This is a genomic window from Variovorax beijingensis, assembly GCF_003951285.1.
Classification (GTDB): domain Bacteria; phylum Pseudomonadota; class Gammaproteobacteria; order Burkholderiales; family Burkholderiaceae_C; genus Variovorax; species Variovorax beijingensis.
The window spans coordinates 1-112,170 of sequence record NZ_RXFQ01000011.1 but is presented as its reverse complement, the minus strand read 5'-3'; the positions used below and the strand labels follow the sequence as shown (position 1 = coordinate 112,170).

The 112,170-nt window shown below is 68.1% G+C and carries 100 protein-coding genes and 1 other RNA gene (1 of these 101 only partly in view); 58 read left to right on the top strand and 43 right to left on the bottom strand.

Features of this window, described 5'->3' with window-relative positions; translation table 11 throughout:
* The 3 genes in view from EJO66_RS19810 to EJO66_RS19800 are tightly spaced (at most 28 nt apart) and all read left to right on the top strand, a layout consistent with a single transcriptional unit that may run on beyond the window.
* A protein-coding gene (locus tag EJO66_RS19810; RefSeq protein WP_240648615.1) for a glycosyltransferase family 2 protein crosses the window boundary here: on the top strand, positions 1–1,589 show its 3' portion. It extends 154 nt beyond the left edge of the window; 1,589 of the gene's 1,743 nt are visible here — the last part of the coding sequence; its start codon lies beyond the left edge, outside the window; the stop codon is at positions 1,587–1,589.
* On the top strand, positions 1,586–2,590 hold the full coding sequence (locus EJO66_RS19805; protein WP_125965842.1) for a glycosyltransferase family 2 protein: 1,005 nt from the start codon (positions 1,586–1,588) through the stop codon (positions 2,588–2,590). The genes EJO66_RS19810 and EJO66_RS19805 overlap by 4 nt, the downstream gene beginning before the upstream one ends.
* A 28-nt stretch (positions 2,591–2,618) precedes the next feature.
* On the top strand, positions 2,619–3,677 hold the full coding sequence (locus EJO66_RS19800; RefSeq protein ID WP_125965841.1) for a glycosyltransferase family 2 protein: 1,059 nt from the start codon (positions 2,619–2,621) through the stop codon (positions 3,675–3,677).
* Positions 3,678–3,680: 3 nt separating this feature from the next.
* Here the strand turns inward: EJO66_RS19800 and EJO66_RS19795 are convergent, their stop codons facing one another.
* Together EJO66_RS19795 and EJO66_RS19790 are read right to left on the bottom strand one after the other, a co-directional pair.
* Positions 3,681–5,732, bottom strand: coding sequence for an acyltransferase family protein (locus tag EJO66_RS19795; protein ID WP_125965840.1), 2,052 nt, complete (start codon positions 5,730–5,732; stop codon positions 3,681–3,683).
* A gap of 86 nt (positions 5,733–5,818) precedes the next feature.
* Positions 5,819–6,577 (bottom strand): glycosyltransferase family 2 protein, encoded by a 759-nt coding sequence (locus tag EJO66_RS19790; protein ID WP_124959801.1) that lies wholly within the window; start codon positions 6,575–6,577, stop codon positions 5,819–5,821.
* A gap of 45 nt (positions 6,578–6,622) precedes the next feature.
* Here EJO66_RS19790 and EJO66_RS19785 point away from each other — a divergent pair, with 45 nt between their 5' ends.
* Positions 6,623–7,720 carry a glycosyltransferase family 4 protein gene (locus EJO66_RS19785; protein WP_125965839.1) on the top strand — a complete coding sequence of 366 codons (1,098 nt, stop codon included), beginning with the start codon at positions 6,623–6,625 and terminating at the stop codon, positions 7,718–7,720.
* Positions 7,721–7,784: 64 nt separating this feature from the next.
* Positions 7,785–8,678 carry an acetylglutamate kinase gene (argB, locus tag EJO66_RS19780; RefSeq protein ID WP_124959799.1) on the top strand — a complete coding sequence of 298 codons (894 nt, stop codon included), beginning with the start codon at positions 7,785–7,787 and terminating at the stop codon, positions 8,676–8,678.
* Between the two features lie 13 nt (positions 8,679–8,691).
* On the opposite strand, the gene EJO66_RS19775 is transcribed toward argB, so the two are convergent.
* From EJO66_RS19775 to galE, 3 genes are all read right to left on the bottom strand, one after another.
* The gene (locus EJO66_RS19775) at positions 8,692–13,122 is read right to left on the bottom strand and encodes a class I SAM-dependent methyltransferase (protein WP_125965838.1); all 4,431 of its coding nucleotides are present in this window, start codon (positions 13,120–13,122) and stop codon (positions 8,692–8,694) included.
* A gap of 64 nt (positions 13,123–13,186) precedes the next feature.
* Positions 13,187–14,986, bottom strand: coding sequence for a glycosyltransferase family 2 protein (locus EJO66_RS19770; protein WP_240648614.1), 1,800 nt, complete (start codon positions 14,984–14,986; stop codon positions 13,187–13,189).
* 297 nt (positions 14,987–15,283) lie between these two features.
* A complete protein-coding gene (gene galE / locus EJO66_RS19765; RefSeq protein WP_125965837.1) occupies positions 15,284–16,321 on the bottom strand; it encodes a UDP-glucose 4-epimerase GalE in 1,038 nt (345 codons plus the stop codon).
* 120 nt (positions 16,322–16,441) lie between these two features.
* Here galE and slmA point away from each other — a divergent pair, with 120 nt between their 5' ends.
* The 5 genes from slmA to EJO66_RS19740 all read left to right on the top strand — a co-directional run bounded on the left by slmA (position 16,442) and on the right by EJO66_RS19740 (position 21,189).
* On the top strand, positions 16,442–17,095 hold the full coding sequence (gene slmA, locus EJO66_RS19760) for a nucleoid occlusion factor SlmA (protein ID WP_124959796.1): 654 nt from the start codon (positions 16,442–16,444) through the stop codon (positions 17,093–17,095).
* Between the two features lie 117 nt (positions 17,096–17,212).
* Positions 17,213–18,736: a catalase gene (locus EJO66_RS19755; RefSeq protein ID WP_124959795.1), complete on the top strand. Its 1,524-nt coding sequence runs from the start codon at positions 17,213–17,215 to the stop codon at positions 18,734–18,736.
* Positions 18,737–18,894: 158 nt separating this feature from the next.
* On the top strand, positions 18,895–19,497 hold the full coding sequence (locus EJO66_RS19750) for a DUF1326 domain-containing protein (RefSeq protein ID WP_124959794.1): 603 nt from the start codon (positions 18,895–18,897) through the stop codon (positions 19,495–19,497).
* On the top strand, positions 19,494–20,309 hold the full coding sequence (locus EJO66_RS19745) for a DUF2182 domain-containing protein (protein WP_125965836.1): 816 nt from the start codon (positions 19,494–19,496) through the stop codon (positions 20,307–20,309). Before EJO66_RS19750 ends, EJO66_RS19745 begins: the two co-directional genes overlap by 4 nt.
* Positions 20,302–21,189 carry a DMT family transporter gene (locus EJO66_RS19740; protein ID WP_124959792.1) on the top strand — a complete coding sequence of 296 codons (888 nt, stop codon included), beginning with the start codon at positions 20,302–20,304 and terminating at the stop codon, positions 21,187–21,189. Before EJO66_RS19745 ends, EJO66_RS19740 begins: the two co-directional genes overlap by 8 nt.
* Before the next feature lie 4 nt (positions 21,190–21,193).
* Here EJO66_RS19740 and EJO66_RS19735 read toward each other — a convergent pair whose 3' ends face one another.
* From EJO66_RS19735 to EJO66_RS19705, 6 genes are all read right to left on the bottom strand, one after another.
* Complete coding sequence (locus tag EJO66_RS19735) at positions 21,194–22,252, bottom strand: malate/lactate/ureidoglycolate dehydrogenase (RefSeq protein ID WP_125965835.1); 1,059 nt, start codon at positions 22,250–22,252, stop codon at positions 21,194–21,196.
* A 138-nt stretch (positions 22,253–22,390) separates the two neighbouring features.
* Positions 22,391–23,917 carry a UxaA family hydrolase gene (locus tag EJO66_RS19725; RefSeq protein WP_125965833.1) on the bottom strand — a complete coding sequence of 509 codons (1,527 nt, stop codon included), beginning with the start codon at positions 23,915–23,917 and terminating at the stop codon, positions 22,391–22,393.
* Positions 23,918–23,942: 25 nt separating this feature from the next.
* On the bottom strand, positions 23,943–25,337 hold the full coding sequence (locus EJO66_RS19720) for a TRAP transporter large permease (protein ID WP_125965832.1): 1,395 nt from the start codon (positions 25,335–25,337) through the stop codon (positions 23,943–23,945).
* A gap of 22 nt (positions 25,338–25,359) precedes the next feature.
* On the bottom strand, positions 25,360–25,917 hold the full coding sequence (locus EJO66_RS19715) for a TRAP transporter small permease (RefSeq protein ID WP_124959788.1): 558 nt from the start codon (positions 25,915–25,917) through the stop codon (positions 25,360–25,362).
* 16 nt (positions 25,918–25,933) lie between these two features.
* Complete coding sequence (locus EJO66_RS19710) at positions 25,934–26,929, bottom strand: sialic acid TRAP transporter substrate-binding protein SiaP (RefSeq protein ID WP_125965831.1); 996 nt, start codon at positions 26,927–26,929, stop codon at positions 25,934–25,936.
* A gap of 46 nt (positions 26,930–26,975) precedes the next feature.
* Complete coding sequence (locus tag EJO66_RS19705) at positions 26,976–27,689, bottom strand: FadR/GntR family transcriptional regulator (RefSeq protein WP_125965830.1); 714 nt, start codon at positions 27,687–27,689, stop codon at positions 26,976–26,978.
* Positions 27,690–27,829: 140 nt separating this feature from the next.
* Between EJO66_RS19705 and EJO66_RS19700 the strand changes: the two genes are divergently transcribed.
* From EJO66_RS19700 to EJO66_RS19610, 19 genes are all read left to right on the top strand, one after another.
* The gene (locus tag EJO66_RS19700; RefSeq protein WP_124959785.1) at positions 27,830–28,564 is read left to right on the top strand and encodes an SDR family oxidoreductase; all 735 of its coding nucleotides are present in this window, start codon (positions 27,830–27,832) and stop codon (positions 28,562–28,564) included.
* Positions 28,561–29,307: an SDR family NAD(P)-dependent oxidoreductase gene (locus EJO66_RS19695; RefSeq protein WP_124959784.1), complete on the top strand. Its 747-nt coding sequence runs from the start codon at positions 28,561–28,563 to the stop codon at positions 29,305–29,307. Before EJO66_RS19700 ends, EJO66_RS19695 begins: the two co-directional genes overlap by 4 nt.
* A gap of 25 nt (positions 29,308–29,332) precedes the next feature.
* Positions 29,333–30,181, top strand: a complete 849-nt coding sequence (locus EJO66_RS19690) for a fumarylacetoacetate hydrolase family protein (RefSeq protein ID WP_124959783.1) — start codon at positions 29,333–29,335, stop codon at positions 30,179–30,181.
* 131 nt (positions 30,182–30,312) lie between these two features.
* The gene (locus EJO66_RS19685; protein ID WP_124959782.1) at positions 30,313–31,095 is read left to right on the top strand and encodes a GntR family transcriptional regulator; all 783 of its coding nucleotides are present in this window, start codon (positions 30,313–30,315) and stop codon (positions 31,093–31,095) included.
* Between the two features lie 17 nt (positions 31,096–31,112).
* Positions 31,113–32,318 carry an ABC transporter substrate-binding protein gene (locus EJO66_RS19680; RefSeq protein ID WP_125965829.1) on the top strand — a complete coding sequence of 402 codons (1,206 nt, stop codon included), beginning with the start codon at positions 31,113–31,115 and terminating at the stop codon, positions 32,316–32,318.
* A 13-nt stretch (positions 32,319–32,331) separates the two neighbouring features.
* A complete protein-coding gene (locus tag EJO66_RS19675) occupies positions 32,332–33,204 on the top strand; it encodes a branched-chain amino acid ABC transporter permease (RefSeq protein ID WP_124959780.1) in 873 nt (290 codons plus the stop codon).
* Positions 33,201–34,184 (top strand): branched-chain amino acid ABC transporter permease, encoded by a 984-nt coding sequence (locus EJO66_RS19670; RefSeq protein WP_124959779.1) that lies wholly within the window; start codon positions 33,201–33,203, stop codon positions 34,182–34,184. Before EJO66_RS19675 ends, EJO66_RS19670 begins: the two co-directional genes overlap by 4 nt.
* Complete coding sequence (locus tag EJO66_RS19665; RefSeq protein ID WP_124959778.1) at positions 34,177–34,938, top strand: ABC transporter ATP-binding protein; 762 nt, start codon at positions 34,177–34,179, stop codon at positions 34,936–34,938. The genes EJO66_RS19670 and EJO66_RS19665 overlap by 8 nt, the downstream gene beginning before the upstream one ends.
* Positions 34,935–35,645, top strand: coding sequence for an ABC transporter ATP-binding protein (locus EJO66_RS19660; RefSeq protein WP_125965828.1), 711 nt, complete (start codon positions 34,935–34,937; stop codon positions 35,643–35,645). The genes EJO66_RS19665 and EJO66_RS19660 overlap by 4 nt, the downstream gene beginning before the upstream one ends.
* Positions 35,646–35,678: 33 nt before the next feature.
* Positions 35,679–36,644, top strand: coding sequence for a tripartite tricarboxylate transporter substrate binding protein (locus EJO66_RS19655; RefSeq protein ID WP_125965827.1), 966 nt, complete (start codon positions 35,679–35,681; stop codon positions 36,642–36,644).
* Entirely contained in the window at positions 36,641–37,927 is a 1,287-nt protein-coding gene (locus EJO66_RS19650; protein ID WP_124959775.1) for a 3-isopropylmalate dehydratase large subunit, read from the top strand. Before EJO66_RS19655 ends, EJO66_RS19650 begins: the two co-directional genes overlap by 4 nt.
* Entirely contained in the window at positions 37,924–38,448 is a 525-nt protein-coding gene (locus EJO66_RS19645) for a LeuD/DmdB family oxidoreductase small subunit (RefSeq protein WP_124959774.1), read from the top strand. Before EJO66_RS19650 ends, EJO66_RS19645 begins: the two co-directional genes overlap by 4 nt.
* Complete coding sequence (locus EJO66_RS19640) at positions 38,435–39,772, top strand: MmgE/PrpD family protein (protein WP_124959773.1); 1,338 nt, start codon at positions 38,435–38,437, stop codon at positions 39,770–39,772. The genes EJO66_RS19645 and EJO66_RS19640 overlap by 14 nt, the downstream gene beginning before the upstream one ends.
* Positions 39,773–39,802: 30 nt before the next feature.
* On the top strand, positions 39,803–40,774 hold the full coding sequence (locus EJO66_RS19635; RefSeq protein ID WP_125965826.1) for a Bug family tripartite tricarboxylate transporter substrate binding protein: 972 nt from the start codon (positions 39,803–39,805) through the stop codon (positions 40,772–40,774).
* Between the two features lie 2 nt (positions 40,775–40,776).
* Positions 40,777–42,465, top strand: a complete 1,689-nt coding sequence (locus EJO66_RS19630) for a hydantoinase B/oxoprolinase family protein (RefSeq protein ID WP_125965825.1) — start codon at positions 40,777–40,779, stop codon at positions 42,463–42,465.
* Positions 42,462–44,516: a hydantoinase/oxoprolinase family protein gene (locus EJO66_RS19625; protein ID WP_125965824.1), complete on the top strand. Its 2,055-nt coding sequence runs from the start codon at positions 42,462–42,464 to the stop codon at positions 44,514–44,516. The genes EJO66_RS19630 and EJO66_RS19625 overlap by 4 nt, the downstream gene beginning before the upstream one ends.
* Positions 44,513–45,127, top strand: coding sequence for a cysteine hydrolase family protein (locus EJO66_RS19620; protein ID WP_125965823.1), 615 nt, complete (start codon positions 44,513–44,515; stop codon positions 45,125–45,127). The genes EJO66_RS19625 and EJO66_RS19620 overlap by 4 nt, the downstream gene beginning before the upstream one ends.
* Positions 45,124–46,539: an FAD-dependent oxidoreductase gene (locus EJO66_RS19615; protein WP_125965822.1), complete on the top strand. Its 1,416-nt coding sequence runs from the start codon at positions 45,124–45,126 to the stop codon at positions 46,537–46,539. The genes EJO66_RS19620 and EJO66_RS19615 overlap by 4 nt, the downstream gene beginning before the upstream one ends.
* Positions 46,536–47,399 (top strand): isocitrate lyase/PEP mutase family protein, encoded by an 864-nt coding sequence (locus EJO66_RS19610; RefSeq protein ID WP_124959767.1) that lies wholly within the window; start codon positions 46,536–46,538, stop codon positions 47,397–47,399. The genes EJO66_RS19615 and EJO66_RS19610 overlap by 4 nt, the downstream gene beginning before the upstream one ends.
* A gap of 9 nt (positions 47,400–47,408) precedes the next feature.
* On the opposite strand, the gene EJO66_RS19605 is transcribed toward EJO66_RS19610, so the two are convergent.
* Positions 47,409–48,293, bottom strand: coding sequence for a LysR family transcriptional regulator (locus tag EJO66_RS19605; protein ID WP_124959766.1), 885 nt, complete (start codon positions 48,291–48,293; stop codon positions 47,409–47,411).
* A 133-nt stretch (positions 48,294–48,426) separates the two neighbouring features.
* Here EJO66_RS19605 and EJO66_RS19600 point away from each other — a divergent pair, with 133 nt between their 5' ends.
* The 13 genes from EJO66_RS19600 to EJO66_RS19540 all read left to right on the top strand — a co-directional run bounded on the left by EJO66_RS19600 (position 48,427) and on the right by EJO66_RS19540 (position 61,847).
* Positions 48,427–49,185 carry an SDR family oxidoreductase gene (locus tag EJO66_RS19600; protein ID WP_125965821.1) on the top strand — a complete coding sequence of 253 codons (759 nt, stop codon included), beginning with the start codon at positions 48,427–48,429 and terminating at the stop codon, positions 49,183–49,185.
* Positions 49,186–49,313: 128 nt separating this feature from the next.
* Positions 49,314–50,012 carry a TetR/AcrR family transcriptional regulator gene (locus EJO66_RS19595; protein WP_124959764.1) on the top strand — a complete coding sequence of 233 codons (699 nt, stop codon included), beginning with the start codon at positions 49,314–49,316 and terminating at the stop codon, positions 50,010–50,012.
* A gap of 51 nt (positions 50,013–50,063) precedes the next feature.
* Complete coding sequence (locus EJO66_RS19590) at positions 50,064–51,860, top strand: acyl-CoA dehydrogenase C-terminal domain-containing protein (RefSeq protein WP_124959763.1); 1,797 nt, start codon at positions 50,064–50,066, stop codon at positions 51,858–51,860.
* A gap of 43 nt (positions 51,861–51,903) precedes the next feature.
* A complete protein-coding gene (locus tag EJO66_RS19585; protein WP_125965820.1) occupies positions 51,904–52,338 on the top strand; it encodes a DUF2147 domain-containing protein in 435 nt (144 codons plus the stop codon).
* Positions 52,339–52,374: 36 nt separating this feature from the next.
* Positions 52,375–54,774, top strand: a complete 2,400-nt coding sequence (locus EJO66_RS19580) for a 3-hydroxyacyl-CoA dehydrogenase/enoyl-CoA hydratase family protein (protein WP_125965819.1) — start codon at positions 52,375–52,377, stop codon at positions 54,772–54,774.
* 117 nt (positions 54,775–54,891) lie between these two features.
* Positions 54,892–55,251, top strand: coding sequence for an endonuclease domain-containing protein (locus EJO66_RS19575; protein ID WP_240648613.1), 360 nt, complete (start codon positions 54,892–54,894; stop codon positions 55,249–55,251).
* A complete protein-coding gene (locus EJO66_RS19570; RefSeq protein ID WP_124959759.1) occupies positions 55,248–56,444 on the top strand; it encodes an acetyl-CoA C-acyltransferase in 1,197 nt (398 codons plus the stop codon). The genes EJO66_RS19575 and EJO66_RS19570 overlap by 4 nt, the downstream gene beginning before the upstream one ends.
* 68 nt (positions 56,445–56,512) lie before the next feature.
* On the top strand, positions 56,513–57,409 hold the full coding sequence (locus EJO66_RS19565; RefSeq protein WP_124959758.1) for an alpha/beta hydrolase family protein: 897 nt from the start codon (positions 56,513–56,515) through the stop codon (positions 57,407–57,409).
* 32 nt (positions 57,410–57,441) lie between these two features.
* Entirely contained in the window at positions 57,442–58,275 is an 834-nt protein-coding gene (locus EJO66_RS19560; RefSeq protein ID WP_125965817.1) for an acyl-CoA thioesterase, read from the top strand.
* A 2-nt stretch (positions 58,276–58,277) separates the two neighbouring features.
* The gene (locus tag EJO66_RS19555) at positions 58,278–59,027 is read left to right on the top strand and encodes an SDR family oxidoreductase (RefSeq protein ID WP_125965816.1); all 750 of its coding nucleotides are present in this window, start codon (positions 58,278–58,280) and stop codon (positions 59,025–59,027) included.
* 111 nt (positions 59,028–59,138) lie between these two features.
* A complete protein-coding gene (locus EJO66_RS19550) occupies positions 59,139–59,732 on the top strand; it encodes a 2-hydroxychromene-2-carboxylate isomerase (RefSeq protein ID WP_125965815.1) in 594 nt (197 codons plus the stop codon).
* Between the two features lie 48 nt (positions 59,733–59,780).
* Positions 59,781–60,545, top strand: a complete 765-nt coding sequence (locus EJO66_RS19545; RefSeq protein WP_124959754.1) for an enoyl-CoA hydratase — start codon at positions 59,781–59,783, stop codon at positions 60,543–60,545.
* 195 nt (positions 60,546–60,740) lie between these two features.
* The gene (locus EJO66_RS19540; protein WP_124959885.1) at positions 60,741–61,847 is read left to right on the top strand and encodes an ABC transporter substrate-binding protein; all 1,107 of its coding nucleotides are present in this window, start codon (positions 60,741–60,743) and stop codon (positions 61,845–61,847) included.
* A 6-nt stretch (positions 61,848–61,853) separates the two neighbouring features.
* Here EJO66_RS19540 and EJO66_RS19535 read toward each other — a convergent pair whose 3' ends face one another.
* Positions 61,854–62,279, bottom strand: a complete 426-nt coding sequence (locus tag EJO66_RS19535) for an acyl-CoA thioesterase (RefSeq protein WP_012745975.1) — start codon at positions 62,277–62,279, stop codon at positions 61,854–61,856.
* Between the two features lie 42 nt (positions 62,280–62,321).
* Here EJO66_RS19535 and EJO66_RS19530 point away from each other — a divergent pair, with 42 nt between their 5' ends.
* Positions 62,322–64,157 (top strand): ABCB family ABC transporter ATP-binding protein/permease, encoded by a 1,836-nt coding sequence (locus EJO66_RS19530; RefSeq protein ID WP_124959884.1) that lies wholly within the window; start codon positions 62,322–62,324, stop codon positions 64,155–64,157.
* Positions 64,158–64,198: 41 nt separating this feature from the next.
* Positions 64,199–65,137 (top strand): 2-hydroxyacid dehydrogenase, encoded by a 939-nt coding sequence (locus EJO66_RS19525; RefSeq protein ID WP_125965814.1) that lies wholly within the window; start codon positions 64,199–64,201, stop codon positions 65,135–65,137.
* Positions 65,138–65,175: 38 nt separating this feature from the next.
* Here EJO66_RS19525 and EJO66_RS19520 read toward each other — a convergent pair whose 3' ends face one another.
* Positions 65,176–66,618: an amidase gene (locus tag EJO66_RS19520; protein WP_125965813.1), complete on the bottom strand. Its 1,443-nt coding sequence runs from the start codon at positions 66,616–66,618 to the stop codon at positions 65,176–65,178.
* Between the two features lie 61 nt (positions 66,619–66,679).
* On the opposite strand from EJO66_RS19520, the gene EJO66_RS19515 reads away from it, so the two are divergent.
* The 6 genes from EJO66_RS19515 to EJO66_RS19490 all read left to right on the top strand — a co-directional run bounded on the left by EJO66_RS19515 (position 66,680) and on the right by EJO66_RS19490 (position 72,720).
* A complete protein-coding gene (locus EJO66_RS19515) occupies positions 66,680–67,672 on the top strand; it encodes a LysR substrate-binding domain-containing protein (protein ID WP_124959751.1) in 993 nt (330 codons plus the stop codon).
* 194 nt (positions 67,673–67,866) lie between these two features.
* The gene (locus EJO66_RS19510; protein WP_124959750.1) at positions 67,867–69,318 is read left to right on the top strand and encodes an aspartate ammonia-lyase; all 1,452 of its coding nucleotides are present in this window, start codon (positions 67,867–67,869) and stop codon (positions 69,316–69,318) included.
* A 172-nt stretch (positions 69,319–69,490) separates the two neighbouring features.
* The gene (locus EJO66_RS19505) at positions 69,491–70,393 is read left to right on the top strand and encodes an amino acid ABC transporter substrate-binding protein (protein WP_124959749.1); all 903 of its coding nucleotides are present in this window, start codon (positions 69,491–69,493) and stop codon (positions 70,391–70,393) included.
* 128 nt (positions 70,394–70,521) lie between these two features.
* Positions 70,522–71,253: an amino acid ABC transporter permease gene (locus tag EJO66_RS19500; RefSeq protein ID WP_124959748.1), complete on the top strand. Its 732-nt coding sequence runs from the start codon at positions 70,522–70,524 to the stop codon at positions 71,251–71,253.
* Between the two features lies 1 nt (position 71,254).
* Positions 71,255–71,944, top strand: a complete 690-nt coding sequence (locus EJO66_RS19495; protein ID WP_124959747.1) for an amino acid ABC transporter permease — start codon at positions 71,255–71,257, stop codon at positions 71,942–71,944.
* Positions 71,945–71,982: 38 nt separating this feature from the next.
* Entirely contained in the window at positions 71,983–72,720 is a 738-nt protein-coding gene (locus tag EJO66_RS19490; protein ID WP_018903696.1) for an amino acid ABC transporter ATP-binding protein, read from the top strand.
* 70 nt (positions 72,721–72,790) lie between these two features.
* Here EJO66_RS19490 and EJO66_RS19485 read toward each other — a convergent pair whose 3' ends face one another.
* The 13 genes from EJO66_RS19485 to EJO66_RS19425 all read right to left on the bottom strand — a co-directional run bounded on the left by EJO66_RS19485 (position 72,791) and on the right by EJO66_RS19425 (position 88,923).
* A complete protein-coding gene (locus EJO66_RS19485; RefSeq protein WP_124959746.1) occupies positions 72,791–73,729 on the bottom strand; it encodes a nucleoside hydrolase in 939 nt (312 codons plus the stop codon).
* Positions 73,730–73,775: 46 nt separating this feature from the next.
* Positions 73,776–74,813, bottom strand: coding sequence for a DctP family TRAP transporter solute-binding subunit (locus EJO66_RS19480; protein WP_124959745.1), 1,038 nt, complete (start codon positions 74,811–74,813; stop codon positions 73,776–73,778).
* Positions 74,814–75,020: 207 nt separating this feature from the next.
* Entirely contained in the window at positions 75,021–76,319 is a 1,299-nt protein-coding gene (locus EJO66_RS19475; protein ID WP_125965812.1) for a TRAP transporter large permease, read from the bottom strand.
* The gene (locus EJO66_RS19470) at positions 76,316–76,900 is read right to left on the bottom strand and encodes a TRAP transporter small permease (protein ID WP_124959743.1); all 585 of its coding nucleotides are present in this window, start codon (positions 76,898–76,900) and stop codon (positions 76,316–76,318) included. The genes EJO66_RS19475 and EJO66_RS19470 overlap by 4 nt, the downstream gene beginning before the upstream one ends.
* Positions 76,901–77,014: 114 nt before the next feature.
* Positions 77,015–78,028 carry a Bug family tripartite tricarboxylate transporter substrate binding protein gene (locus EJO66_RS19465; protein ID WP_124959742.1) on the bottom strand — a complete coding sequence of 338 codons (1,014 nt, stop codon included), beginning with the start codon at positions 78,026–78,028 and terminating at the stop codon, positions 77,015–77,017.
* Positions 78,029–78,083: 55 nt separating this feature from the next.
* A complete protein-coding gene (locus EJO66_RS19460) occupies positions 78,084–80,027 on the bottom strand; it encodes an acyl-CoA synthetase (RefSeq protein WP_124959741.1) in 1,944 nt (647 codons plus the stop codon).
* A 51-nt stretch (positions 80,028–80,078) separates the two neighbouring features.
* Positions 80,079–81,077, bottom strand: coding sequence for a Bug family tripartite tricarboxylate transporter substrate binding protein (locus EJO66_RS19455; RefSeq protein WP_124959740.1), 999 nt, complete (start codon positions 81,075–81,077; stop codon positions 80,079–80,081).
* 33 nt (positions 81,078–81,110) lie between these two features.
* A complete protein-coding gene (locus EJO66_RS19450; RefSeq protein WP_124959739.1) occupies positions 81,111–82,319 on the bottom strand; it encodes a CaiB/BaiF CoA transferase family protein in 1,209 nt (402 codons plus the stop codon).
* Between the two features lie 64 nt (positions 82,320–82,383).
* Positions 82,384–83,199, bottom strand: coding sequence for an oxepin-CoA hydrolase, alternative type (locus EJO66_RS19445; RefSeq protein WP_125965811.1), 816 nt, complete (start codon positions 83,197–83,199; stop codon positions 82,384–82,386).
* Positions 83,196–84,338 carry an acyl-CoA dehydrogenase family protein gene (locus EJO66_RS19440; RefSeq protein ID WP_125965810.1) on the bottom strand — a complete coding sequence of 381 codons (1,143 nt, stop codon included), beginning with the start codon at positions 84,336–84,338 and terminating at the stop codon, positions 83,196–83,198. Before EJO66_RS19440 ends, EJO66_RS19445 begins: the two co-directional genes overlap by 4 nt.
* A 10-nt stretch (positions 84,339–84,348) precedes the next feature.
* Positions 84,349–85,557 carry an acyl-CoA dehydrogenase family protein gene (locus tag EJO66_RS19435; RefSeq protein WP_125965809.1) on the bottom strand — a complete coding sequence of 403 codons (1,209 nt, stop codon included), beginning with the start codon at positions 85,555–85,557 and terminating at the stop codon, positions 84,349–84,351.
* Between the two features lie 10 nt (positions 85,558–85,567).
* Entirely contained in the window at positions 85,568–86,758 is a 1,191-nt protein-coding gene (locus tag EJO66_RS19430; RefSeq protein ID WP_125965808.1) for an acetyl-CoA C-acyltransferase, read from the bottom strand.
* A gap of 29 nt (positions 86,759–86,787) precedes the next feature.
* Positions 86,788–88,923 carry a 3-hydroxyacyl-CoA dehydrogenase NAD-binding domain-containing protein gene (locus EJO66_RS19425; protein WP_125965807.1) on the bottom strand — a complete coding sequence of 712 codons (2,136 nt, stop codon included), beginning with the start codon at positions 88,921–88,923 and terminating at the stop codon, positions 86,788–86,790.
* 148 nt (positions 88,924–89,071) lie between these two features.
* Here EJO66_RS19425 and EJO66_RS19420 point away from each other — a divergent pair, with 148 nt between their 5' ends.
* The gene (locus EJO66_RS19420) at positions 89,072–90,004 is read left to right on the top strand and encodes a LysR family transcriptional regulator (RefSeq protein WP_124959733.1); all 933 of its coding nucleotides are present in this window, start codon (positions 89,072–89,074) and stop codon (positions 90,002–90,004) included.
* On the opposite strand, the gene EJO66_RS19415 is transcribed toward EJO66_RS19420, so the two are convergent.
* On the bottom strand, positions 89,989–90,219 hold the full coding sequence (locus EJO66_RS19415) for a hypothetical protein (RefSeq protein ID WP_124959732.1): 231 nt from the start codon (positions 90,217–90,219) through the stop codon (positions 89,989–89,991). The genes EJO66_RS19420 and EJO66_RS19415 overlap by 16 nt on opposite strands.
* 134 nt (positions 90,220–90,353) lie before the next feature.
* Between EJO66_RS19415 and EJO66_RS19410 the strand changes: the two genes are divergently transcribed.
* Positions 90,354–90,872: an ureidoglycolate lyase gene (locus EJO66_RS19410; RefSeq protein WP_124959731.1), complete on the top strand. Its 519-nt coding sequence runs from the start codon at positions 90,354–90,356 to the stop codon at positions 90,870–90,872.
* 54 nt (positions 90,873–90,926) lie between these two features.
* On the opposite strand, the gene EJO66_RS19405 is transcribed toward EJO66_RS19410, so the two are convergent.
* The 7 genes from EJO66_RS19405 to EJO66_RS19375 all read right to left on the bottom strand — a co-directional run bounded on the left by EJO66_RS19405 (position 90,927) and on the right by EJO66_RS19375 (position 99,012).
* Entirely contained in the window at positions 90,927–92,033 is a 1,107-nt protein-coding gene (locus tag EJO66_RS19405; RefSeq protein ID WP_124959730.1) for an Acg family FMN-binding oxidoreductase, read from the bottom strand.
* Positions 92,034–92,052: 19 nt separating this feature from the next.
* On the bottom strand, positions 92,053–93,231 hold the full coding sequence (locus EJO66_RS19400; protein WP_125965806.1) for an amidase: 1,179 nt from the start codon (positions 93,229–93,231) through the stop codon (positions 92,053–92,055).
* Between the two features lie 33 nt (positions 93,232–93,264).
* The gene (locus tag EJO66_RS19395; RefSeq protein ID WP_124959883.1) at positions 93,265–94,257 is read right to left on the bottom strand and encodes an ABC transporter ATP-binding protein; all 993 of its coding nucleotides are present in this window, start codon (positions 94,255–94,257) and stop codon (positions 93,265–93,267) included.
* A gap of 46 nt (positions 94,258–94,303) precedes the next feature.
* A complete protein-coding gene (locus tag EJO66_RS19390) occupies positions 94,304–95,341 on the bottom strand; it encodes an ABC transporter ATP-binding protein (RefSeq protein ID WP_125965805.1) in 1,038 nt (345 codons plus the stop codon).
* A gap of 139 nt (positions 95,342–95,480) precedes the next feature.
* On the bottom strand, positions 95,481–96,395 hold the full coding sequence (locus tag EJO66_RS19385) for an ABC transporter permease (protein ID WP_125965804.1): 915 nt from the start codon (positions 96,393–96,395) through the stop codon (positions 95,481–95,483).
* 5 nt (positions 96,396–96,400) lie between these two features.
* Positions 96,401–97,354 (bottom strand): ABC transporter permease, encoded by a 954-nt coding sequence (locus EJO66_RS19380; protein WP_125965902.1) that lies wholly within the window; start codon positions 97,352–97,354, stop codon positions 96,401–96,403.
* Positions 97,354–99,012 (bottom strand): ABC transporter substrate-binding protein, encoded by a 1,659-nt coding sequence (locus EJO66_RS19375; RefSeq protein WP_124959726.1) that lies wholly within the window; start codon positions 99,010–99,012, stop codon positions 97,354–97,356. Before EJO66_RS19375 ends, EJO66_RS19380 begins: the two co-directional genes overlap by 1 nt.
* Before the next feature lie 102 nt (positions 99,013–99,114).
* On the opposite strand from EJO66_RS19375, the gene pyrC reads away from it, so the two are divergent.
* The 4 genes from pyrC (at position 99,115) to htpX (ending at position 102,727) form a co-directional block, all read left to right on the top strand.
* Positions 99,115–100,146, top strand: coding sequence for a dihydroorotase (gene pyrC / locus EJO66_RS19370; RefSeq protein ID WP_125965803.1), 1,032 nt, complete (start codon positions 99,115–99,117; stop codon positions 100,144–100,146).
* The gene (locus EJO66_RS19365; RefSeq protein ID WP_124959724.1) at positions 100,143–100,961 is read left to right on the top strand and encodes an NYN domain-containing protein; all 819 of its coding nucleotides are present in this window, start codon (positions 100,143–100,145) and stop codon (positions 100,959–100,961) included. The genes pyrC and EJO66_RS19365 overlap by 4 nt, the downstream gene beginning before the upstream one ends.
* On the top strand, positions 100,958–101,698 hold the full coding sequence (locus tag EJO66_RS19360; protein ID WP_124959723.1) for a DUF3025 domain-containing protein: 741 nt from the start codon (positions 100,958–100,960) through the stop codon (positions 101,696–101,698). Before EJO66_RS19365 ends, EJO66_RS19360 begins: the two co-directional genes overlap by 4 nt.
* Before the next feature lie 153 nt (positions 101,699–101,851).
* The gene (htpX, locus tag EJO66_RS19355) at positions 101,852–102,727 is read left to right on the top strand and encodes a protease HtpX (protein ID WP_124959722.1); all 876 of its coding nucleotides are present in this window, start codon (positions 101,852–101,854) and stop codon (positions 102,725–102,727) included.
* An 81-nt stretch (positions 102,728–102,808) separates the two neighbouring features.
* Here htpX and EJO66_RS32595 read toward each other — a convergent pair whose 3' ends face one another.
* The 5 genes from EJO66_RS32595 to cysK form a co-directional block, all read right to left on the bottom strand.
* On the bottom strand, positions 102,809–103,228 hold the full coding sequence (locus EJO66_RS32595; RefSeq protein ID WP_164547859.1) for a hypothetical protein: 420 nt from the start codon (positions 103,226–103,228) through the stop codon (positions 102,809–102,811).
* A 25-nt stretch (positions 103,229–103,253) separates the two neighbouring features.
* A complete protein-coding gene (locus EJO66_RS19350; RefSeq protein WP_164547858.1) occupies positions 103,254–104,075 on the bottom strand; it encodes a ProQ/FINO family protein in 822 nt (273 codons plus the stop codon).
* A 56-nt stretch (positions 104,076–104,131) separates the two neighbouring features.
* The gene (locus EJO66_RS19345; protein WP_124959721.1) at positions 104,132–104,761 is read right to left on the bottom strand and encodes a flavin reductase family protein; all 630 of its coding nucleotides are present in this window, start codon (positions 104,759–104,761) and stop codon (positions 104,132–104,134) included.
* An 11-nt stretch (positions 104,762–104,772) separates the two neighbouring features.
* The gene (locus EJO66_RS19340) at positions 104,773–106,425 is read right to left on the bottom strand and encodes an NAD(P)/FAD-dependent oxidoreductase (protein ID WP_124959720.1); all 1,653 of its coding nucleotides are present in this window, start codon (positions 106,423–106,425) and stop codon (positions 104,773–104,775) included.
* A gap of 72 nt (positions 106,426–106,497) precedes the next feature.
* Entirely contained in the window at positions 106,498–107,418 is a 921-nt protein-coding gene (gene cysK / locus EJO66_RS19335) for a cysteine synthase A (protein WP_124959719.1), read from the bottom strand.
* A 109-nt stretch (positions 107,419–107,527) separates the two neighbouring features.
* Here cysK and rnpB point away from each other — a divergent pair.
* An RNA gene (gene rnpB, locus EJO66_RS19330) (RNase P RNA component class A) lies at positions 107,528–107,875 on the top strand.
* Positions 107,876–107,916: 41 nt separating this feature from the next.
* On the opposite strand, the gene EJO66_RS19325 is transcribed toward rnpB, so the two are convergent.
* Genes EJO66_RS19325 through EJO66_RS19315 form a run of 3 tightly spaced genes read right to left on the bottom strand, consistent with a single transcriptional unit; the run spans position 107,917 to position 110,907 of the window.
* The gene (locus tag EJO66_RS19325) at positions 107,917–108,465 is read right to left on the bottom strand and encodes a hypothetical protein (protein WP_124959718.1); all 549 of its coding nucleotides are present in this window, start codon (positions 108,463–108,465) and stop codon (positions 107,917–107,919) included.
* A 58-nt stretch (positions 108,466–108,523) separates the two neighbouring features.
* A complete protein-coding gene (locus EJO66_RS19320; RefSeq protein WP_124959717.1) occupies positions 108,524–109,237 on the bottom strand; it encodes an RNA pseudouridine synthase in 714 nt (237 codons plus the stop codon).
* Complete coding sequence (locus EJO66_RS19315; protein ID WP_125965802.1) at positions 109,234–110,907, bottom strand: MBL fold metallo-hydrolase; 1,674 nt, start codon at positions 110,905–110,907, stop codon at positions 109,234–109,236. The genes EJO66_RS19320 and EJO66_RS19315 overlap by 4 nt, the downstream gene beginning before the upstream one ends.
* A 119-nt stretch (positions 110,908–111,026) precedes the next feature.
* Between EJO66_RS19315 and EJO66_RS19310 the strand changes: the two genes are divergently transcribed.
* Positions 111,027–112,073 carry a Bug family tripartite tricarboxylate transporter substrate binding protein gene (locus tag EJO66_RS19310; protein WP_125965801.1) on the top strand — a complete coding sequence of 349 codons (1,047 nt, stop codon included), beginning with the start codon at positions 111,027–111,029 and terminating at the stop codon, positions 112,071–112,073.
* Positions 112,074–112,170 lie beyond the last annotated feature (97 nt).

The following is a 112,170-nucleotide window of genomic DNA, read 5'->3' as shown; positions in this document are numbered from 1 at the left end:
GTGCGTCCTTGCCGCAGGTTGAGGAACGCGGAGACTACACCGATTGGGTCGAGCGCTACGACAGGATCGATACGGCCGACCGCGATCGCAAGCGCCGGGAAATCGATGCCTGGCCGAAGCGTCCGCGTTTGCTGCTGCTGCCCGCGGGCGAACTGGGCGTAGGCTCACTTGACGCACTGCTGTACAACGAATGGACGAGGCGGGCGGCCGGGTCATTGCCCGGCGGCTTCAAGGCTGCGGCTGCCGCCGACTGGGTCATCTGGATCGAAGCAGGCTGCACACTGCCGCCGCACGCGCTGTGGGCTATTGCCCAACAAGTCGCTGCGCACCCCGAGGCCCGCTTGATCTATGCCGACGAAGACGAACTGGATGTGAACGGGCGGCGCGTCGATCCCTTTTTCAAGCCTGACTGGAATCCGGACCTTTTCCTGGGGCGCAATCTCTTTTCTTCATGGATTGCCATGGAGGCCGGCCTGTTCGATGAAGCCGGCGGAGTTCGTGCGGAGTTGCCGCCTCCAGAGCAGGGCTACGACCTCGCGCTGCGCTGCGTGGAGCGCGTTGGCAGCGAGCAGATACGTCACATCCCACACGTGCTCGCCCACCGCTGTGCTTCCGGGGGCAAGCTCGATGGCCGGCCGGACGGCGTTGCCGTGCTGAATGCCCATTTCGAGCGCATCGGCACTGCGGCCAGGGCTGAGGCCACACAGTTTGGTTATCGCACCCGCTATGTGTTGCCCTCTTCGCCGCCGCTGGTTTCACTCATCATCCCGACGCGCAACGCTTTGCCGCTGGTGCGGCAGTGCATCGAGAGCGTTGTGTTCGAGACGGACTATCCGAACTACGAAATCCTGCTGGTCGACAACGGATCGGACGACCCGGAAGCGCTCGCCTACTTTGCCGAGCTTGATGCGCAGCAGGGCATCACCGTCATCCGCGACGAGCGTCCATTCAACTATTCGGCGCTGAACAATGCGGCGGTTGCAAGGGCGCAGGGCGAGCTTGTTGCGCTGCTCAACAACGATATCGAGGTCGTCTCGCCGGACTGGCTCGCGGAGATGGTGTCGGTTGCCTTGCAGCCGGGGGTGGGTGCTGTCGGCGCGAAGCTGCTTTATCCCGACATGACTGTCCAGCACGGGGGCGTGATTCTCGGTGTCGGCGGCATCGCAGGCCACGCCCACAAGCACCTGGCTCGTTCGGATCCCGGCCATGGCGGACGTGCGCAGCTTGCGCAGTCTTTCAGCGCCGTGACTGCCGCCTGCCTGGTCGTGCGCAAGGCGCTTTACGAGCAAGTGGGAGGGCTCGACGAGGCGCATCTTGGCGTGGCCTACAACGACGTCGATTTCTGCCTGCGCTTGCGTGAAGCCGGCTTTCGCAATGTCTGGACGCCCTGGGCCGAACTGCTGCACCACGAATCGGCCACGCGCGGACTCGAAGTGGCGGCCGAGTCGCGGAATCGACTGGCCACCGAGGCAGCGGTCATGCAGGACCGCTGGGGCAAGCTCATCGCGCACGATCCAGCCTACAACCCCAACCTGACGCTCGATAGCGAAGATTTCGATCTTGCGTGGCCGCCGCGTACATCCCTATGAACACCGCCCGTCCCCTCGAAGTCTCCGTCGCGCTCTGCACACACAACGGTGCTCGCTTCCTGCGCGAGCAGGTGCGCAGCATCTGCCTGCAAACTCTTCCACCAGTCGAGATCGTGCTCTCGGACGACGCCTCCCGAGATGACTCGGTGGAGGTGGTTCGCGCTACGGTGGCCGAATGCGCTGTCGAACGGCCGGGGTATCCGGTGGCGCTGCGGGTGCTGAAGAACGCCACCCCCTTGCGGGTCGTCAAGAATTTCGAGCAGGCCATCAGCGCCTGCACCCGCGAGCTGATTGCGCTGAGCGACCAAGACGATGTGTGGGTGCCCGATCGGCTCGCGCACATGGTGGCGCGCTTTCAGCAGGATGAGAATCTGCTGCTGCTGCATACCGACGCGCGCCTTGTCGATGCAGGCGGGAACGACCTCAACCAGTCCCTGTTCCACGCGCTCGAGGTCACTCGATCGGAAGTCGAGGGCATCCATGGGGGCCGTGCTTTCGACGTGTTTCTTCGCCGGAATCTCGTCACCGGAGCGACCACGGTATTTCGCCGGTCGCTGCTTGCAGACGCCTTGCCATTTCCCCCTGAGTGGGTCCACGACGAATGGCTGGGCATCGTGGCGTCGACGGTGGGACGGGTCGACCTGCTGGAGCAGCCGCTCATCGACTATCGCCAGCATGAGTCCAACCAGATTGGCGCGCGGCGCGACACTTTCGTCGGCAAGATCCGCAAGGCGCTTGCATCGCGGGGAAATACGCATGTCGAGCGTGCCATCAAGGCCGAACTTCTCCTGGAGCGTCTTTTGCAGATCGGCGATCGCGTCTCGCCCGAAATCATTGCCAAGGTCCGCAGCAAGATCGAGCATCAGCGCTTTCGGGCCGCATTGCCCGCGTCGCGGCTGGCGCGGTGCATCCCCATCTTTCGCGAAGCCATGACGGGCCGCTACGACAAGTTCGGCCGCGGCGTACGCGGCGTGGTCCGCGACCTCTTCGAATCTGTGTAGGCTCGCCCCAACAGAGCCAAGCAAAAAAATGACCCCAACGAACGCCCCCGCCGTGCCCGCCATCGAATCCATGCCCCTGTGGCCCAGCGTGGTGGTGATCATTCCGTTCTACAACGGCGCCGATTTCATCGAGCGCTCGGTGCGTAGCGTGTTCGAGCAATCTGTGCCCGCGGCCGAGGTGATTGTGGTGAACGATGGCTCGCGGCCAGAGGAGCGCGCGGCGCTCGACGGGCTTGCGACGCGCTATCCTTTCCGCATTCTCGACAAGGAAAATGGAGGGCAAGGCTCCGCACGCAACGCCGGGGTGGCAGCGTCCACCTCCGACTTCATCTGCTTTCTGGATCAGGACGACTTCTACCTGCCCAACCACATCGAGACGTTGGCGTCTTCGATCCCACAGGACGACCGGCTCTTCGGTTTTGTCTATGCCGACCTGTACGAAGCCGACGCCGATGGAAACGTGATCCGGACCGGCGTTGTGAAGGAGCATGCAACGCATCCCAAGCGAAACATCAATGACCTGCTGCGGCACGACATGTTCGTGCTGCCATCGGCGACGCTGATCAGCCGCAAGGCCTTCGAGGCCGTGGGCGGGTTCGACTCGCAGTTCATGGGCTTCGAGGACGACGACCTCTTCCTGCGCGTGTTCCGCAAGGGCTACAGCAATTACTTTGTCGACAAGGCCGTGACGGTGTGGTGCATCCATACGGCAAGCACCTCGTTCGGCATTCGCATGATCCGCAGCCGCTTCAAGTACTTCAAGAAGCTGGTGCAGATGTTCCCCGACGAGCACCAGCGCGGGCGCTACTACTTCCGCGATTGCCTCGTGCCTCGATTCCAGCCGTACTTCGTCAACCATGCGATCGAGTCGATCAAGAACGACGACCAGTACCGCGAGGAAATGACCGCGATCCTCTTCGAGTACGGCGCGATGGTGCTGGCCAACCCCTATGTCGGCCGCAAGAAAAAGCTGCGACTGCGGGCCACGCTGTTTCTGCTGAAGCACAGTTCCCCCGGCATGGTGCGCCTGGTCGGGGCGATCACGCGGCTGCCGGGTGTGCGCAGCTTGCGAAAGCTCTATTCCTGAGTTCTAGCGCCCCGTGACCGGCACGGTTGCGGGTGTTTGCTGCTGCTTCTGCGTGCTCATCGCCACGTCGATGTACGTTGCAAACTTGCGCACGTACTCAGCCCGCAAGTGCCCCGCGTCCTTGTAGATGGGCGTGGCGTCGGCGTCCGCCCGGGTGCACTGGTTGCCCTTGCAAAGCGTCGGTATCGGGTCGATCACGATGGCGCCGCTGCGGATCGCGATCTGGCGCATGCGCTCGTGGAGGGCCCTTTGCGCTGAAACCCATTCCGTCGTGGGCGACATCGGCGCTACGCTCATGTTGCCGAGCCGCCCTCCCTTCACGAATTCCTCCGGCCCATACCCTTCCCCCACCGGGTTGTCCAGCACCAGGTACACCTGCTTGTGCTTGGCAAGGTTCGTCATCACCGCCTCGAGCATGTTGAGCGCAAAGTCCACGCCGCCGCCGCCCATGAAGCGGCGCTTGGTCTTGCCGTCGAAGTAGTAGTAGCGGTCCGCATCGGCGTTCGCGGCGTTGGGCTTGCCGGTTTCCGAGAAGTAGCAGTTCCAGCAGCCGCCGAACACCACCGCGTCGAACTTGTCGCTGATGGCCAGGCGCATGGCGCCGTCGCGGCGCTCGCCGCAGAGGTTGTTCTTTTCGTCGACCACATTGGGAATGGGCGGGCAGGCGCCCCAGGTGGCGAACGAGAGCGAATCGAGGGTGTCGGGCGCGATCTTGCTCAGTTCCACGGCGCGCGGGCCGTATTGCTCGATGTGGCTGTCGCCGAAGAGGAGCACCCGGCGCTTGCCGTGGCCGATCTGCTGCAGCACCTCGCCATCGACCTTGATGGGGCTCAGCCCGTCCGGGTAGCCCCAGTCCTTGGCGGCCGCGGCCGTCTTGTTGAAGTAGGGGTCGCTGTGCCGCCCCACGTAGTAGCGCGTGGCCGCCAGCGTGCCCAGCACCACGAAGCCCACCATCAGCGCCACCAGCACCGAGATCACGGTGTCGTTCTCGCTGCGGCGGGTGCCGCGCTCGACGAAGCGGTAGGTCAGCCAGGCCAGCACGAAGGCGGCGAGCAGCATCAGCGCGCGCAGGCCGTTGGACGGCACGTCGCCCTCGACGATGCGCGCGTAGACCAGCAGCGGCCAGTGCCAGAGGTACAGCGGATAGCTGATGAGGCCGACCCACACCATCGGCTTCGAGGCGAGCACGTAGCGGTTGAGCACGCCGGTCGGGCCGGCCGCAATGCAGTAGAACGCGCCCAGCGTGGGCAGGATGGCCCAGAACCCCGGAAAAGCCTTGCCGCCGCGGATGTAGGCGAGGCCCAGGCCGATCAGCACCAGCCCGGCAATCGACTGCGCATGGCGTCCCCAGCCCGGCTTGGGCAGGGGCCGGTGCAGCCGCATGTACGCCAGCATGCCGCCGATCATCAGCTCCCAGAAGCGCGACAGCGGCGAATAGAAGGCCGCCGTGCGGTGGCTGTGGATGGTCGTGACGTTGAGCAGGAACGACATGGCCGCCACCGTGCCCACCACCGCGAGCACGCGCCACTTGCGCTTCCACGCCAGGCCCAGCAGCACGGGCCAGAAGATGTAGAACTGCTCCTCGATGGCCAGCGACCACAGGTGCAGCAGCGGCTTGGTCTCGGCCGCATTGTCGAAGTAGCCGGCCTCGCTCCAGAAGGCGAAGTTCGAGACGAAGCCGGCACCCGCCGCCACGTGCTTTCCGAGCTGCTCCCACTCGTGCGGCAGCAGCGCATACCAGCCGAAGGCAAAGGTCGCCGCCAGCACCAGCACCAGCGCCGGAAAGATGCGCTTCACCCGGCGGGCGTAGAACTCGCGGTAGCTAAACCCGTCGCCCTCGAAGCTGCCCAGGATGATCGTGGTGATCAGGAAGCCCGAGATGACGAAGAAGATGTCGACCCCGATGAAGCCGCCCTTGATCCACTGCGGAAACGCGTGGTAGCCGAGCACGGAGAGCACGGCGACGGCGCGCAGGCCGTCGATGTCGGGTCGGTACTTGGGGTGGAGCAGGTGGGCATGTTCCTGCGGGGCTGTCGGGCTGCTCGTGGTCGTCATCGTCGTGGTTGGGAGGGGACGGCGCCTGCGGTCTCTGCTGGCTTCCCGGCCCCGGATTGTCTGCGCAAATGCGGGCGCGGCTTTTTTCAGGCCCCGCGGGATCGGGTCCGCAGGTAGCGCCAGAACGCGCCCGAGGTCCACACCTTGAGCAGGCTGGTCACGTGCCAGTAAAGGTGCTTCCTGCTGCTGCGGCTGGCGCGCTGGGCCTCGTGGCGCGCGAGCAGGTCTTCTCCCACCTGCAGCTTCCAGCCCGCCAGTTGGGTCCGGGCGCAGATGTCGAAGTCTTCGCCGTACATGAAGAAGCGCTCGTCGAAGCCCCCGATCTGGCGGTAGGCCTGGCTGCGGAACAGCATGAACAGGCCCGGAATCCAGTCCGGCACCACCGGGCGCACGTACCCTGGCTTGCGGCGCGTGAGGATCTCGAGCGGCGTGATGATGGCGCGGTGCTGCTCGGGCGTGCTGCGGCCGGGCTCGAGGATGCGCGGCGTCAGCAGGCCGGCGTCGGGGGCGGCCTGGGCCATCAGCGGCGCCAGCACGTCGCCGTCCAGGCGGATGTCGGGGTTGAGCACCAGGAACCAGGGTGTGTCGCAGTGCTCGAAGGCCTGGTTGTGGTTGGCGCCAAAGCCCTTGGGGCTCGCGTTTTCGATCCGCTCGACCGCAAAACCCCATTCCAGGCCGGCCAGCACGTCGGGTTCGGGGATGTTCAGCGTGAGCACCACCTTGGCGGTCGAACTGCGGCAGAAACGGTCCAGCTGCTCGAGCAGCGGGCGCACCAGCGCGAGCTGGCCGTGGCTGACGATCGAAATGGTGATCGGGGGGGAAGAAGGGGAAGGGGGCGCTGGCATGGTCTAATTTCGCTCGGGAATTCTAGGGTTCCCCAACACCCACACATGATTGCTCTGATCGTCATCAGTTTCTTCGTCTCCGCCTTCGGGGTCCAGGTGTTCATGCGCCGCGCGCGCAGGCACGCCCGGCTCTATGGCGCGGACATGCCCCAGCGCTTCCACAAGGGCCACGTGCCGCGGCTCGGGGGGGCGGGCATCCTGCTTGGCATGGGCGTGGCCTGGCTGGCCTCCGGCATCACCGGCACCGACCCGTTCAACGTGTCCTGGCCGCTCAAGACCTCGATGCTCACGCTGCTGTGCATTGCGCCGGCGGTCATCGGCGGCATCGTCGAAGACGTGACGCAGAACGTCAAGGTGCGTTACCGGCTGGCGCTGACCATCGGCTCCGCCCTGCTGGCGTGCTGGGTGCTGGGCCTTGGCCTGTCGCGCACCGGCATCGAGACGGTCGACGGCTGGCTGGCCATGGTGCCGTACGGCGCCGTGCTGTTCGCGGCCCTGGCCATCGGCGGGCTGCCGCATGCCTTCAACATCATCGACGGCTACAACGGGCTGGCCGGCACCGTGGCGGTGCTGGTGTGCCTTGCCATTTCGCACGTGGCGCTGCAGGTGGGCGACCGCCAGCTCGCGGCCATGATGGTCTGCCTGGTCGGCGCCACCATCGGCTTCCTGATCTGGAACTATCCGCGCGGCAAGATCTTTGCCGGCGACGGCGGCGCCTACGTGTGGGGCATGGTGATTGCGCTGGCCTGCGTGACGCTGGTCCAGCGTCACCGCGTCGTCTCGCCGTGGTTCCCGATGCTGCTGCTGATCTACCCGGTGTGGGAGACGCTGTTCTCCATCTACCGCAAGCTCGCGCGCGGGCAGTCGCCCGGCACTGCCGACGCGCTGCATTTCCACCAGCTGATCTTCCGGCGCATCGTGCGCGTGGCGTTCGCGGACGACGAGGCGCGGCAATTGCTCGCCCGCAACAACCGGACCTCGCCCTACCTCTGGATGTTCGCCGCGCTGTCGGTGGTGCCGGCGGTGCTGTTCTGGAACAACACCATCGTGCTGATGCTGTTCTGCCTGCTGTTCGTCACGACCTACGTGGGCGCCTACCTGATGATCGTGCGATTCAAGGTGCCGCGCTGGCTGCGCCCGTGACGGCTTCCGTGCTGCAAGAATTCCTTCTTTCCATCGTCCCCACCGTTTTGGAGCCTGCCCGCCCATGACCGACCCCGTCCTCAACATTCCCCCGCGCGACAAGGCCGAGATCCTGGCCCAGGCGCTGCCGTACATCCGCAAGTTCCACGGCAAGACCATCGTCATCAAGTACGGCGGCAATGCCATGACCGATCCGGCCCTGCAGGCCGATTTCGCGGAAGACGTGGTGCTGCTGAAGCTGGTCGGCATGAACCCGGTGGTGGTGCATGGCGGCGGCCCGCAGATCGAGGCGGCGCTCAACCGCCTGGGCAAGAAGGGCAGCTTCATCCAGGGCATGCGCGTGACCGACGCCGAGACCATGGAAGTGGTCGAGTGGGTGCTGGCCGGCGAGGTGCAGCAGGACATCGTGGGCCTGATCAACCAGGCCGGCGGCAAGGCCGTGGGCCTGACCGGGCGCGACGGCGGCATGATCCGCGCGCAGAAGCTCAAGATGGCGGACCGCGCCGATCCCAACCTGCACCACGACGTGGGCCAGGTCGGCGACATCGTCTCCATCGACCCCAGCGTGGTCAAGGCGCTGCAGGACGACGCGTTCATTCCCGTGGTGAGCCCGATCGGCTTCGGCGAGGAGAACGAGAGCTACAACATCAACGCCGATGTGGTCGCCGGCAAGCTCGCCACCGTGCTCAAGGCCGAGAAGCTCATGCTGCTGACCAACACGCCCGGCGTGCTCGACAAGGACGGCAAACTGCTTACCAACCTGAGCGCGCGCGAGATCGACGACCTGTTTGCCGACGGCACCATCTCGGGCGGCATGCTGCCCAAGATCGAGGGTGCGCTCGATGCCGCCAAGAGCGGCGTGAACGCGGTGCACATCATCGACGGCCGCGTGCCGCACGCGATGCTGCTCGAGATCCTGACCGACCAGGCCTACGGCACGATGATCCGCGCGCGCTGAGGCCGCAGCAGCCTCAGCAGCGGTTCGCGCCCACCCTGGCCACCGCGGGTTTCCGGCCGAGGAACTCGAAGCCCGCGGCGCCAACCTCCTGCACCGACTGGGGCAGCTTCTCGAAATCGGTCCACAGCGGCGTGTCGCGCAGCGACGGATCGCGCCACAGGTCCACGAGTTCGCCCGTGGAGGACTCCCGGAAGCGCTCCGCGGCTTCGTCGGACACGTTGGTGCGCAGCGCCTGCTCGCACTCCGACGCGAGCCAGCTGACGGCATGGCTGGGGGCGAAGTTCTCCGACACCCGCACGCGCTCGGCCTCGAACTCGCGGAACCACTGCTCCAGCCCGTAGCGGGTGCAGTTGAAGAAGTGCCACGGCCGCTCGTGCAGCGGCTGCATGAAGGCGGTGCGAACCAGGATGCGGCCCCCGGGTTTGAGCACCCGCAGGAGCTCCGCCGCCACCTTCTGCGGGTCGCGGTAGTGCTCGAAGGCGTTCATGACGATCGCGGCGTCGAAGACCTCGTCGTCGAATGGCAGCACGTGGGCGTCGGCGACCACGTCGGTGTGCCTGAACAGGCCGTATTCGACCTCCACCACGTTCTCGATCTTTTCCTGCGAGCCTCCGCCGCTGAGATTCAGCACCCACCCCTTGGTGCTCTTCGCGAGCTTCAGGGCCTCGGGCGGTAGCGGGTTGCTGACGTGCTCGGCGGGCTTGACCTCGGGCTCGCCGATGTCCTGGCAAAGAACCGGCCGGCCCTGGACGACGGGCCAGCTTCGCCAGCCGTCCACCGTCACCAGTGCGCCGCGTTCGGCATCGGCCGTCAGCTTGAGCCCGGTCTTGGGACAGCGAAGAATCGGCAGCAGCACCTGGAGCCGCGACTTCGCGCCGCCGTCGCTCAGCGCCACTTGCAGGGCCGGCGGTTTGCGCGCGAGCCGCTCGTCGATCAGCGAGACCCAGGGATGCTGGGCCTTGAAGTTCTCGATCAGCCGCTGGTAATTCTGCGGGAGCGTCGTCTCGGCCTTGATCATCGAGCCCGCATGCACGCGGTAGTCCGCGAGCGTTTGCGCTTCCCAGAAGCCGCGCTGGCCCTGCTCCGCGAGCCGGCACCAGAAGTCGTAGTCCTCCCAGCCGTGGCGAACGTGGTTGTAGCCGCCGACGATCGCCCACGCCTCCTTCGAGACGAGCGCCATCGCATCGACGTAGTTGCCGGCCACGAAGCGCTGCGGCTCGTAGCGGGAGTCGCTGATCATCGCGCTGGAGGCGCCGAAGTGCTGGATGCTCGGGTAGGCGAAGGCCACGCGCTCGGCACGGATGGCGCGGCGCAGTTCTTCGCAGCACTTCGGGCGCAGCCGGTTGTCCGCATCCAGGGGCAGCACGTAGGGGCTGTCCGCCAGGTGGAAGCCCGCATTGCGCGTGAGGCCCAGGCCGCTGTTCGACGCGTGCCGCGCGACCACCACGCGGTTGAAGCGGCTGGCGTGCTGCCGGGCCCATGCCAGAACGGTGTTTAGCGAGCCGTCGGTCGAGCAGTCGTCCACCACCACCAGGTCCAGCACCGCCAGCGTCTGGGCGCGCACGGATTCCAGCGCTTCCACGATGAACTGCTCGTAGTTGTAGAGCGGGATGACGACAGTGACGTCCGCAAGCTCGCTCTCGTCGGCCCGGTGCTCGAACAGCACTTCCAGCGGCATCAGCTGGGGCCGGCGGATCGGCGCTGAACGAACCCGCGCATCGAGCGCAAAGGCCCGTGCGGCCAGGGCGTCGCCTTGCAGTTGGTCGAGCACGCGGCCGAATTGCGTGGCCCGCTGCAGCGGCCCGTACGAGGCCATCGCGCGCAGGAATGCGGCCGAGCCGACGCTGGCCCTCAGTGCCGGGTCCGACGCCAGGGTCGACAGATGGTGGTACCAGTCGTCGGCGCTCGCGGCCAGGAAGCCCGACACGCCGTGCTCGATGGCCCGCGTGAACGGCCCGGTCGGCGACGCGATGGTCGGAACGTCGACCAGCGCGGCCTCGAAGAACTTCAATTCGCTCTTGGCCTCGCAGAACGGGTTGCCGAATTCCAGCGGTGCGATGTTGATGTCGAAGCGCGCGATTTCGCGCGGCAGTGTCTCCAGGGTCTGGAAGGGCCGCCATTCGATGCGGTGCTCCAAGCCGGCCATCACCGGGTATTCCTCCACATCGACCAGGCGCATGCCCGATTCGGTCCGGAAGAGCACCAGCCGGCACAGCTCGTTCTCGCGCAGCACGCGCGCAATCGCCTCGATGGCCAGGCCCAGGTCGCGCTGGTGCGTCCGCGATCCGCCGGCATAGCCGATGCGCACCAGGCTGTCGGTCCGCGCGCTGCGCCACTGCCGTGCGCTGCGCCTGGAGAGCTCGAAGGTCTGGTCGTCGAAGCCGTTGAACAGCACATGGGTGGACTTGCCCGCCCAGCGCATGTGATAGGCCAGCTCCTGGGTGCTGGCAATGCACACGTCGGCCGCGAGCATGGCGCGGCGCACGCTGGCGAAGAGCTCGCGCACCGCGGCTTCCGGATGGGCATTGGAGCGGATGCCGTCGATCACCTTGGTGTCGGCCAGGTCGGGTTCGATCATCAGGTCATCGATGTCGAACACCACCTTCTTGCCCTGCGCATGCATCAGCCCGATGGCTTTTTCGAGCACGGGGCTCCACTGGGTGCGCCAGAGAATCATCACGTCGTGCCGTGACGTCAGCTCGAGCCGTGCCTCGAGATCTTCCTGCCGGACCCATTCCGCCGGCACGCCGTTCATCCGCGCCGCCTCGATGTAGCGGGCGACCCGGTACAGATGGCCGGGCGTATGCGCCTCGCCGGAAACGTAGAAGATCGAGAACACCCGGCTGGGCAACGCAGGAATGGGGGGCGGCTCGGTGTCGTCGCTGCCGAGCAGGCCGGCGCGCCGGCCCTCTCGCGCACCCACCAGCGTGTAGTGAATCAGCGGATTGAAGCCCGCGGCGTCCCCGTGGCGCGCCGTGTATTCGGTGCCGGAGAACCACGGGCCGGGCTGGCGTCCTTCGGCCGCGCCGTGGGCGACGTAGTGCTCCGCGGGGTCTGTGCCGGCCGATGCGACGTCGGGGTAGGTCTTCAGGTACCACTCGCGGTCGAAGTAGGGCGAGAACCGGACGATCTCCACCGCCCCCAGGTCCACCGGCTTGCCGGCAAGGCGCCGGGCAAGCAGCCGCAGGCGCCTGCGCAGCCTGGCCTTCACGCCTAGGGACGGATCGACCCGCAGGCGCGTGAAGCGCTCCATCAGCGATTCGACCCGGTCTTCCTTCCGGTCGGCAAGACTTTTCCAGGCCAGCGCGGTGCGCTGCTGCAGGCTCCTGGCTTCGCTGGTCTCGTTCAGCTCGTCGCGGGTCTTGTTCAGGTCGGTGGCCAACTGCGCCACGACATTCCTGAGCTCCGCCACGCGCCGGTTCGCCTGCTCGTGGGCGAAGCCGGTTGCGCGGGCGGCGGCTTCGGCCTGGGCGGCCTTTGCGTGTGCATCGCTGGCCTGCCTGTTCAGGTCTTCCAGCTGGGCGGCCTTCTGGGCCACCTCGTGGGACAGCGCGTTCACCTGGCCTTCGGCGCTGGCGCGCGCCTCGGCCTCGGCCGCGCGGGCGGCCGCCACCTGCGCCAGCTCGGCTTCCACCGGCGCGCGCAGGGCATTGGCCTCGTGGATGCGCTGATGCAGTTCGGCCGAGCCGAGCTGCTCGCGCGTGGTCACGAACCAGCGCGTTCCCAGGTGCGCGAAGCGCGCCCTGGCGGCATCGGCGCGCTCGGGTTCGAGGTTGCACAGCGCCATGGCGGCGGCAGGCGCGCGGTCGCCCACGGCCAGCACGCCGAGCCCGTGGCCGTGCAGGAACTCGAACGAGGGATAGTGCAGTGCCTGCTCGGCGAAGAAGCGGAAGACGCCGAAATTGCCGCTGCGCACATTGGTGTCGTGGAACAGCACCACGGCCTTGTCCGACAGCTTGGGAAGCCAGGTCTCGAAGTCGTGCTTGACCGCCTCGTAGGTATGGAAGCCGTCGATGTGCAGCAGGTCGATGGAGCCGTCGGCAAAGTACGGCAGGGCGTCGTCGAAGGTGGACTTGAGGAGTTCGGAGAAGGCGCTGAAGTGCTTGTCGTGGAAGTCGCGAAGCTCGTGGTAGACCTGCGCGTCGAAATGCCCGGCATGCTCGTCTCCGGCCCAGGTGTCCACGGCGTAGCAGCGCGTGGCCGACTTGAGCCGCGCAACGGCCTCGCAGAACGCCGCGTACGACACGCCGTTGTGCGTGCCCAGTTCCACCAGCAGGCCCGGCTTGCAGGCGGCCACGATCCAGAACGCGAACGGCGTATGGGTCCACCAGGCGCTGGCCTTGCCCAGCAGGTGCGGCGTCCAGAAGAGAGGGTCCAGCACCGGGTGCGTCAGCACGTCGAGCGACCTGTCGACCGTCGGAAGAATGAGGGTGGGTTCTTTCATTTGTATTCCTGCCCGGACGAGTCCGGGCCTCCGCTAGAAAGTCGATGAAACCGCCGCGCACGCCTCAGCGCGCGAGCTGCCAGCGCTGGCCGGCGTTGTGGGCCAGGTGCGCGCCGGTGAGCCAGTCCAGCTGGACATTCGGGTTGTGATAGGGGTCGTGTTCGAAGCGATCGATCCACTTGGTGCTGGCGTGCGCCTGCTCGCGCTGCGCCCGCTGTTGCTTCTCTTCGGAAACATGGTCATGCCCGCGCGAGGCGCTTTCGAGGTGCAGCAGGGAGGCGAACGGCGTGCAGATGTTGCGGTAGCCCGCATCGTTCACCTTCAGGCACAGGTCGATGTCGTTGTAGGCCACCGGCAGGTGCTCGCCGTCGAAGCCGCCCACCTGCTCGAACACCGAGCGCCGAACCGCGAGGCAGGCTCCCGTGACCGCCAGGTAGTCGCGCGTGCCGGCGAGCCGCCCGTCCAGGCCGGTGTCGGTGGCGCCGTCGGTGCGGCAGACATGCATCGCGAGCGGGCCGCTCTGCAGCATGACGCCGGCGTGCTGGACCGTGCCGTCGCCGTACAGGAGCTTGGCGCCCACGCAGCCGATGTCCGGCCGCATGGCTTCGCCGACCATCTCCCTGAGCCAGCCGCCATCGAGGATCTCGATGTCGTTGTTCAGGAAGAGCAGCACCTCGCCGGTCGAGGCCTGCACGCCGACGTTGTTGATGGTCGAGAAATTGAAAGGGCCGGGCACGCGGAGCACGCGCACGCGAGGGTCCGCGGCCAGCTCCGTGAAGAGGGACAGCGTCGCGGGCTCGACGCTGTCGTTGTCGAGGATGAGGACTTCGAAATCCGGATAGTCGGTCTTGCGCAGCAGGCCGTCCAGGCAGGTCCTCACCAGATTGGCGCGGTCGCGCGTCGGCACGAGCACGCTCACCCGTGGCGCGGGGTTGGGCAGTGGGCGGCGGACATGGTTCACGAACTCCGCGATCGGCGAGGGCAGCACCTCGGCCGCCATGCCCGTCTGCCGGAACGCCGCTTCAGCCGCCACCCTCCGGGCCGCGGCCGCATAGGCCTCCACGGCCTGCCGCGTGTCGCCCGCATCCATGATCGGCGGGACCTGCCGGTGGTACAGCACCGAGGGAATATGGCGCACCTGGCTGCAGGGCAGCGGCATGGCCACCCTGCAGCGCAGGTCGTAGCTGGCGGCCGGTTCGAATTCGGCGCGAAAGCCCCCGGCCGCGAGGACGTTGGCGTGCTTCATCACGCACAGGCCGTCCAGCAGGTCGAAGCCGAGCTGCGCTTCAGGATCCCATGCCGACTTGAAGCGCGGCTTGCATCGCGCCTGGCCCTCGGCGATCCAGTCCTCGTCCGCATAGATGACGGCCGCATCCGGCCACTTCGCGAGCGTGAACTGAATCGATGAGACGGCCTGCGGCGCGAGCCGGTCGCCCGCGAGGATCACCCCGAACCAGGTCTCGGCCGTGTGCTCGAGCGCAAGCTGGTGCAACTCGAGCAGGCTTGCCGGCGCGCTCGCGGTCACGAGGCGGACGTTGATCGAATCGCGAACGAACAGGAGCGCGTGGGTGACCGCTTCCGCGCGCGAAGGGGCGCAGGCCACCACCGCATCGAAGCGCTGGCACAACTGCGCCGAAAGCGAGGCCAGCGTGGCGTGCAACTCTGCATCGTTGCCGCTGTCGGCGATGGCGAAGGTGATGCCATGCCGGTAGGGGAGATGCGCCAGTTCCAGGCGCAGCGCCGGATCTTCTGCTTTGGCGCACGAAGCTTCCGCTTCGGTCCATGCCCTGTACGCGGCATCCGTGAAAGATGAAAACCTGCACGCTGCTGCCCAATGGGCATATCGCGCTTGATCGATAGACAAATCATTCTCCAAGTCTTCAAGGGTCGGCAGTACCAAGGGCTCTCTGGCGTGCAGAGGTCCCACCGATTCAGAATATCGAGAGAAGCAGCCATGGAAGGACCGCAGGCGGGTAACAGCCTGTTTGAGCTTTGGCTTATTCAGTACGGATGTATGTGCTCGTTACCAGCGTACTCAACCGATTGCCGCGACCTGAAGGACAACGTGCCGACTGGATACCAGCACTTGTCTGATTTCGATGCGGCAAGCTGATGCCCCGAGCCGAGCCGAGCCGAGCCGGGCCGTCTGCGGCCAAGGCCGCTAGCGATCCGCGGCGAGGGTGTCGTATCCGTTGGGATTGCCTTGCTGCCAGCGCCAGCTGTCGGCGCACATCTGGTCGAGCCCGCGGTGCGCGCGCCAGCCCAGCGTGGCCTCCGCAAGCGACGGGTCGCCCCAGTACGCGGGCACGTCGCCGGGCCGGCGCGGACCGATCTCATAAGGCAGCGGACCACCGCTCGCGCGCTCGAAGGCATGCACCACCTCCAGCACGGAGGCGCCGCGGCCGGTGCCGAGGTTCAGCGTGACCAGCCCGGCATGGCCTTGCGCATGGCGCAGGGCCGCCACGTGCCCTTCGGCGAGGTCCATCACATGCACGTAGTCGCGCACGCCGGTGCCGTCGGGCGTGGGATAGTCGTTGCCGTGGATCAGCAGCTTGTCGCGCTGTCCCACGGCCACCTGGCACACGAAGGGCATCAGGTTGTTCGGCTTGCCCTGCGGGTGTTCGCCGATGAGCCCGCTTTCGTGGGCGCCGACCGGGTTGAAATACCGCAAGAGCGCAATGCGCCAGCCGGGCTGCGCGCGGTGCAGGTCGGCCAAAGCCTCTTCCACCATGCGCTTGGAGCGCCCGTAGGGATTGGCCGGCCTGCAGGGCGCGTCCTCCGGAATGGGCGAGTGGTCGGGTTCGCCGTACACCGTGGCGGACGACGAGAAGATCAGCGTCCGCACGCCCGCCTGCTGCATGGCCGAGGCGAGCACGAGGCTGCCGTGCACGTTGTTGTCGTAGTAGGTGAGCGGGTCGGCCACCGAGTCGCCGACGGCCTTGAGGCCCGCGAAGTGGATCACGGCCGAAAAGCTTTCTTCGCCCAGCACGCGGTCGAGCAGGGCCCGGTCGCGCACGTCGCCCTGGATCAGCCGCGGGGCGCTGCCGGTGATCTGCCGCAACCGCTCCAATACCCGGATGTCGCTGTTGCCCAGATTGTCGAGAATCACCGGTGTGTATCCGGCGGTGGCCAGCGCGACGCAGGTGTGGCTGCCGATGAAACCTGCGCCACCCGTCACCAGAACGCTTTTTGGGGCCATGAGAACTCTTGCTTGGTTGAATGAGCCGATTCTGTACGAGCTTTCCCGGGGCCGGTTTGCGCGCGCTCACTGCGCGGCCCTGTGCGAGAATCAATTGATTACATCTTTGCACGCGCTTCCATGCAGAACGAAGAGACAAGCTATCCCGGCATAGAAACCCAGACCGAGACGCTGACACCCGTCGCGCCGGTCCGAAAACGCCCCAAGCCCGGGGAGCGGCGCGTGCAGATCCTGCAGGCGCTGGCCGCCATGCTCGAGCAGCCCGGCGCCGAGCGGGTGACGACCGCGGCACTGGCTGCGCGGCTCGACGTCAGCGAGGCCGCGCTGTACCGCCACTTCGCGAGCAAGGCCCAGATGTTCGAGGGCCTGATCGACTTCATCGAGCAGAGCGTCTTCACGCTGGTGAACCAGATCCTCGAGCGCGAAGGCGCGACCGGGGCCCAGCAGGCCGCAAGAATCCTCACGCTGCTCGTGCAGTTTGCCGAGCGCAACCCCGGCATGACGCGCGTCATGGTCGGCGATGCGCTGGTGTTCGAGAACGAGCGGCTCCAGCAGCGCATGAACCAGTTCTTCGACAAGATCGAGGCCACCCTGCGCCAGGTACTGCGCGGGGCGGCCGCCGCGGACGGCTCGGCCACGCCGAGCGTGGATGCGCAGGTGCGCGCCGCGGCGCTCACGGCCTTCGTGGTCGGCCAGCTGCAGCGCTTCACGCGCTCGGGCTTCCGTCGGGCGCCGTCGGAGCACCTCGAAGCCACGATCGCGCTGATCGTCTAGAGCCTCGGGCGGCCTTCGGCGGGCCGCCTATCGAGGCGATAGCTCAATGTGATGCAGCAGGGCTGCATTCATTGACAGAATGCATGGGCCCCTACAACTCCAGAGGAAAGCCCACCCATGACCGATTCCCGCAAGCTCACCACCGAAAACGGCGCGCCCGTCGAGAACAACCAGCAGTCGCAGACCGCCGGCCCCGGCGGCCCCGTGCTGATGCAGGACCACAACCTGATCGAGAAGCTGGCGCGCTTCGACCGCGAGCGCATTCCCGAGCGCGTGGTGCATGCGCGCGGTTCGGGCGCCTTCGGCACCTTCGAAGTGACGGCCGACGTGTCCAAATGGACGAAAGCCAAGTTCCTCGGCCAAGTCGGCAAGAAGACCGAGGTGCTCGCGCGCTTCTCGACCGTGGCGCTCGAGCTCGGCTCGGCCGACACCGTGCGCGACCCGCGCGGCTTCGCGCTCAAGTTCTACACGGAAGACGGCAACTACGACCTCGTCGGCAACAACACGCCGGTCTTCTTCATCCGCGATCCGCTCAAGTTCCCCGACTTCATCCACTCGCAGAAGCGCGACCCCTACAGCCACGTGCAGGAGCCCAACAACGCCTGGGACTTCTTCTCGCACTCGCCCGAAGCCACGCACCAGTTCACCTGGCTGTTCGGCGACCGCGGCATTCCGAAGAGCTACCGCCATATGGACGGCTTCGGCTCCCACACCTTCCAGTGGGTGAACGCCAAGGGCGAGGCCTTCTGGGTCAAGTACCACTTCAAGACCAACCAGGGCATCGAGACCTTCGTGGCCGAGGAGGCGCAGCGCGTGGGCGGAGAAAACCCGAACCACCACCACCTCGACCTGCTGCATTCCATCGAGCGCGGCGAGTTCCCGAGCTGGAAGGTGCAGGTGCAGATCATGCCGGTGGCCGAGGCGCAGACCTACCGCTTCAACCCCTTCGACCTGACCAAGGTCTGGTCGCACAAGGACTATCCGAAGATCGACATCGGCATCCTCACGCTCAACCGCAATCCCGACAATTACTTTGCCGAGATCGAGCAGGCGGCGTTCAACCCGGCCAACTTCGTGCCCGGCATCGGCCCCTCGCCCGACAAGATGCTGCAGGGCCGGCTGTTCAGCTACGGCGACACGCAGCGCTATCGCCTGGGCATCAACCACACGCAGCTGCCGGTGAACCGCCCGCATGCCACCACGGCGCAGAACTACGGCCGCGACGGCGCGATGCGCGGCGACGGCAACGGCGGGCGCGGCCCCAACTACGAGCCCAACAGCTTCAGCGACGCGCCCAAGCAGAGCAACGAACCCATCTACGCGCCGCTCGAGATCCATGGCTGGACCGGCAGCCACCAGTGGCAGAAGCACCCCGAGGACACCGACTTCGTGCAGGCCGGCGACCTCTATCGGCTGATGGACGAGGAAGCGAAGCAGCGCCTGGTGAACAACATCGCGGGCGGCCTGGGCGCGGTGACGCGGCAGGACATCATCGACCGTTCGGTGAGCTACTTCCGCCAGGCCGATGCCGACTACGGCGCGCGGCTCGACAGGGCCATCAAGGCCGTGCAGGCGAAGCTCAGGGGCGAGGAAGTGAGCGTGCAGGTCGGCAAGCCGGCGCACGACGCAAGCCGCAGCTGATCCGCGGCGGGCCATGTACCCTGGGTACCCAGGGTACTGCGCTGGGGCCGGGCATCGCGCTCGACTTGCCCTGTTGCAAAGCGTAGGATCAGCGCCCCCTTGCCGCCAAGTCGCGGCGACAAGTTCCGTGTTCGTGTGGCTTCTGAATGGAGGTTCGTATGAGCTATCACCTGGAAGGTCGCCTGCTCGAGGTATGCAACTGCAACGTCCTGTGTCCCTGCTGGATCGGCGAGGACCCTGACAACGGCACCTGCGACACCATCGTCGCCTGGCGCATCGACAAGGGAACGGTCGACGGCGTCGACGTCGGCGGCAACACCATCGCGGCCGTGGCGCATGTGCCCGGAAACATCCTCGAAGGCAACTGGACGGCGGCGATCTTCGTCGACGACAAAGCCTCCAAGGAACAGGAAGAAGCGCTGCTCAAGGTCTATACCGGGAAGGCCGGCGGGCCGATCGCCGATCTGGCCGCTCTCATCGGCCAGGTGGTGTCGGTCGAGCGGGCGCCGATCCGCTTCACCGTGAACGAAGGCAAGGGCGAGCTGGAAATCGGCAAGGACTACTACGCCGAACTCGAACCCTACCGCGGCGCGACCGGCGGCCAGACCACGCTGTCGGACACCGTGTTCTCCACGGTGCCGGGCGCGCCGGTGTTCGTCGGCAAGGCGCCCACCTACCGGTCGAAGAACCCTGCCCTTGGCATCGACCTCGACATCAAGAACCACAACGCCCTGCAGAGCACTTTCGTCTTCGACGCATGAACCCGACGGCCGGCTTGCCTCCGCGCAACGCCGTGCGCCACCGCCGCGTGTTCCTGCCGGTTCTTGCCGCGCTGGCCATGCTTGCGTGGCTGGCGTTGTGGGCCTGGGCGCGCAGCCCATACGGACGCTATCTCGAACACGGCGACTGGACCGTCTCGGGGCCGGCCGCGTTCCTGTGCCAGGCCATTCCCGCCGGCGGCGTGATCGTGCCGGCGGTCCTCTATGCGGTGGCGTGGATCCTCATGACCATGGCCATGATGCTGCCGACCACGCTGCCGCTGTTCAACGCCTTCGACCGCCTGACCGCGGGGCGGCCGGACCATGCGCGCCTGCTCGTGATGCTGGGGCTCGGCTACATGGCCGTGTGGGGTGCCTTCGGGCTGCTGGCGCACGGGCTCCACAGTGCGGTGCTGGCGCTGCTCGCCAGCGCGCCCACGCTGGCCTGGCACGGCTGGGTGATCGGCGCCGCGACCATCGCGCTGGCCGGCGCCTTCCAGTTCAGCAGCCTCAAGCACAAGTGCCTCGAGAAGTGCCGCACGCCGCTCAGCTTTGTCATCGAGCACTGGCGCGGCCACGCGCAAGCCCGCCAGGCGTTCGCGCTGGGCACGCACCACGGCCTGTTCTGCGTCGGCTGCTGCTGGGCGCTGATGCTGCTGATGTTCGCGCTGGGCACCGGCAGCCTCGGCTGGATGCTTCTGCTGGCCGCCGTCATGGCGCTGGAAAAGAACGTTCCCTGGGGCCGCCGCCTGAGCGCGCCGCTCGGGTTCGCGCTGCTGGGCTGGGCTGTCTTCATGGTGGCGACGCATGTCTGAAGCCATGTCCGAGGTGCGTCGCGCGCCGTCCACCCTGCAGACCGTCGCCCTGACCGCGGTGGCCATGGTCGCGTTCGCGGCCAATTCGCTGCTGTGTCGGCTGGCGTTGCAGCAGCGGGGCATCGATCCGGCCAGCTTCGGCAGCATCCGGCTGGTTTCGGGCGCGATCACGCTCGCGCTCGTCGTTCATTTCCGGGCACGGCCTGCCGCGCCCGGCCGTGCCGACTGGCTTGCGGCGGCCATGCTGTTCGCCTACGTCGCCTTCTTTTCCTTCGCTTACCTCAGCCTCTCTGCGGGCACGGGCGCGCTGATCCTGTTCGGCGCGGTGCAGCTCACGATGCTGGGCGCGGGCCTGGGTTCGGGTGAGCGCTTCGGACCCGTGGCATGGCTCGGCTTCGTGCTGGCGGCCGGCGGGCTGGTCTACCTGGTGCTGCCGGGCGTCGCGGCGCCGCCGCTGCTCGGCGCCGTGCTGATGGCTGTCGCCGGCGTGGCGTGGGGCGTGTATTCGCTGCGCGGCCGCGGCGTGCCCGATCCGCTGGCCGCCACGGGCCGCAACTTCTTGCGGGCCGTGCCGCTGGCCCTGGCGCTGAGCCTTGCCTTCATGATGCGCGCCCATGCCGATGCGACCGGCATCGCGCTGGCCGTGGCCTCCGGCGCATTGACCTCGGGCCTCGGCTATGTCGTCTGGTATGCGGCGCTGGCCCGTCTTTCGGCCATGCAGGCAGCCACCGTGCAGCTGTCGGTGCCGCTGCTGGCTGCGTTCGGCGGCGTGCTGCTGCTGTCGGAGGCGATCACGCCGCGGCTGGCGGCCGGCTCGGTGGCCATTCTGGGCGGCATTGCGATCGTGCTGAGCCAGAAGTCGCGCAAGGCGCGGCGCTGAGCGCCTAGGCGACGGCCACGCCCACCTTCGTTCCGGCCGCGACGATCTCGCCCCAGGTCGCATCGTCCAGCCAGATGCCGTCGCGCTCGCGCGCCATGCGTGCAGCGCGCTCCGGTTCGCCCGCGATCTGCACCTGGTCGAAGCCGGCGCCCGGCGGGCTCTGGCGCAGCCAGTCGACGAAGGCCGTCGCTTCCTGCGCGAAGCTGGCCTGGGTTCCCAGTTTGGCGGGGTCGATCAGGATCGTCAGCATGCCGTTGAGCACCGTGCGCGCCGTGTCGGCCGGGCGGTGCCAGGTGCCGCCGCCCGTGAGCGCGCCACCCAGCAGCTCGCAGGCCATCGCCATGCCGTAGCCCTTGTGCTCGCCGAAGGTCATGAGCGCGCCGAACAGGCCGTTGGCCTGAGGCACCACCACCACGCCCGGGTCGTTGGTGGGCGCGCCGCGCTCGTCGATCAGGTAGCCGTCGGGCACCCGTTCGCCCTTGTTGTGGGCGACGCGCATCTTGCCCTGGGCCACGCGGCTGGTGGCAAAGTCGAGCAGGAAAGGCTCGGCGCCCGCCAGCGGAATGCCGATGCAGCACGGGTTGGTGCCGAAGCGTCCGTCGCCGCCACCCCACGGCGCCACCACGGGCCGCGACAGCACGTTGACGAAGTGCATCGAGACCAGGCCCTCGGCCGTCGCCATTTCGGCGAAATGCCCGATGCGGCCCAGGTGGTGCGCATTGGCGAGCGTGAAGATGCAGCTGCCGTGCTGCTTGGCCCGCTCGATGCCGAGCGCCATCGCCTGCACGCCGACGATCTGGCCGTAGCCATGCTGGCCGTCGAGCGCGAGCAGGGTGCCGATGTCGGTGTTGACCTTGACCGCGGCATTGGGCACGAGCCCGCCTTCGGCCACCGCATCGACATAGCGCGGCAGCATGCCCACGCCGTGCGAATCATGGCCGCTCAGGTTGGCCAGCACCAGGTTGTCGGCCACCTGCGCGGCTTCGGCCGGCGTGCTGCCGGCGGCTTCGAGGATGCGGGCGCATTGCGATCGCAACGCTGCGGCGGGAACAGTCTTGGGCATCAGTTGACTCCATGGGTTTGATCAAGGGCCGCGGCCCATTCGTGAAACACCGCGGAACCGGCTTTGCCGGGCCGCTGGTGTTGCCCCCGGAGAGGGGGAGGGCGAAGCGACACGAAGTGCGCGCAGCCTGGGGGTGAGCTACATGACCGCGCCGACTTGCCAGGGCACGAATTCGTTCTGGCCGTAGCCATGTTTCTCGCTCTTCGAAGGCTCGCCGGACGCGGTGGCCAGCACCAGTTCGAAGATGCGCTGGCCCATCTCCTGGATCGAGCTGGTGCCATCCACGATCTCGCCGCAGTTGATGTCCATGTCCTCTTCCTGCCGCTGCCACAGCGCCGAGTTGGTCGCGAGCTTGAGCGAAGGAGAGGGCGCGCAGCCGTAGGCCGAGCCGCGCCCGGTCGTGAAGCAGATGACGTTCGCGCCGCCCGCGACCTGCCCGGTGGCGCTCACGGGGTCGTAGCCCGGCGTGTCCATGTACACGAAGCCGTGCGCCGTGACCGGTTCGGCGTATTCGTACACCGCCTCGAGATTGCTGGTGCCACCCTTGGCCACGGCGCCGAGCGACTTTTCGAGGATGGTCGTGAGGCCGCCGGCCTTGTTGCCCGGCGAGGGGTTGTTGTTCATCTCGCCTTCGTTGATCTCGGTGTAGTGCTCCCACCACTTGATGCGGTCCACCAGTTTCTGGCCGACCTCGCGCCTGACGGCGCGGCGCGTGAGCAGATGCTCGGCGCCATAGACCTCGGGCGTCTCGCTCAGGATGGCCGTCCCGCCATGCGCCACCAGCAGGTCGACCGCCGCACCGAGCGCAGGATTCGCACTGATGCCGGAGTACCCGTCCGAGCCGCCGCACTGCAGCCCGATCGTGATGTGCGCCGCGCTGCAGGGCTCGCGCCTCACCGCATTGGCGCGCGGCAGCATTTCGTTGATCAGCGCGATGCCCTTCTCGACCGTCTTGCGCGTGCCGCCGGTGTCCTGGATGTTGAAGGTGCGGAAGTTCTCGCCTTCGGCCAGGTGCCCGGTCGCGAGCCAGGCATTGATCTGGTTCGCCTCGCACCCGAGGCCCACCACCAGCACGCCCGCAAAGTTGGGGTGCGTGGCATAGCCCGTGAGCGTGCGCTCCAGGATCTGCATGCCCATGCCCTGCGTGTCCATGCCGCAGCCCGTGCCGTGGGTGAGCGCCACGATGCCGTCGACGTTCGGGTAGCCGGCCAGCGCCGATGGATTGGTCTTGCGCGAGAAGTGGTCGGCAATGGCGCGCGCCGCGGTGGCCGAGCAGTTCACGCTCGTGAGCACGCCGATGTAGTTGCGCGTGGCCACGCGGCCGTCCGCCCGCCTGATGCCCATGAAGGTGGCCTCGCGCTTCGCGGGCGCGGGCTTCACGTCGGCGCCGAAGGCGTAGTCGCGTTCGAAGTCGCCCTTGTCGGGGCCCATGTCGAGGTTGTGCGTGTGTACATGCTCGCCGGCCGCGATCGGCTTGCTCGCGAAGCCGATGATCTGGTTGTAGCGGCGCACCGGTTCGCCGACGGCAATGGCGTGCGTCGCCACCTTGTGCCCGGCGGGAATCAGGCCGCGCACGGCAAAGTCTTCGACCTTGGCGCCGCCGACCAGCTGGCTGCGCGCGATCACGACATCGTCGGCCGGATGCAGGCGAATGAAGGGATTCATCGTGGAACTCGTGTTGTGTTGGGGATCAGAAGAACATTTTCGGGAGCCAGAGTACCAATGAAGGCACATAGGTGATCACCGCCAGCGCCAGCAGCAGCGGAATGAGCCACGGCAGGATCGCCATGGTGGTGCGCTCGAAGCTCAGGCCCGCCACGCGCGCCAGCACGAACAGCACCATGCCCATCGGCGGATGCAGCAGGCCGATCATCAGGTTCAGCACCATCACCAGGCCGAAGTGGATCGGGTCCACGCCCAGCTGGGTGGCAATCGGCAGCAGGATCGGAACCAGGATGGTGATGGCGGCCGTGGGCTCCAGGAAGCAGCCCACGAACAGCATCAGCAGGTTGGCCAGCAGCAGGAACACCCAGGCTTCCTTGGTGAAGCCCAGCACCCAGTTCGCAATGTCGGTGGTCACGCCGGTGGCGGTGAGCATCCAGCCGAAGATCGAGGCGGCCGCCACGATGAACAGCACGGTGGACGTGGTCTCGATGGTGTCGAGGCAGACCTTGACGAACATCTTCCACGACAGCGTCTTGTACCAGGCGAAGCCCAGGATCATTGCCCACACGCAGGCGGCAATCGCGCCCTCGGTGGGGGTGAACAGGCCCGTGCTCATGCCGCCGATCAGCAGCACCGGCGTCATGATGGGCAGCAGCGCCTCGAAGCGGAAGATCCGGTCGAGCACGAACAGCGATGCGAGGCCCGCAAACACCGTGAGCTGCGGCGGCGTGTCCAGCTTCGAAACCAGCAGCCAGATCAAAAGGGGCCAGCCGACCACCACGGCGAGCTCGCACATGGCCTTGAAGAAGCGGGTGCTCGAAAACTTGACGTCGCCGCCCCAGCCGTTGCGGTGCGCGAAGTAGGCCACCGTGAGCATCATCAAAATGGCCAGCAGTGCGCCGGGCAATATGCCGGCGAGGAACAGCGCCCCCACCGACACATTGGCCATCATCCCGTAGATCACGAAGGGCAGGCTGGGCGGAATGATCGGGCCCAGCGTGGCCGAGGCGGCGGTCACGCCCACCGCGAACTCGGTCGAATAGCCGTGCTCCTTCATCGCCTTGATCTCGATCGTGCCCAGGCCCGCGGCATCGGCAATGGCGGTGCCGCTCATGCCCGCGAAGATCACCGAGCCGAGCACGTTCACATGGCCCAGCCCGCCCTTGAGCCAGCCCACCAGCGCGAGCGCGAAGTTGTAGATGCGGGTGGTGATGCCCGCGTTGTTCATCAGGTTGCCGGCCAGGATGAAGAAGGGCACCGCCAGCAGCGGAAAGCTGTCGATGCCGCTCACCATGCGGTGGATCACGACGAAGGGCGGCAGGCTGCCGCTCGCCACGATGTAGGCCAGCGAGGCGCCGGCCATGGCCACGGCCACCGGAATGCCGCCCGCCATGAAGACAAGGAAGAATATTTTCAGCATGCAGTTGTTCTCTTCGGGCTCATCAGCGGTCTGCCAGCGTGGACTCGGGGCGTTCGAGCACGCTGTAGCCGCGCTTCCAGTGGATGCGCGCCACCTGGACCGAGCGCCAGGTCATCGCGATGAAGCCGAACAGGCACAGGCCGTAGACGATGTTCATCGGCGCATCGACGATGGTCATGCGCGTGGTGTTGCCGATCTTCAGCATCATCTGCACCGTCATGACCACGGCCGCGGCGAAGAACACGGTGCGCAGCACGTCGACCGCACGCGACATCCAGCGGCCCATGGCCGCCGGCATGTGGCGGTAGAAGAAGTCGACCTGGATCTGGTTGTTCTTCGCGACCCCGATGGCGGCGCCGATGAAGACCACCGCAATCAGCATGTAGCGCGCCACCTCCTCGGTCCATGCGGCCGAGTCGTTCATCACGTAGCGCGTGACGAACTGGTAGAACACCGTGAGCGCGAGCATCCAGAAGATCGCGAGCGAGATCCAGCCTTCGGCGATGGTGTGGGAAAGGTCGACGGCCTCGTCTTCCGCATGGAAATGCCCTTCGTCGTCGATGATCTTCGGTTCAGTCATGCCAGCGCCCGGGGGGTTACTTGATGCTTACGATGCGGTCGTAGTCCTGCTGGCGGTAGCCGTGGTCCGTGGGCTTGGTGTTCTTCAGCACGGCTTCGCGGAATGCGGCCTTGTCCACCGTGATCACGTTGTTGCCGCGCTTCTTGAACTCCTCGGTCAGGCGGATTTCCGAGGCGATGATGTCGCGGCCGGTCTTTTCGGCGGCCTCCTGCATCACGTCGGTGAAGACCTTCTTCTCGTCGGCCGAGAGCTTGCCCCACAGCTGGCCGGAGACCACGGTCAGCAGCGAGTCGATGATGTGGCCCGTGAGCGAGATGTTCTTCTGCACCTCGAAGAACTTCTTGGCCTCGATGGTGGGCAGCGGGTTCTCCTGCGCATCGACCGTGTTGTTCTGCAGCGCAAGGTAGACCTCGGCGAACGCAATGGGCGTGGCATTGGCGCCCAGCGCCTTGGGGAAGGCCAGGTAGGCCGGCGCGTCGGGCACGCGGATCTTCAGGCCCTTCATGTCTTCGGGCTTGGCAACGGGCCTCGCGGCGCTCGAGGTGACATGGCGCGCGCCGTAGTAGTTGAGCGCCGTGATGTGGTTGCCGCTCTTGTCGTCGTAGCCCTTGGCAAGCTCCTTGAACACATCGCTCTTGGCGTACTTCAGCAGATGCTCCGAGTCGCGGAAGATGAACGGAAAGTAGGTCACGGCCAGCGGCTTGTAGGTGTTGCCCGCGAAGCTCGCGCCGGTCAGCACGATGTCGACCGTGCCGAGCGTCAGGCCCTGGTTGATGTCCGACTCCTTGCCCAGGCTGGAGGCCGGGAACACCTGGATGTCGTACTTGCCGTTGGTGCGCTTCTTGATTTCTTCCGCGGCCCACACGGAGTACTTGTGGAACGGTTCCGAGGTTTCGTAGACATGCGCCCACTTGAGCTTGGTCTGCGCGCCGGCGATGCCGGCCGTGCCCAGCGCGGTGGCCGCCAGGGCGCAGGCGGCGATGGCCTTGAGGGTATTGCGTTTGCTGTTCATCGGTTTGTCTCCGTTGTAGTGATGGGGTGAGGAGGTTGCTGGCGGATCAGGGCGAGGCTTTTTTCGCGCGGCGCCAGCTCGCGCTGAATCGCTGGTGCGAGTTGTCCATGTGGGCGTGCATGGCGGCGCGTGCGGCCTCGGCATCGCGCGCCGCCACGGCGTCGCGGATGGCCTCGTGCTCGGCAATGGCCGAGCGCCAGGAGGCCACCGTCTCGAAGTAGCCGCCCAGCCGCGTGAAGATCGGGCCGTTGCGCGAATCCCAGAAGCTCTGCACCGTTTCCACCAGCACGGCGTTGCCGCTGGCGTTGACGATGGCCACATGGAATTCGCGGTCGCCTTCGAGCGGCAGTATTTCGCGGTCGGCGAGCCCGCGCATCGTCTCGATGGCGCGGCTCATGGCGTCAATGTCCCTGCGCTTGCCCACGGCAGCCGCAATGGCGGCGGTCTCGCCCTCGATCACGCGGCGCGCGCGGATCAGCTCCAGCGGTCCCCATTCGGTGGGCGCCACCGGCTTGCTTGCGCGGTGCGACCGGTCCAGCACATACACGCCCGAGCCCGTGCGAACCTCGACCCAGCCCTCGACCTCGAGCGCGATCAGCGCCTCGCGCACCGAGGGCCGGCTCACGCCGAGCTGCTGGGCCAGGTCGCGCTCGGCCGGCAGCCGCGCGCCGACCGCGAACTCGCCCTTGCCGATCAGCCCCCGCAGCTGGTCGGCAATCTGGCGATAGAGGCGCTGGGGTTCGACGGTCTGGAGCGGCACGGCGGCGACGGTGGTTAAGGGTTGTCCTGAATTGGACAAGTGGTAAGGCCAATTCAGAATACGATCCGCATCGCGCCGCTGCCATCGGGCCAAACCCTGAACGCCGAGCGGCCGGTGCTCCACCTTCCAAGGAGACATGCATGAGACTCAAGGGCAAGACCGTGCTCGTGACGGCGGCCGGACAAGGCATCGGCCACGCGAGCGTGCTCGCCATGGCCGCCGAAGGCGCGCAGGTGTGGGCGACCGACGTGAACGAGAAGCTGCTCGAGCGCTACGCCGGCGTCGCCAACGTGCGCACGGCCAGGCTCGACGTGCTCGACAAGGACGCGATCGGCGCCTTCTTCAAGAGTCTTCCCGCGCTCGACGTGCTGTTCAATTGCGCCGGCGTGGTGCACAACGGCACCGCGCTCGACGCCACCGACAAGGACCTCGAATTCGCGTTCGCCCTCAACGTGCGCGCGCAGTTCTGGACCATCCAGGCCGCGCTGCCCGGCATGCTGGCCGCAGGAAGCGGCAGCATCATCAACATGGCGAGCGTGTGCTCCAGCATGAAGGGCCTGCCCAACCGCTTCGTCTACGGCACCACCAAGGCCGCGGTGCTGGGCCTGACCAAGAGCGTGGCGGCCGACTTCGTGGCCCGCGGCATCCGCTGCAATGCGGTGTGCCCGGGCACGGTCGACACGCCTTCGCTCGGCGAGCGCATCAATGCCAACGAGGACCCCGAGGCGGCGCGCAAGGCCTTCATCGCGCGCCAGCCCATGGGGCGGCTCGCGCAAGCCGAGGAAATCGCACCCGTGGTGGTGTTCCTGGCCAGCGACGAATCGGTGTTCGCCACCGGCCAGGCCTTCACGGTCGACGGCGGCATCACCATATGAACCAGCTCGACTTCGCGGGCCGCCACGCGGTGGTGACCGGCGGCGCGGCAGGGCTGGGCTACGGCATCGCCGAGCGGCTGATCGCATCGGGCGGCAGCGTCACGCTGTGGGACCGCGACGAGGCCACCGCCGGCAAGGCCGCAGCGGCACTGGGGCCCAAGGCCTTTGCGGTGAAGGTCGACGTGGCGCAGCAGCCTTCCGTGGCCGCGGCCATGGCGGCCACGCTCGCGCATTCGCAGCGCATCGATGCGCTGGTCAACAGCGCCGGCATCACCGGCCCCAACACCAAGCTGTGGGACTACCCGGTGGACGACTGGCGGCAGGTGATGGAGGTCAACATCAACGGCGTGTTCCTGTGCTGCCGCGAGGTGGTGGCGCAGATGCGCGCGCAGGGCTACGGCCGCATCGTCAACATTGCCTCCGTGGCCGGGAAAGAGGGCAACCCGAACGCCAGCGCCTACAGTGCGAGCAAGGCCGCCGTCGTTGCGCTCACCAAGTCGCTCGGCAAGGAGCTGGCCGACACCGGCATCCGCGTCAACTGCGTGACGCCCGCGGCGGTGAAGACCGCCATCTTCGACCAGATGACACCGGAGCACATCGCGTTCATGCTCTCGAAGATTCCCATGGGCCGCTTCGGCACGGTGGAGGAGGTGGCCGCGATGGTCGGCTGGCTCTGCACCGAAGATTGCTCGTTCTCCACCGGCGCCGTGTTCGACCTCTCCGGCGGCCGCTCCACTTATTGATCAGTCTCCCCCAAGAAAGGACCACATGAAACTCGTTCGCTATGGCAACCCCGGCAAGGAAAAGCCCGGCCTCATCGACGACAACGGCCAGCTGCGCGACCTGAGCGCGCTGGTCAAGGACATCGGGCCCGAGCAGCTCGGTGATGCCGCGCTTGCCAAGCTGCGCAAGCACAAGGTCGACAAGCTGCCGCTGGTCAAGGGCAAGCCGCGCTTCGGCAGCCCGGTGGCCAACGTCGGCAAGTTCATTGCCATCGGCCTGAACTACGCCGACCATGCGGCCGAGTCCGGCCTGCCGATTCCGAAGGAACCGGTGGTCTTCATGAAGGCCACCAGCTGCATCCAGGGCCCGAACGATCCGGTCATGCTGCCCAAGAACTCGGTCAAGAGCGACTGGGAAGTCGAGCTCGGCGTGGTCATCGGCACGCGCGCGCGCTATGTCTCGCAGAAGGACGCGCTCAACTTCGTGGCCGGCTACTGCACCATCAACGACGTGAGCGAGCGCGAGTTCCAGATCGAGCGCGGCGGCACGTGGGACAAGGGCAAGGGCTGCGACACCTTCGGCCCGATCGGCCCGTGGCTCGTGACGCGCGACGAAGTGCCCAACCCGCAGAAGCTGTCGATGTGGCTCGACCTCAACGGCAAGCGCATGCAGACCGGCAGCACCAGGACCATGATCTTCAGCATCGCCAAGATCGTGAGCTACCTGAGCCAGTTCATGACGCTCCTGCCCGGCGACGTCATCACCACCGGCACGCCGCCCGGCGTGGGCCTGGGCATGAAGCCGCCGCTCTACCTGAAGAAGGGCGACGTGATGACGCTGGGTATCGAAGGCCTGGGCGACCAGCGGCAGGAAGTGATTCCGTTCAAGCTGTAAGCGGCAAGCGAGCGGCCAAAAACGGCGCGGCGGGCAAGTCCCGACGCGCCGTTCCTGTTTCTGATGCGGCGGTTTTAAATGTCCCATTGACAGAACATTGAAACTGCAAAAACATCAAAGGCATGTCGCAGATGCCTTTGCCGAAGTACCACCAGATCTACCTGGTCCTGCGTGAGCAGCTGCACGAAGGCCGTTTCGCGGAGGGACTGCCCGGCGAGCTCGCGCTCATGGCGCAGTTCAACGTGGCGCGGGTCACGGTGCGGCGCGCGCTCGAGCAGCTGTCTTCCGAAGGCCTGATCGCGCGCAACCCGGGCCGCCGCACGCGCGCGCTGCCGCCCGTGCTCGCGGGCGAAGCGAACAGCGGCAACGGCATGGAGCGTGCCAATCTGCGCGGCCTGCTCGAGAACCTGGTGACGATGGGCCTGCACACCTCGGTGAAAGTGATCGAGGTGGCCACCATCACGGCCTCCACCCAGGTGGCCGAGGCGCTGCAGCTGCAGCTGGGCGACCCGGTGCAGAAGGCGGTGCGCGTGCGCTCCACCAAGGAAGGCCCGCTCTCGCACATCACCACCTACGTGCCCGACTCCATCGCACGCCGCTTCGGCCGCCGCGAGCTGTCGAAGAAGCCCATCCTCGTGCTGCTCGAGGAGTCGGGCGTCAAGGTGGGGCGCGCGCACCAGACCATCTCCGCGCGGCTGGCCGACAGCCTGATCGCGCAGCACCTCGACGTGTCGGTCGGCTCCGCGCTGCTCGCGGTGCGCCGGCTGATCTACGACGAGGACGAGCGGCCCGTGCAGTGGCTGCACGGCCTCTACCGCCCCGACCGCTACACCTACGAAATGCAGCTCTCCCGCGTGGGCGGCATTGACGCGAAGGTGTGGGTCAGCAAAGACGTGTCAGCCAAGTTCAACTGAAGACAAAGGAAAGCCCCATGCAGAACCGCCGCAGTTTCGTGTCGCAGTCCGCCGCCCTGGCGACCGCCGCCGCCTTCCCGCTCGTGGCCGGTGCGCAGCCCAAGACCGTCAAGGTCGGCGTGCTGCATCCGGTCACCGGGGCGCTGGCCTATTCGGGCCAGCAGTGCCGCCTCGGCGCGCTGATGGCCATCGAGGACATCAACGCTGCCGGCGGCATCAAGTCACTTGGCGGTGCGAAGCTCGAAGCCCTGCTGGGCGACGCGCAATCGCAGCCGCAGACCGGCGCGGCCGAGGTCGAGAAGATGAACGAAGCCGGCGTGTCCGCCATCGTGGGCGCCTACGCCTCGGCCATCTGCCTCGCGACCACGCAGGCGGCGGCCAAGTACAACCTGCCGCACGTGGTCGACGTGGGCGTGGCCGACCAGATCGTCGAGCGCGGCCTGAAGAACACCTTCCGCTTCGGCCCCGGCTACAGGAAGTCGACCGAGGTGGCCATGGCCAACCTGCTGGTGCTCAACAAGGCCGCGGGCAACCCGGCCAAGACCGTGATGATCATTCACGAGGAGTCGCTGTTCGGCGCCGGCACCGCGCAACTGCTCTCGCGCGAGCTGCCGGGCTACGGCTTCGAGGTGAAGGAGGTGGTGAAGCACGCCAACCCCACGCGCGATTTCAACAACATCGTGCTGCGCATGAAGTCGATCAGCCCGGACATCGTGATCCCGGCCAACTACTACAACGAATACGCGCTGCTGGTGCGCACCATGCAGCAGCAGAAGGTGGTGCCCAAGGCGATCTTCTCGGTGCTGGGCGGTGCCGCATCGAGCTACAAGTTCGTGAAGGAGTTTCCGGACGCGGCCAACGGCATCATCGACTGCAACCACTGGTTCAACCCGAAGGACAAGCGCTCGCAGGAGCTGCGCAAGCGCGTGGAGGCCAAGGGCCAGTTCTTCAGCTACGAGGTCTTCATGACCTACACCTCGATGTGGCTGCTGGCCGATGCGCTGGAGCGCGCGAAATCGGCCGAGCGCGCCGCCATCGTCGACGCGCTGGAGAAGAGCACCTTCTCGAATCACATCATGCCGTACGGCCCCACGAAGTTCGTCAACGGACAGAACGAGGGCGCGCAGCCGTTGATGACGCAGGTGGTGAAGAACGACATCAAGGTGATCATTCCGCGCGACTACCGCGAGGTCGATCCCGTGTTCCCGCTGCGCGCAGCCTGAAACGGAAGGCGGGATGTTCGATTTCGGCATTCTTTTCCCGTCGGTCCTGAACGGGCTGACGACGGGCGCGGTGTACGCACTGATCGCGCTGGGGCTCACGCTGATCTACGGCGTCCTGCACATCATCAACTTCGCGCACGGCGCGAGCCTGATGCTGGCCCTCTACGCGGTGTACTTCCTCAAGGAGCGCTGGGGCATCGACCCGTACATGGCGCTGCCCATCGCGGTGGCCGGCATGTTCGCGCTCGGCTACGCGCTGCAGCGCATCGTCATCAACCGCGCGGGCCACGGCAAGGACGAGAACATCCTGCTCGCCACGCTCGGCATCGCCATCGTCATGGAGAACCTCGCGCTGCTGTTCTTCAAGTCGGACACGCGCAGCATCGACACCGCCTATTCGCTCAGCACCGTCGCCATCGGCCCCGCGATGATCGCCGTGCCCAAGCTCGTGGCCTTCGCGGGGGCGCTGGTGGTGTCCGGCATTCTTTTCTGGATCATGGGTCGCACCGACCTCGGCCGCGCCATCCGCGCGGTCGCCAAGGAGAAGGAAGGCGCCAAGCTCATGGGCATCGACGTCGACCACGTCTACGCCATGAGCTTCGGCATCGGCCTGGCCTGCCTCGGCGCGGCGGCCTGCTTTTTGCTGCCGGCCTACTACGTCAACCCGCAGGTGGGCGGCGGCTTCGTGCTGGTGGCCTTCACCATCGTCGTGCTCGGCGGCATGGGCAGCTTCGTCGGCGCGCTCGTCGGCGGCTTGCTGGTCGGCGTGGTCGAGTCGCTCGGCGGGCTGTACCTGGGCGAATCGCTCGGGCAGATCGGCATCTTCGCGATCTTCATCGGCGTGGTGCTGTTCCGGCCCCAGGGCATGTTCGGAGCCAGGGCATGAGCAGCGCGCACAGGCAACTCGCGGGCATCGCGCTCTTCGCGGTGCTGGCCGGCTGCGTGCCGCTCGTCACGAAGTCGGGCGTCGCGCTGAACTTCGTGATGATGGCGCTCTATGCCACGCTCATCGCGCAGGCCTGGAACATCCTCGGCGGCTTCGGCGGGCAGTTCTCGTTCGGGCATGCGCTGTTCTTCGGCACCGGGGCCTACATCCAGGCCATCGCGCAGCTGCAGGGCGGCATCAACGCCTGGGCCGCGCTGCCGCTCGCCGTGGCCGGCGCCGCGCTGGCCGGGCTCTTCGTCGGCGCGCTCAGCTTCCGCTATGGCCTCAAGGGCTCCTACTTCGCGCTCGTCACGCTGGCCTTCGCGGAGGTGTTCCGCATCCTCGCGCTGTCGGTCGGCTTCACGGGCGGTGGTGTCGGGCTGATGGTGCCGCTGCGCGAATCGGCCGCGAATCTGCAGTTCGCCTCGCGCGCCGGCTACCTGTGGGTGGTGCTGGCCATGGTGGTGCTGGCGCTGCTCGTGACCTGGTGGCTGCGCAACGGCCGCTTCGGCGCCTACCTTCAGGCCGTGCGCGACAACGAGGATGCGGCGCGCGCCGTGGGCGTGAACCCGTTTCGCGTCAAGCTCGCGGCCATCGGCCTCTCGGCCGCCTTCATGGGTGCGGCCGGCGCCTTCTACGTGCAGGTGTTCCAGTACATCGACGCCGGCATCGCCTACGGCCCGGCCGTGTCGGTCGAGGCCCTGGTGGCGGCCATCGTGGGCGGCATGGGCACGCTGTGGGGCCCGGTGCTGGGTGCGGTCGTGCTGCACCTGCTGTCGGACCTCACGCGCAACCTGTTCGGCGAGCTGCCGGGCATCAACATGGTGATCTACGGCACGGTGCTGGTGGTGATCGTGATCTTCCTGCCGCGCGGCGTCGCGGGGCTGGGGCTGTCGGTGCGGCAGCTGTGGAATGCGAAGCAGGGAGGCCGCCATGACTGAGGCGCTGCTGGCCGTGGGCGGACTCTCGCGTTCCTTCGGCGGACTGAAGGCCGTGCAGGACGTCAGCCTGTCGGTGAAGGAGGGCAGCCTGAGCGCGCTGATCGGCCCCAACGGTGCCGGCAAGACCACGCTGTTCGCGCTGATGTCGGGCTTCCTCAAGCCCGACGCCGGCACCGTGCGTTTCGCGGACCAGGACATCACGGGCCGCGAACCGCACCGCAATGCGCTGCTCGGCATGACGCGCACCTTCCAGATCGTGAAGCCCTTCGCGGCGCAGACGGTGCGCGAGAACATCGCGGTCGGTGCGCACCTGCACCTGCGCGGCCGCCGCGAGGCGCTGGCGCATGCCGAGGCCATCGCGCTGCGCGTGGGCCTCGCGCCGCAGCTCGACAAACCCGCGTCGGACCTCACGGTGGCCGGCCGCAAGCGGCTCGAACTGGCGCGCGCGCTGGCCACGCGCCCGCGCCTGCTGCTGCTCGACGAAGTACTGGCCGGCCTCAACCCGCAGGAGATCGCCGAGATGATGCCGGTGGTGCGCGGCATTGCCGACAGCGGCGTCACGGTGCTGATGATCGAGCACGTGATGCAGGCGGTGATGCACCTGGCCGAGCATGTGTGGGTGCTGGCGCAGGGCCAGCTGATTGCCGAGGGCAGCCCGGCGCAAGTGACCTCCGACGACAAGGTCGTCGAGGCCTACCTGGGCCATGGCACCGCGGCGCGGCTGCGCAAGGCCGCTTCGGGAGCTGTCGAATGACCGCGTTGCTGGACATCCAGGGCCTGCGCGGCGGCTACGGCCGCGTCGAGGTGCTGCGCGGCGTCGACCTGCAGGTGAATGCCGGCGAAATGGTTGCGCTGCTCGGCAGCAACGGCGCGGGCAAGTCCACCCTCAACAAGATGGTCTGCGGCCTGTGCCCCGCCTGGAGCGGCAATGTGCGCTTCGACGGCCGGGACCTCAGTGGCGCGCACTACCGCGACGTGGTCAAGGCCGGCCTGATCCAGGTGCCCGAGGGCCGCAAGGTGTTTCCCAACCTCAGCGTGCTGGAGAACCTGGAGCTCGGTTCGTTCACGCGGGCGCGCGAGCGCCGCGCGGCCAACGTCGAGAAGATGTTCCACATCTTCCCGCGGCTCAAGGAACGCATGGCGCAGCACGCCGGCACCATGAGCGGCGGCGAGCAGCAGATGCTGGCCATCGCGCGCGGGCTCATGGCCGAGCCCGTGCTGCTGATCCTCGACGAGCCCTCGCTCGGGCTTTCGCCGCGGCTGGTGGAAGAGATGTTCACGCTGATCCGCGAACTGCGCGATGGCGGCCTCGCGGTGCTGCTGGTGGAGCAGAACGTGGGCCAGTCGCTCGAGATCGCGGACCGCGCCTACGTGCTGGAGAACGGCAGCGTGCGCTTTTCGGGCCTGCCCGGCGAACTGCTCGGCAGCGACGAACTGCGGCGCGCCTACCTGGGGCTCTGACGTGCCCTCGAAAAAAATGAACCGGGAGACTTCATGAAACGCCGCGACATCCTCATTTCGTCCACCGCGATGGCCTCGCTGGCCATGGCCGGCGGCGCACGCGCGCAAATCGGCAATGCGCCGCTGCGCATCCTCGTCGGTGCGCCTGCGGGCGGCTCGACCGACACGCTGGCCCGTTCGCTGGCCGTCAGCATGGGGCCGGCGCTGGGCCGCACGGTGATCGTCGAGAACCGGCCCGGCGCGGGCGGCAACATCGCGGCCGATGCCGTGGCCAAGGCCGCAGCCGACGGCAACACGCTGCTGATGAGCTTCACCAGCCATGCGATCAATGCCACGCTCTATCCGGCGCTGCCTTTCGACCCGGTGAAGGACTTCACCGCGCTCACCTGCGTGGCGACGTCGCCCTCGATCCTCGTCGCGCACCCGTCGGTGCCTGCGAAGGACGTGCGTGAACTCATCGCACTCGCCAAGGCGAAGCCGGGCCAGCTCAACTTCGCGATCGGCGCGGTGGGCTCGTCGCTGCACATGGCGGGCGAGGCCTTCAAGATGCAGTCGGGCGTCGACATCGTCAACATCCCCTACAAGGGCACCTCGCCCGCCGTGCAGGACGTGCTCGCCGGCCAGGTGCAGCTGATGTTCGCGGCCGTGGGCAACGTCAAGGCGCACATCCAGGCCGGCAAGCTCAGGGCGCTGGGGGTGACCACGGCCAGGCGGCTTTCGGCCTTTTCCGAGGTGCCCGCCATTGCGGAGGCGCTGCCGGGCTACGAGTCGAGCGCATGGTTCGGCCTCTTCGGCCCGGCCCGCATGCCGGCGGAGCGTGTGAAGCAGGTCGGCGATGCCGCGCGCCATGCGCTGCAGCAGGCCGACATGCGCCAGCGCCTCGAAACCGAGGGCGCGATACCGGTGGGCAACTCGTCCGAGCAGTTCTCCGCCTTCGTGCAGAGCGAGATCACGCGCTGGGCCAAGGTCGTCAAGTTCTCGGGAGCCAAGCCGGAATGACATCCAACGCTCCAGGCCGCGCGCCGGCGCAGACGCTGGCGCAGAAGCTCATCGCGCGCGCCAGCGGCCGCGCGCAGGTGGCGGTGGGCGAGATCGTGACCTGCGGCGTCGACATGGCCATGTTCCACGACTCCTCCGGTCCGCGCCGGCTGCAGCCGATGCTCGAGGAGCTCGGCGCGCAGATCTGGGACCGGTCCCGCGTGGTGCTCGTCATGGACCACTACGTGCCCGAGCGCGACGACGACTCGCGCCGCATCGTGCGCATTGCGCGCGACTGGGCGCGCGACCAGCAGCTGCCGCACGTGTACGACAGCCAGGGCATCTGCCACGTGGTGGTGCCGCAGCATGGCCACATCCGCCCCGGCATGCTGTGCGTGGGCGGCGACTCGCATTCGCCCACGGGCGGCGCATTCGGCGCCTACATGTTCGGCATCGGCAGCACCGAGATGCTGGGCGTGATGGTCACCGGCGAGATCTGGCTGCGCGTGCCGGAAACCATTCGCATGTGGTGGGACGGCGCGCTGCCCGCCGGCGTGACCGCCAAGGACATGATGCTGCACATGATCGGCCGCTTCGGCATGAACGGCGGGCGCTACCAGGCGGTGGAGTTCGCCGGCCCGGCGGTCGCCGCGCTGTCGATGCAGGAGCGCATGACGCTCTCCAACATGAGCGCCGAGCTGGGTGCGCAGGCCGGCCTGATCGCGCCCGACGCCACCACCGCCGCGTTCCTTGCGCAAGCCGGCGCCCCGCCGGTCGACATGGCGCCGTGGTTCACCGACGAAGGCGCCGTGCTCACGCACCACCGCTTCGACGCCGCCGCGCTCGAGCCCTACGTCGCCGCGCCGCACAGCCCGGCCAATGCGCACGGCGTGAGCCGGTACCTGGGCACGCATGTCGACGTGGCCTACATCGGCGCCTGCACCGGCGCCAAGCTCGACGACCTGCGCGCCGCGGCCCAGGTGCTGCGCGGACACAAGGTGGCGGCGGGCATCCGCCTGATCGTGGCGCCGGCCAGCCTGCACGACCAGGAGCGGGCGCGCGAAGAGGGCGTGCTGCAGGTGCTGATGGACGCCGGTGCCGAACTCTTTCCGACCGCCTGCGGCGCCTGCTCGGGCTACGGCGATCCGATGGGCGACGGCGTCACGGTGATCTCGACCACGGCACGCAACTTTAAGGGCCGCATGGGCTCGCCGACCGCGCAGGTGTACCTGGGCTCGCCCTACACGGTGGCCGCGGCCGCACTGCGCGGCTGCGTGACCGACCCGCGCGAGGTGCTCGCATGACCGCGCAAACCCTGCACCGCCCGCACCGGGTGTGGCGCCTGGGCGCCGACGTCGACACCGATGCGCTCGCGCCCGGCCATGCGATGAAGCACGGCATCGACGTCATCGCGAAGCATTGCCTCGAAGCCGTCCGCCCCGATTTCGCGCGCGACGTGCGCCCCGGCGACGTGATCGTGGCGGGCCCGAACTTCGGCATCGGCTCCTCGCGCGAGCAGGCGGCCGCCGTGCTCGTTCAGCTGGGCGTGGCGGCGGTGATCGCGCCCTCGTACAGCGGCCTGTATTTCCGCAATGCCTTCAACGTGGGCCTGCTGCTCCTGACCTGCGCCGAGGCCGAGTCGTTGCAGGACGGCGAGCGCATTGCGCTCGACACCCGCACGCCCGCGGTGCGCACCACCGGCGCGCGCACGCTCGCCTGCGAGCCCGTGCCGGGCTTCCTGATGGAGATGGTCGACGCCGGCGGCCTGCTGCGGCTGCTGCGCCAGCGCATGGCCGCCAAGAAAGAAGCCGATGCACAGCACTGAACGCGATCCGCAACGCGCGGTGCTGCAGGCCACGGTGGCGCTGCACGCGGCGCAGCCGGCAACTGCCGAGGCCGCGCTGCAGGCGCGGCGTCTGTTGGCCGATACCGTCGGCTGCGCGCTCGCGGGCCGGCACGCGAGCGAAGTGCAGCGCCTCGAAGCCGCGCTCGCGGCCTGCGAACCCGGCGACTTTTCCTTTCCCGGCGGCCCGCCGATGGCGGTGCAGGCCGCCGCGCAGGTGCTGGCCATGGCCGCGACCTGGGACGAGGCCTGCGAGGGCCATGCACTTGCGCACGGCCGGCCCGGCGTGCCCCTGGTGGCGGCGCTGCTGCCGCTCGCACTGCGGCGCGGTGCCAGCCTCGGCGAGTTCATCGATGCCTTCGTGCTCGGCTACGAGGTCGGCGCGCGCTGCGGCGCCTGGCTGCGCATCCGGCCCGGCATGCATGTCGATGCCAACTGGCCCGCGCTGGGCGTGGCGGCCGGCGTGGCGCGCCTGCTCGCGCTGCCGCCGGCGGGCATCGTGCAGGCCATCGACATCGCGGCCTGCCAGCTCCCGACCAGCCTCTACCTGCCGGTGCAGCAGGGCCGCACCGCGCGCAACACCTACCTCGGCCACAGCGCATCGCTGGGGCTGCAGGCGGCCCTTGCGAGCGCGGCGGGCATCGACGCGCCCGATGGTGCGCTGGCGCACTACGCGCACGCGCACTCGGCCGCGACCGCGCAGCCGCTGCCCGATGCGGCGACCTTGCTGCTGCGCGATGCCTACCTCAAGCCCTTCGCGGCCGTGCGCCACGTGCACTACGGCGCCACCGCCGCGCGCCGGATCCGCGAGCAGCTGGTCCGGGACACCACCGGCATCCAGGGCATCGTGCTCAAGATATACGAAGAGGCCATCGTCTACTGCGGCAACCGCGCGCCGCGCACGCCGATCCAGGCGCAGTTCAGCCTGTCTTTCGGCGTCGCGGCGATGCTGCGCTTCGGCGATGTCGATCCCTCGGCCTATGCCGCGCCGCGCTTCGACGATGCCGAGCTGCGGCGGCTCGAAGCCCTGGTCGTGCTCGAAACCGATGCCGGCCTGACGGCGCGCAAGCAGCGCGGCGCCACGCTCCAGGTGTCGCACTCGGGTGGCACGCACGAGGAAACCGTCGGGACCATCGCTGGCGATGCCGCCCATCCGCTCGACCGCGCGGCACTCGTCGCCAAGTTCGCGCACTACGCCGCGCACAGCGTGGCGGGCCCGAAGGCCGCGCGGTTCTGCGAGGGCGTGCTGGACGCGCCCGCCGGCGCCAGCCTCCGCGAGCTGTGGCAGCAGCTTGCCGCCGCCTGAACCACTCACCACTCTCACCACCTACCCACCATGAAACTCCTGCGCCATCTCGCGAGCACGCTGCTCCTCGTCTGCCTGCCGCTCGCCGCCGCCGCGCAGGCGGGCGACTTTCCGAACAAGGCGATCCGCATCGTCGTGCCGTTCCCGCCCGGCGGCGCCACCGACGCGGCGGCGCGCCTGGTCGCCGTGAAGATGGGCGAGCACTGGGGCCAGCCGGTGGTGGTCGACAACCGTGCGGGCGCGGGCGGCAATGTCGGCTCCGACCTCGTCGCCAAGGCGCCGGCCGACGGCTACACGCTGGTGATGGGCGTGACCGGCTCGCATGCGATCAACACCTCGCTCTACAGCAAGATGCCCTACGACCCGGTGGCCGACTTCGTCGCCATCAGCCAGGTGGCGGTGGTGCCCAACGTGCTGGTGGTGCATCCCTCGGTGCCGGCGAAGAATCTGGCCGAGCTCGTGGCGCTCGCGAGGAAGGAGCCCGGCAAGCTCAACTACGCCTCGCTCGGCAACGGCACGGCCGCGCACCTGGGCATGGAAATGCTCAAGTCCGAGGCCGGCGTCGACATCGCGCACGTGCCCTACAAGGGCAGCGCGCCGGCCGTGTCGGACCTGCTCGCGGGGCAGGTGCAGATGATGGTCGACGGCCTGCCTTCGGCGCTGCCGCATGTCAAGGCCGGCAAGCTGCGCGCCATTGCGCTCACCAGCCTGCGCCGCGCGCCGTCGCTGCCCGACTTGCCGACCATTGCAGAGACCTACCCGGGCTTCTACGCCGATGCATGGTCGGGCCTGTTCGCGCCCAAGGGCACGCCGCAGCCCGTGGTGGACAAGCTCTCGGCCGAGGTGCAGCGCATCCTGAAGCTGCCCGACGTGCGCGAGAAGCTGACGGCGCTGGGCGCCGAGCCGGTGGGCTCCACCCAGGCGGAATTCGCCGCGCACGTGAAGCGCGAGATCGACAAATGGGCCAAGGTCGTCAAGACCAGCGGCGCGAAAGTGGACTGAACATGAACGACACCCTCGACCCCGTCACGCTCGCCGTGCTGCGCGGCCGCCTCGAACAGGTGGCCGACGAGATGGACGCCACGCTCTACCGCAGCGCGTTCAACCCCATCATTGCCGAGGCGCACGACGCCTGCCACGGCCTGTACGACGCCACGACCGGCGACACGCTGGTGCAGGGCAAGTCGGGCCTGCCGGTGTTCGTGGGCGCCATGGCCTTCGCGGTGCGCGCCACCGCCAAGGCGGCCGCGCCGCGCGGCGGCATGAAGGACGGCGACATCTGGATCAGCAACGACGCCTACGACGGCGGCACGCACGCCAATGACTTCAAGCTGGTCAAGCCCTTCTTCCGCAACGGCAAGCTGTATTGCTACATGGCCTCGGCCGCGCACTGGCACGACGTGGGCGGCGCGGTGCCCGGCAACTACAACCCGGCCGCCACCGAGTGCTGGCAGGAGGCGGTGCAGATCCCGCCGGTGCGCATCGTGCAGGGCGGCGTGCTCGATGCCGACGTGCTCGCCATCCTGCAGGCCAACACGCGCCTGCCCGACAGCCTCTGGGGCGACCTCAACGGCCAGCTCGCCGCGCTGGAGCTCGGTGCCAAGCGCCTGCACGGCCTGCTCGACGAATACGGCGACGGCCTGGTGCTGAATGCGCTGGGCGAGCTGCGCAGCCGCGCGCTGCGCCTCATGCGCGCGCACATCGCCTCGCTGCCCGATGGCCGCTACAGCTTCGAGGATGTGCTCGACAACGACGGCATCACGAACGAGCCGCTCACCATCGCGCTCGACATGACGGTGGCCGGCGACCGGCTCACGCTCGACTTCTCGCGCACCTCGCCGCAATGCGCCGGCCCGGTGAACATCTCGCGCGCCACGGCGGTCGCGGCCTGCTACGTCGCGCTCAAGCACCTGTTCCCCGACGTGCCCGCGAACGCCGGCGTGCTCGACGCGGTGGACTTCGTGATTCCGGACCGGCTGGTGATCAGCGCCGAGCGCCCGCGCCCGGTCGGCGGCTACACCGAGACCATCCTGCGCATGATCGACGTGATCTTCAGCGCCGCCGCGCAGGCCGACCCCACGCGCGCCGTGGCGCAGGCCTACGGCACCATCAACGCGCTGTCGATTGCGGGCCACCGCAGCGACAAGGGCCGCGAAGGTCAGCGCTGGGTGATGTTCAGCTTCTTCGGCGGCGGGCACGGCGGCCATTCGGGCGGCGACGGCCTGTCGCACGGCAACGCGCCGATCTCGACCGCGACGATTCCGCCGCTCGAGATCCTCGAGGCCGCGTACCCCGTGCGCTTCACCGAATGGTCGCTGCGCGCCGACTCGGGCGGCGACGGCCGGCATCGCGGCGGTTTGGGCGCCGTCTACGAGATCGAACTGCTCGAGAAGGACGCCGAGGTGTTCGTCTTCGGCGAGCGCGGCACCTCGCCGCCCAAGGGCATCGCGGGCGGCGGCCCGGGCGCCCTCAACGTGTTCCGCTACGAGAACGCGGGCGAGTGGCACACGCCGCCCATGGTGTCGAAGATGCGCGGCATCCGGCTCGCGCGCGGCGAGCGCGTGCGGCTCGAAACGCCCGGCGGCGGCGGCTGGGGCCGGGCCGGCGAGCGCCCCGCTTCGCAGCGCGAAGCCGATGCCGCCATGGGCTACGCCACGGCCGCTGCCGGCAGCAAGCAGAAAGCATCCGAATGAGCTCCACAAGCAAATCCCTTGTCGTCGGCGTCGATGTCGGCGGCACTTTCACCGACCTGTTCGTGCTCGACGAGGCCAACGGCAGCGCGCGCATCGTCAAGGTGCCCTCCACGCGCGGCGAGGAAGCGCGCGGCTTCATGAACGGCGTGGCGCGCGTGGCCGATTCGGCCGCGGCCATCGCCACCATCGTGCACGGCACCACCGTCGGCACCAACGCGCTGCTCGAACGCAAGGTGGCGCGCACCGGCATCATCACCACGCGCGGCTTCCGCGACGTGCTCGAGATGCGCCGCCGCGACCGGCCCGAGACCTGGGGCCTGCGCGGCAGCTTCGCGCCCGTGGTGCCGCGCGACCTGCGCCGCGAAGTCGACGAGCGCGTGCTGGCCGACGGCACGCTGCACACGCCGGTCGACCTGGAACAGGTGCGCGCCGAGGCGCGCTCGCTGCTCGAAGCGGGCTGCGAAGCGGTGTGCGTGTTCTTCATCAACACCTACGCCAACCCCGAGAACGAACGGCTCGCCGTGGCGGCCGTGCGCGAACTCTGGCCCAACCCGCACGTCACCTCGGCCAGCGAAGTGCTGCCCGAGATCCGCGAGTTCGAGCGCTGCTCGACCGCCACGCTCAATGCGGCGCTGCAGCCGGTGGTCGGCAGCTACCTCGGCCGCCTCGAAGCCGACCTGCGCGCGCAGGGCTTCGCGGGCGAGCTGCTGGTGGTGCAGAGCAACGGCGGCGTGATGTCGCGCCAGACCGCGAGCGACCTGCCGGTGCGCACCGCGCTGTCGGGCCCGGCGGCCGGCGTGATCGCCTGCGCCGCCATTGCGCGCGCGGCGGGTTTTCCGAACGCGATCACCGGCGACATGGGCGGCACCTCGTTCGACGTGTCGCTGGTGGCCAACGGCGAGGCCGCGCTGGCCGCGCAGACCGCCATCGAGTTCGGCATGGTGATCCGCTCGCCGATGATCCAGATCGAGACCATCGGCGCCGGCGGCGGCTCCATCGCTTCCGTGGATGCGAGCGGCATGCTGCAGGTCGGCCCCGAGTCCGCCGGCAGCGTGCCGGGACCGGCGTGCTATGGGCGCGGCAACATGCGCCCGACCGTGACGGATGCGAACGTGCTGCTCGGCCGCATCGCCGCCGACCGGCCGCTCGGTGGCGGGCTGCTCGCGGCGCTCGATGCGCAGAAGTCGCGGCAGGCCATCGAGGAGCACGTCGCGCGCCCGCTGGGCCTCGGCGTGCACGCTGCGGCCGAGGCGATCCTGACGGTGGCCAATGCACGCATGGCAGGCGCGATCCGCCTCGTGTCGATCGAGCGCGGGCACGATCCGCGCCGCTTTGCCTACATGCCCTTCGGCGGCGGCGGTGCGCTGCATGTGTGCGCGATGATGCGCGAGGTGGGCGTGGCCACCGGCATCGTGCCGCGCTATCCCGGCGTGACCTCCGCCCTGGGCTGCGTGATCGCCGACATGCGCCACGACGCGGTGCAGACCCTCAACAGGCCGCTCGCCGAACTCGACGTGGCCGACTTGCAGCGCCGCATCGACGAACTCTCGGCGGCCTGCCAGCAGCGCCTCGACTCCTCGGGCGTGCGCTTCGACGAAGTGCGCGAGGTGATCGCGCTCGACATGCTCTACGCCGGCCAGACGCACACGCTGCCCGTGGTGCTCGCCGATGCGGGCCAGGCGCCGGTCACGGCCGCGTCGATCCGCGCGGCTTTCGAGGCCAGCTATATGGCCGCCTTCGGCCGCGTGCTCGACGGCATCCCGATCCGCGTGATGAACCTGCGCTACGCGCGCATCGGCGTGCGGCCCAAGTTCGACCTGAAGGTGCTGGCACCCGAAGGGCAGGGCAGCACTGCGCCGCTGGGCACGCAGCGCGTGTTCCACGACGGCCGGTGGCACGAGGCCGTGCGCTACGCACGGCTCGAACTGCCGGTGGCCGCGCGCATCGAAGGCCCTGCGATCCTCGAGCAGGCCGACACCACCGTGTGGCTCGAACCCGGCTTCCATGCCGAGGTCGACGCGCACGGCAACCTGCTGGTGAGGCTGTCATGAGCGCGGAGGCGAAGCCTGTTGCAGCGAGGACGGCGCTGGTCGTCATCGACCTGCAGAACGACTTTCTCGATGCCAAGGGCGCCTATGCGCGCGGCGGCGACACCAATCCGCCCGCGCTGCTGCTGCCGTCCCGCGTGGCCGCGGTGGCGCGTGCGCTCAAGGCCGCGGGCGGCCTCGTGGTGGCCAGCCAATTCACGTTGTGGCCCGACGCGGCTGGCGAGCCGATGGTGTCGCCGCACCTGAAGGCGCTGCGCCCCTACCTGAAGAAGGGCGACTTCGCGCCCGGCAGCTGGGGCCAGGCCAACGTCGAGGCGCTGGCCGGGCTGGTCGACGTGACGGTCAGCAAGGTCGCGTACTCCGCCTTCTTCAACACGCAGCTCGACTGGGTGCTGCGCCGCGCGGGCATCGACACCGTGGCCGTGTGCGGCATCGTGACCAACGGCGGCGTGGCCAGCACGGTGCGCGATGCCCACATGCGCGACTACCGCACGCTGGTGCTCGCCGACGGCTGCGCGGCCTTCGGCGAAGAGCGCCACCAGACCTCGCTGGCCGACATGCGCAACGTGGCCGAGGTGACCGACTGCGCGGCCTTCACCGCTTCGCTCGCATGACTGGAAACCCTTCGCGGCTCATCCGCCGCGCGACGGAGGTCGGGGCCGACGTGCACGTGCCGGTGGCCGTCGTCGGTGGCGGCGCGTGCGGGCTCACGGCCGCGCTGATGCTGTCCGATGCGGGCGTGGACTGCCTGGTGCTCGAGCGCGACGCGCTGCCCAGCGGCTCGACCGCGCTGTCGTCAGGCTTCATCCCCGCGCCCGGCACGCGCACGCAGCGGGCGCATGGGGTGCAGGGCGACGGTGCCGAGCGCTTTGCCGCCGACATCCAGGCCAAGGCCCACGGCCGTGCGGCGCCTGCGCTGGTCGAGGCCTATGCGGCTTCCATCGGCCCGGCGCTCGACGCGTTGCAGGAACAGCACGGCCTGCAATGGATGCTGCTCGACGGCTTTCTCTATCCAGGCCACAGCGTTCATCGGATGCATTCGCTGCCGCAGAAGACCGGCGCGTCGCTGATGGCTGCCTTGCAGGCGGCCGTCGAGGCAGCGGGCATTCCCGTGCTGACGCAGGCGCTGGTCGACACGCTGGTGCTCGACGCCGAAGACCACGTGATCGGCATCGACTGCTTGCGACCCGATGGCAGCCGCGAAACGCTGGGCTGCGACGCACTGCTGCTCGCCTGCAACGGCTTCGGCGGCAATCCGGAAATGGTCCGCGCGCTGCTGCCCGAGATGGCCGAAGCCACCTTCGGCGGCCACGCCGGCAACGACGGCAGCGCGATCCTCTGGGGCGAAGCACTGGGCGCACGTCTGCGCGACCTCGGCGGCTACCAGGGCCACGGCTCGTGGGTCACGCCGCAAGGCGCGCTGATGTCGTGGGCCGTGATGATGGAAGGCGGCGTGCAGCTCAACTGCGAGGGCCGGCGCTTCCACGACGAGACACAGGGCTACTCGGAAGCCGCCGTGCACGTGCTCGCACAGCCGGGCGGCATTGCGTGGAACGTGTTCGACGCGCCGCTGCTTGCGCTGGCGCGGGGCTTTCCCGACTTCCGCGAGGCCGAGGCGGCGGGCGCGCTGCGCCGCTGCGAATCGGTGGCTGCGCTGGCGGACTGCATCGGCTGCGAGCCTTCCGTGCTGCAAGGCGCGCTCGACGCCATGCGCGCCAGCACGCCACCGCCCGATGGCCGCGTGTTCGCACGCGCACTCGAAGCGCCGTACTTCGCAGTGAAGGTCACGGGCGCGCTGTTCCACACCCAGGGCGGCCTCGACACCGCGCCCGACATGCGCGTGCTGCGCCGCGACGGCACGCCCTTCGCCAACCTGTTCGCCGCCGGTGGCGCGGCGGGCGGCGTTTCCGGCGATGCGGTGTGGGGCTATCTTTCCGGCAACGGCCTGCTGAGCGCGGTGGCCGGCGGCTACATCGCGGCGCGCACGGCTGCCGCGCTGATCCAATCGACGAAAGCGTCCCAATGACGAACCCCTCCTTCAAGACCCGGCTCGCGCGCAAGGACATCGTGCTCGCACCCGGCGTGTACGACGCGCTCAGCGCGCTCGTGGCCGAGCAGGCCGGCTTCGAGGCGCTGTACCTCTCGGGCGCCTCCATCGCCTACACGCGGCTCGGCCGCTCCGACATCGGCCTCACCACCTTCACCGAGGTGGCCGACGTGCTGGCGCGCATCACCGAACGCGTGAGCCTGCCGGTGATCGTCGATGCCGACACCGGCTTCGGCAACGCGCTCAACACCCAGCGCACCGTGCGCGGTTTCGAGCGCGCGGGCGCGGCCATGGTGCAGATCGAGGACCAGACCTTCCCCAAGCGCTGCGGCCACCTCGACGGCAAGGCCGTGGTGCCCGAGCGCGAGATGGTCGGCAAGCTCAAGGCCGCGCTGGACGCGCGCACCTCGGGCGACACGCTGATCCTCGCGCGCACCGATGCGGTGGCGGTCGAAGGGCTGGAGGCCGCGCTCGACCGTGCCGAGGCGTATCTGGCCTGCGGCGTGGACGCGCTCTTCATCGAGGCGCTGCGCTCGCCCGAGCAGATGGACGCCGCCTGCCAGCGCTTCGGCGACCGCGTGCCGCTGCTCGCCAACATGGTCGAAGGCGGCAAGACGCCGATCCAGGATGCGGACGCGCTGCAGAAGCACGGCTTTCGCATCGCGATCTTTCCGGGCGGCACCGCGCGCGCGGTGGTGCACACGCTGCAGGGCTACTACGCGAGCCTGCACCGGCACCGCACCACGCAGCCGTGGCGGCCGCAGATGCTGGACTTCGATGCGCTCAACGAGGTGATCGGCACGCCGGAGCTGATGCGCACCAGCCGGAAGTACGACTGACCTGCCGCCTCAGCGCAGCACGCGGATCAATTCGTCGTACACCAGCCGCACGCGCGCCGGCACCGGCGCGCGCTGCGGGCGGTAGACGTGGATGGGCCAGGGCTCGGGCGCCTCGGCCTCCAGCACGGGCAGCATCGCGCCTGTGCGCAGCCACGGTTCGGCCAGCGGCCCGATCAGCTGCCCGAAACCGACGCCCGCGAGCACGGCGGCGCATTCGGCATCGATGCTGTCGGTCACGAAGGCGGGCGAGGACACCGTCACCACCCGCCGCCTGCTGAAGGCCCACGGCCAGGGGCGGCCCGAGCTGCGGTCGATCAGCGCGGTGAGCGGCAGCGCCGAAAGCGCATCGAGGCCCTGCGGCCGGCCCACCCGTTCGATGAGCGCGGGCGCCGCCACCACATATAGCGCCATCTTGCCGACGGCGCGCGCCACGAAGCGCGCATCGCGCATCGGCCCCACGCGCACGCCGATGTCGATCTGCTCGTCGACCACGTCGGCATGCTGCTCCGACAGGCGCAGGTCGAGCACCAGCCCGGGGTGCGCCGCCAGCAGCGGCGCCAGCGCCTGCGGAATGAGCCGGGCATACACGTGCGGCGCCGTGACCCGCACCGTGCCCGCATGCTGCGACAGCGCGCGCCGGTCGATCTGGTGGAACAGCTCGTCGACGCTGCCCACCGCCACGCGGGCGCGCTCGGCCAGCTGCCGGCCGAAGTCGGTGAGCTGCACGCCGCGCGTGCTGCGATGGAACAGCGGCTCGCCCAGTTCTTCTTCCAGCTCGCGCACCGCGCGCGTCACGACTTGCGGCGAGACGGACAGGCGCGCGGCGGCCTCGCGGAAGTTGGCGGCAGCGGCGGCGGTGCAGAACACGCGCAGGGCTTCGAGACGGTTGGCCATGGGGTGCTTTCAAGAGGCGCTGTATTCCAGATTGAGGAATTGTGAAGTCGCCAGAGTTTCATTTACGGGAACGCGTGGATTTTCCACACTGCATGTACTTCTTGTTCTTCAACACACCCGAAAGGAATTTCCCATGACATCCGTTCAAGACAACATCAAAGGCAAGGTCGCCATCGTCACCGGCGCGAGCAGCGGGCTCGGCGAATCGACCGCACGCCACCTGGCCGCGCGCGGCGCGAAAGTGGTGCTCGCGGCGCGTCGCACCGATCGCCTCGACAAGGTGGTCGCCGAAATCCGCGAGGCCGGCGGCGAGGCCATCGCCGTGGCCACCGACGTGGCCCGTCGCGCCGATCTGGAAAAGCTCGCCGCCGCCACTGTCGAGGCCTTCGGCCGCATCGACGTGCTGGTCAACAACGCGGGCGTGATGCCGCTGTCGCCACTCGACAAGCTCAAGGTCGACGAGTGGGACCGCACCATCGACGTCAACATCAAGGGCGTGCTCTACGGCATTGCCGCGGTGCTGCCGCGCATGCAGGCACAGGGCAGCGGCCATATCGTCAACGTCGCGTCGATCGCGGGGCTCAAGGTGTTCACGCCGATCGGCACGGTCTACAGCGCGACCAAGCATGCGGTGCGCGCCATCTCCGAAGGGCTGCGCGTGGAAATGGGCAACGGCGGCGTGCGCGTGACCATCGTCTCGCCCGGCGCGGTGGAGTCGGAGCTGAAGTTCGGCAGCACCGACGCCGAGAGCGCGGCCGGCGTCAGGGCGTTCTACGAAGCCAACCAGATCCCCGCCGATTCGGTGGCGCGCGCCGTGGTCTATGCCGTGGAGCAGCCGGCGGATGTGGACATCAACGAGGTGGTGCTGCGGCCGGTCTCGCAGGAGTTCTGATCCGGGGGTGGGGCATGGCGCCCCGCTTTCCGCCCATTAACCTTCAATAGCGGAAGGTCATTGCCAGCCAAAAGTGCAAAGCCCCTGCAAAATAGAACGACCGTTCGTTTTATTCCGGAGCTTCCACGATGTCTGTCAATGCCGTTCCCGCCAAGCCGGTCCGCGCTGCCCAGAAGGGCCAGCAGACCAAGGCCGTGATCGTCGACGCCGCGCTGGCGCTGGCGGCGCAGATCGGGCTCGAGGGCCTGTCGATCGGCGCGGTGGCCGAGCTCACCAAGATGAGCAAGTCGGGCGTGTTCGCCCACTTCGGCTCGCGCGAGGAACTGCAGATTTCCGTGGTGCGCGAGTATCACGCACGTTTCGAGCAGGAAGTGTTTTTTCCCGCGCTCGAGGCGCCGCGCGGCCTGCCGCGCCTGCGCGCCATGTTCGCCAACTGGATGAAGCGCACCTCGGCCGAGATCGACTCGGGCTGCATCTACATCAGCGGCGCTTCCGAATTCGACGACCGTCCCGGCCCGGTGCGCGATGCGCTCGTGGAATCGGTCAGCATCTGGCAGGCGGCCGTGCTGCGCGCGATCGTGCAGGCCAAGAGCGAAGGCCATCTGCGCGCCGACGCCGACGAGCGGCAGCTGGCCTTCGAGATCCACGGCCTGATCCTCGCGCTGCACTACGAAGCGCGCTTCCTGCAGGTGCCGGGTTCCATCGGCCGCGCCAACGTCGGCTTCGACAACATCCTTGCGCGCAGCGCCACGCCCGATGCGCCGCCGGCCGAAGCCGCGGCGGCGGCCAAGCCCGCCGCCTCCCGCCGGCTCAAGCCGGTGCGCTGAGCGGCCCCCTTTTTCTTTTTCCCTTTCAGTTTTAGACCAGGAGAGTCACGGATGCCTACCTACAACCCACCCGTACGCGACATGCAGTTCGTGCTGCACGAAGTGCTCAACGTCGCCGACGAACTCAAGGCGCTTCCGGCCCATGCCGAGACCGATGCCGACACCATCAACGCGGTGATCGAGGAGGCCGGCAAGTTCGCCGCCGAGGTGACCTTCCCGCTCAACATCAGCGGCGACGAAGAAGGCTGCACGCTCGACAAGGCCACGCACGAGGTCAAGACGCCCAAGGGCTTCAAGGACGCCTACGCCAAGTACGTCGAAGGCGGCTGGCCCGCGCTCTCGTGCGACCCGGCCTTCGGCGGCCAGGGCCTGCCCTTCGTGGTCAACCAGTGCCTGTTCGAAATGCTCAACAGCGCCAACCAGGCCTGGACCATGTACCCTGGCCTCTCGCACGGCGCCTACGAAGCGCTGGTGGCCCACGGCACCGAAGAGCAGAAGAAGACCTACCTGCCCAAGCTCACGAGCGGCGAATGGACCGGCACCATGTGCCTGACCGAGCCGCACTGCGGCACCGACCTGGGCCTGCTGCGCACCAAGGCCGAACCCCAGCCCGACGGCAGCTACCGCATCACCGGCAGCAAGATCTTCATCTCGGCCGGCGAGCACGACATGACGGACAACATCATTCACCTGGTGCTGGCCCGCCTGCCCGATGCGCCCAAGGGCAGCAAGGGCATCAGCCTGTTCGTGGTGCCCAAGTACAAGGTCAAGTCCGACGGCTCGCTCGGCGAGCGCAACCCGATCTTCTGCGCCGGCCTCGAGCACAAGATGGGCATCCACGGCAACGCCACCGCGCAGATCGTGATCGAAGGCGCCACCGGTTCGCTGGTGGGCGAGCCCAACAAGGGCCTGCAGGCCATGTTCGTGATGATGAACGCCGCGCGCCTGGGCGTGGGCAACCAGTCGCTCGGCCTGACCGAAGTGGCTTACCAGAATGCGCTGGCCTACGCCAAGGACCGCATCCAGATGCGCTCGCTCTCGGGCGTGAAGGCCAAGGACAAGGAAGCCGACCCGATCATCGTGCACCCCGACGTGCGCAAGATGCTGCTCACGGCCAAGGCGTACGCCGAAGGCGGCCGCGCGCTGCAGATCTTCTGCACGCTGCTGCTCGACAAGGAGCACAACCACCCGGACGAGAAGGTGCGCAAGGACTCGGGCGAACTGGTGGCGCTGCTCACGCCCATCGTCAAGGCCTTCATCACCGACAACGGCCACATCGCGACCAACGCCTGCATGCAGGTGTTCGGCGGCCACGGCTTCATCAAGGAATGGGGCATGGAGCAGTTCGTGCGCGACAACCGCATCAACATGATCTACGAAGGCACCAACACCATCCAGTCGCTGGACCTGCTGGGCCGCAAGGTGCTGGGCAACAACGGCGCGTCGCTGAAGAAGTTCGGCAAGCTCGTCGCCAAGCTGGTGGAAGAAGAGGGCGTGAACGAGAAGATGGCCGAGTTCATCAACCCCATCGCGGGCCTGGGCGACCAGCTCACCAAGTTCACGACGGAGATCGGCTTCAAGGGCTTCCAGAACCCCGACGAAGTGGGCGCCGCCGCGGTCGACTACCTGCGCGTGGCCGGCCATTTCGTGTTCGGCTACCTGTTCGCGCGCATGGCGCAGGTGGCGCTGCGCGAAATTGCCGCCGGCAACACCGACCCGTTCTATGTTGCCAAGCTGCAGACCGCGCGCTTCTACTTCGCCAAGCTGTTCCCCGAAACCGCGACGCTGATGCGCACCGCACGCGCCGGCAGCAAGGTGCTGATGGACACCGACGCGGCGCTGGCCTGAGGCCTTCGACCCTTCTTCTCATCGTCCGACTGGGAGCCGTTTCATGAAATCGACGCTTGCAGCCATCGTTCTTGCCGCCACCGCCGTCATGGCCGCGGCGCAGACCACGCCTGTCGGCCTCTGGCGCAACGTCGACGACAAGACCGGCGAGGCCAAGGCCGAGATCCGCATCGGCGAAGTCAACGGCGCGCTCATCGGCCGCATCGAGAAGTCGCTCAAGAAGGACGCCAAGCCCGATGCGATCTGCGACGAGTGCAGCGACGACCGCAAGGGCAAGCCCATCACCGGGCTCGACATCATCCGCGGCGGCAAGAAGGCCGAGGGCAAGGACGTCTGGGAAGGCGGAAAGATCCTCGACCCCGAGAACGGCAAGGAATACCGCGCGAGCTTCACGCCGATCGACGGTGGCAAGAAGCTCGAAGTGCGCGGCTATCTGGGGCCCTTCTGGCGTACGCAAACCTGGAACCGCGTGCAGTAAGCGGCGCACGGTTTCTCACAACACATACCAATCAACATGTCCCGATTTCAAGTGAAGAAGGTCGCCGTGCTCGGCGCCGGCGTGATGGGCGCGCAGATTGCCGCCCACCTCGTCAACGTGCGCGTGCCCGTCGTGCTGTTCGACCTGGCCGCCAAGGAAGGCCCGAAGAACGGCATCGTCTCGCGCGCCATCGACAACCTCAAGAAGCTCAAGCCCGCGCCGCTCGGCGACGTGGCCGATGCGGTGCTCATCGAGCAGGCCAACTACGACGACGACCTCGCCAGGCTCGGCGAGTGCGATCTCGTCATCGAAGCCATCGCCGAGCGCATGGACTGGAAGCTCGACCTGTACAGGAAGATCGCGCCCCACGTCGCCAGGCACGCGATCCTGGCCTCGAACACCTCGGGCCTGTCGATCACCAAGCTCAGCGAGGCGCTGCCTGAAGCCCTGAAGCCGCGCTTCTGCGGCATCCACTTCTTCAACCCGCCGCGCTACATGTTCCTGGTGGAGCTGATCAACACGCCCACCACCGAGCCGCAGGTGCTCGACGATCTCGAGGCCTTCGTCACCAGCACGCTCGGCAAGGGCGTGGTGCGCGCGCACGACACGCCCAACTTCATCGCCAACCGCGTCGGCATCGCCGGCATGCTGGCCACGCTGAAGGAAGTCGAGAAGTTCGGCCTCACGCCCGACGTGGTGGACGACCTCACCGGCAAGAAGCTGGGCCGCGCGAGCTCGGGCACCTTCCGCACGGCCGACGTGGTGGGCCTGGACACCATGGCCCACGTCGTGAAGACGCTGCAGGACAACCTCAACGCCGAGACCGACCCGTTCTACGCCAACTTCGCGACGCCGCCGGTGCTCGCCAAGCTGCTCGAGCTCGGCAACCTGGGCCAGAAGACCAAGGCCGGCTTTTTCAAGAAGATCGGCCGCGACATCCTGCGCTTCGACCTCCAGAGCGGCGAGTACGTGCCCGCCGGCGCCAAGGCCGACGAGGTGTATGGCCGCATGCTCAAGAAGCCAGCGGGCGAGCGCCTGAAGCTCTTGCGCGAGAGCGAAGGGCCGCAAGGCCAGTTCCTCTGGGCGATCTTGCGCGACAGCTTCCACTACGCGGCCGTGCACCTGGCGACCATTGCCGAAAGCGCGCGCGACGTGGATTTTGCGATGCGCTGGGGCTTCGGCATGAAGCAGGGCCCGTTCGAGCTCTGGCAGGAGGCCGGATGGGCGCAGGTCGCCAAGTGGGTGCAGGAAGACATCGACGCCGGCAAGGCGCTGAGCACGGTGCCGCTGCCGAAGTGGGTGTTCGAAGGCCCGGTCGCGCAGGCCGGCGGCGTGCACGCGCCTGAAGGCTCGTGGAGCGCTTCGCAGAACAAGTTCGTTCCACAGCGCAAGCTGCCGGTGCATGAGCGGCAGCTGTTCCCCGAAAGCGTGCTCGGCGCGAACGCGGCCGACGCGAACACTGCGGGCACCACCATCAGCGACGAAGGCGATGTGCGCGTGTGGACGCTCGACGGCGAAGTGCTGATCGCCAGCATCCATTCGAAGATGCATGCCATCAGCCCCGACGTGGCCGAGGCACTGGGCGCCGCGGTCGACCTGGCCGAAGCCGAATACAAGGGCCTGGTGATCTGGTCGCCCGACGAAGTGTTCTCGGTCGGCGCCGACCTGCAGGCCATGCTGCCGGCCTTCGTGGTCGCGGGCATCGGCGCGGTCGAAGGCGCGGAAGAAGAACTGCAGAACGTGATGCTCAAGATCCGCTACGCGAGCGTGCCGGTGGTCTCGGCCGTGCGCGGCATGGCGCTGGGCGGCGGCTGCGAGCTGGCCATCCATTCAGCCAGGCGCGTGGCGGCGATGGAAAGCTACATCGGCCTGGTCGAAGTCGGCGTGGGCCTGATCCCTGGCGCCGGCGGCCTGACCTACATCGCACGCCGCGCTGCGGAGAACGCGGCGGCCTCCACAGGCATCGACCTGCTGCCGTTCCTGACCGAAGGCTTCACGGCCGCCGCGATGGCCAAGGTGGGCACCGGCGCGCTCGATTCGAAGAAGCTCGGCTACCTGCTGGACAGCGACATCATCGTGCCGAACAAGGACGAGCTGCTCTACGTGGCGCTGCAGCAGGCCAGGGCCATGGCCGACGCCGGCTACCGCCCGCCGCTGCGCCGCACCTTCCGCGTGGCGGGCCGCAGCGGCGCCGCGACGATCAAGGGCCAGCTCGTGAACATGCGCGACGGCGGCTTCATCAGCGCGCACGATTTCCACATCGCGAGCCTGATCGCGCACGTGGTGACCGGCGGCGACGTGGACGCGGGCTCGCTCGTGACCGAGGAATACCTGATGACGCTGGAACGCAAGGCGTTCTGCTCGCTCATCGTGCATCCGAAGACGCAGGAGCGGATCATGGGGATGCTGAGCACGGGGAAGCCGGTGCGCAACTGACGCAGTCCTTCTCTTCCTCCTTCCCCCTCTGGGGGAAGGCCGGGATGGGGGCAGCAGCCGATGCAAAACCAATCCACTCCCAACGCGCAAAAGAATGCTCGCGTTCTCCGACGCGAGATGACCGACTCCGAGCGCAAGCTCTGGAGTGGGTTGCGCAGCGAACAACTGGGAGTGAAGCTCCGTCGGCAGCATCCACTCGGGAACCACATCGCCGACTTCGCCTGCCTCGATCCAAAACTGATCGTCGAAATGGATGGATCGCAGCACCAAGTGCAAGAAAGCTATGACGCACGACGCGATGCCTTCTTGCGTGAGCGGGGATTCGAGGTCCTGCGTTTCGGATCGAACGATCCATTTGTCAATTTTGAAGGGGTGCTGCAGGCCATCGTCAATCGACTTGCCGAATTGAAGGCCGCTTGCCCCCATCCCAACCTTCCCCCAGAGGGGGAAGGAGCCAAATCCAGGAGCTATCCATGAAACAAGTCCAAGACGCCTACATCGTCTCCGCCACCCGCACACCGATCGGCAAATCCCACCGCGGCTACTTCCGCAACTACCGGCCCGACGACCTGCTCGCGACCACGCTCAAGGCCGCGCTGGCCGCCGTGCCGGGCCTCGACCCCAAGGCCATCGAAGACATCATCTGCGGCTGCGCGATTCCCGAATCGCAGCAGGGCCTGAACGTCGCGCGCATCGGCGCGGTGCTCGCGGGCCTGCCGACCAGCATCGGCGGCATCACCGTGAACCGCTTCTGCGCATCGGGCCTGTCGGCCGTGCAGATGGCCGCGGACCGCATCCGCGTGGGCGAGGCCGACGTGATGATCGCGGCCGGCGTCGAGAGCATGAGCATGGTGCCGATGATGGGCAACTCGCCCTCGCTGTCGCCTTCCATCTTCGAACGCGAAGGCGATGTCGGCATTGCCTACGGCATGGGCCTCACGGCCGAGAAGGTCGCGCAGCAGTGGAAGGTGAGCCGCGAGGCGCAGGACGAGTTCGCGCTCGCCTCGCACCAGAAGGCGCTGGCCGCGCAGAAGGCCGGCAAGTTCGCGGACGAGATCACGCCCATCGAAGTGACCGACCGCACGCCGGACCTCGCCACCGGCGAATCGATCGCCAGGACCCGCACCGTCAACCTCGACGAAGGCGCGCGCCCCGACACCAGCCTCGAAGGCCTGGCCAAGCTGCGCACCGTGTTCGCCGCGCGCGGCACCGTGACGGCCGGCAACAGCTCGCAGACTTCCGACGGCGCGGGCGCGCTGATCCTCGCGAGCGAGAAGGCCGTGAAGCAATACGGCCTCACGCCGCTCGCGCGCTTCGTGAGCTTTGCGAGCAAGGGCGTGCCGCCGCACATCATGGGCATCGGCCCGATCGAGGCCATTCCGGCTGCGCTGCGCTATGCCGGCCTCAAGCACGAGGACATCGACTGGTTCGAGCTCAACGAAGCCTTCGCTGCGCAGTCGCTCGCGGTGATCAACACGCTGGGGCTCGACCCGAGCAAGGTCAACCCGATGGGCGGCGCGATCGCATTGGGCCATCCGCTCGGCGCGACGGGCGCGATCCGTGCGGCCACGGTGGTGCATGCGCTGCGCCGCGAGAACCTGAAGTACGGCATGGTCACGATGTGCGTGGGGATGGGGCAGGGCGCAGCGGGCATCTTCGAGCGCGTGTAGCGGCTGCTGCGCGGGCGATCTGCGGCGTTGCGGAGCGGTGATTGATCAACGATGAAAGAGACAAACCCATGCAAGCGCAACAACTCCCGGTCGACAGTGGCGTGCAACTGGCAGTGCGCCGCTACGAGCCCGCAGGCGCACCGCGCGCCAGCATCGTGATCGGCGGCGCCATGGGCGTGCGCCAGTCGTTCTACGAACCCTTCGCGCAGTGGCTCGCGCAGCAGGGCCTGCGCGTCTGGACCTTCGACTACCGCGGCTCGGGTGATTCGCGCAACGGCGCCTCGCTGCGCGGCTTCGAGGCCGACCTGTTCGACTGGGCGCGCGACTACGAAGCGGTGATCGACGCCGCCAAGGCCGCGCTGCCGGAACAGCCGCTCTATCTTCTGGGCCACAGCCTGGGTGCGCAGCTGCCGGGTTTCCTGCAGCGGCCCGAGCAGGTCGACGGCCTCGTCAGCATTGCGGCCGGCAGCGGCTACTGGCGCGAGAACGCGCCCAAGCTCAAGCGCAGCATCCTCTATTTCTGGTTCGTGCTCGTGCCGCTGGCCACGCGGCTGTTCGGCTACTTTCCGGGCCGCAGGCTGAAGAAGGTGGGCGACCTGCCGCGCGGCGTGATCCTGCAATGGCGGCGCTGGTGCCTCCACCCGCGCTACAGCGTCGGCGCCGAAGGCGATCTGGCGCTGCAGAGCTACGGGCGCGTGCGCTTTCCGGTGCTTGCGCTGTCGATCACCGACGACGAGCTCATGACGCTCGCCGGCACCGAAAGCCTGCTGAGCTTCTATGCCGGCGCGCCGCGCGCCATGGAGCGCATTGCGCCGGCCGACGTGCAGGCACGGCGCATCGGGCACTTCGGCTTCTTCCGCGAACAGTTCAGCCAGAGCCTGTGGCCGGGCACGGTCGACAAGCTGCACCGGCTGGCCGCGCTTACCGCAGCGCAGCAAGCCGGCGTCCCGCACACGACTGCGTGACGCCATCCACCGGAGGCACACTGCAAACCATCATGAACATGCAACACCCCTTCGACAAGGCCCTGGCACTTCAGCACAGCGACATCCGCGTGGGCCACTTCACCGGCGCCACGAGCCCGGACTACTGGAACATGGTCGGCCCATTCGGTGGCGCCACCGCGGCCATTGCGCTGCGGTCGGTGATGCAGCATCCGGATGTGCTGGGCACGCCGATCGCGCTGACCGTCAACTTTGCGGCTGCGCTGGAGGCCGGCGCATTCGACGTGCAGGCCACCGCCGTGCGCACCAACCGCTCGACCCAGCACTGGACCGTGCAGATCACGCAGCCTGGCGCAGGCGGCGCGCCGAACATGACCACCACCGCCACCGCGGTGACGGCCGCGCGCCGCGACACCTGGGGCCAGAGCGACCTGCCGATGCCCGAGGCGCCCACGCCCGAGACGGTCGAGCGCCTGAGCGTCGGCCCGGCCGGCGTGGCCTGGCTCGACCAGTACGAGATGCGCCTGTTCAGCGGCAGCATTCCCGCGAAGTGGGACGAGAGCCTGCATCACAGCGAGAGCCGGCTCTGGCTGCGCGACGCGCGGGCGCGGCCGCTCGATTTCGCCTCGCTGAGTGCGATGAGCGACGTGTTCTATCCGCGCGTCTGGCTGCGCCGCGCCAGGCATGTGCCGGCCGGCACGGTGTCGATCACCACCTACTTCCATGCCGGCCCGGCGCAGCTGGCCGAGGTCGGCACGGGTTACCTGCTGGGCCGCGCGGTGGGGCAGCAGTTCTTCAACGGCTTCTTCGACCAGAAGGCGCATCTGTGGAGCGAGCAGGGCGTGCTGCTCGCCACCTCGAACCAGATCGTCTACTACAAGGAATAGCGATGGCTTCCATGCAAAAGGCCGCACTCATCGTCGGTGCCGGCGACGCCACCGGCGGCGCCATTGCCCGCCGCTTCGCGCGCGAGGGCTATGCCACCTGCGTCACGCGCCGCAGCCTCGACAAGCTGCAGCCGCTGGTCGCGCAGATCGAGGCTGCGGGCGGCCGTGCCCACGCCTTTGCGTGCGATGCGCGCAAGGAAGAAGAAGTGGTCGCGCTCGTCGAGCAGATCGAATCGACGATCGGGCCGATCGAGGTGATGGTGTTCAACATCGGCGCCAACGTGCCCGAGAGCATCCTCGCCGAGACTGCGCGCAAGTACTTCAAGGTGTGGGAGATGGCCTGCTTCTCGGGCTTTCTCAACGGGCGCGAGGTGGCCAGGCGCATGGTGGCGCGCGCGATGCCGAAGAGCGGGCACCGCGGCACGATCATCTTCACGGGCGCCACGGCGTCGCTGCGCGGCGCGGCCAACTTCGGCGCGTTTTCGGGCGCCAAGATGGCGCTGCGCGCGCTGGCCCAGTCGATGGCGCGCGAGCTCGGGCCGCAGGGCATTCACGTTGCGCACGTGGTGGTCGACGGCGCCATCGACACCGAGTTCATCCGCAGCAATTTCCCCGAGCGCTATGCGCTGAAGGACAGCGACGGCATCCTGAACCCCGAGCACATCGCCGACAGCTACTGGATGCTGCACGCGCAGCCGCGCGACGCCTGGACGCACGAGCTCGACCTGCGGCCTTGGTCGGAGAAGTTCTGAAATGACGTCCGGCTGTTCAGGGCGCGCTCCCGCCGACGGGGTACGCGCAGGGGAGTACCCGGTGGCCTGTGCACGCGCCCTGAAAAAAGTACCTCATAAGGAGACACACCGATGACAAAGACAGTCGAGTTCTATTTCGACTTCGGCAGCCCCGCCGCCTACCTGGCCGCCACGCAGCTGCCGCACGTGTGCGCCGACACCGGCGCCGAGCTGGTGTGGAAGCCCATGCTGCTGGGCGGCGTGTTCCAGGCCACCGGCAACCGTTCGCCGGCCGAGATCGTGCCCAAGGCGCCGTACATGACCATCGACCTGCAGCGCTTTGCCAAACGCTACGGCGTGCCCTTCGTGCACAACCCGCACTTCCCCATCAACACGCTGCTGTTGATGCGCGGTGCGACCGGCCTCCAGATGAAGGAGCCGGCGCGCTTTGGCGCATATGTCGGTGCCGTCTTCCACGCGATGTGGGTCGAGCCGAAGAACATGAACGACCCGGCCACCGTCGGCGCCGTGCTTCAAAATGCGGGCTTCGACGCCACCGCCTTGCTCGCGCTGGCCGGCACGCAGGAAGTGAAGGACCGCCTGAAGGCCGTCACGCAGGAAGCGGTGGCGCGCGGCGTGTTCGGCGCGCCCACCATGTTCGTCGGCGACCAGATGTTCTGGGGCCAGGATCGCCTGGATTTCGTGCGCGAAGCCCTCGACGCCTGACTACTGCGCCGCCATCCAGACAAACCGTTTTATCCAAGGACCATTCCCATGAGCGACATCCTCGTCCACACCGAAGCCGGTGTGATGACCCTCACCTTCAACCGCGTCGACAAGAAGAATTCGATCACGAGCAGCATGTACGGCGAGCTCGCCGATGCATTGGCCGCGGCCGAGGGCGATGCGGCCGTGCGCTGCGTGCTGATCCAGGGCGACCCCACCATCTTCAGCGCGGGCAACGACATCGGCGACTTCCTGAACGCGCCGCCCGCCGGCAAGGATTCGCCGGTGTTCCGCTTCCTGCGCGGCATTGCGGCCTTTCCCAAGCCCATCGTGGCTGCGGTCTGCGGCCCGGCCGTGGGCATCGGCACCACGATGCTGTTCCACTGTGACCTGGTCTATGCGGGCGACAACGCGGCGTTCTCGATGCCTTTCGTGAACCTGGGCCTGTGCCCCGAGGCGGCGTCGAGCCTGCTGGTGCCGCAGATGCTGGGCTACCACCGCGCGGCCGAGGCGCTGCTGCTGGGCGAACCCTTCATGGCCGAGGCCGCGCTCGAAGTGGGCCTGGTCAACCGCATCGTGCCGCCGACCGAAGCCAATGCCATCGCGCAGGTGCAGGCCCGCAAGCTCGCGGCCAAGCCGCTGAGCGCGCTGGTCGAGACCAAGCGCCTGCTGAAGAAGGCGCAGATGCCTGCGGTGCTCGAACGCATGGACGAAGAAGGCGCGAGCTTCGGCCGCATGCTGCGCGAGCCCGCCGCGCGCGAGGCCTTCGGCGCCTTCATGGAGAAGCGCAAGCCCGATTTCTCGAAAGTCTGAGCGCGTTTTCACGCTTGCCGGCCAACGGCGCATGCGTACACTGTCGCCGTGCAAGTTTTCGAGACACGATCGCCGGCAACGCCCACCCAGTGCGCGAATGATGCTACTGAAAAAGTAGCAATCGACACCACGCGCAGGCGTACTTTAGGCCTGCTCGCAGGCGCCCTGGCCGTGCCTTCGCTGGCCTTGGCCCGCGTGCGGCCGCTGCGTATCGGCCTCATCGGTTCCTGGTCCGGTCCCTATGCCGCCGGTGGGAGGCAGTTCGATGCCGGCATGTCGGTCTGGCTCGCCGCGCACAACCAGCGCATCGCGGGGCGCCCCGTCGAGTTGCTGCGCCGCGACGTGCCCGGCAGCGCGCCCGAGCAGGCACGCCGCCATGCGCAGGACCTGGTGGAGAGCGAGCGCGTGGACCTGCTCGCGGGGCTGGACTTCAGCTCCAACGCCTATGCCGTCGGCGCCGTGGCCACGCAGGCCAAGGTGCCCCTCCTGGTGATGAATGCGGCTTCCTCGGGCATCACGGCGCGCTGCCCGTTCGCGGTGCGGGTGTCCTTCACCATCGCGCAGGTCACGATGCCGCTGGCGCGCTGGGCGTTCCAGCAAGGGCTGCGCGATGTCTGCACCGTGGTGGCCGACTACGCCTCGGGCGTCGATGCCGAAAGCGCCTTCGTCTCGGCCATCACCGCAGGCGGCGGGCGCGTCGGCGCGATGCTGCGCGTGCCGCTCAACACGCTGGACTATTCGGCCTACATGCTGCGGCTGCGCGAGCTCAGGCCGCAGGCGGTGTTCTTCTTCCTGCCTTCGGGCCAGATGCCTGCGACCTTCCTCAAGTTCTGGCGCGACCGCGGGATGGCCGACACCGGCATCCGCCTGCTCGCGACCGGCGACGCCACCGACGACCACTACCTCGAAGGCATCGGCGAACTGGCCGAGGGGCTCGTGACCAGCCACCACTATTCGTTTGCCCACGCGTCGGCGGCCAACCGCCGCTTCACCGGTGTCTTCGAGACCGAGTACGGCAGCCACCTGCGGCCCGGCTACTTCGCGGTGGCGGCGCACGATGCGCTCGCGGCGGCCGACGCCGCGATGAGCTCGCCGGCCATGCGCGGCGGCGTCAGCGGCGAACGGCTGGTCGACGCGTTCCGGGGCCTCCAGTTGGAGAGCCCGCGCGGCCCGATCGAGATCGACGCCCACACGCGCGACATCGTGCAGGCCGTCTACATCCGCCGCGCCGAGCGGATCGACGGGCGCTGGGTCAACCGCGAGTTCGAACGCTTCGAGCGGGTGCGCGACCCGGCGCTGTGAGCGCGCTCAGGGTTGCTGCTCGATCGGCCGGGGCCGGCCGTTGTCGTCGATGGCCACGTAGGTGAAGGTGGCCTGCGTCACCTTGATGTATTCGCCTTGCGCCCGGAAGCGCTCGGCAAAGACCTCGACCGTGACCGTGACCGAGGTGCGGCCGATGCGCACCAGCTTCGAATAGAACGAGAGGATGTCGCCCAGCCGCACCGGCTGCTTGAAGATGAATTCGTTGACCGCCACCGTGGCCTGGCGGCCCTTGGCGTAGCGCGCCGGAATGACCGAGCCGGCGAGGTCGCACTGCGCCATGACCCAGCCGCCGAAGATGTCGCCATTGGCGTTGCAGTCCGCCGGCATCGGAATGACCTTGAGCACCAGCTCCATGTCGGTGGGCAGGCTCTTGAGGGTTGCGGCAGCGGCGGTGCTGGAAATATCGGACATGGGCACAATCTGGAACAAACAAAGCAACCACGATTGTCCCTCATGCGCCGCAGCGGCGAAGCCCTACCTCCTCCCCCCCACAGCGCCACCGGCCATGCGCCGGCGCGCAGCGACCGCTCCGACTGGGCGACGCTGCGCCGCCTTTTCCCCTATCTCTGGCAGTACAAGTGGCGGGTGATCGCCGCGCTCGGCTTCATGGTGGGCGCCAAGGTGGCCAACGTGGGCGTGCCGGTGCTGCTCAAGGACCTGATCGACACGATGACGCCCAAGCCGGACATGGCCCAGGCGCTGCTGATCGTGCCCCTCGGGCTCCTGCTGGCCTACGGGTTGCTGCGCTTTTCGACCGCGCTCTTCGGCGAGCTGCGCGAGCTGATCTTCGCCAAGGCCACCGAGGGCACAGCGCGGCAGATCGCGCTGGAGGTGTTCGGCCACCTGCATTCGCTGAGCCTGCGCTTCCACCTGGAGCGCCAGACCGGCGGCATGACGCGCGACATCGAGCGCGGCACGCGCGGCGTGCATTCGCTCATCTCGATGTCGCTCTACAGCATCGTGCCCACTCTCATCGAGCTGGCGCTGGTGCTCACCATCCTGGGCGTGAAGTTCGATTCGCTGTTCGTCTGGATCACGGCCGCGGCGCTGGTGCTCTACATCACCTTCACGGTCACCGTGACCGAGTGGCGCACCCAGTTCCGCAAGACCATGAACGAGCTCGACTCCATGGCCCAGAGCCGCGCGGTCGATTCGCTCCTGAACTATGAAACCGTCAAGTACTTCAACAACGAGGAGTTCGAGGCGAAGCGCTACGACGCCAGCCTGGACCGCTACCGCAAGGCCGCCATCAAGAGCCAGCGCACGCTGAGCATGCTCAACACCGGCCAGCAGCTGATCATCGCGACCAGCCTGGTGCTGATGCTCTGGCGCGCCACCTCCGGCGTGGTCGAAGGCCGCATGACGCTGGGCGACCTGGTGATGGTCAACGCCTTCATGATCCAGCTCTACATTCCGCTCAACTTTCTGGGCGTGATCTACCGCGAGATCAAGCAGAGCCTGACCGATCTGGACAAGATGTTCGTGCTGATGGAGAAGGAGCGCGAAGTGCGCGATGCGCCGGGCGCGCAGCCGCTCGCGGTCGTTGACTCCACCATCCGCTTCCAGGACGTGAGCTTTGCCTACGAGCCCGACCGGCCGATCCTCAAGCACGTGAGCTTCGAGATCCCCGCCGGCAAGACGGTGGCCGTGGTCGGCCCCTCGGGCTCGGGCAAGTCGACGCTCGCGCGGCTGCTCTACCGCTTCTACGATGTGCAGCAGGGCCGCATCACCATCGGCGGGCAGGACATCCGCGAAGTGCAGCAGTCCAGCGTGCGGCGCGCGATCGGCATCGTGCCGCAGGACACGGTGCTGTTCAACGACACGGTCGAATACAACATCGCCTACGGCCGCCCCGGTGCCACGCGCGAAGAGGTCGAGGGGGCGGCGCGCGCCGCGCGCATCCACGACTTCATCTCGGCCACGCCGAAGGGCTACGAGACGACGGTGGGCGAGCGCGGCCTGAAGCTCTCGGGCGGAGAAAAGCAGCGCGTGGCCATTGCGCGCACGCTGCTCAAGAACCCGCCGATCGTGATCTTCGACGAGGCCACCTCGGCGCTCGATTCGGCCAACGAGCGCGCCATCCAGTCGGAGCTCAGGAGCGCCGCGCAGGACAAGACCACGCTGGTGATCGCGCACCGCCTGTCGACGGTGGTCGACGCGCACGAGATCCTGGTGCTCGAAGCGGGCGTGATCGTCGAGCGCGGCACGCATGCCGAGCTGCTTGCGAAGCAGGGACGCTATGCGCAGATGTGGGCTTTGCAGAAGAGCGAAGCCACACCGCTGATGTAGCCCGATCATTCATTTTTTCAAGTCGATCCAGGAGTTCAGACGTGCCGACCAAGATTCCCCTGCTGGTGCTCAACAGCCTCTCGAGCGCCCACCAGGCCCAGATTGCCGAGGTCTACGACATGACCTATGCCTTCGACCCCGCCGCGCGCGCCGCCGCCATTGCCGAGCACGGCAAGAAATTCCGCGCGGTGCTGACCATCGGCGTGATCGGCATCACGCCCGAGGAGATCGCGGCCATGCCGGCGCTCGACCTGGTCTGCTGCATGGGCGCGGGCTACGAAGGCGTACCGCTCGAAGTGACGCGTGCGCGCGGCATCGCCACCGCCAATGGCGCGGGCACCAACGACGACTGCGTGGCCGACCATGCCTTCGGCCTCCTGATCGGCATCGTGCGCGAGTTCCGCAAGCTCGACCGGCTGTGCCGCGAAGGCGTGTGGCGCGAAGCCATTCCGCAGCCGCCGAACGTGTCGGGCAAGAAGCTCGGCATCCTGGGGCTCGGCACCATCGGCCAGAAGATCGCCAGGCGCGCGGCCGCCTTCGACATGGAGATCGGCTATCACAACCGCAAGCCGCGCGAAGGCGCCGCGCACCGCTACTTCGGCGACCTGAAGTCGCTGGCCGCCTGGGCCGACTTCCTGGTGCTGGCCGCGCCGGGCGGGCCGGCCACGCGCCACCTTGTGAATGCCGAAGTGCTCGATGCGCTCGGGCCGCAGGGCTACCTCGTCAGCATCGGGCGCGGCAGCGTGGTCGACACCGAGGCGCTGGCCGCGGCGCTGCGCGAGCACCGCATCGCCGGGGCCGGCCTCGATGTGTACGAGAGCGAGCCGAAACGGCCCGAACCGCTGGTCGGCCTCGACAACGTGCTGCTGACGCCGCACATGGCGGGCTGGTCGCCCGAGGCCACGCAGAAGTCGGTCGACCATTTTCTTGCGAATGCCGAAGGGCACTTCGCGGGGCGGGGCGTGCTCACGCCGGTCTGATATGCCTTGCTCCTTCCCCCGGGAGGGGAGGGAGAAAGTCAAGCCAGGGCCGAGGGGCGATGAGAGCCCCATCCGCAGGCCTGGTCATAGGCGTGCCCGAGCCGCAGCACGTCGAGGTCCGCATGGATCGGCCCGGCCAGCTGCAGGCCCATCGGCAGCCCGCCCTCGCCGAAACCTGCGCGCACATTGAGCGTGGGCAAGCCCGCCAGCGTGAACGGCGTCACGATCTCCATCCACCGGTGGTAGGTGTCGCTCGGCACGCCGGCCACATCGGCGGGCCAGTGCAGTTCGGCGTCGAAGGGAAACACCTGCGCGGTCGGTGCCAGCACGAAATCGAAGCGCTCGAACAGCTTGAGGAACGCGCGGTATACGTTCGAGCGGTAGAGCGAGGCCTGGTAGAGCGAGGCCGCATCGAGATGCCGGCTCTGCTCGATTTCCCACTGCGCTTCCGGCTTGAGCTGCGCGAACAGCTGGGGGTCGCTCAGGTAGGCGCCGAGCTTGCCGCCGACCAGCAACTGGCGCAGCCGCAGCCAGGCGCGCCAGTTGTGCTCGCGCGGCACGTCGAGCGTGCAGGGCTCGACCTCGCAGCCGATGGCGCGGAAGGTGCCGAGCGCCTTCTCCCCGAGTTCGCGGATGCCGGGCGCGAGCGGCAGCCCGGGCCAGAGGCTGCCGAGCCAGCCGATGCGCAGGCCTTTTCCGTCGCCGTCGAGTGCGATGGCATCGGCCGAGGGCAGCGCCTGCGGCGACGACAGCGGCACGCGCGCATCGAAGCCCGCCTGCACCGCGAGCAGCCGCGCGGTGTCTTCCACCGTGCGGCCCATCGGGCCTTCGGTGCCCAGCTGCTGGAAGAAGAGCTCCTGCTCGGGATCGCCGGGCACGCGTCCGCGCGAGGGCCGCATGCCGATCACGTTGTTGAAGGCGGCCGGGTTGCGCAGCGAACCCATCATGTCGCTGCCGTCGGCCACCGGCAGCATGCCCAGGGCCAGCGCCACGGCCGCGCCGCCGCTGCTGCCGCCGGCGCTGCGCTCCGGCGCATAGGCGTTGCGCGTGATGCCGAACACGGTGTTGTAGGTGTGCGAGCCCAGGCCGAATTCGGGCGTGTTGGTCTTGCCGATCACGATGGCGCCGGCCGCGCGCATTCGCGCGACGTGCAGGCTGTCGGTGCGCGCCGGCGAGCGCGGCGGCAGCGGCGAGCCCATGGAAGTCGGCAGGCCCGCCGCATGGCTCAGGTCCTTCACCGCCAAGGGAAAGCCATGCATCCAGCCGCGCCGTTCGCCGCGCGCCAGTTCGGCGTCGCGCTCGCGGGCTTCGGCCAGCAGCACCCCGGGTTCGCGCAGCGAGACGATCGCGTTGAAGCGCGGGTTGAGCGCCTCGATGCGGGCCAGCGAGGCCTGCATCAGCTCGTGGCAGGACACGCTGCGGGCGGCGATGCGGCGCGAGAGTTCGGTGGCGCTCAGGTCGAGCAATTCGGCTGAAGGCATGGCGGATGCGGGAAAAGGAGGGGGAGCCCAGTATGGCGCGGCGCTCGCATAATCGCCGCGTATGGAAACAAAGTGGCTCGAAGACTTCATCAGTTTGGCGGAAACGCGCAGCTTCAGCCGCTCGGCCCAGTTGAGGCACGTGACCCAGCCCGCGTTCTCGCGCCGCATCCAGGCGCTCGAAGGCTGGGCCGGCACCGACCTGGTCGACCGCAGTTCCTACCCCACGCGCCTCACGCCCGCGGGCCAGACGCTCTACAGCCAGGCCATCGAGATGCTGCAGTCGCTGCAGAGCACCCGCGCCATGCTGCGCGGCCACTCGGCCGCCGGGCAGGACGTGATCGAGATCGCGGTGCCGCACACGCTGGCCTTCACCTTCTTTCCCTCCTGGGTGACCAGCCTGCGCGAGCACTTCGGCCCCATCAAGAGCCGGCTGATCGCGCTCAACGTGCACGACGCCGTGCTGCGCCTGGTCGAGGGCAGCTGCGACCTGCTGATCGCCTACCACCATCCTTCCCAGCCGCTGCAGCTGGACGCCAACAAGTACGAGATGGTCAGCCTGGGCGAGGAAACCGTGGCGCCCTGGGTCAAGGCCGATGCCGACGGCGCGCCGCGCTTCCGGCTGCCCGGCCGGCCGGGCCAGCCGCTGCCCTACCTGGGCTATGCGCCGGGCGCCTACCTGGGGCGCGTGGTCGACCAGTTGCTGAAGGAGTCGGGCACCGCCATCCACCTCGACCGGGTCTATGAAACCGACATGGCCGAAGGCCTGAAGGTCATGGCGCTCGAAGGCCACGGCATCGCCTTCCTGCCGCAGAGCGCGGTGCGCAAGGAGATCAAGGCGCGCAAGCTCGTGAGCGCGCTGCCGCCCGAGATCGACAGCCTGGAGGCGACGATGGAGATCCGCGCCTACCGCGAGCGGCCGAGCACGCCGGCGGCCCCCGTGAAAACCGGCACCGGCCGCCCGGCAAAGACTGCCGCCGCCTCCGAGGGCCTGCAGCCCAAGCGCACGGCCGATGCGCTGTGGTCGTACCTGGTCGGTGCCCAGCCCGGCCGCTGACAGCCATCCGATCGATTGACGCGCGGAATTTGTGCGCTGCACAATCTATAAATGCAGCGCATAAGCCTCCCCGCAAACGGCATTGGCGCCGCGAGCCCGCGGCCACTACAGTCGCGGCAGTTTTTTGCCGCTGTCACACAGCAATCTTTACGGCACGCGCCATCTGCGTGCTTTTTTTTAGCCGAGGAACCTGTATGAGCTCCAATTTCAGGACCGAACAAGACTTTCTCGGCGAGAAGCAGATTCCTGCCTTTGCCTACTGGGGCGTGCACACGGCGCGCGCGGTCGAGAACTTCGCCATTTCCGGCACCCGGGTGTCGGCCATGCCCGACCTGGTCCGCGCGCTGGCCTTCGTGAAAAAGGCCGCCACGCGCGCCAATGCCGACCTCGGCGCCATCGACCGCGAACGCGCGGCCGCCATCATCCTGGCCTGCGAGGACCTCATCGAAGGCAAATTGCTCGACGAATTCGTGGTCGACGTGATCCAGGGCGGCGCCGGCACCTCCACCAACATGAACGCCAACGAGGTCATCTGCAACCTCGCGCTCGAGAAGCTCGGCCACGAAAAGGGCCGCTACGACGTTCTGCATCCCAACGACCACGTCAACGCCTCGCAGAGCACCAACGACGTCTATCCGACGGCGGTGCGGCTGGCGCTGTGGTTTGCCATCGGCCGGCTGCTCGAATCCATGGCGGCGCTGCGCAAGAGCTTCGAGGCCAAGGCGCTCGAGTTCAAGGACATTCTCAAGATCGGCCGCACCCAGCTGCAGGACGCGGTGCCCATGACGCTGGGCCAGGAGTTCCTGACCTACGCCGTCATGATCGGCGAGGACGAGGCCCGGCTGGGCGAGGCGCGCGCGCTCATCGAGGAAATCAACCTCGGCGCCACCGCCATCGGCACCGGCATCAACGCGCCGCACGGCTATGCCAACCTGGCCTGCCAGTACCTGGCCGAGCAGACCGGCGTGCCGCTCAAGCAGTCGGCCAACCTCATCGAGGCCACGCAGGACACCGGCGCCTTCGTGCAGCTGTCGGGCGTGCTCAAGCGCGTGGCCACCAAGCTCAGCAAGACCTGCAACGACCTGCGCCTGCTCTCCAGCGGGCCGCAGGCGGGCTTCGGCGAGATCCGGCTGCCGGCGCGCCAGGCCGGCTCGTCGATCATGCCGGGCAAGGTGAATCCGGTGATCCCGGAAGTGATGAACCAGGTGGCCTTCGAGGTCATCGGCAACGACATCACCGTCACCATGGCGTCCGAGGCCGGCCAGCTGCAGCTCAACGCCTTCGAGCCGATCATGGGATGGAGCCTGTTCAAGAGCATCAAGCACCTGAGCAACGCCTGCAACACGCTGCAGCACAACTGCGTCGAAGGCATCGAGGCGAACCGGGAGTTCCTGGCCAAGCGGGTGCGCGAATCGGTCACGCTGGTCACCGCCCTGAATCCGCTGATCGGCTATGAGAAGGCGGCGCTCATCGCAAAGACCGCGCTGGCCACCGGCGGGCCCATCGACCTGGTGGCCGAATCGCTCGGCATCATGACGCGCGCCGAGATGGAGGCGCTGCTCGTGCCCGAGAACCTGACCCAGCCGGTGCGGCTGTCCGCGCCGGTGCCGCCGGCTGCCGAGCCCTCGGGCACAAAGGCTGCTTAGTGAAAGTCGGACAATGCCAATGGGTCCACCTGCACCACGGCAGCGCCCGGATGCGCGCGGCCGGTGTGGCCGTCGTCGAGAATGCACCGGGTTGGCCCGGGTATTCCCCATCACGTGAATGTCTAGAATTTCGTTGTATCTGTATCTTCCAGTCACCTCAGGAGTTTTCCGTATGAACAAGCAAGTATTGGCATTGGCAATCGCAGCCCTGGCTGCCGGCGGCGCTTTTGCACAGGCCAATGACACCCTGGCCAAGATCAAGGCCTCGGGCAGCATCACCGAAGGGGTGCGGGAATCTTCCGGCCTCTCGTACACGCTGGGCAACGGCCAGTACACCGGTTTCCATTACGACGTCTGCGCCAACATCATCAAGGACATCCAAAAGCACCTGGGCCTTGCCAAGCTGGAAACCAAGTACCAGCCCGTCACCTCGCAGAACCGCGTGCCCCTGGTGCAGAACGGCACCGTCGACCTCGAGTGCGGCTCCACCACCAACAACGCCACGCGCCAGAAGGACGTTTCCTTCGCCGTGACCACCTACGTGGAAGAAGTGCGCATCGCGGTCAAGGCCAACTCGGGCATCAACGGCATCAAGGACCTGAACGGCAAGACCGTGGCCACCACCACCGGCACCACCTCGGTGCAGACCCTGCGCAAGAACGAGCGCGCCGGCGGCATCGACTTCAAGGAACTCTATGGCAAGGACCATTCCGACAGCTTCCTGCTGCTCGAATCGGGCCGCGCCGACGCCTTCGTGATGGACGGCTCCATCCTGGCCTCGAACATCGCCAAGTCGAAGGCGCCCGCCGACTTCAAGATCGTCGGCGAAGTGCTCAGCGTCGAGCCCATCGCCATCATGATCCGCAAGGACGACCCCGCCTTCAAGAAGGTGGTGGACGACAGCATCAAGGCCCAGATCAAGAACGGCGAGCTCGCCAAGCTCTGGGACAAGTGGTTCCTGAAGCCGATCCCGCCGGCAAACGTCACGGTGAACCTGCCGCTGTCCGAAGCCACGAAGGCCGCCTGGGCCAACCCGAACGACAAGCCGATGGAAGACTACGCCGCCAAGAAGTAAACACGGCAAGGTCATCTGCGCAACGCCCGCCGCCCCCGGCGGGCGTTTGTTTTCGCAAATGCGGCGCGCGGGCACGGCCTCTGCAAGCTAGCTAGCAGTCTGGAAATCTGAAAGAAGGAGAGTCCCCGATGGGATCAAACTGGGATTGGCAGGTCTTCTTGCAAGACCCGGGCGGGAAGTACCCGACCTACTGGGAGTGGATGCTGTCCGCATGGGGCTGGACCGTGTCCGTGGCCCTGCTGGCGCTCGTTGTCGCGCTGGTGCTGGGTTCGCTGATCGGCATCATCCGCACCTTGCCCGACAGTCCATGGCTCATACGCCTGGGCAATGCCTGGGTCGAGCTGTTCCGCAACATTCCGCTCCTGGTGCAGATCTTCCTCTGGTACCACGTGATTCCGGCCATGATTCCGGTCATGAAGGGCGTGCCGAGTTTCGTGCTGGTGGTGCTGGCGCTGGGCTTCTTCACCTCGGCACGCATTGCCGAGCAGGTGCGCTCGGGCATCCAGGCGCTGCCCAAGGGCCAGCGCTATGCGGGCATGGCGGTGGGCTTCACCACGCCGCAGTACTACCGCTACGTCATCCTGCCGATGGCCTACCGCATCATCATTCCGCCGCTCACGAGCGAGACGATGAACATCTTCAAGAACTCGTCGGTGGCGTTTGCCGTGTCGGTGACCGAGCTCACGATGTTCGCGATGCAGGCGCAGGAAGAAACCTCGCGCGGCATCGAGGTGTACCTGGCGGTGACGGGGCTCTACGTGATCTCGGCCTTTGCGATCAACCGCATCATGGCCTTCATCGAGAAGAAGACGCGCGTGCCGGGCTTCATCGTCTCGGCCAGCGGCGGCGGGGGGCACTGACATGATGAATCTCGACCTGTCGTTCTACAACTGGGAAGTCATCAGCAACTTCGTCGTCAAGGGCTTCTACTTCAGCATCATGCTGACGATCGTGGCCACCATCGGCGGCGTGCTCTTCGGCACCGTGCTGGCGCTGATGCGGCTGTCGGGCAAGAAGTGGCTCGACGCGCCCGCCGCCATCTACGTCAACGGCATGCGCAGCATTCCGCTGGTGATGGTGATCCTGTGGTTCTTCCTGCTGGTGCCGGCCTCGTTCTACGCGGCCTTCGGTTCCGTCGGCTCGAACTACCGCTCGGAAATCTCGGCCGTGATCACCTTCATCGCCTTCGAGGCGGCCTACTTCAGCGAGATCATGCGCGCGGGCATCCAGTCGATTCCGCGCGGCCAGGTGTATGCGGGCCAGGCGGTCGGCATGACCTACGGCCAGAACATGCGACTCGTGGTGCTGCCGCAGGCCTTCCGCAACATGCTGCCGGTGCTGCTCACGCAGACCATCATCCTGTTCCAGGACACCTCGCTGGTCTACGCCATCGGCGCCTACGACATGCTCAAGGGCTTCGAGACCGCGGGCAAGAACTTCGGCCGCCCGATCGAGGCCTACCTGCTCGCGGCGGTCGTCTACTTCATCATGTGCTATGCCTTGTCGTGGCTCGTCAAGCGCCTCCACAAGAAGATCGCCATCATTCGCTAGCTGAATGGGCTGAACCGGAGAAAGAAATGTCCGAAAAAATGATTGAAATCAAGAACGTCTCGAAGTGGTATGGCCCGGTGCAGGTGCTCAACGATTGTTCGGTGAGCATCTCCAAGGGCGACGTGGTGGTGGTGTGCGGGCCTTCGGGCTCGGGCAAGTCCACCCTCATCAAGACCGTGAACGCGCTCGAACCCTTCCAGAAGGGCGAGATCACCGTCAACGGCATCCCGCTGCACGACCCCAAGACCAACCTGCCCAAGCTGCGCTCCAAGGTCGGCATGGTGTTCCAGCACTTCGAGCTGTTCCCGCACCTGTCGGTCACCGAGAACCTCACGATCGCGCAGATCAAGGTGCTCGGCCGCAGCCCCGACGAGGCCAAGACCCGCGGCCTCAAGATGCTCGACCGCGTGGGCCTGATGGCGCACAAGGACAAGTTCCCGGGCCAGCTCTCGGGCGGCCAGCAGCAGCGCGTGGCCATTGCCCGCGCGCTCAGCATGGACCCGATCGTGATGCTGTTCGACGAACCCACCTCGGCGCTCGACCCCGAAATGGTCGGCGAAGTGCTCGACGTGATGGTGAGCCTGGCCAAGGACGGCATGACCATGATGGTGGTCACGCACGAAATGGCCTTTGCGCGCAAGGTGGCGAGCCGCGTGATCTTCATCGACGTGGGCGGCAAGATCCTGGAAGACTGCCCGAAGGACGAGTTCTTCAGCCACCCCGAAAACCGCCAGCCGCGCACCAAGGACTTCCTGAACAAGATCCTGCAGCACTGATCGATTCGCTGCGGCACCAAAAAGCAAAAGCCACGCTGTTCGCAGCGTGGCTTTCTTATTTGTCCGGGGCCTATGGCAGCCGCGCGATGTGCTCCGTCAGCAGGTCGAAGAAGCCCTGCGCATCGCCATCGGCGATCCAGTTCACGTTGGGTGTGCGATGCAGGCTGCCGTGCCAGTCGGCCGCTGTCTGGCCGAAGCCCATGCCTTCGCGGCTGTCGACCTCGACATGGATGCGCTTGCCCTGGAAGAGCGAGGGCCGCAGCAGGTAGGCCGTGACGGTCGCGTCATGCACCGGTCCGCCGGGCATGCCGTAGTGCTGCATCTCCTGCGGCGCGTAGGCGTCGAGGATGTCTGCGACGATTGCGCCGGCCTTGTTGCCGAGGCTGCGCAGCCGCGAGATGCGCTCGTCGCTCGTGAGGATCTTGTGCGTCACGTCGAGCGGCAGCATGGTGATCGGCACGCCGCACTTCAGCACGGCCTCGGCCGCATGCGGATCCGCGAACACGTTGAACTCCGCCGTGGGCGTGATGTTGCCGCCGTTGAAGTGCGCGCCGGCCATGAGCACCAGTTCGCGCAGGCCACGGCCGATGTCGGGCGCCTGTTCGAGGGCGAGCGCCAGGTTGGTCTGCGGGCCGAGCATCGCGAGCGTCACGCTTTTTTCGGGTGCGGCGCGCAGCGTGTGGACCAGGTAGTCGACCGCATGGCCTTCGGCCAGCGGTACGGCGGGCTCGTGCACCGTCACGCCCGTGATGCCTTCGCGGCCATGGATGTTGGCCGCGTAGATCGGCGCGCGCTGCAGCGGCCGTTCGGCGCCCGCGTACACCGGAATGTCCGGCCGCCCGGCCCATTCGCAGGCGAGGCGCGCGTTGCGCGAGGTCTTGGCCAGCGGCACGTTGCCGGCCACCGTGGTCAGCGCCTGGACCGCGAGCGATTCGGGCGCCGCCAGGGCGAACAGCAGCGCGATCACGTCGTCCGCGCCGGGATCCGTGTCGATGATCAGGGTGTGCATGGCCGCATTGTCGCGGCCTCCACCCCGATCCACGGGGATGCGAGCTTTACTTCTGGCGCGCCGCGATGGCCTTCTCGGCCTTGGCCACGAGGTCCGCGCCCACGGTCGACTTCCACTTGTCGTACACCGGCCGCGTGGCCTTCACGAAGGCGTCGCGCTCGGCGGGCGTGAGCTGGGTCACGGTGACGCCCATGGCGGCAATATCCTTGAGCACCGGCTTGTCGGCTTCCACCAGGCCCTTGCGCGCGAGCGCGATTTCCTGCTTGCCGGCGTCGACGGCGGCCTGGCGCACGATGGCCTGGTCGGCCGGCGTCCACGAGGCCCAGATTTCCTTGTTGACCACGAACACCAGCGGGTCGGCCACGTAGCCCCAGGTGGTCACGAACTTCTGGCCCACGTTCTGCATCTTGAGCACGGTGAACAGGAAGAGCGGGTTCTCCTGGCCGTCCACGGCGCCGCTGGCGAGCGCGGGCTGCGCGTCGGCCCAGCTCATCTGCGTGGGGTTGGCGCCGAGCGCGGTGAACATGTCGGAATAGATCGGCGAGCCGACGACGCGGATCTTCATGCCCTTGAGGTCGGCGGGCGACTTGATCGGCTTCTTCGAGTTGGTGATCTCGCGGTAGCCGTTCTCGCCCCAGGCGAGCGGCACGACGCCGGCCTTGTCGAGGGTCTTGAACATGTCCTTGCCTACCTCGCCCTGGGTGAGGGCATCGATGGCCGCATAGTCGGGCATCAGGAAGGGCATGGAGAACAGGTTGAGCTGCTTGACCTGCGGCGACCAGTTGATGGTCGAGCCCACGGCCATGTCGATCACGCCCTGGCGCAGCGCGCTGAACTCGCGGGTCTGGTCGCCCTGGATGAGGGACACGCCGGGGTACAGCTTGATGTTGATGCGGCCCTGGGTGCGCTCCTTGACGAGGTCGGCCCAGATTTTTCCGGCCTGGCCCCAGGGTGTGGGCGGGCCGAGCACGAGGGACATCTTGTATTCGGGCTTGTAGGCGGCCTGCGCCATGGCGCCGGTCGAGAACATGCCCAGGGCGGTTGCTGCGGCGGCAAGGCCGAGCAGGGTGCGGCGGAATTTCATGAGAGGTCTCCTTGTTTTCTGAACACAACTAAGCGATGGATGTTTTTGGGGAACGGTACTGGGATGGGGTGTTCTTGGCGCTGTTGTTCAGGGCGCGTGCACAGATCACCGGGTACTCCCCTCCGCGAATGTCCCCCGTCGGCGGGAGCGCGCCCTGAACAACAAGCCTTGAACACAACGCGGCGCAAGCAGAAGCAGCGTCGCATTTCAGTACCCCAGCTTCCTCGGAAGCCACAAGGCGAGTTCAGGAAACGCGATCACCAGCACCATCACCAGGAACATCGAGAACAGCATCCAGCCGACCCACTGAACGGTCTCTTCCATCCGCACCTTGGCGATGCGGCAGGACACCATCAGGTTGACCGCGAGCGGCGGCGTGAACTGGCCGAGCGCCACCTTGAGCGTGAGGATCACCCCGAACCACACCGGGTCCCACTTGTAGTACTGAACGATGGGCAGCAGGAGCGGCACGAAGATCAGGAAGATCGACACGCCGTCCAGGAACATGCCCACCGTGATGAGCAGCAGGATCAAGAGCGCCAGGATGCCGTATTCGCCCAGGCCCGAATTCACGATGGCGCGCGTCACCGGGTCGATGATGCCGAGCGTGGAAAGCGAGTACGCGAAGATACCCGCGAGCGACACCACCAGCAGGATCACGGCCGAGAGCTCGCCCGATTCGCGCAATATGACGAACAGGTCGCGCACCTTGATCGTCCGGTGCACGCACATGCCCACGAACAGGCCGTAGAACACCGCAACCACCGCGGCCTCGGTCGGTGTGAACCAGCCCGCGCGCATGCCGCCCAGGATGAGCACCGGCGCCGCCAGGCCCCAGATCGCTTCGCGCAGGCTCTTCCAGAACGGCGGGCGCGGCAGCGTCGCTTCGAGCGCGCCCATCTTGTGCTGGCGGGCCAGCAGCACGGCCGGGATCATCAGCGCCAGGCCGGCCATCACGCCCGGGACCATGCCGGCCGCGAACAGCGCAGGCACCGAGGCGCCGGGCACCAGCACCGAGTAGACGATGAACGCGACCGAAGGCGGAATCAGGATGTCGGTGGCCGCCGCGGCGCCCACCACGCTGGCCGAGAAGGCAGCCGGGTAGCCTGCGCGCGACATGGCCGCGATCATCACCGCGCCCACGGCGGCGGCATTGGCCGGTCCCGAGCCCGAGATGCCGCCGAGGAACATCGCCACCGCAATCGCCACCAGCGGCAGCATGCCGGGCCCGCGCCCGACGATGGCAACCGCAAAGTTCACGAGCCGCAGCGCCACGCCCGAGCGGTCGAAGATGGAGCCCACCAGCACGAACATCGGAATGGCCAGCAGCGGGTACTTGCCGAGGCCGGCATAGAAGTTCTGCGGCACGGCCAGCAGGCCGAACCACTGGGCGTCGCTGTTGGCCAGCGCGATGCAGGCGGCGCCGGCCAGGCCCAGCGCGGCGCCGATGGGCACGCCCACCAGCATCATCGCGACGAAGGCGACGAAGAGCAGGGTGGGGATCACGATGCGTCGCCCTTGCCGGTCCGGTTCGCGTTGTTGCCGCCGTAATCCTTGCGGCCGCGGCGGATCATGAGGCCCACGGCGCGCAGCGCGATGGCGAACGACACGACCGGCAGCCAGATCGAATACCACCACGCCGGCAGGCCGATGCCCGGCGTGGTCTCGTCGAAGCGGTAGTCGTCCCACACCATGCGGATGCTGAGCGCGCCGATCAGCGTGAACAGGATGGCGATCATGAGCGCGCCGAACTGCGCGAGCCGCTTGCGCCGCGCCATGGAGCCGCTTTCGGAAAAATATTCGATGCGGATGTGGCGGTCGCGCGCCACCGCGGCCGAACCGGCCACCAGCGCCAGCATGATCATCAGGAAGACCGAGAACTCTTCGGTCCACGCGAACGAAGAGTCGGTGAAGTAGCGCACCAGCACGTTGGCAAAGGTGATGAGCGCCAGCGCGCCCATGATGATGACGGTGAGCCAGTCCTCGATGGCGAGCGGCACCCGGGTGGGCTCGTCGGCGGCTTCGGTGTCTGGGGGAAGGGGGCTGGCGGCGTCCAGCAGAGGGCCGGACTCGTTGGGAGTGGTCATCGAGGGGGAGGGGGAAAGCAGCTATGGATGGTAGCGATCCATGTCCATTCGTTCATCGGGGTTTTCCTAAGCTGCGGTCCCGTTGCGCGCCCCTCCCGGCCCTCTCGACGCGGGCTACTCGAGCTTGGCGCCCGAATCCTTGATCAGGCGCTCCCAGACCGGGCTTTCCTTCTTGTAGACGGCGGCAAAGGCCTCGGGCGAGCTCTCCTTCAGGTCGAAGCCCATCGCCGCCACGCGCGCCTGCACGTCGGGTTGGCGCGTGGCCTTGCCCACCTCTTCGGCGATGCGCTGCACGATCGGCTTGGGCGTGCCGGCCGGCATGGCAACGGCGAGCCAGCCGGCCACGCGGTAGGCCTCGTCGTCCAGGCCCTGCTCGGCCAGCGTGGGCACGTTGGCGAGCGTGGCCATGCGGCGTTCGCCGCTCACGCCGATGGCCTTGAGCTTGCCCGCCTCGATGTGGGGCTTGGCCACCAGCGCGCTGGCAAAGGCCATCTGGATCTGGCCGCCGATCAGGTCCTGCAGCATCGGCGCCTCGCCCTTGTAGGCGACGTGGTTCATCTCGGCCTTCTGCGTGAGGCTCATGTGCGCGCCGGCCAGGTGCGGATAGGCGCCCACGCCGTACGAGCCGTAGGCCACCTTGCCCTTGTTGGCGGCCACGTACTTCAGGAGCTCGGGCCCGCTCTTCACCGGCACGCTGGGGTGCACCACCAGCACCAGCGGCGCGGTGGCGATCTGGTAGACCAGTGTGAGGTCGCGCTGCGTGTCGTAGGGCAGCTTCTGGTAGAGGAACTGGTTGGTGAGCAGCGAATTGCTCAGCGCCAGCACCAGGGTGTAGCCGTCGGCCGGTGCCTTGGCCACCGCGTCGGTGCCGATGATGCCGGCGGCGCCGGGCTTGTTGTCGATGATCACGGGCTGGCCCAGGCCCGCCGCCATCTTCTCGCCCACCACGCGGGCCAGCACGTCGGTGGCGCCGCCCGCGGCAAAGGGCACCACCATGCGGATCGGCTTGCTCGGATAGGCCTGCGCCCAGGCGGCCGTGGTGGTGGCCGCGAGCGCCAGCGAGGCAATGCCGCAGTGCAGGGCGCGGCGGGTGATTCCGCGGGTGGTGGTGGTGAAAGTTGCGCTCATGTTCGATGTCTCCAGCTGTCGTTGTTGCCTGTCGAAAAAAGAAACGGGGGCGCGGCTATTCGGCCAGCACCTGCGTCTTGAAGGGAAGCGCCTCGAGCGCCGTGCGGATCCGCGCCTGCAGCGGCGCCGCGAGCGCGCCGGCGGCCGCGGCATCGATGCGCACCTGCACCAGGCTTTCGCCCTCGCTGCGCACGCGCGGCCGGGCGGCCGGCGCCACGCCGAGCTCGCCGCACACCTGCGCCACCGTGGCTGCCACCACGCGGCTCGCGGCCATGGCACGCAGCTCGGGCTTGTAGATCTTGCCGACGTTGGTCATCGGCATGTGCTCGATGACGGTCACCGAGCGGGGCTTGGCGGGCGCCTCGTCGACGCGCGCGGCGGTGAAGGCCAGGAGTTCGTCCTCGGTGGCCGAGGCGCCCGGCACCAGCGTGGCGAAGACCACCGGCAGCTCGCCCGCATAGGCATCGGGCGCACCCACCGCGGCGCACAGCTGCACCGCGGGATGCGCGCCCAGCGCGTCCTCGATCACCTTGGGGTCGATGTTGTGGCCGCTGCGGATGATCAGGTCCTTCGAGCGGCCGCTGAGGTTGAGCCTGCCGTCGCCGTCGATCCAGCCCAGGTCGCCGGTCGCGAGCCAGCCGTCGGCGGTGAAGGCCTTGGCGTTGTCGGCCGGATCGACAAAGCCCGAGAACAGGTTGGGCGACTTGAACAGCACCATGCCCTGCTCGCCGGGCGGCAGTTCGCGGTCGCTGGCGTTACCGCTCTCGTCGAGCGCCACGATGCGCATCCGCATGTAGGGCAGCGGAAAACCGACGCAGCCCGCGGGCCCGTCCACGCCCGGCGGCGTGATGGTCGAGATGCCGGCCATCTCGGTCATGCCCAGGCTCTCGTGCACATGCAGGCCGAACAGGCGCTCGAAGCGCGCGGCCAGCTCGGGCGAGAGCACGGCGGCGCCCGTGCGGCAGTAGCCGATCGACGAGATGTCGGCACCGTCCAGCGGCACGTTCGCCAGCGCCGCAAGCACCGTCGGCACGGCCGAGAGCGAGGTCGGCCGGTACTTCTCGACCAGCTTCCAGTAGTTGGCGAGCACCTCCTTGTTGCGCAGCAGCGAGGTGGTCGGAATGATCACTTCCATGCCCGCCGAGAGCGAGGCGAGCGAGGCCGGCAGCACGCCCGCCACGTGGAACAGCGGATAGCCGTTGATCGAGATGCCCTGTTCGTTCATGCCCGCGACCTGCACGCTGGCCCAGGCCGTGAACACCTGCGCGCCGTGGCTGTGGCGCGCGAGCTTCGGCGCGCCGGTGGTGCCGCCGGTGTGGAAGTAGGCGGCGATGTCGGTGGGCGCGATGTCGCGGCCGCTCACGAGGTGGTCGCTGGGTTGCGCAGCGCGCAGCGCGTCGAAGTCGGCCACCCCTTCGGGCAATGCACCCGCGGCGCCCGGCGCCTCGTCATGTGGCGCCACGCGCAGCACCGTGGTGAGCGTGGGCACCTGGCCGCGCAGGCGCATCGCCTTCGACCACATGCCCGATTCGCTGTCGGAGCCGTAGGCGATCAGCACCTTGGCGCGGCCGGCGGTCATCAGCGCCACCAGCTTCTCGTCGGTCAGCAGTGGATTGAGCGGCTGCACGATGCCCGCCGCCTCGCCGCCCCAGAGCGCGAGGTGGTATTCGAGGCAGCCCGGCAGCAGCACCGCCACCGCATCCTGCGGGCCCACGCCCATCGCGTGCAGCATGTTCGCGGTCTGGTGGATGCGCGCGAGCAGCCCGGCGTACGACCAGCGGATCGGCGCGTCGGCCGGGTTGCCGGTGCGCAGGAAGGTCAGCGCGGTCTTGCCGCCGAAGGCCGCGCCCGCGTTGCGGAAGATCTCGTAGGTGCTGCGGACCGTCAGCGCCTGCTCGAGAGGCGTCTCCTCGAGCTTGCGGATGTCGGCAAGGCTGCGGACCGGGAGCGTCGGGCGAAAGGGTGCGCCGGCCGCGTTCGTCTTCTTGCTGTCTGCCATGGCGTGTCTCCTGGATATTGTTGTCTTGCCGGCTGCGTACGAAGCGCTGTTCTACTGGTTCGTGATCTTGTTGTCGCGAATGACCTTGCCCCAGCGCTCGAAATCCTGGCGCATGCGCACGCCGGTCTGCTCGCCCGTGCGGTAGGCCGCGAAGGAGCCGACGCCCTCGAGCTTGTCCTGCACTTCCTTGTCGGCGAGCGCGGTCTTCAGCTCGGCGCTCATGCGATCGACCACGTCCTTGGGCGTGCCCGCCGGTGCCAGCAGGCCGCCCCACGAGGTCGCGTCGAAGCCCGGGAAGCCCTGCTCGGCGACGGTCTTCACGTCGGGCAGCAGGCTCACGCGCTTGCCCGAGCCGACCGCGATGGCGCGCAGCGCGCCCGAGCGGATGTGCGGCATTACCGCCACCAGGTCCGAGAACATCGCGGGCACCTGCCCGCCGATCAGGTCGGTCACGGCCGGTGCGCTGCCGCGGTAGGGCACGTGCTGCATCTCGAACTTGCCGATGTTCTTGAGCTGCTCGGTCGTCAGGTGGCCGAAGCTGCCCGCGCCGGCGGTCGTGTAGTTGAGCTTGCCGCCCTCGGCCTTGGCCTTGGCGATCAGCTCCTGCAGGCCGTTCACGCCGGGCAGCGCCTTCGGGTTCACCACCATCACGATCGGCAGGTCGTACACCGTGCCCACGGGCGTGAAGCTCTTGAAGATGTCGTAGGGCGTCTGGCCGTACAGGTGCGCGGCCAGCAGCGTGGGCGTGGCCAGCATCACGAAGGTGTAGCCGTCGGGCGCGGCCTTGGCGGCCACCGCCGCGCCGATGGTGCCCGAGGCGCCGCTGCGGTTGTCGACGAGGATGTTCTGCTTCAGGCCCTGCGACATCTTCTGCGCCACGATGCGCGTGGCGACGTCGGTCGGGCCGCCGGGCGGAAAGGGTACGACGAAGGTGATCGGCTTGGCCGGCCAGGCCTGCGCGAAGGCGGCGCCGGCCACGAGCGGAAGGGCCAGCGCGAGGAGCGCGCGGCGTGCGGGGTTGCGAAGGGAGCGGGAAGAAGGAAAGGCCATGGACTTGTTCGAGAGATCGGAAGATGGGCGCCTTCAGACGACGCCGCTGGTTTTCAGCTGCGCGAGCCGGTCGTTCGACAGGCCGAGCAGGGACTGCAGCACCTCGTGCGTGCCTTCGCCCAGCTGCGGCGGCGCGCTGCGCACGGGCAGGCGTTCGCCGTCGAAGCGGTAGGGCGGCGCCAGCACGTTGACCTTGCCGGCCACCGGATGCGGCTGCTCGGTGACGAGGCCGGCATCGGCCGCGCGCCTGGAGTTGAGCGCTTCGAGCAGGCCCAGCACCTCGCCGCAGGGAATGCCCGAGGCGCTGAGCCTGGCCAGCAGGTCGGCGCGCTGGCGCTTGGCGAGCTCGGCGTGCAGCTCGGGCAGCAGCACCGCGCGGTTCGCCGAGCGCAGGATGTTGGTCTTGAAGCGCTCGTCGGCCGCGAGGTCGGGCCGCTCGATCACCTCGGTGCAGAAGCGCGCGAACTGCGCGTTGTTGCCCACGGTGATCACGAGCGGGCCGTCGGCCGCATCGAACACGCCATAGGGCACGATCGACGGATGCGAGTTGCCGTAGCGCGGCGGGTCCTCGCCCATCAGCAGCGCCTCGAGGCCGTAGTAGGCCGTGATCATCAGGCCGCAGTCGAACAGAGCCATCTCCACATGCCGGCCCTTGCCGGTCTTCTCGCGCTGGTAGAGCGCCGCGAGCACGGCCTGTGCCGAGTACATGCCGGTGAACAGGTCGACCATGGCCACGCCGAACTTCAGCGGCGGCTGGCTGGCTTCGCCGTTGAGCGCCATCAGCCCGGCCTCGCCCTGCACCACGAGGTCGTAGCCGGGGCGCGCGGCCTCGGGGCCGGTGCGGTCGTAGCCCGAGATCGAGCAGTAGATGAGCCCCGGCTGCTCCTTGCTGAGCTGTTCGTAGCCCAGGCCCAGCTTGTCGATGCCGCCGAACTTGAAGTTCTGGATCACCACGTCGCACTGCTTCGCGAGGTCGCGTGCGATCTGCTGGCCCTCGGGCGTCTGCAGGTCGAGCGTGACCGAGCGCTTGTTGCGGTTCACGCTGTTGAAGTAGGCGGTCTCGGTCTTGCCGACGCGCAGGCCCCAGTCGCGCGTGTCGTCGCCGCGGCCCGGGTGCTCGACCTTGATGACCTCGGCGCCCATGTCGGCCAGCACCATGCCGCACCAGGGGCCCGCGAGGATGCGGGACAGATCGAGGACGCGCACGCCGGCCAGCGGCAGCGAGGAATTCAGCATGGGCATGAGGGCAACTCCAGGAAAACGAAAAACCCCCGCGTCCGCATGCGAGGGCGGGGCACGACGCGCGTCAGGACGCGTCCGGCTTCTGGCGGCGCAGCGCGACGAAGTCGGCGCGGCGCTTGCCGAGGAAGGCGCCGATGCCTTCGGCCGCCTCGGCATCGGCCTGCGACTCGACCATGTACACGGCCTCGGCATCGAGCTGCTGCTCGAGCGTGGCGCGGTGCGCCTGGCGGCACAGCGTCTTGATGCGTGCGATCGCGCGCTCGGGGCCGTCAGCCACCTTGGCCGCGAGCGCGATGGCCTCGGCCAGTGCTGCGCCCCTGTCGGTCAGACGGTTGACCGCGCCCAGCGCATGCAGGCGCTCGGCCGTCATGCGGTCGCCGGTCAGGCACATCTCGGTCAGCACCTGGCGCGAGACGAACTCCGCAAGGAAGGCCGTGGCGCCGCCGTCGGGAGTGAGGCCGACCTTGACGTAGGCCACCGTGTAGAACGCGTCGCGCGCCGACACCAGCATGTCGCAGGCCAGCGCCATCGAGAGGCCCGCGCCGGCCGCGCCGCCTTCGACGGCAGCGATGACCGGCTTGCCGAAATCGCGGATGCCGCGGATGAGGTCGTGCAGGCCTTCGAGCTTTTCGCGGCGTTCGGCCTCGGGCAGTTCGCGGCGCTTGGCCAGCAGGTTGAGGTCGCCGCCCGAGCAGAAGAAGTCGCCCGCGCCGGTGAAGACGACGGCGCCGACTTCCGGGTCGTTCTGCGCATCAGCGAGCGCGGCGCTCAGTTCCGCATACAGCGTCGGCGTGATCGCATTGCGCGCGCCGGGATTGCTGTTGGTCAGGATGCGGACCGCGCCCTGCTGCGAGATCAAAACGGTCTTTTCTTCGCTCATTGCAAAGTCTCCTTGCCCAGCGCGATGTAGCGCTGCAGGTGGTGGTCTTCGTCGCCGAGCTGATGGTCGATCATCACGAGCCGCTTGGCGTAGTGCGGCAGCGGCAGCTCCCACGTCATGCCGATGCCGCCGTGCATCTGGATGCTCTCCTCGGCCACCAGCGCGCCGATGCGGCCGATGCTGAACTTGGCGGCCGACAGCGCACGCTCGCGCGCCACGCGGTCGGCGCCGTCGATGGCGGCCGCGGCGTTGATCACGGCCGAGCGGGCCTGTTCGATCTCGAGCAGCAGGTCGGCCATGCGGTGCTGCAGCGCCTGGAAGCTGCCGATCAGCGTGCCGAACTGCTTGCGCGTGCGCAGGTAGTCGAGCGTGGCGGTCTTGGCGGCTTCCATCGCACCGAGCGCCTCGGCGCACAGCGCGAGCACGCCGCGGCCGATGGCGCGCTCGAGCGTCGCATGGCCCTGGCCTTCGGTGCCGAGCAGCGCGTCGGCGCCGAGCTTCACGCCATCGAGCGCGAGTTCGGCGACGCGGCCGCCGTCGATGGCGGGGCAGCCGCGCACCGAAAGGCCTGCGATCCTGGCGGGCACGAGGAACAGCGAGATGCCGGCTTCGTCGTCGACGCTGCCCGAGGTGCGAGCGGAGACCAGGAACAGGTCGGCCTGCTCGCCTTGCGGCACCACGGCCTTGGCGCCGTGGAGCACCCAGCCGTCGCCGCTGCGCTCGGCGCGGGTCGAGACACGCGTGCGTTCGTAGTGCGTATCGGCCTCGTCATGTGCAAAGGCCGCGACCGTGATGCCGTTGATGATGTCGCCAAGCTTCTCCTTCTGCGCATCGCTGCCGGCCGCGCTGAGCGCCTCGCCGACCATCACGGCGCCCAGCAGCGGCTCGACCACGAGGCCGCGGCCCAGCGCCTCGAAGACCACGGCAATGTCGAAGCCGCCGCCGCCAAAGCCGCCGTCGGCCTCGCTGAACAGCGCGCCGATCACGCCGAGTTCGGCGAACTGCTGAAAGATCTCCTTGCTGAAGCCGTGCGCCGACTTCGCGATGCGGTCGCGCGCGTCGAAGGCGTACTGCTCGGCGATGAAGCGGTTCAGGCTGTCGGCGAGCATGCGCCGGTCTTCGGTGTGTGCGAAGTTCATGCCGTTTCCTTTAAAGGCCCAGAATCATTTTTGAAATGATGTTCTTCTGGATTTCGTTCGAGCCGCCGAAGATCGACAGCTTGCGGTTGTTGAAGTAGCGCGCGGCAGCGGCCGATGCGTAGGCCGGGCCGAAGGTCTCGCCGTCGAAGCCGTCGTGCAGCGCTTCCTCGACAAAGGGGCGGCCATGGACGCCCATCGCGCGGCGCGCGAGCGACGAGATCTCCTGCCGGATCTCGGTGCCGCGGATCTTCAGCATCGAGCTCTCCGCACCCGGCACGCCGCCACCGGCCACGGCCGCGATCACGCGCAGGTTGGTGGTCTTCATGTTCTCCAGGTCGATCTCGACACGCGCCATGCGCGCGGCAAATGCCGGGTCTTCGGCGAGCGGCCTGCCGTTCTTCGTCTGCGTGGCCGCAATGCCCTTGAGCTGTTCCAGCGCCGCCACCGAGAAGCCCACGCCCGCGATGTTGGTGCGCTCGTAGGTCAAGAGGTACTTGGCGCAGGTCCAGCCCTTGTTCTCCTCGCCGACGAGGTTCTCGGCCGGCACGCGCACGTCGGAGAAGAACACCTCGTTCACTTCGTGCTCGCCGTCGAGCGTGATGATCGGACGCACTTCCACGCCGGGCGATGCCATGTCGATCAGCAGGAAGCTGATGCCTTCCTGCTTCTTCGCCTCGCGGTTGGTGCGCACCAGGCAGAAGATCATGTTGGCGTGCTGGCCCAGCGTGGTCCAGGTCTTCTGGCCGTTCACGATGTAGTGGTCGCCCTGTGCGTCGATGCCGCGCACGGCCGAGGTCTTCACGGCCGCCAGGTCGGAGCCCGCGCCGGGTTCCGAATAGCCCTGGCACCACCAGTCGGCACCGCTCAGGATGCGCGGCAGCCAGTGGCGCTTTTGCGCCTCGTTGCCGTACTTGATGAGCACCGGCCCGAGCATGTTCACGCCGAAGGGCACGATGCGCGGCGCAAACGCCAGCGCGCATTCGTGTTCGAAGATGAACTTCTCCACCGCCGTCCAGCCCGGGCCGCCGTACTGCTCGGGCCAGTGGTTCGCGAGCCAGCCGCGCTCGTTGAGGATGGCGTGCCATTCCTCCATGTCGGCCTTGGCGAGGATCTTGCCGCCGCGCACTTTCTCGGACAGCCGCACCGGCAGTTTTGCAGCCAGGAAGGCGCGCACTTCGCTGCGGAAGGCTTCTTCTTCGGTCGTGAAGTTCAGGTCCATCGCAGGCTCCTCAGTAAATTTCGAACAGGCCCGCGGCGCCCATGCCGCCGGCAATGCACATCGTGACCACCGCGTACTTCGCGCCGCGGCGCCTGCCTTCGATCAGCACGTGGCCCGTGAGGCGCGCGCCGGTCATGCCGAAGGGGTGGCCGATGGAGATCGCGCCGCCATTCACGTTGAGCAGTTCCGATGGAATGCCCAGCTTGTCCTGGCAGTAGATCGATTGCGAGGCGAAGGCTTCGTTGAGTTCCCACAGGCCGATGTCCTCGACCTTGAGGCCATGGCGCGCGAGCAGCCTGGGCACCGCGAACACCGGGCCGATGCCCATCTCGTCGGGTTCGCAGCCCGCCACCGCAAGGCCGCGGAAGGCGCCCAGCGGCTTGAGGTTGGCGCGCTCTGCGTCCTTCGCTTCCATCAGGACGCAGGCCGATGCGCCGTCCGACAGTTGCGAGGCGTTGCCGGCGGTGATGAACTTGTCTTCGCCCATCACGGGCTTGAGCTTGGCGAGCGCCTCGTAGGTGGTGCCGCGGCGGTTGCAGTTGTCTTCGGTGGCGGTGACTTCGCGGTAGCTGACTTCCTTGGTCTCCTTGTCGGTCACGGCCATGGTGGTGGTGCAGGCGACGATCTCGTCCCTGTAGCGGCCGGCGAGCTGGGCCTCTTCGGTCTTGCGCTGGCTCTCGGCCGAGAAGCGGTCCTGCGCCTCGCGGCTGATGCCGTAGCGCTGGGCCACGATGTCGGCGGTCTCGATCATCGCCATGTAGAGCGCGGGCTTGTGCTGGACGATCCACGGGTCCATGCCGCTGTCGCCGGCATCGGTGGCGCTGCGGCTGCGGATCTGCGAGATGCTCTCGACGCCGCCGGCGATCATGGCCGGCGCGCCGTCCACCACGATGCGGCCCGCGGCCATCGCGATCGCCTGCAGGCCCGAGGCGCAGAAGCGGTTGACCGTGGTGCCGGCGATGCTGATCGGCAGGCCCGCGCGGATGATGGCCTGGCGCGCGATGTTGCGCCCGGTCGTGCCTTCGGGGTAGCCGCAGCCGAGGATCGCGTCCTCGATCAGCGCGGAGTCCAGGCCGGAGCGCTCGACCGCGGCCTTGACCGCGAAGGCCGCCAGCGTGGGGCCCGGGGTGATGTTGAATTCGCCGCGGTGCGCCTTGGTGAGCGGGGTGCGGGCGGTGGAAACGATGACGGCTTCGCGCATGGGGATGGCTCCTGGACGGCTGGCTCTGGTTACTCGGATTGATTGAGGCTGGCGAAATCGGCACCGCGCTCGACCAGTTCCACCAGCAGCGGCGAAGGCTTCCAGAAGATCGGGTCCTGCTTGGCGAACTCGCGGATGTCGGCCAGCACCTTCGGCAGGCCCACGGTGTCGGCGTACTTCATCGGGCCGCCGCGGTGCCGCGGGAAGCCGTAGCCGTAGAGAAAGGTCACGTCCACGTCGAGCGGGCGCAGCGCGATGCGCTGGAGCACGACGTTGGCGCCCTCGTTGATCATCGCGGCCATGTAGCGGCGCATGATTTCTTCCTCGGTGAAGGCGCGCGGCGTGATGCCCGCACGCTCGCGCTCGGCGTCGATGATGGCCAGCACCTCGGGGTCGGGCTGGCCGGTGCGGGCGCCTTCGGGGTACAGGTAGTAGCCGCGCTGCGTCTTCTGGCCGAACCAGCCGCGCTCGCAGATGCGGTCGGCAATCTGCACGTAGCGCGCCTGCGGATCGCGCGTGGCGGCCTTGCGCTTGCGCGTGGCCCAGCCGATGTCGCCGCCCGCGAGGTCCGACACCTGGAACGGGCCCATCGGGTAGCCGAAGTTGCGCACGGCCTCGTCGATCTGGTACGGAGACGCGCCGTCTTCCATCATGTGGTCGGCGGCCTGGCGGTACACCGCGAGGATGCGGTTGCCGATGAAGCCGTCGCATACGCCGGCGCGCACCGGCACCTTCTTCAATTTCTTCGCGAGCTCGAAGCCGGTGGCGACCACGTCGGCGCTCACCTTGGCGGGCACCACGATCTCCAGCAGCTTCATGATGTTCGCCGGCGAGAAGAAGTGCAGGCCCACCACGTCCTGCGGACGCGAGATGCTGTCGGCGATCTCGTCGATGTCCAGGTACGAGGTATTGGTGGCGAGCACCGCGCCGCGCTTGCACACGCGGTCGAGCTCGGCGAACACGGCCTTCTTCACGCCCATGTCCTCGAACACGGCCTCCACCACGATGTCGGCCTGCGCGAGCGCGTCATAGCCCGTGGAGCCCGAGAAGCGCGCCATCACGGCGGTCTTGGCTTCGGGCGTCATGCGGCCCTTCTTGATCAGGCCGTCGTACACCTTCTCGACATGCTGGCGGCCGCGCACGAGGCTGGGCTCGTCGCGCTCGATCATGGTCACGGGCAGGCCCGCGTCGAGCATGGCCACCGCGATGCCCGCACCCATGGTGCCGCCGCCGACGATGCCGGCCGATGCGAGCGCGCGCGGCGCGGCGGACCGGGTCTCGGGCGCCTTCAGCACCTCGCGCTCGGCGAAGAAGGCGTGGATCAGGCCGGCGCGCTGCGGGCTGTCGATGCATTGCAAAAACAGCTTGCGCTCCAGCGCCATGCCTTCGTCGAAAGGCAGCGTGAGCGCGGCGTCGACGGCTTCGATGATCTTCATCGGCGAGAACAGGCCGCGGTTCTTCTTGGCGGTGTCGGCGCGCGCGGCTTCGAGGGCCGCGCGGCTGGCTTCCTTGTCGGCCAGGCCGCCAGCCTCGCGCGTGCGGCGCACCGGCGCCTTGGCGGCGACCAGTTCCTGCGCGTAGGCCAGGCCTTCGGCGCGCGCGTCGGCCTCGTTGCCGAGCCGGTCCACGAGGCCGAGCGACAGCGCTTCCTTCGCGCCCGCATGGCGGCCGCTGAGCATCAGTTCGAGCGCGGGCTTCACGCCGATCAGGCGCGGTGCGCGCTGCGTGCCGCCCGAACCGGGCAAGAGGCCGAGCTGCACTTCGGGCAGGCCGAGCTTGGCCGACGGTGCGGCGATGCGGTAGTGCGTCGACAGCGCCACTTCGAGCCCGCCGCCGAGCGCGGCGCCATGGATGGCGGCGACCACCGGCTTGCTGCAGTTCTCGATCTTCAGGCACACCTCGGGCAGCGATGGCGGCTGTGGCGTCTTGCCGAACTCGCGGATGTCGGCGCCCGCAATGAAGTTGCGGCCCGCGCCGACGATCAGCACCGCGGCCGCGGCACTGTCGGCCTCGGCCGCGTCGATGGCGGCCACGAGGCCGCGGCGCACATCCACGCCCAGGGCATTGACGGGCGGGTTGTCGATGGTCACCACGAACACGTCGCCAAGACGCTCGAAGCTGACGGGACCGGAAGACGTGGAAGGGCTGGAGGGTGGGGTGGCCATGTGCTTTGTCTCTTGCGTGGCGAGCCCTGCAAACGCGAGGGGCCCGAGGCTCTGGGGGTGAACCCCGCATTCTTGGCCCGCGCCGCTGCTTTGACAATTGCATAGATCATTGACAGACTGTCAAGGAATTTTTGACACAATCCCCTGCATGGACCTCCAATCGCTGACCCTGCTGGTGGAAATCCTTGACGCCGGCAACCTCAGCGCGGCGGCCCGCCGGCTCAAGATGAGCCGCGCCAACGTCAGCTATCACCTGAACCAGCTGGAGCGCTCGGTCGGTGCGCAGCTGGTACGGCGCACCACCCGCCGCGCCGAACCGACCGAGATCGGCCTGCGCCTGTACCAGCACGGCGTGGCCATCCAGAGCGAGCTGCTGGCCGCGAAGGAATCGGTCACCACGCTGGGCCAGGGGCTGCAGGGCCGTGTGCGCCTGAGCGTGCCCAGCGGCTACGGCCAGCTGGTGATGGCCGGCTGGCTGATCGACTTCAAGCGGCAATACCCCGGCATCGTGCTCGACGTGGTGTTCGAGAACCGCATCGAGGACCTGCTGCGCGACGAGGTCGACATTGCCATTCGCGTGGTGCCCGAGCCGCCGCAGAACCTGGTGGCGCGCGAGATGGGGCCGGTGCGCTACGTGGCCTGCGCCTCAAGCGGCTATGCCGAGAAGCACCCGCTGCCGGTGCAGCTCGACGAGCTGCAGGGCGCGCCGGTGGTCACCGCCGCCGTCATCGGCCGGCAGCTGCGCGTGTCGGCCTACCAGGGCCAGAATCTGGGAGAGGTCCGGCGCGAGGTGATCCTGGAGCCGACGCTGATCTCGGAGAACTTTCTGTTCCTGCGCCAGGCCATCCTCGCGGGCCTGGGCATCGGCCTGGTTCCCGACTACGTGGTGCAGGAGGATGTGCGCAAGGGCGACGTGGTGACCACGCTGGACGACTGGCGCCTTTCCATCTTCGGCACGCAGATGTTCATGCTCTACATGCCCAACCGGCAGCACACGCGGGCGATCCGCACCTTCATCGATTTCATCCTGGAGCGGGTGCGGGCGCCCGGCGCGGAGCCGGACGATCAGTCGCAGCGGTAGCTGACTTCGCCGGCCGGCGCGCCGGCTGCCGCCTTCGGGTCGAGGAAGCGCATCGGCGCGCCGAAGTTGCGGCAGTAGGCTTCGGCCTCCTGCACGGTGGGCGACTTGAATACACCGTCGCCGAGCCAGCTGACGCGCGGCGCGGGGCCCGATGCGCACGCTGCGACAAGATGAGCGGCTGGAACGAGGAGGCAGAGGGTGAGGGAGCGTCGCATCGGGAAGCGCTGGCTGCGCAGGTGAGGAAAAGGAAGCCCCGCGACTGTAGCGCCTGCGCCTGCGCCTGCGCCTGCTTTCGCAGCCGCAGGCGGACGCGGTGACCCTCGGCATGTTTTCTGCTGTACTCCACCGCATGAACGATGCTGCTCCCCCCGCCCCGGTCGCGCTCACGGTGCAAGCGCTGACACCACAGGCTTTCGCGCCCTACGGCACGGTACTGGCCGCGCCCACCGGCACGGGCCGCCCGATCAATGGCGGCAATGCCGAACGCTTCGACCTCGTCGGCGACCTGCAGCTCGGCGCGCAGGGTGGCCGGCCGATGCTCGCGCTGTTCCGCGCGCAGGCGCGGCGTTTTCCGCACGAAGTCACGGAGATGGAGCGCCACGCGCTCGGCAGCCAGACTTTCGTGCCCTTGGGAGAAAGGCGCTTCGTCATCGTCGTGGCGCCGGCCGGCGAGGCTCCCGCGGCCGGCACGCTCGCTGCGTTCGCCACCGACGGGCTGCAGGGCGTGACGCTCGCGCCCGGCACCTGGCACCACGCGCTGCTCGCGGTGGATGCGGGCGACTTCGTGGTGGTGGAGCGGACCGCGGCGCGTGTCGATTGCGATACCTGCGCGCTGGCGGCGCGGGTGGTCGTCGACTGGCAGCGCTAGGCGCGCTTGCCGAGGAGCCAGCCCTTGAGTTGACCGCAGCGCCGGCCCGGCGGCTCACGCCCAGACCGCGTCGACCGGGCGGCGCAGCGAGCGGGGCGTTTCCGGCCCCCGGCCGAAGCGCACGACCAGATCGGGCCTTCCGCTCGCAATGCCCAGTGACTCCGCGAACCGCGGCCTGAGACGCGAGACCTCCACCGGCTGGTTCAGATGCGCGGTCCGGACACCGAGCGCGGTGGCCTGCAGCGCGAAGCGCTCGAAGGCACGGCCCGCCTCGATCCAATGGCGCTTGTCGTCCGCGTCCGAAACGAAGACCGCGATGCCCGCCGAACTTCGGATGTGCCGCGCGTACTTGTCGTTCTCGGCCTTCTCCGTGAAGAAGAGGTCGAACATCCGCGGGCCGAGCCAGCCGGGCATCGCGGGGTTGCCGGAGGATTTCGCGAACAGGCCGTCCCCGGTATCCACCGCCTGCGCGCCGTTGAAGCGGATCCATGCCTTCAGTTCCCGCACGAAGGCCGGGTCGCGCATCTGGGCGGTGTTGCCCTGGACCACGTGGTCGAGCACGTTCTCCAGTGCCTGCTGGCCGGTGAGCAGCAGAACCCGCACGCCGTGGCCCGTGCCCGCGATCTCGAGGGTCTTCAGTTCCTCGTTCGAAAGCGGCCGGCCGTCGAACTCGGCGCGGGTCGACTGCCGGCGCGTGATCGCCTGGAACAGCGCGGAGTCGACGGGCTTCGCGGTCCCGAGCGCGATGTCCAGCGCCTCCTGTGGGCCGTCCCGGAATGAGGCATCGCCGCGAAAGCCCATCGCCGCAGCGGCCTGCACGAGGTTCTCGGCGGCGCAGCCGAGGCTGACGAACAGATGGTGGTCGTCGGGATCGACGACCGGACAGCGCCGGCCGAAGTCGGGCCGGATCGAGATGGATTTCTCGTCGCCGCCGAACTTCCAGCACTGCGTGTTGTGGCTCGATGGCGCCAGCGTCGCATGGCGCACCAGTTCCCGCACCAGGACCGAGGGGCCGGGCGTACCGTCGGGGGCACGGCGCCAGAGGGCTTGCACGGCCTGTTCGTAGGCCTGGTTGTCCCTGCGCAAGGCATGGAGCGAAAGGGCGCCGCCCGCGCCTGCGGCTGCGATCGTGGCAGCGGTGATGAGTCGCCTTCTGTTCATCACCGGATTGGAACCGGCCTCAGATGGCGATCGCTTGCGCCAGCGCAATCAATGACCGATCCGACCCCGCCGGCCCGAGCAGCGAAATGCCCAGCGGCGCACCGTGGCGCTCCGCGAGCGGCATCGACAGCTGCGGAAAGCCGGCAAGGCCCGCGATGCACAGCATCTGGATCGCGCGGTTGCGGTAGTCTTCCAGGCCGGCCTCGCCCTCGCTGCGCAGCGGCGCGATGTCGGGCATGGTCGGCATCAGCAGCACGCCGTCGCTGCCGAGCAGCTTGGCAAGGTGGCTGCGGAAGGCGGTGCGGAAGGCGCGGCCGGCAACGATCTGTGCATCGTTCACGCCGCGCGACCAGGCAAAGCGCTCGGCCACGCCCGGGCCCAGCGGCGGCGCATAGCGCTCGATCAGCGGACCGTCGGTGAGCCAGGCCTCGTGCGCCTGCACGTAGCGGAAGTTCCAGTACATCGCGTCGAAGGAGTCGAGCGCGACCTCGATGCCTGTCGCATCGCCGAGCACGTGCTGCACGCGCGCGGCAGCGTCCGCCAGCGCGTCGGCCGCGGCCGGCACCGCGAGCGACCACACGTCCTCGGGACGCAGCAGCCGCACGCGCGCGGGCAGCGCGGCGGTGTCGCTGCCCAGCAGCACGTCGGCGACGCGCGCGAAGGTGCCGATGTCGCGCGCGAACCAGCCGCAGGTGTCGAGGCTGGGCGCGAGGTCCAGTGCGCCTTCGAGGCTCACGCGGCCGTGCGTGGGACGCAGGCCGTACAGGCCGCAGTGGTTGGCCGGCGCGCGCACCGAGCCGCCGGTGTCGGTACCGAGCGCGAAGTCGCACAGGCCCGATGACACGGCCGAGGCCGAGCCCGACGACGAGCCGCCCGTGATGCGGTCTTTCGCGGCGCCGTTGACCGGCGCCCCGAAGTGGGCGTTGTTGCCGTTCATCGAGAACGCGAGTTCGTCGGTCACGGTCTTGCCCGCGAAGCGCGCGCCCGCATCGAGCAGCTTCTGCACGGTGGGGGCGGTGCGGGTCTTGATGCCCGACATCGCCAGCACGATCGGGCTGCCGCCGCCGGTGGGATAGCCGGCCACGTCGAACAGGTCCTTCGCTGCAAAGCTCAGGTCGGCCAGCGGGCCGGTGGGCGCATGCGGCACAGGCGCGTCGGGGTACGGAACGAAGGCGTGGGCGGGGTCGTGCAGGGGCATGGCGTGTTGTCGTGGTGTGTGTGCAGGGGCGGGTCAGGCGACCAGCGTGGGTGCGATGGCGGCGGCGGCATCGGTATGGATGCAGCGCGCGCGGTGCTTCGGCGCGAGCTCGACCACCGGCGGCTGCGCGACGCGGCAGGCATCGGTGGCGAGCGCGCAGCGTTCGGCAAAGGCGCAGCCCGGCGGCAGTGCCGACAGGTCGGGCGGCGCGCCGCCGATGGTCTCGAGCCGCGCGCCGCGCGCCAGCGCGCCATGCGCGCGGCTCTTGAGCAGCGCAATGGTGTAGGGATGCCGCGGCGAGCGGATCAGCTCGCGTGCCGTGCCTTCCTCGACGATGCGCCCGGCATACATCACGGCGATGCGGTCGGCCACCTCGACCGCGGCGCCGATGTCGTGCGTGACGAAGATCACCGACAGGCCGAGGTCGCGCTGCAGTTCGCGCAGCAGCAGCAGGATCTGGATCTGCACCGTGGCGTCGAGCGCGGTGGTCGGCTCGTCGGCCAGCAGCAGCTGCGGGCGGCAGGCCAGCGCCAGCGCGATCATCGCGCGCTGCCGCATGCCGCCCGACATCTCGTGCGGGTAGGCCGCCAGGCGCCGCTCGGGGCTCGGGATGCGCACGCGCTCGAACAGCGCGAGCGCACGCTGCTGCGCCTCGGTCGCCGTGACCTTCTTCTCGTGCCGGCGGATCGACTCGACGATCTGCGCGCCGACCGAATACACCGGATCGAGCGCGAGCAGCGGCTCCTGGAAGATCATCGAGGCGACCTTGCCGCGGAAGTCGTCGAGTTCGCGCGCGGGCATCGCGAGCACGTCGCGCCCGGCCACCTGCACCTGCCCGCCGATGCGCGTGCGGCGCTCGGGATGCAGGCGCAGCAGCGTGCGCAGGGTCACGCTCTTGCCGGAGCCCGATTCGCCGATCAGCGCGACCACCTCGCCGCGCTGCACCTCCAGGCTCACGCCGCTGACCGCGTGCACGGGCTTGCGGCCGCCGCTGAATGCGACGCTGAGGTCACGCAGGCGGACCATCGGCTCGGGGGAGGAAGAAGTCGGGTTGTTCATCGTCGTCATGCGTTCACGCCGCCCTGGCCAGCGGCACGGCCATCGGATGCCCGCTCCCGGGCTCGTGGACCAGGCAGCTGGCCGCATGCCGCGCGCCGGTGGCGATGGGCTCGGGCACCACCTGGCTGCATACCGGCGCGGCCAGTGCGCAGCGCGGATGGAAGCGGCAGCCCGTGGGCGGGTTGATCGGGTTCGGCGGGTCGCCGGCCAGCGCAGCCTCTTCGGTGCGGTGGTCGGGGTCCATCGAGGGCATCGACGAGAGCAGCGCACGGGTGTAGGGATGCGCCGGCGCATCGTAGAGCGCGTCGGCCGGACCGATCTCGGCCACCTGGCCCAGGTACATGACCATCACGCGGTCGCTCACGTAGCGCACCACGTTGAGGTCGTGGCTGATGAAGAGATAGGTCAGGCCGAACTCGGCCTTGAGGTCGAGCAGCAGGTTGATGACCTGCGCTTCCACCGACTTGTCGAGCGCCGACACGGCCTCGTCGAGGATCACCATGCGCGGCTGCAGCGCGAGCGCGCGCGCGATGTTGACGCGCTGGCGCTGGCCGCCCGACAGCTCGTGCGGATAGCGTTCGGCAAAGCGCTGCGGCTCGAGCCCGACGCGCGCGAGCAGGTCGCGCGCACGCGCCACGGCCTCGCGCCGGCCGACGCCGTGCACCTGCGGGCCGAAGGCGACCGAGTCCTCGATGGTGAGGCGCGGGTTGAGCGAGGCGTAGCTGTCCTGGAACACCATCTGCACCTGGCGCCGGAACTCCTTGAGCGGCAGCTCGCGGCCGCCGACTTCGCGGCCGTCGAACACCACTTCGCCCCGCGTTGGTGCAATCAGCTGCATCAGCAGCCGTGCGGTGGTCGATTTGCCGCAGCCCGATTCGCCGACCACGCCGAGCGTTTCGCCCTTGAGCACTTCGAAGTCAACGCCGTCGACTGCGCGCACCACGCCACCGCCGCGGCCCAGCGGATCTTTCTTGAGCGGGAAGTGCTTGACCAGGCCGGTGATGGTGAGCAGCGGTTGTGCGGGGCCGCCGATGTCTTTCAGTGCGTCCATGTTTTCACGCTCCTTTGTTGCTCTTGTTGTTCTTGTTCGGGGCGCGTGCACGGGCCACCGGGTACTCCCCTCCGCGAATGTCCCCCGTCGGCGGGAGCGCGCCCTGAAGACTGCGCAGAACATACAACGCAAAGCATCCTCACCCCTTGTTGTCCATCGCCGACCGCAACCCATCTGACAGAAGATTGAAGGAGATCGAAGTGATGAAGATCATCGCCCCCGGCAATGCTGCGACCCAGGGCTGCACGTAGATCGCGGTGCGCAGCGTGTTGAGCATCAGGCCCCACTCCGGCTCCGGCGGCTTCACGCCCAGGCCCAGGAACGAGAGGCCCGAGGCCAGGATCATCGACACCGCGATCAGGCTGGTGGCGTACACGAAGATCGGGCCGAGCACATTGCCCAGCACATGCACCCGCACGATCGTGAACGGGTTCGCGCCCGAGGCGCGCGCCGCCTCCACGTAGTCGCGCGTGCGCACCTGCGTGGTCACGCTTTCGGCCACGCGCGCGATCTGCGGAATGAAGACGATGGTCAGCGAGATCAGCGAATTGACCACGCCCGCGCCCAGCGTGCCCGACAGCGCAATGGCCAGCAGCACCGAGGGAAAGGCGTAGAACACGTCGATGGTGCGCATGATCAGCGTGTTGGTGAAGCCGCCCGCATAGCCCGCGACGATGCCGATCACCGTGCCGAGCACGAAGGCGCAGATCACCGGCGTGATGCCGATGAACAGCGACAGCCGTGCGCCCACGATCAGGCGCGACAGCATGTCGCGGCCCAGCTCGTCGCTGCCCAGCGGCAGGCCTTCGGTGCCGATCGGCTTGAGCCGCTTGAGCATCGACGAGGCGTAGGGATCGGCCGGCGCGAGCCACGGGCCGAGCACGGCCAGGCCGATCAGCAGCAGCACCACGAACGCGGCACCCATGGCGACCGGATCGCGCGTGAAGCGCAGCAGCGCCGAGGTCCAGTAGCCGCGCGAGCGCTGCATCGGCAGCAGCGGCTTCGCGTCGGCGGCGGCGGAGGAAGAAGAGGAGGGGAGGGGCAGTGCGCTCATGGTGGTCATGCCCGCGCGATCCGCGGGTCAAGCATGGTTTGCAGCACGTCGACCAGCAGGTTGAGCAACACGAAGAACAGCGCCAGCACCAGGATGGTTCCCTGCAGCAGCGGCAGGTCGCGCTGGAAGATCGCGGAGTTCAACAGAAAGCCGGTGCCGGGCCACGAGAACACCGTCTCGATCAGGATCGAGCCGCCGAGCAGGTAGCCCAGCTGCAGGCCCATCACGGCCAGCGCGGTGGGCGCCGCGTTCTTCACCATGTGGCGGAACACGCCGAAGTGCGTCAGGCCCTTGGCGCGCAGGCCGACGATGAATTCCTGGTCGAGGATGTCGGCCACCAGCGCGCGCACGGTGCGCGCGATGATGCCCATCGGGATCACCGACATCGTGAGGGCCGGCAGGATCAGGAACTGCACGTGCTCCCAGTCCCAGGCCCAGTCGCTGGAGCCGCCCGGGCCCGCGCCGGTGGCGGGCAGCCACATGAGCTGCGACGAGAACACGATCACCATCACCATGCCCAGCCAGTAGTGCGGCACGCTCACGCCCAGCACCGACAGCATCGAGGCGAAGCGGTCGAGCCACGAGTTGCGGAAGTAGCCGGCCACGAAACCGAACAGGCAGCCCAGCACGAAGCCGATGAAAGTCGCCACCACCGCGAGCCGCAGCGTGTTGCCCACGGCCGTGAACACCTCGCCCGCCACGGCGCGGTTGCTCGCGATCGAGACGCCCAGGTCGCCATGCAGCGCGCGCCAGACCCACATCGCGAACTGCTCCGGCAGCGAACGGTTGAAGCCGTAGAGCTCGCGCAGCTGCGCCTGCAGGTCGGCCGAGGCGTCGGGCGGCAGGATCGACACCAGCGGATCGCCGGGCGCGATGTGCACCAGCAGGAAGCACACGAGCGCCACGCCGATCATGATCGGCACGGCGTAGACCACGCGGCGCAGCAGATAGGCGAGCATCATTCCATCGTCATGGTGGCGATGTCGATGAACCAGCTCTTGGGCTGCACCACGTTTTTCACCTTGGCCGACATCGCGCGCGGACCCACGTCATGCGCGATCCAGACGAACGGCGCGTCGTCCACGATGTGCGCATGCAGCCTGGCCAGCGCGCCGTCGCGCGCCTTGTCGTCGAAGCTGGTGCGCGCATCGGCCACGAGCTTGTCGACTTCGGCGTTGCCGTAGTAGCCCCAGTTGTTCGACACCGGCGGGAAGGTCTTGGTGCTCACGAAGCGCACCATGGCAAAGAAGGGGTCCATCGCCGCGAAGCTCACGTTGGTGGCGTTGGCGCCGTTGGCCGAGGGGTCCTTCACGCCCTTGCGCCAGTTGGTGAAGAGCGTGTTCCATTCGATCACGTCGAACTCGACATCGAAAAAGCACTGCTTGAGCGACTGCTGCGCGAATTCGTTCATCGGCAGCGGCTGCATCTGGCCCGAGCCCGAGGCCGAGATCTGCACCTTCACCTTGATCGGCTTGGCGGCCGAGTAGCCGGCCTGCGTCATCAGCGCCTGGGCGGCCTTCACGTCGTACTTGATGTCGAACTTCGGGTTGCCCCACCAGGGATGGCCGGGCGGCACGGTGCCCTTGGGCTCGGCCATCATGCCGCCGAGCAGCTGCTTCATGCCGCCGCGGTCGATGCACAGGTTGGCGGCCTGGCGCACGCGCTTGTCGAGCCAGGGCGAGCCCTCGGCGAACGACAGCTGCCACGGCCACACGTGCGGCTGCGCGTTGGAATAGATCTTGAAGCCGCGCTGCGTGATCTGCGGCATGGCATCGGGCGCGGGGGCTTCGATCCAGTCGACCTGGCCGCCCAGCAGCGCAGCGGTGCGCGCGTTGGCCTCGGGCATCGGCAGCATCACGACCTTGTCGATCTTGGGCACGCGCCTGGCGTCCCAGTACGTCTTGTTGGCGGCGAGTTCGAGGCGCTCGCGGGCCACGAAGCGCGTGACCTTGAACGGGCCCGAGCCCGCGGGGTCGGCCGCGAAGGCGGTCCATGCGGCCTTGGATTTGTCGGCGGGCGTGGCGCCGGCCGCGGCGTCGAACTTCTTCTGCCACTGCGCGGGCGAGGCCATGAACAGGTTGGTCAGGTTGATCGGCAGGAAGGCGTCGGGTTCGCTGGTGGTGAGCTCGACCGTCATGTCGTCGATCTTGCGCGCGGTGCGCAGCGTGGGCATGCGCGACGCGGTCACGCCGACCTGGCTGGGGTCGAACTGCGGGGCGTCCTTGTCGAGCACCTTCTGCACGTTCCAGATGACGGCATCGGCGTTGAAGGCCGAGCCGTCGTGGAACTTGACGCCGGGGCGCAGCTTGAAGACCCACTTGGTCTTGTCCTTGGCGTCGACGGCCCAGGAACTGGCCAGCGCCGGGATCAGCACGCTCGGCGCGTCGGCCTTGGACAGGTCCCACTGCGTGAGCGAGTCGTAGATCGGGATGCCGGTGAAGCGGTTGCCCTCGAAGCCCTGGTCGGGCTGGCCCAGCGTGCGCGGAATGTCGGCCGCGGTCATGGCGATGCGCAGCGTCTTCTCCTGGGCCAGGGCCGGCGTTGCGAAGGCCAGGGTGGCGAGCGCCGCACAGGCGGCCAGGGGTTTCAGGATCGAGGCAGGAACGGCACGCTTCACAGGAGCTCCTAGAGGTGAAAGGGCAAAGGGATCGAACCGGTGGTGAAGCACGACGTGTGCCAGCCGTGGTTTCCGGGGCCGCGATGCGACAATTGCCCTCCCATGACAGACACCCTCACCATCACCCGCCCGGACGACTGGCACCTGCATGTGCGCGACGGCGCCGCCCTCGAAGCCGTGGTTCCGCACAGCGCGCGCCAGTTCGGCCGCGCGCTGGTCATGCCCAACCTGCGCCCACCTGTGACCACCGCGGCGCAGGCCATCGCCTACCGCGACCGCATCCGAGCGGCGGTGCCGCCGGGCACGGCCTTCGAGCCCGTGATGTCGCTCTACCTGACCGACAAGCTGCCGCCCGAGGAAATCGCCCTGGCCGCGGAAGCCGGCGTGCGCGCGCTCAAGCTCTACCCGGCCGGCGCCACCACCAACAGCGATGCCGGCGTGACCGATATCCGCCACACCTACAAGACGCTCGAAGCCATGCAGAAGCACGGCCTGCTGCTGCTGGTGCACGGCGAAGTCACCGACCCGGCGGTCGACCTGTTCGACCGCGAGGCCGTCTTCATCGACCGCGTGATGATCCCGCTGCGCCGCGACTTCCCCGAGCTCAAGGTGGTGTTCGAGCACCTCACCACCACAGAGGGCGCCCACTACGTGCGCGATGCCAACCGCTTCACGGCCGCCACCATCACCGCGCACCACCTGCTGTACAACCGCAACGCCATCTTCACCGGCGGCATCCGCCCGCACTACTACTGCCTGCCCGTGCTCAAGCGCGAGACGCACCGCGTGGCACTGGTCCAGGCGGCCACGAGCGGCAGCGACCGCTTCTTCCTCGGCACCGACAGCGCGCCGCATCCGGCCCACCTGAAGGAGCATGCGCTCGGCTGCGCCGGCTGCTACACCGCGCTGACCGCCATCGAGCTCTATGCCGAGGCCTTCGACAGCGTGGACGCGCTCGACAAGCTCGAGGGCTTCGCAAGCTTCCACGGTCCCGACTTCTACGGCCTGCCCCGCAACAGCGGCACCATCACGCTGAAGCGCGAAAGCTGGACCGTGCCCGAGACCGTGCCCTACGGCGACGCCACGCTCAAGCCGCTGCGCGGTGGCGAAACCATCGCCTGGAGACTCGCATGACACCTACGCTGCGGGTGATGCTGCTGATCGATGCCGACAACGTCTCGGCCGACGTGATCGAGCAGGCCGTGCAGCGCACCCTGGCCGAGCACGGCGCGGTTCATGTGCGCCGCGCCTACTGCAACGCCGAAACCGCACTCAAGCAGCAGGCGCTTTTCAAGCGGCTGTCGGTGCGGCCGATGGTCAATCTCTCGGCCGGCAAGAACAGCACCGACATCGCGCTCGCCGTGGATGCCATCGACCTCGTGATCGCCGAGCGGCCGGACGTGGTGGTGCTGGTGTCCTCCGATTCCGACTTTGCGCCGCTCGTGATCCGGCTGCGCGAAAAGGGCTGCCGCGTCTGCGGCCTGGGCCAGCAGGGCAAGACCGGCGAAGAGACCGTGGCGGTCTACGACGAGTTCACCGACCTGCAGCACCACGGCGCGCCGGTCGCGCCCCGCACGGCGCCGGCAAGGAAGGCCGCAGCCAAGGTGGCCGCGAAGCGTGCGCCGGCCAAGACGGAAAAGACCGCGAAGAGTGCGGCCGCGCCGGCCCGCAAGACCGCGGCCAAGGCCCCGGCCCGAAAGACCGCCAAGGCAGCCAAGCCGCCCGCGCCGCAGCTGCCTTCCGAGGCCGCCGAATTCATCCTGCGGGCGGCACCCGCGCTGCGCAGCGGTGCCGATGTGCCGCTCAACGACGTGGCCCAGGCCCTGCGCGCGGCCGGGCTGCTCGGCAAGCACGGCAGTTCGCTCAAGCTGTTCGACAAGCTCCCGGCGGAGTTCGCCGTGCTGCAGCACCCCGACCGCATCCGCTGGACCGGAGCCGCCACGCCTTGAGCCTGGCGGCGATCGACTGGGCGCAGCCCTGGTTCGCGCCTTACCGCGCCATGGGCGAAGCGGCGGCGCAGGCGGCGCTGCGCATCTCGGTCGCAGCCGCGCTGCAGCGGGAAGCGGCGCCGGATTTCAGGCCCACCTTCGTGCCGCAGTCGGAGCTGCCCACGGGGCAGGCCTATGAGGCCCACATCTTCCAGACCGGCACCGTGCCGACGCGCGACAACCTGCACGACTTCTTCAACGGCCTCGTCTGGCTCGCCTTTCCGGAGGCCAAGCGCCGCCTCAACGAACTGCAGGCCGCCGAGATCGTCCGCGCGGGCATCGGTGCCACGCGCGGCCCGCTGCGCGACGCGCTCACGCTGTTCGACGAGAACGGCGCCGTGCTCGATGCGCCCGGGCCGTTGTGGCAGGCGCTGGCCGCGCGCGACTGGCACACGCTTTTCGTGACGCGACGTGCGCTGTGGTCCGAGACGCGCCTCTGGGTGTTCGGCCATGCGCTGCTCGAGAAACTCGCCACCCCGCGCAAAGCGCTCACCGCGCATGTGCTGCGGCTGCCGCCGCCCGATGGCGGTGGACCGGCGGCGCTCGACGACCGGTCGCTTGCGCGCAGCCTCGCACCGGAATACCTGGCGCAAAAGCCCTTTGTTCCGCTGCCGGTGCTCGGCGTGCCGGGCTGGTGGGCCGGCAACGCGGCGGCGAATTTCTACGACGATTCCAAGGTCTTCAGGCCCGGTCGGTAGAACTTTTGCTCCTATCATCGCTCTACCCGCAGGCTGCGGTGCGGCCTCCTTCAAGATCCAAACAACAAAGGAAGAGTGCCATTTCCTGCACGGCTTGAAGAGGGCCATCCGGTCCTCATCTATGCGGCAGCATTCCCCCACGGAGAATTCAACTTGAAACGTATCCTTCTGTTCGTCTTGACCAATGTGATGGTCGTCGCAGTGCTCGGCATCGTCGCCAGCCTGCTCGGCGTCAACCGCTACCTGACGGCCAACGGGCTGAACCTCACGGCGCTGCTCGGCTTCGCGCTCATCATGGGCTTTGGCGGCGCGATCATCTCGCTCCTGATCAGCAAGCCCATGGCCAAGTGGACGACCAAGCTGCACATGATCGACAACCCCCAGTCGCCCGACGAGGCCTGGATCGTCGGCACGGTGCGCAAGTTTGCCGACAAGGCCGGCATCGGCATGCCCGAGGTCGGCATCTTCGAGGGCGAGCCCAACGCCTTCGCCACCGGCGCGTTCAAGAACTCGTCGCTGGTGGCGGTGTCCACCGGCCTGCTGCAGAACATGACGCGCGAAGAAGTCGAGGCCGTGATCGGCCACGAGGTGGCGCACATCGCCAACGGCGACATGGTCACCATGACGCTGATCCAGGGCGTGATGAACACCTTCGTCGTGTTCCTCTCGCGCGTGATCGGCTATGCGGTCGACAGCTTCCTGCGCCGCGGCGACGACCGTTCGTCGGGCCCGGGCATCGGCTACTACGTGAGCACCATCGTGCTGGACATCGTGCTGGGCTTTGCCGCCGCCATCGTGGTGGCCTGGTTCTCGCGCCAGCGCGAATTCCGAGCCGACGCCGGCGCGGCCGCGCTCATGGGCCAGAAGCAGCCGATGATGAACGCGCTGGCGCGCCTGGGCGGCCTGCCGGCCGGCGAACTGCCCAAGGCGGTGGAAGCCATGGGCATCACGGGCAGCATCGGCAAGCTCTTTGCCACGCACCCGCCGATCGAAGAGCGCATTGCGGCGCTGCAGAACGCGCGCGGCTGATCGATCGATCCGCTGAAAAAAAGAAAAGCCGCCACGGGTTGCCGTGGCGGCTTTTTTCATTGGGACCGGCGCGGCGCGGCTTCAATACGAACGCAGTGAAATGCCCCAGCGCCCCGCCACGCGCGTGGCAATCCAGAGATTGCGGTGCGTGCTGAGCACCGTGCCGGCGGCGTCCTCGCGCGTGTAGGTGACGACGAAATGCACCTTGTCGGCGCTTGCGAGCACCGCTTCCTTCGACTGGTAGCGCGTGCGCCGCCAGCCCGAAGCCATGAGCTTCTCGAAAAAATCGGCGGGATGGTTGCCGGGCGCCCGCCATTCGAGGCGGTCGGCGCCCGAGAGCATCACGTGCGGAAAATGAAGCTCGCCGTCCATGCCTGCGGTGTCGCAGGCATTGAAGCGTTCGGTGAAGCGGTCGAGGCAGGCGGAGGCTTCGCCGATCGCGTCCGACGCCGCCGCGCTTGGACAGGCCTGCGGCGCGACGAAGCTGGCGAAGTCGGTCATGGCTGCTGCGGCAACGGCCGGGCGATCAGGCCGCCGGAGGCGCCGGCTGCCGCTCGGTCCGTGCGCGTGCGAGCGTGCGGCCTACCTCGTCGGCATCCATGCCGTACATCTCGGCGAACTCGTGCTCGCTGCTGCGGCCGCTGGCCTCGAAGGCGCGCAGCAGCGCCTCGCGCTTGGCGGCCTGGCGGGCCAGCTCGGCCAGCGCTTCGTCGAGCACGGCGTTGGTTTCCTCGTCGCGCGAGCGCACCAGCACCGCGTAGGCCTCGCGGTCCAGGCCCGAGGCTTCCACGGCGCGGGCGATGCGTGCCACGAGCTGGGGGCGCAGGTCCTCGCCGGGGTTGCGCTGCACGCGGCGCCGATGCAGTTCGAGGATCGCGTGGTGCACATGCTCGGGTGCAACCGGCTCCACCGCGTTGCCGTCGAGATCGTGGCGTGCAAGGCCCGCGGCCACCGCCTCGAGGTAGCGCGTGGAGCGTGCGTGCAGGCCCAGCGCAACCTTCAGCTCGTCCTTCTTGAAGTCGTCGGGGTGCTTCTCGAGCAGGTCCTGGAACACGCCGAGCTTGAGCGGCAGGAAGCGCGCGCCGAACATGTTCGGATAAAGCTCGAACAGCTTTTCGAGCGCCGGGTGCACCTTGCGCGCGCGCTGCGGCTGTTGCTGCTGTGCCACCTGTTTCGGCTTCTGCTTTTGTTGTTGCTGCTGGCGCGGCTGGCGCGGTGCGCGCGGCGGCCGGGGCGGGCGTCCATCGGCGTTCGGCTGCTGGTGCGGCTGGTGCGACTGGGCGGTGCCCTCGGCTTCCGCCGGCTGGACTTCCTGGATTTCTTCTTGGGGCGTGGCGGTGTCGGTCATCGGTCGGTTCTTGTCAGGTTGGCTGGCAGCGGCGGAGAAAAAAGGGTTCCGCGCGTTCAGCGCGGGCGGAACATCTTGAAGAGATTGTCGGGGCTGATCTCGAAGTAGTCGGCCGGGCCGCCGCCGCGCAGGATGGGCTGCGCCGCGGCGGTGTCGTAGATGCCGTTCTTCAGCAGGTGGCGCGCAATGTGCACGCCCACCACCTCGCCGAGGATCAGCCAGGTGGGCACCGGCACGCCGTCCACGCCTTCGAGCTGCAGCAGCTGCGTGAGCCGGCATTCGAAGGACACCGGGCTCTCGGCCACGCGTGGCACCGCGATGCGGCGCGAAGCCGCGGGCGTGAGGCCGGCAAGCTCGAACTCGTTCACCTCGGGCGGCACGGCGGCGCACGACTGGTTCATCTGCTCGGCCAGCGGCCGGGTGGCCAGGTTCCAGCCGAACTCGCGCGTCTGGCGGATGTTGTGCAGGCTGTCCTTGGCGCCGATGCTTGCGAAGCCCACGATGGGCGGCGTGTAGTTGAAGGCGTTGAAGAAGCTGTAGGGCGCGAGGTTGAGCCTGCCGTTCCCGTCCTGCGACGAGATCCATCCGATCGGCCGCGGGCCGACCATGGCATTGAACGGATCGTGCGGCAGGCCGTGGCCCTTGGCGGGTTCGTAGAAGTGGAAGTCGTCGTTCGGCACGGCCATGGGTTCCTTGCTTATGTTCCGGTGACGCTGCGCGCCACCGCTTCGGCCACCTTGATGCCGTCGACGCCGGCCGACAGGATGCCGCCCGCATAGCTCGCACCTTCGCCGGCGGGGTAGAGGCCGCGCACGTTGAGGCTCTGGAAGTCGTCGCCGCGCGTGATGCGGATCGGCGACGAGGTGCGCGTTTCCACGCCGGTGAGCACCGCATCGTGCAGGTCGAAGCCCTTGATCTTGCGGCCGAAGGCAGGAAAGGCTTCGCGCATCGCCTCGATGGCGTAGGCCGGCAGCGCCTGGTGCAGGTCGGTGGGCGTGACGCCGGGCTTGTACGAGGGCAGCACGCTGCCGAGCGCGGCCGAGGGCTTGCCCGCGATGAAGTCGCCCACCAGCTGGCCGGGCGCGCGGTAGTCGCCGCCGCCGAGCACGAAGGCCTTCGACTCGAGTTCGCGCTGCAGCGCGATGCCGGCGAGCGCATCGCCCGCGGTCTCGGGCGTCCAGCCGGGAAAGTCGCGCGGGTCGATGCCCACCACGATGCCCGCATTGGCGTTGCGCTCGTTGCGCGAATACTGGCTCATGCCGTTGGTGACCACGCGGCCGGGCTCGCTGGTGGCCGCGACCACGGTGCCGCCCGGGCACATGCAGAAGCTGTAGACCGAGCGGCCGTTGCTCGCGTGGTGCACCAGCTTGTAGTCGGCCGCGCCGAGCAGCGGATGGCCCGCATGGCGGCCCCAGCGCGCGCGGTCGATCAGGCCCTGCGGGTGCTCGACGCGAAAGCCGATGGAAAAGGGCTTGGCCTCGATGTGCACGCCGCGCGCGTGCAGCATGGAAAAAGTATCGCGCGAGCTGTGGCCGAGCGCCATCACCACGTGGTCGGCGCGCAGCTCGCTCGTTTGGCCGGTGGCCTGGTCGAGCACGGTGAGGCCGCGAATCTGCCTGCCGCTCGGGCCGTCTTCGATCTGCACGTCGGTCACGCGCTGCTCGAAGCGGATCTCGCCGCCGAGCGAGACGATCTGCTCGCGGATGTTCTCCACCACCTTCACCAGCTTGAAGGTGCCGATGTGCGGATGCGCGACGTAGAGGATCTCTGGCGGCGCGCCGGCCTTCACGAACTCTTCCATCACCTTGCGGCCGAGGAAGCGCGGGTCCTTGATCTGGCTGTAGAGCTTGCCGTCCGAGAAGGTGCCGGCGCCGCCTTCGCCGAACTGCACGTTCGACTCGGGGTTGAGCACGCTCTTGCGCCACAGGCCCCAGGTGTCGCGGGTGCGCTGGCGCACGGTCTTGCCGCGTTCGAGCACGATGGGCTTGAAACCCATCTTCGCGAGCATCAGCGCCGCGAAGATGCCGCAGGGGCCGAAGCCGATCACCACGGGCCGGGGCGCGCCTTCGGGCGCCTGCGCGGGCGGCGTGTAGCGCATGTCGGGCGCGCTCTGGATGTGCGGATGCGCAGCGTGCTTGGCGAGCAGCGCGGCTTCGAGCCCGGCGTCGGCGAGCTGCACGTCGGCGATGTAGACCGTGAGCAGGTCGGCCTTGCGCGCGTCGAAGCTGCGCTTGAAGACGGTGTGGGAAGCGATCGCTTCGAGCGGGACGTCCAGCGTCCGGGCGATCAGGGCGGCCAGCGCCTCCGGGGCGTGGTCCAGCGGGAGTTTGAGTTCGGAGAGTCTCAGCATGTCATGGGGCTTGTGGTTATCAAGCAGGCCACGGATTTTACGCGCCGAGGCGCTATGAAAGAGATAGCTGGGTCAGGCTGGCAGGAAGCCCTCGACGGAGAGATAGCGCTCGCCCGTGTCGTAGTTGAAGCCCAGCACCACCGCATCGGGCGCCAGCGAGGGCAGCTTCTGCGCGATGGCAGCGAGCGTGGCACCCGAGGAAATGCCCACCAGCATGCCTTCCTCGACCGCGCAGCGGCGGGCCATTTCGCGCGCCGGTTCGGCGTCGACCTGCAGCACGCCGTCGAGCAGCGAGGTGTCGAGGTTCTTCGGGATGAAGCCCGCGCCAATGCCCTGGATCGGGTGCGGCGAGGGCTGGCCGCCCGAGATCACTGGCGAGGCCACCGGCTCCACCGCGAACACCTGCAGCTTCGGCCACTTCTTCTTGAGCACCCGCGCCACGCCCGTGATGTGGCCGCCGGTGCCCACGCCGGTGATCAGCACGTCGACGCCTTCGGGGAAGTCGGCCGCGATTTCCTCGGCCGTGGTGCGCACGTGCACGTCGATGTTGGCGGGGTTGTTGAACTGCTGCGGCATCCACGCGCCCGGCGTACCGGCCACGATTTCCTCGGCGCGCGCAATGGAGGCCTTCATGCCGCCGGCGCGCGGCGTGAGGTCGAAGGTGGCGCCGTAGGCCAGCATGAGGCGGCGGCGCTCCACCGACATGCTGTCGGGCATCACGAGGATCAGCTTGTAGCCCTTGACGGCCGCGACCATGGCCAGGCCGATGCCCGTGTTGCCCGAGGTGGGCTCGACGATGGTGCCGCCGGGCTTCAGCGCGCCGGACTTCTCGGCGTCTTCCACCATCGACAGCGCGATGCGGTCCTTGATGGAGCCGCCGGGGTTGGCGCGCTCGGACTTGATCCACACCTGCTGCTTCGCATTGCCGAACAGGCGGTTGATGCGGATGTGCGGCGTGTTGCCGATGGTCTGGAGGATGTTCTGGGCCTTCATTGGAGGGTCTCCTTGGACATGGGGTGGAAGTCGGGTCAGGTCGGTCGAAGCGCCATTGTGGAGCGGACGGCCGGCGCCCGCGAGGGTATCGGGCGATAATCCCCCTCGTGAAGCACGCCAGACCGCCGCTGGTGCAAGCCCGCAAGGGGCGACGCCGCAAGGCGCCGCGTCGAAAGACCGCACTGGAGGAACGTCCGGACTGCACAGGACAGCGCAGGAGTTAACGACTCTCCACCGTGAGGTGAGGATCAGAGCAACAGAGACGAGCCGATTGAGTTCGGGTGAAACGGGCAATCTCTGCGCGCAGCAACACCAAGTAGGCCAGTATCGAGGTGGTTCCGCTGAGCTGGCGGGTAGGTGGCATCGAGCCGTTTGGCGACAGGCGGCCCAGAGTAATGGCGGTCACGTTGGGGGCAACTCCAACGCACAGAATCCGGCTTATCGGCGGGCTTCACACTTTTTCTTCCCTGGCGGCCGCGGCCGCCAGCGGCATCAGCGTCAGCGCGTGAAGAGCCAGCCGCCCTTGGGCTGGCGCGTCAGTTCATGCCGCCTGACCGAGCGCTCCTCGCCGTCGTCGCCCACGTACACCACTTCGAAGCGCAGCCGCTTCGGCGAGACCATCTTCCAGTTCTGGATGCGCTTGACCGTCACGCAGGCGGTCTTGTCGTGGTACTGCATCTCGGCCATCGGCCCGCCCTGGAAACCGGTGCCGTCGAACAGCCGGCCCGGCGCCGCGAACGGATTGAGCACGGCGCCGTTGCGCGCGGTGATGCAGCCCTCGGTCCGCACGAAGGATTCGATGGTGGGCGCCGCGCTTTGCACCACCTTGGCCACGGCCGGCGTGGGCGGCCTGGTCACGATGGCCTCGCGGATGCGCTCCACCTGCTCCTCGGTGATCGGCGCGAGCCCGCTGGGCGACACGACCGGCGGCGGTGCCGGTGGTGGCGGTGGCGCGTACGAGGGCAGCAATGGCGCGAGATAGCTGCAGCCTGCCAGCGCCAGCGGGGCGGTGCAGGCGAGTGCGGCGATCCGGGTTCCGAACTTCATGGATGGGTCTCCTGTCGTCGATTCCTCTTGGGGCCTTGTTCGTGCCTCTTCTTCGATGTCAAAAGCGCTCGTGCGGCGAAAGATAGCGCCACTGGCCGGGCTCCAGTCCCGCCAGCGGCACGCGGCCGATGCGGATGCGCCGCATGGCCAGGATGCGCAGGCCGGCTTCGTCGCACAGGTGCGCGATCTGTCCGGGCCGCGCGCCCTTGAGTGCAAAGCGCAGGCCGGTCTGCTCGTCGGCCTGGCGGCCGATGCTCACGCGTGCGGGCGAACGCTCGAAGCGCACGAGCTGCTCGGGGCTGAGCTTGCCGGCCACGTCGACCATCACCTCGTGTTCGAGCACGCCCGCGTCCTCCTGCAGCTTGCGCTCGATGCGCCATTCCTGCGTGTAGACCACGAGGCCGCTGGCGCCGGTTTCGAGCGGCGTCATGCAGCGCTGCGCCTTCGCGTGCGCCGGCAGGAAGCGCATGCCCGCGCGCTCGGGCTCGTGGTGGTTGGCGGCCACCAGCAGCCGGTGCGCGGTGTCGGTGGCCATGCCGGCCGGCTTGTGCAGCAGCAGGGTGACGGGCACCACCGGCTCCGGCTTGGCGCCGGGCTCGATCTCGACCTTCTGGTGGCCCTGCACGCGCGACTGCGGCAGCAGCGCCCGCACGCCGTCGACGCGCACCGCGCCGTTCTCGATCAGCAGCTCGGCCTCGCGCCGCGAGCAGCCCGCGAGTGCGGCCACGCGCTTGGCAAGGCGGATGCCTTCTTCTTCGGAAGCGCCGCTCATGGCGTGGAGGCCAGTTGCCGGATGCGCGCCACGTGCGCGGCCAGCGATCGGGCGGCCACCGGCCACATGCGCTCGGGCACGTCGTCGTAGGCCAGCGGCAGCCAGTCTTCCGGCGTGCCCCCGGGCAGCCTTTGCATGGCCGCGGCGATCTTGGCTTCGCGCTTCAGGCGGTGCGCCTTCAGCTGCGCGATGGCGCTGCGTGCGCTGCCGATGACATGGCCGTGCGCGGGCAGGATGAAATCGATACCGCCGGCCTCGCAGGCCGCATCGAGCTTGTCGAGCGAATCGAGATACGCGTTCATGTCGCCGTCGGGCGGATCGACCACCGTGGTGCTGCCGTTCAGGATGTGGTCGCCGGAGAACAGCAGCCCATCTTCCTCGAGCACGAGGCACAGGTGGTTGGCGGCGTGGCCCGGCGTGTGGATGGCGCGCAGCGTGTGGCTGACGGGCTCGCCTTCGGCCGTGGTGCCGCCGAGCACCAGGCGTTCGCCGTCGCGCAGTTCGCGCTCCGCGGCAAAGCGCGCCGACGAACGCGCCGTGGGCGCCGAAGACAGACCGAGGATCGGCGGCTTCTCCTTGCACAGCGCCTGCAGCGGCGCCGCGCCGGGCGAATGGTCGGCGTGCGAATGGGTGCACACGATCATGCGGATGTTTCCCTCGGTGGCGCGCCGGAGCCGGTCGATGTGGCCCGCGTCGTTCGGGCCCGGGTCGATCACGAGGTAGCCCGTGTCCGCATCGCCCACGATGTAGCTGTTGGTGCCCGGGCCGGTCATGGCACCGGGGTTGGGCGCGGTCAGGCGCTGCACGTTCCTGAGCAGCGGCACTGCGCGTTCGCTCTGCCAGTCGAGCGCATGCAGCAGCTGTCCGTCGGGGCAGACCAGCGCGAGCTCGCCATAGGGCGAGTCGCTTTCCATGTAGCGCGCGTCCTGGCCGCGCAGCAGGCCCGCGCGCGGGCAGCTGGTCCACAGCGGCTGCTCGGCGCCGCCCTGGGGAGCGCAGGCCTGCAGCACCGCGTCCACGCTGGCATAGGCCGCGAGCCGCTGCAGCGTGCGCACCGTCGGAAAGATCATGAAGAAGCTCCCCGCCGCATGGCGCGCCAGCGCATCGGCCGGCCGCACCCAGCAGGGCTCGAATTGCTCGCTCTCGTCGGCCGTGGGCGTCTGGCCCTCGGGCATGCGTGCCACCAGGAAGGGCACGTCGAAGCGCTTGGGCAGGTCGCGGTCGGTGATCCAGTGCGCGAGGCTGAACACCTGGTCGCAGGCGAGCACCAGCCCGCGCGCGGCGCATTGCTCGGCAAAGGACACGGGCGACGCGGTGCTGCGGTCCATCGACGCGATGTCCTGCGCGCCCACGGGCCGGCCGTCGGCATGGCGCGCGAGCAGCACGCCGAGCTCCTCGAAGCCTTCGCGGATCGCCGCAATCGCCTGCGTCAGCTGCAGGCCGCTCTGGGTGGGTCGCCGTGCGGCGATGTGCGCGGCAGCTTCATCGGCTGCATCGATCTGCCCGCCGGGGAACACATAGGCGCCTGGCGCGAAGCTTGCAGTGCCGGAGCGGCGCGTCATCAGCACTTCGATGCCGGCCTCGGAATCGCGCAGCAGCAGCACGGTGGCTGCCGCGCGCACGGGCGCGGGCTCGCGTGTGGGGTGGAGTTGTTGGGTGGGACGGACCATGCGGTGATTATGGAGAGATCGTTCGATGCGGTTGCGTGCCGCATAAGCTCATACCGGATCGGGCATGAACCGCGCGCCACAATCCCGGGCTGCACCGCCCGCATCGAGGAAAGACAGTCATGATCCATTCTCCCTTCACTCACCACCTCAGGTTCTCGCCGTCGTCGTTCTTCGCGCGGCGCCTCCGCCCGGCCTTGCTGCTGGCAGGCGCCGCCCTTGGTGCGGCCGCATCGTCGGCTGCCTTTGCGCAGGGCGACTGGCCGCAGCAGCCGGTCACGCTGATCATGGGTTTTCCGGCCGGCTCGGGCGTCGACGTGGTGGCCCGCGCCATCCAGGAGCCGCTCGCCCGGCAGCTTGGAAAGCCCGTGATCATCGACTACAAGTCGGGCGCGGCCGGCAACATCGCGAGCGAGTACGTGGCCCATGCCAAGCCCGACGGCTACGCGCTTTCGTTCGGCACCGCCGCCACGCATGGCAGCAACGCCGCGCTCTACAAGAAGCTGCCGTTCGACGTGGAGGCCGACTTCGTGCCGGTGGCGCCGGTGCTCGACGTCTCGAACGTGCTCACCATCAACCCGGACGTGATCAACGCCAGGACCTTGAAGGAGTTCGTCGATCTCGTCAAGGCCAACCCCGGAAAGTACAACTATGCGTCTACAGGCAACGGCGCCGGCACGCACATGGCCTTTGCCGAATTCAATTCGCGCCTCGGCCTGAACATGGTGCACGTGCCCTACAAGGGCGGGCCCGAGGCCATCACCTCCGTGGTGCGCGGCGAGACCTGCTGCATCATGAACCAGGTGCAGACGGTGCTGCCGCACTACAAGGCCGGCAAGGTGCGCCTCCTGGGCGTGACCACCGCCGCGCCGGTGGCCGCGGTCAAGGAGGTGCCCACCATCGCCTCCAGCGGGCTTCCCGGCACCAAGGGCTTCGACAGTTCGATCTGGTTCGGCATCTTCGCGCCCAAGGGCACCGACGCGCAGATCGTCGACAAGCTCAACGCCGCCGTGAAGGCGGTGCTCGAGCAGCCCGAGATCCGCGAGCGCTTCGAAAGCCAGGGCAACACCGTGCGCATCGAGTCGCCCGCGCAGTTCAGGAAGACGGTGCACGACAACCGCGTGAAGTGGGCCGAGGTGGCCAGGGCTGCGAACATCAGCATCGACTGAGCGGTGCCGGTGCGCTGACCGGGATCAGAGCGTCTTGCTGAGCGTAACGATGAAGCGCGCCTTGTTGGGCGAGTAGTACTGCTCGCCGATGGGGCCG

What these genes read in the sequence shown, in the direction of transcription:
- EJO66_RS19805 (WP_125965842.1), top strand. Translation starts at nt 1,586, where the DNA reads ATGAACACCGCCCGTCCCCTCGAAGTCTCCGTCGCGCTCTGCACACAC.
- EJO66_RS19800 (WP_125965841.1), top strand. Translation starts at nt 2,619, where the DNA reads ATGACCCCAACGAACGCCCCCGCCGTGCCCGCCATCGAATCCATGCCC.
- EJO66_RS19795 (WP_125965840.1), bottom strand. Translation starts at nt 5,732, where the DNA reads ATGACGACCACGAGCAGCCCGACAGCCCCGCAGGAACATGCCCACCTG.
- EJO66_RS19790 (WP_124959801.1), bottom strand. Translation starts at nt 6,577, where the DNA reads ATGCCAGCGCCCCCTTCCCCTTCTTCCCCCCCGATCACCATTTCGATC.
- EJO66_RS19785 (WP_125965839.1), top strand. Translation starts at nt 6,623, where the DNA reads ATGATTGCTCTGATCGTCATCAGTTTCTTCGTCTCCGCCTTCGGGGTC.
- argB (WP_124959799.1), top strand. Translation starts at nt 7,785, where the DNA reads ATGACCGACCCCGTCCTCAACATTCCCCCGCGCGACAAGGCCGAGATC.
- EJO66_RS19775 (WP_125965838.1), bottom strand. Translation starts at nt 13,122, where the DNA reads ATGAAAGAACCCACCCTCATTCTTCCGACGGTCGACAGGTCGCTCGAC.
- galE (WP_125965837.1), bottom strand. Translation starts at nt 16,321, where the DNA reads ATGGCCCCAAAAAGCGTTCTGGTGACGGGTGGCGCAGGTTTCATCGGC.
- slmA (WP_124959796.1), top strand. Translation starts at nt 16,442, where the DNA reads ATGCAGAACGAAGAGACAAGCTATCCCGGCATAGAAACCCAGACCGAG.
- EJO66_RS19755 (WP_124959795.1), top strand. Translation starts at nt 17,213, where the DNA reads ATGACCGATTCCCGCAAGCTCACCACCGAAAACGGCGCGCCCGTCGAG.
- EJO66_RS19750 (WP_124959794.1), top strand. Translation starts at nt 18,895, where the DNA reads ATGAGCTATCACCTGGAAGGTCGCCTGCTCGAGGTATGCAACTGCAAC.
- EJO66_RS19745 (WP_125965836.1), top strand. Translation starts at nt 19,494, where the DNA reads ATGAACCCGACGGCCGGCTTGCCTCCGCGCAACGCCGTGCGCCACCGC.
- EJO66_RS19740 (WP_124959792.1), top strand. Translation starts at nt 20,302, where the DNA reads ATGTCTGAAGCCATGTCCGAGGTGCGTCGCGCGCCGTCCACCCTGCAG.
- EJO66_RS19735 (WP_125965835.1), bottom strand. Translation starts at nt 22,252, where the DNA reads ATGCCCAAGACTGTTCCCGCCGCAGCGTTGCGATCGCAATGCGCCCGC.
- EJO66_RS19725 (WP_125965833.1), bottom strand. Translation starts at nt 23,917, where the DNA reads ATGAATCCCTTCATTCGCCTGCATCCGGCCGACGATGTCGTGATCGCG.
- EJO66_RS19720 (WP_125965832.1), bottom strand. Translation starts at nt 25,337, where the DNA reads ATGCTGAAAATATTCTTCCTTGTCTTCATGGCGGGCGGCATTCCGGTG.
- EJO66_RS19715 (WP_124959788.1), bottom strand. Translation starts at nt 25,917, where the DNA reads ATGACTGAACCGAAGATCATCGACGACGAAGGGCATTTCCATGCGGAA.
- EJO66_RS19710 (WP_125965831.1), bottom strand. Translation starts at nt 26,929, where the DNA reads ATGAACAGCAAACGCAATACCCTCAAGGCCATCGCCGCCTGCGCCCTG.
- EJO66_RS19700 (WP_124959785.1), top strand. Translation starts at nt 27,830, where the DNA reads ATGAGACTCAAGGGCAAGACCGTGCTCGTGACGGCGGCCGGACAAGGC.
- EJO66_RS19695 (WP_124959784.1), top strand. Translation starts at nt 28,561, where the DNA reads ATGAACCAGCTCGACTTCGCGGGCCGCCACGCGGTGGTGACCGGCGGC.
- EJO66_RS19690 (WP_124959783.1), top strand. Translation starts at nt 29,333, where the DNA reads ATGAAACTCGTTCGCTATGGCAACCCCGGCAAGGAAAAGCCCGGCCTC.
- EJO66_RS19685 (WP_124959782.1), top strand. Translation starts at nt 30,313, where the DNA reads ATGCCTTTGCCGAAGTACCACCAGATCTACCTGGTCCTGCGTGAGCAG.
- EJO66_RS19680 (WP_125965829.1), top strand. Translation starts at nt 31,113, where the DNA reads ATGCAGAACCGCCGCAGTTTCGTGTCGCAGTCCGCCGCCCTGGCGACC.
- EJO66_RS19675 (WP_124959780.1), top strand. Translation starts at nt 32,332, where the DNA reads ATGTTCGATTTCGGCATTCTTTTCCCGTCGGTCCTGAACGGGCTGACG.
- EJO66_RS19670 (WP_124959779.1), top strand. Translation starts at nt 33,201, where the DNA reads ATGAGCAGCGCGCACAGGCAACTCGCGGGCATCGCGCTCTTCGCGGTG.
- EJO66_RS19665 (WP_124959778.1), top strand. Translation starts at nt 34,177, where the DNA reads ATGACTGAGGCGCTGCTGGCCGTGGGCGGACTCTCGCGTTCCTTCGGC.
- EJO66_RS19660 (WP_125965828.1), top strand. Translation starts at nt 34,935, where the DNA reads ATGACCGCGTTGCTGGACATCCAGGGCCTGCGCGGCGGCTACGGCCGC.
- EJO66_RS19655 (WP_125965827.1), top strand. Translation starts at nt 35,679, where the DNA reads ATGAAACGCCGCGACATCCTCATTTCGTCCACCGCGATGGCCTCGCTG.
- EJO66_RS19650 (WP_124959775.1), top strand. Translation starts at nt 36,641, where the DNA reads ATGACATCCAACGCTCCAGGCCGCGCGCCGGCGCAGACGCTGGCGCAG.
- EJO66_RS19645 (WP_124959774.1), top strand. Translation starts at nt 37,924, where the DNA reads ATGACCGCGCAAACCCTGCACCGCCCGCACCGGGTGTGGCGCCTGGGC.
- EJO66_RS19640 (WP_124959773.1), top strand. Translation starts at nt 38,435, where the DNA reads ATGCACAGCACTGAACGCGATCCGCAACGCGCGGTGCTGCAGGCCACG.
- EJO66_RS19635 (WP_125965826.1), top strand. Translation starts at nt 39,803, where the DNA reads ATGAAACTCCTGCGCCATCTCGCGAGCACGCTGCTCCTCGTCTGCCTG.
- EJO66_RS19630 (WP_125965825.1), top strand. Translation starts at nt 40,777, where the DNA reads ATGAACGACACCCTCGACCCCGTCACGCTCGCCGTGCTGCGCGGCCGC.
- EJO66_RS19625 (WP_125965824.1), top strand. Translation starts at nt 42,462, where the DNA reads ATGAGCTCCACAAGCAAATCCCTTGTCGTCGGCGTCGATGTCGGCGGC.
- EJO66_RS19620 (WP_125965823.1), top strand. Translation starts at nt 44,513, where the DNA reads ATGAGCGCGGAGGCGAAGCCTGTTGCAGCGAGGACGGCGCTGGTCGTC.
- EJO66_RS19615 (WP_125965822.1), top strand. Translation starts at nt 45,124, where the DNA reads ATGACTGGAAACCCTTCGCGGCTCATCCGCCGCGCGACGGAGGTCGGG.
- EJO66_RS19610 (WP_124959767.1), top strand. Translation starts at nt 46,536, where the DNA reads ATGACGAACCCCTCCTTCAAGACCCGGCTCGCGCGCAAGGACATCGTG.
- EJO66_RS19605 (WP_124959766.1), bottom strand. Translation starts at nt 48,293, where the DNA reads ATGGCCAACCGTCTCGAAGCCCTGCGCGTGTTCTGCACCGCCGCCGCT.
- EJO66_RS19600 (WP_125965821.1), top strand. Translation starts at nt 48,427, where the DNA reads ATGACATCCGTTCAAGACAACATCAAAGGCAAGGTCGCCATCGTCACC.
- EJO66_RS19595 (WP_124959764.1), top strand. Translation starts at nt 49,314, where the DNA reads ATGTCTGTCAATGCCGTTCCCGCCAAGCCGGTCCGCGCTGCCCAGAAG.
- EJO66_RS19590 (WP_124959763.1), top strand. Translation starts at nt 50,064, where the DNA reads ATGCCTACCTACAACCCACCCGTACGCGACATGCAGTTCGTGCTGCAC.
- EJO66_RS19585 (WP_125965820.1), top strand. Translation starts at nt 51,904, where the DNA reads ATGAAATCGACGCTTGCAGCCATCGTTCTTGCCGCCACCGCCGTCATG.
- EJO66_RS19580 (WP_125965819.1), top strand. Translation starts at nt 52,375, where the DNA reads ATGTCCCGATTTCAAGTGAAGAAGGTCGCCGTGCTCGGCGCCGGCGTG.
- EJO66_RS19575 (WP_240648613.1), top strand. Translation starts at nt 54,892, where the DNA reads ATGACCGACTCCGAGCGCAAGCTCTGGAGTGGGTTGCGCAGCGAACAA.
- EJO66_RS19570 (WP_124959759.1), top strand. Translation starts at nt 55,248, where the DNA reads ATGAAACAAGTCCAAGACGCCTACATCGTCTCCGCCACCCGCACACCG.
- EJO66_RS19565 (WP_124959758.1), top strand. Translation starts at nt 56,513, where the DNA reads ATGCAAGCGCAACAACTCCCGGTCGACAGTGGCGTGCAACTGGCAGTG.
- EJO66_RS19560 (WP_125965817.1), top strand. Translation starts at nt 57,442, where the DNA reads ATGAACATGCAACACCCCTTCGACAAGGCCCTGGCACTTCAGCACAGC.
- EJO66_RS19555 (WP_125965816.1), top strand. Translation starts at nt 58,278, where the DNA reads ATGGCTTCCATGCAAAAGGCCGCACTCATCGTCGGTGCCGGCGACGCC.
- EJO66_RS19550 (WP_125965815.1), top strand. Translation starts at nt 59,139, where the DNA reads ATGACAAAGACAGTCGAGTTCTATTTCGACTTCGGCAGCCCCGCCGCC.
- EJO66_RS19545 (WP_124959754.1), top strand. Translation starts at nt 59,781, where the DNA reads ATGAGCGACATCCTCGTCCACACCGAAGCCGGTGTGATGACCCTCACC.
- EJO66_RS19535 (WP_012745975.1), bottom strand. Translation starts at nt 62,279, where the DNA reads ATGTCCGATATTTCCAGCACCGCCGCTGCCGCAACCCTCAAGAGCCTG.
- EJO66_RS19530 (WP_124959884.1), top strand. Translation starts at nt 62,322, where the DNA reads ATGCGCCGCAGCGGCGAAGCCCTACCTCCTCCCCCCCACAGCGCCACC.
- EJO66_RS19520 (WP_125965813.1), bottom strand. Translation starts at nt 66,618, where the DNA reads ATGCCTTCAGCCGAATTGCTCGACCTGAGCGCCACCGAACTCTCGCGC.
- EJO66_RS19515 (WP_124959751.1), top strand. Translation starts at nt 66,680, where the DNA reads ATGGAAACAAAGTGGCTCGAAGACTTCATCAGTTTGGCGGAAACGCGC.
- EJO66_RS19510 (WP_124959750.1), top strand. Translation starts at nt 67,867, where the DNA reads ATGAGCTCCAATTTCAGGACCGAACAAGACTTTCTCGGCGAGAAGCAG.
- EJO66_RS19505 (WP_124959749.1), top strand. Translation starts at nt 69,491, where the DNA reads ATGAACAAGCAAGTATTGGCATTGGCAATCGCAGCCCTGGCTGCCGGC.
- EJO66_RS19500 (WP_124959748.1), top strand. Translation starts at nt 70,522, where the DNA reads ATGGGATCAAACTGGGATTGGCAGGTCTTCTTGCAAGACCCGGGCGGG.
- EJO66_RS19495 (WP_124959747.1), top strand. Translation starts at nt 71,255, where the DNA reads ATGATGAATCTCGACCTGTCGTTCTACAACTGGGAAGTCATCAGCAAC.
- EJO66_RS19490 (WP_018903696.1), top strand. Translation starts at nt 71,983, where the DNA reads ATGATTGAAATCAAGAACGTCTCGAAGTGGTATGGCCCGGTGCAGGTG.
- EJO66_RS19485 (WP_124959746.1), bottom strand. Translation starts at nt 73,729, where the DNA reads ATGCACACCCTGATCATCGACACGGATCCCGGCGCGGACGACGTGATC.
- EJO66_RS19480 (WP_124959745.1), bottom strand. Translation starts at nt 74,813, where the DNA reads ATGAAATTCCGCCGCACCCTGCTCGGCCTTGCCGCCGCAGCAACCGCC.
- EJO66_RS19470 (WP_124959743.1), bottom strand. Translation starts at nt 76,900, where the DNA reads ATGACCACTCCCAACGAGTCCGGCCCTCTGCTGGACGCCGCCAGCCCC.
- EJO66_RS19465 (WP_124959742.1), bottom strand. Translation starts at nt 78,028, where the DNA reads ATGAGCGCAACTTTCACCACCACCACCCGCGGAATCACCCGCCGCGCC.
- EJO66_RS19460 (WP_124959741.1), bottom strand. Translation starts at nt 80,027, where the DNA reads ATGGCAGACAGCAAGAAGACGAACGCGGCCGGCGCACCCTTTCGCCCG.
- EJO66_RS19455 (WP_124959740.1), bottom strand. Translation starts at nt 81,077, where the DNA reads ATGGCCTTTCCTTCTTCCCGCTCCCTTCGCAACCCCGCACGCCGCGCG.
- EJO66_RS19450 (WP_124959739.1), bottom strand. Translation starts at nt 82,319, where the DNA reads ATGCCCATGCTGAATTCCTCGCTGCCGCTGGCCGGCGTGCGCGTCCTC.
- EJO66_RS19445 (WP_125965811.1), bottom strand. Translation starts at nt 83,199, where the DNA reads ATGAGCGAAGAAAAGACCGTTTTGATCTCGCAGCAGGGCGCGGTCCGC.
- EJO66_RS19440 (WP_125965810.1), bottom strand. Translation starts at nt 84,338, where the DNA reads ATGAACTTCGCACACACCGAAGACCGGCGCATGCTCGCCGACAGCCTG.
- EJO66_RS19435 (WP_125965809.1), bottom strand. Translation starts at nt 85,557, where the DNA reads ATGGACCTGAACTTCACGACCGAAGAAGAAGCCTTCCGCAGCGAAGTG.
- EJO66_RS19430 (WP_125965808.1), bottom strand. Translation starts at nt 86,758, where the DNA reads ATGCGCGAAGCCGTCATCGTTTCCACCGCCCGCACCCCGCTCACCAAG.
- EJO66_RS19425 (WP_125965807.1), bottom strand. Translation starts at nt 88,923, where the DNA reads ATGGCCACCCCACCCTCCAGCCCTTCCACGTCTTCCGGTCCCGTCAGC.
- EJO66_RS19420 (WP_124959733.1), top strand. Translation starts at nt 89,072, where the DNA reads ATGGACCTCCAATCGCTGACCCTGCTGGTGGAAATCCTTGACGCCGGC.
- EJO66_RS19415 (WP_124959732.1), bottom strand. Translation starts at nt 90,219, where the DNA reads ATGCGACGCTCCCTCACCCTCTGCCTCCTCGTTCCAGCCGCTCATCTT.
- EJO66_RS19410 (WP_124959731.1), top strand. Translation starts at nt 90,354, where the DNA reads ATGAACGATGCTGCTCCCCCCGCCCCGGTCGCGCTCACGGTGCAAGCG.
- EJO66_RS19405 (WP_124959730.1), bottom strand. Translation starts at nt 92,033, where the DNA reads ATGAACAGAAGGCGACTCATCACCGCTGCCACGATCGCAGCCGCAGGC.
- EJO66_RS19400 (WP_125965806.1), bottom strand. Translation starts at nt 93,231, where the DNA reads ATGCCCCTGCACGACCCCGCCCACGCCTTCGTTCCGTACCCCGACGCG.
- EJO66_RS19395 (WP_124959883.1), bottom strand. Translation starts at nt 94,257, where the DNA reads ATGGTCCGCCTGCGTGACCTCAGCGTCGCATTCAGCGGCGGCCGCAAG.
- EJO66_RS19390 (WP_125965805.1), bottom strand. Translation starts at nt 95,341, where the DNA reads ATGGACGCACTGAAAGACATCGGCGGCCCCGCACAACCGCTGCTCACC.
- EJO66_RS19385 (WP_125965804.1), bottom strand. Translation starts at nt 96,395, where the DNA reads ATGAGCGCACTGCCCCTCCCCTCCTCTTCTTCCTCCGCCGCCGCCGAC.
- EJO66_RS19380 (WP_125965902.1), bottom strand. Translation starts at nt 97,354, where the DNA reads ATGCTCGCCTATCTGCTGCGCCGCGTGGTCTACGCCGTGCCGATCATG.
- pyrC (WP_125965803.1), top strand. Translation starts at nt 99,115, where the DNA reads ATGACAGACACCCTCACCATCACCCGCCCGGACGACTGGCACCTGCAT.
- EJO66_RS19365 (WP_124959724.1), top strand. Translation starts at nt 100,143, where the DNA reads ATGACACCTACGCTGCGGGTGATGCTGCTGATCGATGCCGACAACGTC.
- EJO66_RS32595 (WP_164547859.1), bottom strand. Translation starts at nt 103,228, where the DNA reads ATGACCGACTTCGCCAGCTTCGTCGCGCCGCAGGCCTGTCCAAGCGCG.
- EJO66_RS19350 (WP_164547858.1), bottom strand. Translation starts at nt 104,075, where the DNA reads ATGACCGACACCGCCACGCCCCAAGAAGAAATCCAGGAAGTCCAGCCG.
- EJO66_RS19345 (WP_124959721.1), bottom strand. Translation starts at nt 104,761, where the DNA reads ATGGCCGTGCCGAACGACGACTTCCACTTCTACGAACCCGCCAAGGGC.
- EJO66_RS19340 (WP_124959720.1), bottom strand. Translation starts at nt 106,425, where the DNA reads ATGCTGAGACTCTCCGAACTCAAACTCCCGCTGGACCACGCCCCGGAG.
- cysK (WP_124959719.1), bottom strand. Translation starts at nt 107,418, where the DNA reads ATGAAGGCCCAGAACATCCTCCAGACCATCGGCAACACGCCGCACATC.
- EJO66_RS19325 (WP_124959718.1), bottom strand. Translation starts at nt 108,465, where the DNA reads ATGAAGTTCGGAACCCGGATCGCCGCACTCGCCTGCACCGCCCCGCTG.
- EJO66_RS19320 (WP_124959717.1), bottom strand. Translation starts at nt 109,237, where the DNA reads ATGAGCGGCGCTTCCGAAGAAGAAGGCATCCGCCTTGCCAAGCGCGTG.
- EJO66_RS19315 (WP_125965802.1), bottom strand. Translation starts at nt 110,907, where the DNA reads ATGGTCCGTCCCACCCAACAACTCCACCCCACACGCGAGCCCGCGCCC.
- EJO66_RS19310 (WP_125965801.1), top strand. Translation starts at nt 111,027, where the DNA reads ATGATCCATTCTCCCTTCACTCACCACCTCAGGTTCTCGCCGTCGTCG.